This window comes from Amycolatopsis sp. ATCC 39116, from assembly GCF_000231075.2.
GTDB classification, from domain to species: Bacteria; Actinomycetota; Actinomycetes; order Mycobacteriales; family Pseudonocardiaceae; genus Amycolatopsis_E; species Amycolatopsis_E tucumanensis.
Genome location: NZ_AFWY03000016.1, coordinates 1 through 113,182, shown reverse-complemented (window position 1 = coordinate 113,182; position 113,182 = coordinate 1). Strand labels below are relative to the sequence as shown.

General features: G+C 72.7%; 102 protein-coding genes (1 of these 102 cut by a window edge). 60 read left to right on the top strand and 42 right to left on the bottom strand.

Annotation, left to right across the window (positions count from 1 at the left end; all coding sequences use genetic code 11):
- Positions 1-557: the 5' portion of a TetR/AcrR family transcriptional regulator gene (locus AMY39116_RS0318955; RefSeq protein ID WP_020419214.1), read on the bottom strand. The gene continues 31 nt to the left of window position 1, outside the view; the window shows 557 of its 588 coding nt (coding positions 1-557); the start codon lies at positions 555-557; its stop codon lies off the left edge, out of view.
- A 125-nt stretch (positions 558-682) separates the two neighbouring features.
- Between AMY39116_RS0318955 and AMY39116_RS0318950 the strand changes: the two genes are divergently transcribed.
- The 3 genes from AMY39116_RS0318950 to AMY39116_RS0318940 are packed head-to-tail and all read left to right on the top strand — an operon-like array spanning position 683 to position 3,775.
- Positions 683-1,975 (top strand): NAD(P)/FAD-dependent oxidoreductase, encoded by a 1,293-nt coding sequence (locus AMY39116_RS0318950; RefSeq protein ID WP_020419213.1) that lies wholly within the window; start codon positions 683-685, stop codon positions 1,973-1,975.
- A gap of 27 nt (positions 1,976-2,002) precedes the next feature.
- Complete coding sequence (locus tag AMY39116_RS0318945) at positions 2,003-2,308, top strand: hypothetical protein (protein WP_020419212.1); 306 nt, start codon at positions 2,003-2,005, stop codon at positions 2,306-2,308.
- A gap of 24 nt (positions 2,309-2,332) precedes the next feature.
- A complete protein-coding gene (locus AMY39116_RS0318940) occupies positions 2,333-3,775 on the top strand; it encodes an APC family permease (protein WP_020419211.1) in 1,443 nt (480 codons plus the stop codon).
- On the opposite strand, the gene AMY39116_RS0318935 is transcribed toward AMY39116_RS0318940, so the two are convergent.
- From AMY39116_RS0318935 to AMY39116_RS0318920, 4 genes are all read right to left on the bottom strand, one after another.
- Complete coding sequence (locus AMY39116_RS0318935; RefSeq protein WP_020419210.1) at positions 3,680-4,699, bottom strand: 3-hydroxyacyl-CoA dehydrogenase NAD-binding domain-containing protein; 1,020 nt, start codon at positions 4,697-4,699, stop codon at positions 3,680-3,682. The two genes, AMY39116_RS0318940 and AMY39116_RS0318935, sit on opposite strands and share 96 nt — an antisense overlap.
- Positions 4,696-5,784: an NAD/NADP-dependent octopine/nopaline dehydrogenase family protein gene (locus AMY39116_RS0318930; protein ID WP_020419209.1), complete on the bottom strand. Its 1,089-nt coding sequence runs from the start codon at positions 5,782-5,784 to the stop codon at positions 4,696-4,698. Before AMY39116_RS0318930 ends, AMY39116_RS0318935 begins: the two co-directional genes overlap by 4 nt.
- Positions 5,785-7,164 carry an MFS transporter gene (locus AMY39116_RS0318925; protein ID WP_020419208.1) on the bottom strand — a complete coding sequence of 460 codons (1,380 nt, stop codon included), beginning with the start codon at positions 7,162-7,164 and terminating at the stop codon, positions 5,785-5,787. It abuts the gene before it with no gap.
- A 99-nt stretch (positions 7,165-7,263) separates the two neighbouring features.
- Positions 7,264-7,851 carry a TetR/AcrR family transcriptional regulator gene (locus AMY39116_RS0318920; RefSeq protein WP_020419207.1) on the bottom strand — a complete coding sequence of 196 codons (588 nt, stop codon included), beginning with the start codon at positions 7,849-7,851 and terminating at the stop codon, positions 7,264-7,266.
- Between the two features lie 20 nt (positions 7,852-7,871).
- Between AMY39116_RS0318920 and AMY39116_RS0318915 the strand changes: the two genes are divergently transcribed.
- From AMY39116_RS0318915 to AMY39116_RS0318905, 3 genes are read left to right on the top strand one after another with little or no spacing between them, the layout of a single operon-like run.
- Positions 7,872-9,809: a primary-amine oxidase gene (locus AMY39116_RS0318915; protein ID WP_255346854.1), complete on the top strand. Its 1,938-nt coding sequence runs from the start codon at positions 7,872-7,874 to the stop codon at positions 9,807-9,809.
- A 14-nt stretch (positions 9,810-9,823) separates the two neighbouring features.
- Entirely contained in the window at positions 9,824-11,407 is a 1,584-nt protein-coding gene (locus AMY39116_RS0318910) for an amidohydrolase (protein ID WP_020419205.1), read from the top strand.
- A 9-nt stretch (positions 11,408-11,416) separates the two neighbouring features.
- A complete protein-coding gene (locus AMY39116_RS0318905; RefSeq protein ID WP_020419204.1) occupies positions 11,417-12,082 on the top strand; it encodes a DNA alkylation repair protein in 666 nt (221 codons plus the stop codon).
- 179 nt (positions 12,083-12,261) lie between these two features.
- On the opposite strand, the gene AMY39116_RS0318900 is transcribed toward AMY39116_RS0318905, so the two are convergent.
- Together AMY39116_RS0318900 and AMY39116_RS0318895 are read right to left on the bottom strand one after the other, a co-directional pair.
- Positions 12,262-12,696: an ATP-binding protein gene (locus tag AMY39116_RS0318900; protein WP_020419203.1), complete on the bottom strand. Its 435-nt coding sequence runs from the start codon at positions 12,694-12,696 to the stop codon at positions 12,262-12,264.
- A gap of 72 nt (positions 12,697-12,768) precedes the next feature.
- Positions 12,769-13,128 carry an STAS domain-containing protein gene (locus tag AMY39116_RS0318895; protein ID WP_020419202.1) on the bottom strand — a complete coding sequence of 120 codons (360 nt, stop codon included), beginning with the start codon at positions 13,126-13,128 and terminating at the stop codon, positions 12,769-12,771.
- 143 nt (positions 13,129-13,271) lie between these two features.
- Here AMY39116_RS0318895 and AMY39116_RS0318890 point away from each other — a divergent pair, with 143 nt between their 5' ends.
- The 9 genes from AMY39116_RS0318890 (at position 13,272) to AMY39116_RS0318850 (ending at position 22,517) form a co-directional block, all read left to right on the top strand.
- Positions 13,272-14,768: an aldehyde dehydrogenase gene (locus tag AMY39116_RS0318890; RefSeq protein WP_039791628.1), complete on the top strand. Its 1,497-nt coding sequence runs from the start codon at positions 13,272-13,274 to the stop codon at positions 14,766-14,768.
- On the top strand, positions 14,765-16,024 hold the full coding sequence (locus AMY39116_RS0318885; protein WP_020419200.1) for an MFS transporter: 1,260 nt from the start codon (positions 14,765-14,767) through the stop codon (positions 16,022-16,024). The genes AMY39116_RS0318890 and AMY39116_RS0318885 overlap by 4 nt, the downstream gene beginning before the upstream one ends.
- Entirely contained in the window at positions 16,003-16,644 is a 642-nt protein-coding gene (locus AMY39116_RS0318880; protein WP_020419199.1) for a VOC family protein, read from the top strand. The genes AMY39116_RS0318885 and AMY39116_RS0318880 overlap by 22 nt, the downstream gene beginning before the upstream one ends.
- Positions 16,645-16,662: 18 nt before the next feature.
- The gene (locus AMY39116_RS0318875) at positions 16,663-17,622 is read left to right on the top strand and encodes a LysR family transcriptional regulator (protein ID WP_020419198.1); all 960 of its coding nucleotides are present in this window, start codon (positions 16,663-16,665) and stop codon (positions 17,620-17,622) included.
- Between the two features lie 97 nt (positions 17,623-17,719).
- A complete protein-coding gene (locus tag AMY39116_RS0318870; protein WP_039791627.1) occupies positions 17,720-18,745 on the top strand; it encodes an amidohydrolase family protein in 1,026 nt (341 codons plus the stop codon).
- A gap of 34 nt (positions 18,746-18,779) precedes the next feature.
- Positions 18,780-20,075 carry an MFS transporter gene (locus tag AMY39116_RS0318865; protein WP_020419196.1) on the top strand — a complete coding sequence of 432 codons (1,296 nt, stop codon included), beginning with the start codon at positions 18,780-18,782 and terminating at the stop codon, positions 20,073-20,075.
- Between the two features lie 12 nt (positions 20,076-20,087).
- Positions 20,088-20,861, top strand: coding sequence for a cyclase family protein (locus tag AMY39116_RS0318860; protein ID WP_020419195.1), 774 nt, complete (start codon positions 20,088-20,090; stop codon positions 20,859-20,861).
- Between the two features lie 13 nt (positions 20,862-20,874).
- Complete coding sequence (locus AMY39116_RS0318855) at positions 20,875-21,705, top strand: 3-keto-5-aminohexanoate cleavage protein (RefSeq protein WP_020419194.1); 831 nt, start codon at positions 20,875-20,877, stop codon at positions 21,703-21,705.
- 20 nt (positions 21,706-21,725) lie between these two features.
- On the top strand, positions 21,726-22,517 hold the full coding sequence (locus AMY39116_RS0318850) for an IclR family transcriptional regulator (RefSeq protein ID WP_027936048.1): 792 nt from the start codon (positions 21,726-21,728) through the stop codon (positions 22,515-22,517).
- A 4-nt stretch (positions 22,518-22,521) separates the two neighbouring features.
- Here the strand turns inward: AMY39116_RS0318850 and AMY39116_RS0318845 are convergent, their stop codons facing one another.
- The 3 genes from AMY39116_RS0318845 to AMY39116_RS0318835 are packed head-to-tail and all read right to left on the bottom strand — an operon-like array spanning position 22,522 to position 25,920.
- The gene (locus tag AMY39116_RS0318845; RefSeq protein WP_020419192.1) at positions 22,522-23,346 is read right to left on the bottom strand and encodes a fumarylacetoacetate hydrolase family protein; all 825 of its coding nucleotides are present in this window, start codon (positions 23,344-23,346) and stop codon (positions 22,522-22,524) included.
- A gap of 7 nt (positions 23,347-23,353) precedes the next feature.
- Complete coding sequence (locus AMY39116_RS0318840) at positions 23,354-24,283, bottom strand: VOC family protein (RefSeq protein ID WP_027936047.1); 930 nt, start codon at positions 24,281-24,283, stop codon at positions 23,354-23,356.
- Between the two features lie 29 nt (positions 24,284-24,312).
- Positions 24,313-25,920, bottom strand: coding sequence for a bifunctional 3-(3-hydroxy-phenyl)propionate/3-hydroxycinnamic acid hydroxylase (locus AMY39116_RS0318835; protein ID WP_020419190.1), 1,608 nt, complete (start codon positions 25,918-25,920; stop codon positions 24,313-24,315).
- 134 nt (positions 25,921-26,054) lie between these two features.
- Between AMY39116_RS0318835 and AMY39116_RS0318830 the strand changes: the two genes are divergently transcribed.
- Both AMY39116_RS0318830 and AMY39116_RS0318825 read left to right on the top strand, forming a co-directional pair.
- Positions 26,055-26,945, top strand: a complete 891-nt coding sequence (locus AMY39116_RS0318830) for an alpha/beta hydrolase (protein WP_020419189.1) — start codon at positions 26,055-26,057, stop codon at positions 26,943-26,945.
- Between the two features lie 14 nt (positions 26,946-26,959).
- Positions 26,960-28,426: an NAD(P)/FAD-dependent oxidoreductase gene (locus AMY39116_RS0318825; RefSeq protein WP_039791626.1), complete on the top strand. Its 1,467-nt coding sequence runs from the start codon at positions 26,960-26,962 to the stop codon at positions 28,424-28,426.
- Positions 28,427-28,479: 53 nt separating this feature from the next.
- Here AMY39116_RS0318825 and AMY39116_RS0318820 read toward each other — a convergent pair whose 3' ends face one another.
- Together AMY39116_RS0318820 and AMY39116_RS0318815 are read right to left on the bottom strand one after the other, a co-directional pair.
- Positions 28,480-29,925 carry an aldehyde dehydrogenase family protein gene (locus tag AMY39116_RS0318820; RefSeq protein WP_020419187.1) on the bottom strand — a complete coding sequence of 482 codons (1,446 nt, stop codon included), beginning with the start codon at positions 29,923-29,925 and terminating at the stop codon, positions 28,480-28,482.
- Positions 29,926-29,928: 3 nt separating this feature from the next.
- Positions 29,929-31,053, bottom strand: coding sequence for an NAD(P)-dependent alcohol dehydrogenase (locus AMY39116_RS0318815; RefSeq protein ID WP_027936046.1), 1,125 nt, complete (start codon positions 31,051-31,053; stop codon positions 29,929-29,931).
- Between the two features lie 138 nt (positions 31,054-31,191).
- Between AMY39116_RS0318815 and AMY39116_RS0318810 the strand changes: the two genes are divergently transcribed.
- Genes AMY39116_RS0318810 through AMY39116_RS0318800 form a run of 3 tightly spaced genes read left to right on the top strand, consistent with a single transcriptional unit; the run spans position 31,192 to position 34,107 of the window.
- The gene (locus tag AMY39116_RS0318810) at positions 31,192-32,139 is read left to right on the top strand and encodes an amidohydrolase family protein (RefSeq protein ID WP_020419185.1); all 948 of its coding nucleotides are present in this window, start codon (positions 31,192-31,194) and stop codon (positions 32,137-32,139) included.
- A 37-nt stretch (positions 32,140-32,176) separates the two neighbouring features.
- Positions 32,177-33,505, top strand: coding sequence for an aromatic acid/H+ symport family MFS transporter (locus tag AMY39116_RS43190; protein ID WP_020419184.1), 1,329 nt, complete (start codon positions 32,177-32,179; stop codon positions 33,503-33,505).
- Complete coding sequence (locus tag AMY39116_RS0318800; RefSeq protein WP_020419183.1) at positions 33,502-34,107, top strand: hypothetical protein; 606 nt, start codon at positions 33,502-33,504, stop codon at positions 34,105-34,107. Before AMY39116_RS43190 ends, AMY39116_RS0318800 begins: the two co-directional genes overlap by 4 nt.
- Before the next feature lie 33 nt (positions 34,108-34,140).
- Here the strand turns inward: AMY39116_RS0318800 and AMY39116_RS0318795 are convergent, their stop codons facing one another.
- Positions 34,141-35,049 carry a LysR family transcriptional regulator gene (locus AMY39116_RS0318795; RefSeq protein ID WP_020419182.1) on the bottom strand — a complete coding sequence of 303 codons (909 nt, stop codon included), beginning with the start codon at positions 35,047-35,049 and terminating at the stop codon, positions 34,141-34,143.
- Between the two features lie 172 nt (positions 35,050-35,221).
- On the opposite strand from AMY39116_RS0318795, the gene AMY39116_RS0318785 reads away from it, so the two are divergent.
- From AMY39116_RS0318785 to AMY39116_RS0318760, 5 genes are all read left to right on the top strand, one after another.
- On the top strand, positions 35,222-36,400 hold the full coding sequence (locus tag AMY39116_RS0318785) for an MFS transporter (protein ID WP_020419180.1): 1,179 nt from the start codon (positions 35,222-35,224) through the stop codon (positions 36,398-36,400).
- 469 nt (positions 36,401-36,869) lie between these two features.
- Positions 36,870-38,468: a DNA polymerase ligase N-terminal domain-containing protein gene (locus AMY39116_RS0318775; protein ID WP_020419178.1), complete on the top strand. Its 1,599-nt coding sequence runs from the start codon at positions 36,870-36,872 to the stop codon at positions 38,466-38,468.
- A 37-nt stretch (positions 38,469-38,505) separates the two neighbouring features.
- Entirely contained in the window at positions 38,506-39,186 is a 681-nt protein-coding gene (locus AMY39116_RS0318770; protein ID WP_020419177.1) for a DUF1345 domain-containing protein, read from the top strand.
- Between the two features lie 52 nt (positions 39,187-39,238).
- Entirely contained in the window at positions 39,239-39,574 is a 336-nt protein-coding gene (locus AMY39116_RS0318765) for an L-rhamnose mutarotase (protein WP_020419176.1), read from the top strand.
- Between the two features lie 5 nt (positions 39,575-39,579).
- On the top strand, positions 39,580-40,257 hold the full coding sequence (locus AMY39116_RS0318760) for a FadR/GntR family transcriptional regulator (RefSeq protein WP_020419175.1): 678 nt from the start codon (positions 39,580-39,582) through the stop codon (positions 40,255-40,257).
- 15 nt (positions 40,258-40,272) lie between these two features.
- Here AMY39116_RS0318760 and AMY39116_RS0318755 read toward each other — a convergent pair whose 3' ends face one another.
- Positions 40,273-40,620: a hypothetical protein gene (locus AMY39116_RS0318755; RefSeq protein WP_157358603.1), complete on the bottom strand. Its 348-nt coding sequence runs from the start codon at positions 40,618-40,620 to the stop codon at positions 40,273-40,275.
- 59 nt (positions 40,621-40,679) lie between these two features.
- Here AMY39116_RS0318755 and AMY39116_RS0318750 point away from each other — a divergent pair, with 59 nt between their 5' ends.
- Positions 40,680-40,979 (top strand): hypothetical protein, encoded by a 300-nt coding sequence (locus AMY39116_RS0318750; RefSeq protein WP_020419173.1) that lies wholly within the window; start codon positions 40,680-40,682, stop codon positions 40,977-40,979.
- 350 nt (positions 40,980-41,329) lie between these two features.
- On the opposite strand, the gene AMY39116_RS0318740 is transcribed toward AMY39116_RS0318750, so the two are convergent.
- The 3 genes from AMY39116_RS0318740 to AMY39116_RS0318730 all read right to left on the bottom strand — a co-directional run bounded on the left by AMY39116_RS0318740 (position 41,330) and on the right by AMY39116_RS0318730 (position 43,382).
- Positions 41,330-41,704, bottom strand: a complete 375-nt coding sequence (locus AMY39116_RS0318740; protein ID WP_020419171.1) for a hypothetical protein — start codon at positions 41,702-41,704, stop codon at positions 41,330-41,332.
- Between the two features lie 86 nt (positions 41,705-41,790).
- Positions 41,791-42,525 carry an SDR family NAD(P)-dependent oxidoreductase gene (locus AMY39116_RS0318735; RefSeq protein ID WP_020419170.1) on the bottom strand — a complete coding sequence of 245 codons (735 nt, stop codon included), beginning with the start codon at positions 42,523-42,525 and terminating at the stop codon, positions 41,791-41,793.
- Positions 42,525-43,382, bottom strand: coding sequence for a fumarylacetoacetate hydrolase family protein (locus AMY39116_RS0318730; protein WP_020419169.1), 858 nt, complete (start codon positions 43,380-43,382; stop codon positions 42,525-42,527). The genes AMY39116_RS0318735 and AMY39116_RS0318730 overlap by 1 nt, the downstream gene beginning before the upstream one ends.
- A gap of 149 nt (positions 43,383-43,531) precedes the next feature.
- On the opposite strand from AMY39116_RS0318730, the gene AMY39116_RS0318725 reads away from it, so the two are divergent.
- The 7 genes from AMY39116_RS0318725 (at position 43,532) to AMY39116_RS0318695 (ending at position 51,767) form a co-directional block, all read left to right on the top strand.
- Positions 43,532-44,809: an L-fuconate dehydratase gene (locus AMY39116_RS0318725; RefSeq protein WP_020419168.1), complete on the top strand. Its 1,278-nt coding sequence runs from the start codon at positions 43,532-43,534 to the stop codon at positions 44,807-44,809.
- The gene (locus AMY39116_RS0318720) at positions 44,802-45,749 is read left to right on the top strand and encodes an aldo/keto reductase (RefSeq protein WP_020419167.1); all 948 of its coding nucleotides are present in this window, start codon (positions 44,802-44,804) and stop codon (positions 45,747-45,749) included. The genes AMY39116_RS0318725 and AMY39116_RS0318720 overlap by 8 nt, the downstream gene beginning before the upstream one ends.
- A complete protein-coding gene (locus AMY39116_RS0318715) occupies positions 45,746-46,594 on the top strand; it encodes an amidohydrolase (RefSeq protein WP_020419166.1) in 849 nt (282 codons plus the stop codon). The genes AMY39116_RS0318720 and AMY39116_RS0318715 overlap by 4 nt, the downstream gene beginning before the upstream one ends.
- Positions 46,591-48,168 carry a sugar ABC transporter ATP-binding protein gene (locus AMY39116_RS0318710; protein ID WP_020419165.1) on the top strand — a complete coding sequence of 526 codons (1,578 nt, stop codon included), beginning with the start codon at positions 46,591-46,593 and terminating at the stop codon, positions 48,166-48,168. The genes AMY39116_RS0318715 and AMY39116_RS0318710 overlap by 4 nt, the downstream gene beginning before the upstream one ends.
- Positions 48,165-49,160, top strand: coding sequence for an ABC transporter permease (locus AMY39116_RS0318705; RefSeq protein ID WP_020419164.1), 996 nt, complete (start codon positions 48,165-48,167; stop codon positions 49,158-49,160). Before AMY39116_RS0318710 ends, AMY39116_RS0318705 begins: the two co-directional genes overlap by 4 nt.
- A 19-nt stretch (positions 49,161-49,179) precedes the next feature.
- Positions 49,180-50,145, top strand: a complete 966-nt coding sequence (locus AMY39116_RS0318700) for an ABC transporter substrate-binding protein (protein WP_020419163.1) — start codon at positions 49,180-49,182, stop codon at positions 50,143-50,145.
- Positions 50,146-50,378: 233 nt separating this feature from the next.
- Complete coding sequence (locus AMY39116_RS0318695) at positions 50,379-51,767, top strand: NAD(P)/FAD-dependent oxidoreductase (protein WP_020419162.1); 1,389 nt, start codon at positions 50,379-50,381, stop codon at positions 51,765-51,767.
- On the opposite strand, the gene AMY39116_RS43185 is transcribed toward AMY39116_RS0318695, so the two are convergent.
- The 4 genes from AMY39116_RS43185 to AMY39116_RS0318675 form a co-directional block, all read right to left on the bottom strand.
- Complete coding sequence (locus tag AMY39116_RS43185) at positions 51,682-52,683, bottom strand: nitronate monooxygenase family protein (RefSeq protein ID WP_020419161.1); 1,002 nt, start codon at positions 52,681-52,683, stop codon at positions 51,682-51,684. The genes AMY39116_RS0318695 and AMY39116_RS43185 overlap by 86 nt on opposite strands.
- Positions 52,684-52,738: 55 nt before the next feature.
- Entirely contained in the window at positions 52,739-54,232 is a 1,494-nt protein-coding gene (locus tag AMY39116_RS0318685; RefSeq protein WP_020419160.1) for an HD domain-containing phosphohydrolase, read from the bottom strand.
- A 171-nt stretch (positions 54,233-54,403) separates the two neighbouring features.
- Positions 54,404-56,680 carry a catalase/peroxidase HPI gene (gene katG / locus AMY39116_RS0318680; protein ID WP_020419159.1) on the bottom strand — a complete coding sequence of 759 codons (2,277 nt, stop codon included), beginning with the start codon at positions 56,678-56,680 and terminating at the stop codon, positions 54,404-54,406.
- Positions 56,681-57,136, bottom strand: a complete 456-nt coding sequence (locus AMY39116_RS0318675; protein WP_020419158.1) for a Fur family transcriptional regulator — start codon at positions 57,134-57,136, stop codon at positions 56,681-56,683.
- Between the two features lie 113 nt (positions 57,137-57,249).
- Here AMY39116_RS0318675 and AMY39116_RS0318670 point away from each other — a divergent pair, with 113 nt between their 5' ends.
- Positions 57,250-58,635, top strand: a complete 1,386-nt coding sequence (locus tag AMY39116_RS0318670) for a hypothetical protein (RefSeq protein WP_020419157.1) — start codon at positions 57,250-57,252, stop codon at positions 58,633-58,635.
- Here AMY39116_RS0318670 and AMY39116_RS0318665 read toward each other — a convergent pair.
- Genes AMY39116_RS0318665 through rho form a run of 3 tightly spaced genes read right to left on the bottom strand, consistent with a single transcriptional unit; the run spans position 58,623 to position 61,399 of the window.
- Positions 58,623-59,435 carry a class I SAM-dependent methyltransferase gene (locus AMY39116_RS0318665; RefSeq protein WP_020419156.1) on the bottom strand — a complete coding sequence of 271 codons (813 nt, stop codon included), beginning with the start codon at positions 59,433-59,435 and terminating at the stop codon, positions 58,623-58,625. The two genes, AMY39116_RS0318670 and AMY39116_RS0318665, sit on opposite strands and share 13 nt — an antisense overlap.
- Positions 59,436-59,453: 18 nt before the next feature.
- The gene (locus AMY39116_RS0318660) at positions 59,454-60,296 is read right to left on the bottom strand and encodes a GNAT family N-acetyltransferase (RefSeq protein ID WP_020419155.1); all 843 of its coding nucleotides are present in this window, start codon (positions 60,294-60,296) and stop codon (positions 59,454-59,456) included.
- Between the two features lie 53 nt (positions 60,297-60,349).
- Positions 60,350-61,399 carry a transcription termination factor Rho gene (rho, locus tag AMY39116_RS0318655; protein ID WP_020419154.1) on the bottom strand — a complete coding sequence of 350 codons (1,050 nt, stop codon included), beginning with the start codon at positions 61,397-61,399 and terminating at the stop codon, positions 60,350-60,352.
- Between the two features lie 256 nt (positions 61,400-61,655).
- Here rho and AMY39116_RS0318650 point away from each other — a divergent pair, with 256 nt between their 5' ends.
- From AMY39116_RS0318650 to AMY39116_RS0318640, 3 genes are read left to right on the top strand one after another with little or no spacing between them, the layout of a single operon-like run.
- Positions 61,656-62,696 carry an amidohydrolase family protein gene (locus tag AMY39116_RS0318650; RefSeq protein ID WP_235716169.1) on the top strand — a complete coding sequence of 347 codons (1,041 nt, stop codon included), beginning with the start codon at positions 61,656-61,658 and terminating at the stop codon, positions 62,694-62,696.
- Positions 62,693-63,607 carry an amidohydrolase family protein gene (locus AMY39116_RS0318645; protein WP_020419152.1) on the top strand — a complete coding sequence of 305 codons (915 nt, stop codon included), beginning with the start codon at positions 62,693-62,695 and terminating at the stop codon, positions 63,605-63,607. The genes AMY39116_RS0318650 and AMY39116_RS0318645 overlap by 4 nt, the downstream gene beginning before the upstream one ends.
- Before the next feature lie 29 nt (positions 63,608-63,636).
- Positions 63,637-64,989 carry an MFS transporter gene (locus AMY39116_RS0318640; RefSeq protein WP_020419151.1) on the top strand — a complete coding sequence of 451 codons (1,353 nt, stop codon included), beginning with the start codon at positions 63,637-63,639 and terminating at the stop codon, positions 64,987-64,989.
- Between the two features lie 411 nt (positions 64,990-65,400).
- Here the strand turns inward: AMY39116_RS0318640 and AMY39116_RS0318635 are convergent, their stop codons facing one another.
- Genes AMY39116_RS0318635 through AMY39116_RS0318625 form a run of 3 tightly spaced genes read right to left on the bottom strand, consistent with a single transcriptional unit; the run spans position 65,401 to position 68,127 of the window.
- A complete protein-coding gene (locus AMY39116_RS0318635; RefSeq protein WP_157358602.1) occupies positions 65,401-65,931 on the bottom strand; it encodes a hypothetical protein in 531 nt (176 codons plus the stop codon).
- Between the two features lie 6 nt (positions 65,932-65,937).
- Positions 65,938-66,924, bottom strand: a complete 987-nt coding sequence (locus AMY39116_RS0318630; RefSeq protein ID WP_020419150.1) for a crotonase/enoyl-CoA hydratase family protein — start codon at positions 66,922-66,924, stop codon at positions 65,938-65,940.
- 15 nt (positions 66,925-66,939) lie between these two features.
- Positions 66,940-68,127, bottom strand: a complete 1,188-nt coding sequence (locus tag AMY39116_RS0318625) for a CdaR family transcriptional regulator (protein ID WP_020419149.1) — start codon at positions 68,125-68,127, stop codon at positions 66,940-66,942.
- Positions 68,128-68,293: 166 nt separating this feature from the next.
- Here AMY39116_RS0318625 and AMY39116_RS0318620 point away from each other — a divergent pair, with 166 nt between their 5' ends.
- The 6 genes from AMY39116_RS0318620 (at position 68,294) to AMY39116_RS0318595 (ending at position 75,907) form a co-directional block, all read left to right on the top strand.
- Positions 68,294-69,193, top strand: a complete 900-nt coding sequence (locus AMY39116_RS0318620; protein ID WP_020419148.1) for a hypothetical protein — start codon at positions 68,294-68,296, stop codon at positions 69,191-69,193.
- Positions 69,193-70,974, top strand: a complete 1,782-nt coding sequence (locus AMY39116_RS0318615) for a GMC family oxidoreductase N-terminal domain-containing protein (protein WP_020419147.1) — start codon at positions 69,193-69,195, stop codon at positions 70,972-70,974. The genes AMY39116_RS0318620 and AMY39116_RS0318615 overlap by 1 nt, the downstream gene beginning before the upstream one ends.
- A gap of 294 nt (positions 70,975-71,268) precedes the next feature.
- Positions 71,269-72,834, top strand: a complete 1,566-nt coding sequence (locus AMY39116_RS0318610; RefSeq protein WP_020419146.1) for an MFS transporter — start codon at positions 71,269-71,271, stop codon at positions 72,832-72,834.
- A 45-nt stretch (positions 72,835-72,879) separates the two neighbouring features.
- Positions 72,880-74,385 carry an amino acid permease gene (locus tag AMY39116_RS0318605; protein WP_020419145.1) on the top strand — a complete coding sequence of 502 codons (1,506 nt, stop codon included), beginning with the start codon at positions 72,880-72,882 and terminating at the stop codon, positions 74,383-74,385.
- Between the two features lie 2 nt (positions 74,386-74,387).
- Positions 74,388-75,149, top strand: coding sequence for an NAD(P)-binding domain-containing protein (locus AMY39116_RS0318600; RefSeq protein WP_039791624.1), 762 nt, complete (start codon positions 74,388-74,390; stop codon positions 75,147-75,149).
- 71 nt (positions 75,150-75,220) lie between these two features.
- Positions 75,221-75,907: a haloacid dehalogenase type II gene (locus tag AMY39116_RS0318595; protein WP_020419143.1), complete on the top strand. Its 687-nt coding sequence runs from the start codon at positions 75,221-75,223 to the stop codon at positions 75,905-75,907.
- On the opposite strand, the gene AMY39116_RS0318590 is transcribed toward AMY39116_RS0318595, so the two are convergent.
- From AMY39116_RS0318590 to AMY39116_RS47980, 3 genes are read right to left on the bottom strand one after another with little or no spacing between them, the layout of a single operon-like run.
- Positions 75,888-76,376, bottom strand: coding sequence for an iron chaperone (locus AMY39116_RS0318590; protein ID WP_051123556.1), 489 nt, complete (start codon positions 76,374-76,376; stop codon positions 75,888-75,890). The genes AMY39116_RS0318595 and AMY39116_RS0318590 overlap by 20 nt on opposite strands.
- Positions 76,376-77,002, bottom strand: a complete 627-nt coding sequence (locus AMY39116_RS0318585; RefSeq protein ID WP_020419141.1) for a glyoxalase — start codon at positions 77,000-77,002, stop codon at positions 76,376-76,378. Before AMY39116_RS0318585 ends, AMY39116_RS0318590 begins: the two co-directional genes overlap by 1 nt.
- A 54-nt stretch (positions 77,003-77,056) precedes the next feature.
- Positions 77,057-79,789, bottom strand: coding sequence for a LuxR family transcriptional regulator (locus AMY39116_RS47980; RefSeq protein WP_020419140.1), 2,733 nt, complete (start codon positions 79,787-79,789; stop codon positions 77,057-77,059).
- A gap of 137 nt (positions 79,790-79,926) precedes the next feature.
- Between AMY39116_RS47980 and AMY39116_RS0318575 the strand changes: the two genes are divergently transcribed.
- From AMY39116_RS0318575 to AMY39116_RS45535, 3 genes are all read left to right on the top strand, one after another.
- The gene (locus tag AMY39116_RS0318575; RefSeq protein ID WP_020419139.1) at positions 79,927-80,907 is read left to right on the top strand and encodes an alpha/beta hydrolase; all 981 of its coding nucleotides are present in this window, start codon (positions 79,927-79,929) and stop codon (positions 80,905-80,907) included.
- A 228-nt stretch (positions 80,908-81,135) separates the two neighbouring features.
- Positions 81,136-82,104 (top strand): alpha/beta hydrolase, encoded by a 969-nt coding sequence (locus AMY39116_RS0318570; protein WP_020419138.1) that lies wholly within the window; start codon positions 81,136-81,138, stop codon positions 82,102-82,104.
- A 23-nt stretch (positions 82,105-82,127) separates the two neighbouring features.
- Entirely contained in the window at positions 82,128-82,838 is a 711-nt protein-coding gene (locus AMY39116_RS45535; protein ID WP_084506115.1) for an alpha/beta fold hydrolase, read from the top strand.
- Here the strand turns inward: AMY39116_RS45535 and lnt are convergent.
- On the bottom strand, positions 82,727-84,295 hold the full coding sequence (gene lnt / locus AMY39116_RS0318560) for an apolipoprotein N-acyltransferase (protein ID WP_020419136.1): 1,569 nt from the start codon (positions 84,293-84,295) through the stop codon (positions 82,727-82,729). The genes AMY39116_RS45535 and lnt overlap by 112 nt on opposite strands.
- 172 nt (positions 84,296-84,467) lie before the next feature.
- Complete coding sequence (locus AMY39116_RS0318555; RefSeq protein ID WP_235716168.1) at positions 84,468-85,196, bottom strand: hypothetical protein; 729 nt, start codon at positions 85,194-85,196, stop codon at positions 84,468-84,470.
- Positions 85,197-85,288: 92 nt separating this feature from the next.
- On the opposite strand from AMY39116_RS0318555, the gene AMY39116_RS0318550 reads away from it, so the two are divergent.
- The 3 genes from AMY39116_RS0318550 to AMY39116_RS0318540 are packed head-to-tail and all read left to right on the top strand — an operon-like array spanning position 85,289 to position 87,125.
- Entirely contained in the window at positions 85,289-85,576 is a 288-nt protein-coding gene (locus AMY39116_RS0318550; protein ID WP_020419134.1) for a hypothetical protein, read from the top strand.
- Positions 85,577-85,602: 26 nt separating this feature from the next.
- Positions 85,603-85,998: an MmcQ/YjbR family DNA-binding protein gene (locus AMY39116_RS0318545; RefSeq protein WP_020419133.1), complete on the top strand. Its 396-nt coding sequence runs from the start codon at positions 85,603-85,605 to the stop codon at positions 85,996-85,998.
- A 41-nt stretch (positions 85,999-86,039) separates the two neighbouring features.
- Positions 86,040-87,125 (top strand): IS630 family transposase, encoded by a 1,086-nt coding sequence (locus AMY39116_RS0318540; RefSeq protein WP_027936040.1) that lies wholly within the window; start codon positions 86,040-86,042, stop codon positions 87,123-87,125.
- Positions 87,126-87,486: 361 nt separating this feature from the next.
- Here the strand turns inward: AMY39116_RS0318540 and AMY39116_RS0318535 are convergent, their stop codons facing one another.
- The gene (locus tag AMY39116_RS0318535) at positions 87,487-87,948 is read right to left on the bottom strand and encodes a MarR family winged helix-turn-helix transcriptional regulator (protein WP_017982288.1); all 462 of its coding nucleotides are present in this window, start codon (positions 87,946-87,948) and stop codon (positions 87,487-87,489) included.
- 136 nt (positions 87,949-88,084) lie between these two features.
- On the opposite strand from AMY39116_RS0318535, the gene AMY39116_RS0318530 reads away from it, so the two are divergent.
- Positions 88,085-89,266, top strand: coding sequence for an MFS transporter (locus AMY39116_RS0318530; protein ID WP_020419131.1), 1,182 nt, complete (start codon positions 88,085-88,087; stop codon positions 89,264-89,266).
- Between the two features lie 23 nt (positions 89,267-89,289).
- Positions 89,290-90,123, top strand: a complete 834-nt coding sequence (locus AMY39116_RS0318525; protein ID WP_020419130.1) for an aldo/keto reductase — start codon at positions 89,290-89,292, stop codon at positions 90,121-90,123.
- Positions 90,124-90,151: 28 nt separating this feature from the next.
- Here the strand turns inward: AMY39116_RS0318525 and AMY39116_RS0318520 are convergent, their stop codons facing one another.
- Both AMY39116_RS0318520 and AMY39116_RS0318510 read right to left on the bottom strand, forming a co-directional pair.
- Positions 90,152-90,799, bottom strand: coding sequence for a response regulator transcription factor (locus tag AMY39116_RS0318520; protein ID WP_020419129.1), 648 nt, complete (start codon positions 90,797-90,799; stop codon positions 90,152-90,154).
- A gap of 203 nt (positions 90,800-91,002) precedes the next feature.
- Positions 91,003-92,556: an acyl--CoA ligase family protein gene (locus tag AMY39116_RS0318510; RefSeq protein ID WP_020419127.1), complete on the bottom strand. Its 1,554-nt coding sequence runs from the start codon at positions 92,554-92,556 to the stop codon at positions 91,003-91,005.
- Positions 92,557-92,621: 65 nt separating this feature from the next.
- Between AMY39116_RS0318510 and AMY39116_RS43175 the strand changes: the two genes are divergently transcribed.
- From AMY39116_RS43175 to AMY39116_RS0318490, 4 genes are read left to right on the top strand one after another with little or no spacing between them, the layout of a single operon-like run.
- Positions 92,622-93,146, top strand: a complete 525-nt coding sequence (locus AMY39116_RS43175) for a 2'-5' RNA ligase family protein (RefSeq protein ID WP_020419126.1) — start codon at positions 92,622-92,624, stop codon at positions 93,144-93,146.
- A gap of 55 nt (positions 93,147-93,201) precedes the next feature.
- Positions 93,202-93,762, top strand: a complete 561-nt coding sequence (locus tag AMY39116_RS0318500; protein ID WP_020419125.1) for an NADPH-dependent FMN reductase — start codon at positions 93,202-93,204, stop codon at positions 93,760-93,762.
- 17 nt (positions 93,763-93,779) lie between these two features.
- The gene (locus AMY39116_RS0318495; RefSeq protein WP_020419124.1) at positions 93,780-94,757 is read left to right on the top strand and encodes a daunorubicin resistance protein DrrA family ABC transporter ATP-binding protein; all 978 of its coding nucleotides are present in this window, start codon (positions 93,780-93,782) and stop codon (positions 94,755-94,757) included.
- Entirely contained in the window at positions 94,754-95,599 is an 846-nt protein-coding gene (locus tag AMY39116_RS0318490; RefSeq protein ID WP_020419123.1) for an ABC transporter permease, read from the top strand. Before AMY39116_RS0318495 ends, AMY39116_RS0318490 begins: the two co-directional genes overlap by 4 nt.
- Before the next feature lie 93 nt (positions 95,600-95,692).
- Here AMY39116_RS0318490 and AMY39116_RS0318485 read toward each other — a convergent pair whose 3' ends face one another.
- Positions 95,693-98,836 carry an AAA family ATPase gene (locus AMY39116_RS0318485; RefSeq protein ID WP_020419122.1) on the bottom strand — a complete coding sequence of 1,048 codons (3,144 nt, stop codon included), beginning with the start codon at positions 98,834-98,836 and terminating at the stop codon, positions 95,693-95,695.
- Positions 98,837-98,892: 56 nt separating this feature from the next.
- Positions 98,893-99,825, bottom strand: coding sequence for a helix-turn-helix domain-containing protein (locus tag AMY39116_RS0318480; protein WP_020419121.1), 933 nt, complete (start codon positions 99,823-99,825; stop codon positions 98,893-98,895).
- A gap of 207 nt (positions 99,826-100,032) precedes the next feature.
- Between AMY39116_RS0318480 and AMY39116_RS47555 the strand changes: the two genes are divergently transcribed.
- Together AMY39116_RS47555 and AMY39116_RS0318460 are read left to right on the top strand one after the other, a co-directional pair.
- Positions 100,033-100,443 (top strand): zinc-binding dehydrogenase, encoded by a 411-nt coding sequence (locus AMY39116_RS47555; protein WP_063710170.1) that lies wholly within the window; start codon positions 100,033-100,035, stop codon positions 100,441-100,443.
- A 419-nt stretch (positions 100,444-100,862) separates the two neighbouring features.
- Positions 100,863-103,646 (top strand): hypothetical protein, encoded by a 2,784-nt coding sequence (locus tag AMY39116_RS0318460; protein ID WP_020419117.1) that lies wholly within the window; start codon positions 100,863-100,865, stop codon positions 103,644-103,646.
- Between the two features lie 244 nt (positions 103,647-103,890).
- On the opposite strand, the gene AMY39116_RS0318455 is transcribed toward AMY39116_RS0318460, so the two are convergent.
- From AMY39116_RS0318455 to AMY39116_RS0318435, 5 genes are all read right to left on the bottom strand, one after another.
- The gene (locus AMY39116_RS0318455; RefSeq protein ID WP_026153109.1) at positions 103,891-104,199 is read right to left on the bottom strand and encodes a hypothetical protein; all 309 of its coding nucleotides are present in this window, start codon (positions 104,197-104,199) and stop codon (positions 103,891-103,893) included.
- A 603-nt stretch (positions 104,200-104,802) separates the two neighbouring features.
- On the bottom strand, positions 104,803-105,108 hold the full coding sequence (locus AMY39116_RS0318450; protein ID WP_020419116.1) for a hypothetical protein: 306 nt from the start codon (positions 105,106-105,108) through the stop codon (positions 104,803-104,805).
- Between the two features lie 338 nt (positions 105,109-105,446).
- Positions 105,447-106,067: an acetoacetate decarboxylase family protein gene (locus AMY39116_RS0318445; RefSeq protein ID WP_020419115.1), complete on the bottom strand. Its 621-nt coding sequence runs from the start codon at positions 106,065-106,067 to the stop codon at positions 105,447-105,449.
- 507 nt (positions 106,068-106,574) lie between these two features.
- Positions 106,575-108,269 carry an FAD-dependent oxidoreductase gene (locus AMY39116_RS0318440; protein WP_020419114.1) on the bottom strand — a complete coding sequence of 565 codons (1,695 nt, stop codon included), beginning with the start codon at positions 108,267-108,269 and terminating at the stop codon, positions 106,575-106,577.
- On the bottom strand, positions 108,266-109,753 hold the full coding sequence (locus AMY39116_RS0318435; protein WP_020419113.1) for an NAD(P)/FAD-dependent oxidoreductase: 1,488 nt from the start codon (positions 109,751-109,753) through the stop codon (positions 108,266-108,268). The genes AMY39116_RS0318440 and AMY39116_RS0318435 overlap by 4 nt, the downstream gene beginning before the upstream one ends.
- Before the next feature lie 140 nt (positions 109,754-109,893).
- Here AMY39116_RS0318435 and AMY39116_RS0318430 point away from each other — a divergent pair, with 140 nt between their 5' ends.
- The 3 genes from AMY39116_RS0318430 to AMY39116_RS0318420 all read left to right on the top strand — a co-directional run bounded on the left by AMY39116_RS0318430 (position 109,894) and on the right by AMY39116_RS0318420 (position 113,007).
- A complete protein-coding gene (locus tag AMY39116_RS0318430; RefSeq protein WP_020419112.1) occupies positions 109,894-110,934 on the top strand; it encodes an AraC family transcriptional regulator in 1,041 nt (346 codons plus the stop codon).
- Between the two features lie 97 nt (positions 110,935-111,031).
- Entirely contained in the window at positions 111,032-111,850 is an 819-nt protein-coding gene (locus tag AMY39116_RS0318425; RefSeq protein ID WP_020419111.1) for an alpha/beta fold hydrolase, read from the top strand.
- Positions 111,851-111,873: 23 nt separating this feature from the next.
- A complete protein-coding gene (locus tag AMY39116_RS0318420) occupies positions 111,874-113,007 on the top strand; it encodes a DUF1015 family protein (protein WP_020419110.1) in 1,134 nt (377 codons plus the stop codon).
- The last annotated feature ends 175 nt before the right edge of the window (positions 113,008-113,182 follow it).

The following is a 113,182-nucleotide window of genomic DNA, read 5'->3' as shown; positions in this document are numbered from 1 at the left end:
TGGCGCAGGGTGTCGAGGACCCGTTCGGTCGGCAGCTCGTCGACCCCGCAGATCTGCTGGAAGACCAGGCCGTCCATGGCCGCGAACACCAGCGCGGCCAGGCCCTCGTCGTCCAGCCCGGCGGCGGCGAGCTCGGCGCGGATCGCCGCGCGGTAGCCGTCGTAGAGCTCGCGGACCTGCGGGGCGAGCTCGGGGCGGCGCCGCGACTCCAGCGTCAGCTCGTACTGGAACGCCTGGGTCTCGGGCTGCTCGGCGACGAACTCGGCGAGGCCGTCGCCGAGCAGGTCCAGCCTGCCCGAGCCCGGCTCGGGGGTCACCGACGGCACGCTGCTGTCCAGGGACCGCCGCAGGGCCTGGGCGGTCAGCTCGTCGATGCTGCCGAAGTAGTGGGTGACCAGCCCGTGGTTGACGCCGGCCTCCTTCGCGACCGAGCGGTAGGTGAGCTGCCGGAGCCCCTGGCGCGCCACGACCCGCACCGCCGCCTCCAGCAGGGCCTCCCGGCCCGTGCCGTGCGGCCGCGCCCGCCCGCGGGACGCGCCCGCCGTCTCGTTCGTCACCGTCGGAATGGTACCGGCCGCCAAATTATCCACTTGACTAATTTAGCGGACCGAGTCACAGTTGGGCACACCCCGGACGCCCGCCACCGGCGGCGTCGACCTCTCCTTCCGCAAGGGATTCCCTCATGCCTGAACGCGCCGATGTCGTCGTGGTCGGAGCCGGGTTCGCGGGCCTGACGGCCGCCCGCGAACTCACCCACCGCGGCACCACGGTCACCGTCCTGGAAGCCCGCGACCGCATCGGCGGCCGCACCTGGACCGCCGAGCGGCTGGGCCGCCCGCTCGAACTCGGCGGCACCTGGGTGCACTGGACCCAGCCCCACGTGTGGGCCGAGATCTCCCGCTACCAGCTGGAACTGACCCGCAGCCCGGTCCCCGCCCGCGCCTACTGGCACGTCGGCGGGCAGGCCCACGAAGGCAGCGCGGACGAGCTGTTCGCGCGGTTCGACCCGGGGATGCAGGCGTTCCTCGCCGACAGCCGCGAGTGGTTCGAGTGGCCGTGGGAACCGTTCCGGCGCCCCGATCCGGACGTCCTGCACGCGCTAGACCGGCAGTCCGTCACCGACCGGATCGACGCGCTCGGCCTGCCGCCCGCCGACCGGGAACTCCTGGCGGGCATGTGGGCGCTGAACTTCAACAGCCCGCCCGAGGACGGCGCGCTCACCCAGGCGCTGCGGTGGTGCGCGGCGGCCTCGGGCAGCTGGCCGCTGATGTTCGAGACGTGCGCGACGGTCAAGTTCACGCACGGCACCAAGGCACTCGCCGACGCGATCGCCGCCGACACCGACGCCGACATCCGCCTCGGCACGGTCGTCACGAAGATCCGCCGCACGAGCACCGGCGTCGCCGTGGAAACCGCGTCGGGCAAGACCTTCGAAGCCGGCGACGTCGTGGTGACCCTGCCGCAGAACGTCCTCCCCTCGATCGAGTTCGAGCCCGGGCTGCCCGCGGTGCTGCGGGACGCGGCCCGCGCCGGGCAGGCGTCGAAGGGGATGAAGACGTGGATCCGCGTCCGCGGCGAGGTCGAACCGTTCGTCGTGTTCGCGGGCCCGGACTCGCCGCTCACGTTCGGCCAGACCGAGTACACCGTGGACGGCGACACCCTGCTGGTCGCGTTCGGTCCCCGCGCGTCCGCGCTGCGGCCGGACGACACCGAAGCGGTCGCCAAGGCCCTGGCGCTGTGGCGGCCGGACCTGGAGGTCGTCGCCGCCGACGGGCACGACTGGGTCGCCGACGAGTTCGCAGGCGAAACCTGGCCGATGCTCGCCCCCGGCCAGCTCCGCGCGCTCGAAGAGTTCCGCAAGCCGCAGGACCGCCTGCACTTCGCCGGCAGCGGCTACGCGACCGGATGGGCCGGGTTCGTCGACGGCGCCATCGAAACCGGTCTGACCGTCGCGCGGCGGCTGCTCACCCGCTGACACCGTCCACAACAGAGAGGAAACCCCGTGCCCTACTTCGTCGAGTTCGTCCACTACCGCACGGACCTGCCCGAGGACCGTCTCGTCGCGTTGCGCTCGGCCGCGATCCTGGCCGTGCGGGACGCCCATCCGGACCTGCTGTCCGTGCCCGCGCTGAGCCGCGGCGAGGACGGCTCCTGGACCGACGTGTGGATCTACCGGACCCAGGAGGCGGCCGAGAAGGCCAACGCCGGGGCCGGCGACATCCCCGAGTTCACCGCGTTCGCCGGCGCCCTCTCCGGCGTCGAGATCACCGCAGGCCACATGCCCGAGTCCGCCGTCTCCCCGCTCTGACCGGAAACCCACGGAAGGACAACGATGTCTCTCCCCACACCGGATCACGGGACCGCCCTGCGCCGGGGTTCGCTCGGCGTCGCGGCGATCGTCTTCTTCGTGCTGTCGGCGCAGTCGCCGCTCACCGGGATCGCGGGCGCGCTGCCGATCGCGATCACCCTCGGCAACGGCCCGGCCGCCCCGGCCACGTTCCTGCTCGTCGGGGTGGTGATGGCGTTGTTCGCCGTCGGCTACATCACGATGAGCAGGAACGTGACCGACGGCGGCGCGTTCTACACCTACATCGGCCGCGGCCTCGGCACGACGACCGGCACCGCGTCCGCCTTCGTCGCCCTGTTCGCCTACTGCACCGTCCAGGCCGCCATGTACGGCCTCTACGGCGTCACCGTGTCGGGCCTGCTCGCCGCCTACGCCGGGATCTCCGTGCCGTGGTGGGCGTGCGGCCTGGTGACCATGGTGCTCGTCATGGCGTGGGCCTGGCTGAACATCGAGATCGGCGCCCGCGCCCTGGCCTGCCTGGTCGGCCTGGAGATGGGCATCCTGCTGGTGTTCGCGGTGATCACGTTCGCCCGCGGCGGCGGGCCGCAGGGCCTGGACTTCGGCGCGACGTTCGGCCCGTCGGCGATCGCCTCCGGGGCGCCCGGGGTCGCGTTCACCTTCGCCGTCGCGTCGATGTTCGGGTTCGAGTCGACGGCCCTGTACGCGCCGGAGGCCCGCGACCCGCGCCGCACCATCCCCCGGGCGACCTATCTCGCGGTGGCGGTCGTGGCGGTGTTCTTCGCCTTCGTGGCCTGGATGGTGGTCAGCTTCTACGGCGCCGGGTCCGTTGTGGACGCCGCGGGCCAGGCGGTCGGGGCGGGCGAGGCGAGCGGGCTGGTCGCCGGCGCGATCCAGGCGACGCTGGGCGGCTGGGCGGCGCACGCGGTCGGGATCATCCTGGCCACGTCGTTGCTGGCCGGCGTCCTCGCGTTCCACAACGCCATCAACCGGTACCTGCACTCGCTGGCGGAGAACGCGGTCCTGCCGCGCCGCCTCGCCTGGACCAACCGGCACGGCTCGCCCTACCTCGCGGGCGTGGCCTCGACGGTGGTCGCGGCCGCGCTGGTGCTGCCGTTCGCGGCGCGGGGCATGGACCCGGTGCTGACGTTGTTCTCGTGGTTCGGCGGGGTGTCGGTCGTCGGGCTGCTGGTGCTGTACGTGCTGACCAGCGTGTCGGTGCTCGCCTGGTTCCGGCGCGACCGGCGCGGTGAGTCCACGTGGCACACGCGGTACTCACCGGCGCTGGCCGCGGTCCTGATCCTGGCGGGGATCGTGCTGCTGATCGTCAACTTCGGCACGCTCACCGGCGGTTCGGGCGCGACCGCCGCGGTGCTACTGGCGTCCGTCGCGGCCGTGTTCGTCCTCGGGCTGGTGGTCGCGGTCGTGCACCGGCGACGGGCCACCGCCGCTGTGGCTCTCGCGTCCTGACGGGGACCGGGCCGGCACCGGCGTGCCGGCCCGGAGCTCCGGTTCCCGCAGGCGGAACAGTTCGGCGAACTCCCGCATCCGCGCCGCGCGGTACGCCGGGACGCCGTCCGGGTCGAAGGTGTAGAAGCCGGTCCCGTCCCGCAGACCACGGCGGCCGGCGGCCATGTTCTCCTCGATGACGTCCGGGTGCCGGAACCGGTCGCCGAGCTGGGCGGCCAGGTAGCGGGAGGCGTAGTACAGGATGTCACCGCCGCCCCAGTCGATGAACTCCAGCGGCCCGAGCACCGAGAACCGGGGGCCGAGCCCGGCGCGCACGGCGAGGTCGATGTCGGCGGCGCTCGCCACGCCCTCCTCGACCATGCGGGCCGCCTCGTTCATCACCAGCGCCTGCAGCCGCGGCACGATGTAGCCTGCCGCGGGCCCGCACACCACCGGGATCTTGCCGAGGCGCTCCAGCAGGCCGGTCAGGCGGGACACCGCGGCCGGGTCGGTCTCGTCGCTGCGGCTGACCTCGACCAGCGGCATGACATCGGCGGGGTTGAGCCAGTGCGCGTTGACCGCCCGTTCCGGCCGCTCGACCAGTCCGGCGATCTCGGTGACCAGGAACGTCGACGTGGTCGAGGCGATCACCGCGTCCGCGGCGACCTCGCGGCAAACCCAGGCCAGCACGTCCCGCTTGATCTCCAGCACCTCCGGCACGGCCTCGAACACCACCGAGGCACCGGCCAGCGCGCCCGGCTCCCGCCCGCACACGGTCACTCCGGACCCGAGCCGGGCGCGAAGCCGGTCGGCGTATTCGCGCCGTTCTTCATCCGCGCGGTCCTTGACGTCGGCCAGCACAACGGGAAAACCGGCCGCGAGGCAGGTGAGCGCGATGCCCTCCCCCATGCGGCCGGCCCCGACGACGGCGATCTCGTCGCTCACGAGGTGAAACCCTCCCGCAGCAGCCGCGTCAGCTCCGGCCGGGAGAGTTCCGCCAGCCCGAGGCTTTCCAGCGTCCGGCCCTCCGCGTAGAGGTCCCGCCCGGTGACCGCCGAGGCGATGCTCAGCAGCCCGGCCGCGACCGGCGTCGGCACCCCGGCCCAGCGGCCCACCGACACCAGCAGCGACAGCCCCAGCCGCGTGTCCTCCAGCATGTAGCGGTGGGTCAGCAGGTCGATCTTCTCCCGCCAGTCGCCGGAGTCGGTGAGCTTCTCGTGCGCGGCCCGGCCGTACATCCACTCGTCGCCGTCGGTGGCGTAGTGGTCGGCCAGCGGGAAGTGCGGCGCGCCGTAGCCCAGCGCCTCCCGCAGCGCGATGCGCTCGCCGTCCAGCGCGTCGGTGACCCGCCGGATCGCGGGTTGCGTGCCCTCGTTGTGGATGTCCCACGCCTCGAAGTGCTCCAGCGGCCCGGCGTTCATCAGGATCAGCGGCGGGTGGATCACCGGCCCGGCGTTCATCAGAGCCCCGCTGAGGCCGTCCTCGCTCTCCTCGACGCTCGGATAGGCCGCGCGCAGCACGTCGAACGCCTTGGCCGCCAGCCGCGCCGGGAACACCCCGGTGGGCAGCCGGGTCGCATAACCACTGATCACCACCTCGGTGGCGCCGTGCCGCCGGGCCAGGTAGGGCAGCGTGCCGGTCTCGGCGAACGCGACGTCGGCCGGGTTGCCCGCCTCCGCCAGCGCCTTGCCGAACAGGACCGACCCGAGCGTGCCCGGCGGCAGGAACACCACCTGCCCGTCGGTGAGCAGCGGGGCGAGCCGGGCGGCCAGGTCGGCGTGCGTGGTCGAGGGCAGCGGGATGACGATCAGGGCGGCGTCACGCACCGCCTCGGCGAGGTCGGTGACCAGCTCGCCCACCCGCACCTGCCGGGTGCCGCGGTGGTCGCGGACGGTCATCGCGCCGGCCTCGCGGAGGGCCTGGTGCGCGGCGGCGTCGCGGCGCCACCACCGCACGTCGTGGCCGTTCTCGGTCAGTTCCGCGGCCGCGGCCCAGCACCCGTGGCCACCGCCCAGCACTGCGATCCTCATTCAGCTGACTCCTTCCGGTTGTGCGGCGGGTTCCCCGGCCGCGCGCTCCGCCGCGACGCTGCGCCGGAAGTGCCGGCACCCGCGCCACAGCAGCAGCACCGTGAGCACGGACGCGAGACCGTAGACAATGGACAGTGACGAGCCGACCATCTTCGGGTCGCCGAACACCCGGTCGGTGACCAGCGCGACGAGCGTGGTGCCCAGCGCGAGCCCGATGAGGTTCGAGATCAGCAGGAAGATCGCCGACACCTGGGCCCGCATCTGGTTGGGGCTGAGCACCTGCATGGCGGCCGTGGAGGCCGGCATCGGGAAGGAGGCGAAGAACATCGCGACGGCCAGCAGCGCCAGCGACAGCCACAGCTGGCCGACCTGCGTGAAGGCGACGACCGGGACGGTCATGCCCAGCGCGCCGATAACCCCGGCCCGCATGGCCGCGTCGGTGTGGCCGCGCCGCGCCAGCCGGTCGACCAGCCAGCCGCCGAAGAGCACGCCGCTGCCGTTGGCCACCAGCACCACCACGCCGAGCAGGTAGCCGGCCTCGGTGGAGGTCAGTGAAAACGCGCGGATGTAGAACGCCGGCGTCCAGGCCATCATCCCCAGCAGCACCAGCGCGTAGAGCGAGAACCCCAGGTAGTGCGCCGCGAACGTGCGGCGGTGCCGCCACAGGAACCCGATCACGTGGCGCAGCGCGACCTTCTGCACGCCGCCGTCGGCGTCGCGCCGGAGCCCGCGGCGGCGCGGGTCGCGCACGGTGAGGAACACCAGCAGCGCCAGGACGATCCCGGGCAGCCCGACGATCAGGAACGTCAGCTGCCACGCGCGCACCTCGCCGAGCAGCGGCAGCGTGACCGCGTCCACCGACTTCAGCAGGTTGATGACGTACCCGCCGATGATGAACGCGGCGGCACCGCCGATGAACGAACCGAGCGAGTAGATGCCGTAGGCGCGCCCGAGCTTGCTCTTCGGGAACATGTCGCTGAACATGGAATACGCGGCGGGCGACAACGCGGCCTCGCCGACGCCGACGCCGATCCGCGCGAGGAACAGGTGCACGAAGTTCTTCGCCAGCCCGGAGGCCGCGGTCGCCAGGCTCCAGAACGCGACCCCGATGGAGATGATCAGCGGGCGGGAGCGCTTGTCCGCCAGTATCGCGATGGGCAGGCCCATCACCGAGTAGAGCAGGGAGAACGCCAGCCCGTTGAGCAGGCTGAACTGCGTGTCGGTGAGGTGCAGGTCGCGCTTGATCGGCTCGATCATCAGCGACAGGATCTGCCGGTCGACGAACGAGAACACGTAGGCGAGCATGCAGATCGCCACCACGTACCACTGGTAACGATACGATTTCCGCGCTTCGGGCAACAGGTCTTCGTCCAGCGGCACGAACGCCTCCCGTGATTTCGCCAGCGTTGCTGGAAAACGCTAATCACGGGAGGATCCGGGCGACATTGGGTGTTTCCCGTCGCCCGCTGAAGGATTCCCCTACGCCAGCCCGTCCAGGAAGGCGTCGATCATCCGGCGCTGCAGCTCCGGCGTGGTCGTGCCCGGGGTGAGCAGCGCCAGTGCCTGCACCCCGTTGAGCATGGCGAGCAGCTGTTCGACCACGACCTCGTCCGGCACGGGCGTACGGACCTCACCGGCGGCGCGGGCGTCGCGGAGGAACCCGCCGATCCGCTCGCGCCAGGCGGTCATCGCGGCGTCGTAGACCGACTCCAGTTCGGCGTCGGCGAGCGCGCGCTGCCAGAACGGCAGCACGACGCGGGCCTCCTGGCGGGTGACGTCCTCGACCGGCATGACCTCGTGGCAGAACACGCGGAGCGCGGCCAGCCCGGTCGCGTCGCCGAGCCGGTCCCGCACGCGGGCGTCGGTGTTGTCGACCACGCGGGTGAACGCCGTGCGGATGACGGCGTTCTTGCCGGGGAAGTAGTGTTTGAGCGCGCCGTTGGCCATGCCCATCTCGTCGGCGATGGCCCGCATGGTGGCCGCGTCGATGCCGCGCTCGGCGATCACCCGCCACGCGGCGTTGGCGATCTCCGCGCGGCGCTGGGCGTGGTCGACCTGCTTCGGCATGCCTTCACGGTAACGGGCTCTTGCGTTCGCGGCGAAGATGCCTCACCCTTTCGTCTACACGTGGAGAAAAAAGGAGCCCGACGATGCCTCCGCACCCGCTCGACCCGTTGACGGCCGACGAGATCACCACCGCCCGCCGCGTCCTCGCCGACGCCGGCCTCCTCCCCGGCACCGCCCGGGTCGTCTACCTGGGCCTCGAAGAACCCGCCAGGGACACCGACCGCCCCGATCGCGTGGCGCGGATCCTCCTGCACGACGTCACCGGCGGTCAGGACGTGCTGGTGTCGCTCACCGCGGAGTCCGTCGTCGCGCGGCGCGCGCTCGACCCGGCCGTGGACGGGCAGCTGCCCGTGCTGGACGAGGAGTTCGCGCTGGTCGAGGAGGTGCTCGCGAAGGACGAGCGGTGGCTGGCGGCGCTGGCCGCCCGCGACCTGGACGTGGCGAAGGTGCGGGTCGCGCCGCTGTCGGCCGGGGTGTTCGACTACCCGGAAGAGACCGGGCGGCGCATCCTGCGCGGTCTGGCGTTCGTGCAGGAGCACCCGGCGGACCACGCGTGGGCGCACCCGGTCGACGGGCTCGTCGGGTTCGTCGACGTCCTGGCCAGGGAGGTCACCCGGGTGATCGACCTCGGCCCGGTGCCTATCCCGGCCGAACCGGGCAACTTCGACGACCCGGCCGTCACCGGTCCACTTCGGACCACCCAGAAGCCGCTGGAGATCACGCAACCGGACGGCCCCAGCTTCACCCTCGACGGGCACCTGCTGCGGTGGGAGAACTGGTCGCTGCGGATCGGGTTCGACGCCCGCGAAGGCCTTGTCCTGCACGAGATCTCGTTCCGCGACGGCGACCGGGACCGGCCGATCGTGCGCCGCGCCTCGATCTCCGAGATGGTCGTGCCCTACGCCGACCCCTCCCCCATCCGCTCGTGGCAGAACTACTTCGACACCGGCGAGTACCTCATCGGCCGCTACGCCAACGCGCTCGAACTCGGCTGCGACTGCCTCGGCGAGATCACCTACCTGGACGCGGTGATCGCCGACGAGTTCGGCCACCCCCGCGTCCTGCCCAACGCGATCTGCCTGCACGAGGAGGACTACGGGATCCTCTGGAAGCACACCGACCTCTGGGCGGGCTCGGCGGAGACCCGCCGCCAGCGCCGCATGGTCATCTCGTTCTTCACCACGATCGGCAACTACGACTACGGCTTCTACTGGTACCTCTACCTGGACGGCACCATCGAGTGCGAGGCCAAGGCCACCGGCGTCGTGTTCACCTCCGCCTACCCCGGCAAGGGCTACCCGTACGCCTCCGAACTCGCACCCGGTCTCGGCGCCCCGTACCACCAGCACCTGTTCAGCGCCCGGCTGGACATGGCCGTGGACGGGACCGCGAACCTGGTCGAAGAGGTCGACGTGGAGCGGGTGCCGATCGGGCCGGACAACCCGCGCGGCAACGCCTTCACGCTCCGCAAGACGCCGCTGCGGAAGGAATCCGAAGCGCAGCGGCTCGCCGACAACCGCCGCGGCCGGATCTGGCACATCACCAACCCGGAGTCCCGCAACCGGCTCGGCGATCCCGTCGCCTACGCGCTCGTCCCGGAGGGCAACCCGGAACTGCTCGCGGACGACGCGTCGTCCATCCACGCTCGCGCCACGTTCGCCACCAAGCACCTGTGGGTCACCCGTTATGACCCGGCGCAGCGCTACGCGGCCGGCGACTTCGTCAACCAACACCCCGGCGGTGCCGGGCTGCCCGCCTACGTGGCCGGTGACCGCGACCTCGACGGGCAGGACCTCGTCGTGTGGCACACCTTCGGCCTCACGCACTTCCCCCGCCCGGAGGACTGGCCGATCATGCCGGTCGACTACACCGGCTTCAAGCTCAAGCCGGTCGGGTTCTTCGACCGCAACCCCGCCCTCGACGTGCCGCGGGCCCGCGGATCACACTGCTGCGACTGAGTGGAGGAATTCCCGTGTCCGTTCAGATCCACCGCAACGCCCGCATCCGCACGCTCGACCCGGCGCGGCCGGAGGCCTCGGTCCTCGTCGTCACCGACGGGGTGATCACCGCGGCCGGCGGCGAGGACCTGCTGGCGGCTCACGACGGCGAGGTCGTCGACCACGGCGGCGCGTTCCTGATGCCCGCGCTCGCCGACGTCCACAACCACCACCTGACCGCGGGCCGGGCCGACCTGTTCGAGCTGCAGTTCGACGGCACCGAGGACCTGCCCGGCCTGCTGAGCGCCATCCGGAAGTGGTCGGCGGAGCTGCCGCCGGACGGGTGGGTGGTCGGCGGCGGATGGGGCAGCACGCTCATTCCCGAGTTGTCCACTTCGGACGCTCTGGCGGCGCTCGACGAGGCCTGCGGCGGACGGCCGGTGCTGCTGCGTGACGACAGCTGCCACAACCGCTGGGTGTCCTCCGCCGCACTGGAACGCGCGGGAATTTCGGCGGACAGCGGGCTGCTCATCGAGTCCGCCCTGATCCCCGTCGAGCGGGCGTACGCGGCGTCGGCACCGTCCGATGTGGAGCAGGACGCCCGGGCTTCGCTGCGGGGCATCGAGATCCTGCACTCGTTCGGGATCACCGCCTTCCAGGACGCCGCCGCGTCGCTGCCGATGCTGCGGGCGCTCAAGCACCTCGACGACACCGGGCGGCTGGACGCGTGGGTGGTGACGTCGTTGCAGGTCAACGACCAGATCTTCGGCACCCACCCGCTCGGGCAGGACCTCATCGACCTGCGGGAGGACTACCGCGGCGGCCACCACCGGCCGGACTTCGTCAAGATCTTCCTCGACGGGGTGCCGACGTCGAAGACCGCCGCGTTCCTGCGCCCGTACCTGCCCGACGACGTGCACGGCCCGTCCTGGCGCGGCGAGACCACCATGACCGCCGACGAGCTGACCGGCTGGCTGCTGCGGGTGGCGGCGCAGGGGATGTCGGCGAAGATCCACTGCACCGGGGACGCGTCGGTGCGGATGACGCTGGACGCCGTGGCCGCGGTGCGCGCCGCCGGGCACGAGGACGCGAAGTTTCACATCGCGCACGGCCAGTACGTCGCCGAGGAGGACGTGCCGCGCCTGGCCGAACTCGGGGTGACCGCCGACCTGTCGCCCGCGCTGTGGTTCCCCGGCGTCATTTTCGACGCGATCTGCGCGTGCGTGCCGCGGGAGCGGGCGGAGAAGCTGCACCCGAACCGGAACCTGGTCGACGCCGGGGTGCTGATCGCCGGCGGCTCGGACTGGCCCGTGGTGCCCTCGCCGAACCCGTGGCCGGGCATCCAGGGACTGGTGACGCGGGCCGACCCGACGGGCACGCATCCCGGCGAGCTGTGGCCGGAGCAGGCACTCACCCTCGAGGAGGCCCTGCACGCCTACACGCTGGGCGCGGCTCGGGCGATGGGCGTCGACGACGTCACCGGTTCGCTGGTGGCGGGCAAGTCGGCCGATTTCGTGGTGCTCGACCGCGATCCGTTCGCCGTGCCCGCCGACCAGCTGGCCGGCACGCGGGCCGAGGAGACGTGGTTCGCGGGCCGCCGGGTGTACCAGCGCCGGTAGGGTGGCGTGATGGTGGCGGAGGTGATGGCCGAGCTGGCCGCGCTGGAGGACCCGAAGGCGCGGGCGGTCAACGAGAAGCACGGTGACGACCACGGTGTGAACCTGGGCAAGCTGCGCGCGATCGCGAAGCGGCTGAAGACGCAGCACGACCTGGCGCGCGAGCTGTGGGCGACGGGCGACACGGCCGCGCGGCTGCTGGCGCTGCTGATCTGCCGCCCGAGGGCGTTCGAGCGCGCCGAGCTGGACGCGATGCTGCGCGAGGCGCGGGCGCCGAAGGTGCACGACTGGCTCGTGAACTACGTGGTGAAGAAGAGCCCGCACGCGGAGGACCTGCGGCTGTCCTGGCTCGCCGACGCGGACCCGGTGGTCGCGAGCGCCGGGTGGGCGCTGACGACGGACCGCGTGGCGAAGCGGCCCGGGGGGCTCGACCTGGGGAGGCTGCTGGAGGTCATCGAGGCGGAGATGAAGGACGCCCCGGACCGCCTCCAGTGGGCGATGAACCACTGCCTGGCGCAGATCGGGATCTCCCACGCGGAGCACCGGGACCGGGCGATCGGCATCGGGGAGCGGCTGGAGGTGCTCAAGGACTACCCCACGCCACCGAACTGCACATCCCCCTACGCACCGACGTGGATCACGGAGATCGTGCGACGGCAGGAGGCCAGCCCGGGGTGAGCTCGGGATGAGGCAGCGGCGCGGTTGCCTGGCCGAGCCGCCCGGACCGCCCCCACCGGAGCACCGGAACCACGCCCATCGGCATCGCCGAGCGCCTGGAAGTGCTCAAGGGGTGGATCACCGAAATGGTGCGACGGCAGTTGGCCAGCCCGGGGTGAGGCGGTTGGCCTGGCCCGGCGTCAGGGGCAGCGGCCCCACGGATAGCTCGTGCAGTCGATCGCCGCCCACACCGTCTTCCCACCGTCGCCGCGGCGCCGGCTGCCCCAATCCCCGGTCAGCTTGGCCACCATCGCCAGGCCCCGGCCACGCGGACTGGCCGGGTCCGGCCTGCGGAGTTCCGGTCGCCGCGGGGAGGGGTCGTCCACCTCGACGCGGATCCGGCACGGGTCGCGCTCCCGCCACAGCCGCAGCTGCCCGGCGCCGCCCGCGTGCTCGTGGGCGTTGGTGAGGATCTCGGTGGCGACCAGCTGAACAGCGACGAGGTGGTCCTCCCCGAGATCCGACAGCGCTCTGGCCGCCCACCGCCGCACCGCCACCAGCGGCGGCACCGTGCCCGGTTCGAGGTCCAACGTCAGCGGTTCCGAGATCTCCGACATCGGCTGCGTGGTCACCATCCCCAACTCCGTCCTGTCTGCTCAAGACGGTCGCCGACGACCACCCTGCTGGCCGGACGCCAAAACCGCAACTCAGGCGACGCCGGCCTCGGCGTGCGCGACGTCGGTGTAGACAGCGAGCGTGCCGGTCAGCCCGCTCAGCTCGAGAACCCGCCGGGAGATGCCGTCCGCCACGATCCGCAGCCGTGTGCCGCCGCGCAGGTGCGTCTCGACCAGGGCCCGGAGACCGCAGGCCGCCAGGAAACCGACCCCGGTCAGGTCCACCACCAGCACCCCGGGCGCCTCGCGCAGCGCCGTCGCCAGCGCGTCCTCGAGCACCGGCATCGCCTCGAGATCCACTTCGCCGTGCACCGACAGCACCAGCCCGCTGCCGGTGCGCCGCACCTGGACGCGGCACAGGGCCCGGGGCGGATGGTCGAAGCAGGTCGGCATGGTGCCGCCATCATCCACCCTCCCCGGACCGCCCGCACCCTCCGCACATAGAGTCTCTCGATTTCCGGCATAGCCAGAATTGGCTTCCTTGTGGATCGGGCCCGGCTCACGATGTGTCGCACGAAGCCAGATGGGAGCGTGACGTGACAACAACGAGCAGCCCAGGGGACGTGATCCGCACCCGGTGGTCCTCTTCGGAGGACGCCGACCGGTTCACCGTGGAGAACCCGGCCACCGGCGAACCGGTGGCGGTCGTGCAGGGCGCCGGGGTCAAGGAGACCGACCTCGCCGTCCAGGCGGCCTACGACGCGCACTTCGCGTGGAAGGCCCGCAGCCCGCGGGAACGCGGCCGCTGGCTGTGGAAGATCGCGCAGGCGGTGCGCGAGAACGCCGACGAGATCGCGGCGCTGGAAACCTCCGACAACGGCAAACCGCTGTCCCAGGCGCGCCAGTTCGACCTGGAGGCGGCCATCGCGATCTTCGAGCTGTTCGCGAGCCTGTGCGAGGCGATGCCGAACCAGGTCCGCGACGCGGGCAGCACGCTGGACATCACCACCCTCGAACCGTACGGGGTGGTCGCCGCGATCGTGCCGTTCAACTGGCCGCCCCTGCACGCGGCGGGCAAGCTGGCCCCCGCGCTCGCGGTCGGCAACGCGGTGGTGATCAAACCACCGGAGCAGGCGCCGCTGTCGGTGCTGCGCGTCGTGGAGATCGCCCAGTCGATCCTGCCCGACGACGTCGTCCACGTCGTGCCCGGCACCGGCCGCATCGGGGCCCGGCTGGCCGCGCACGAGCTCGTCGGCAAGATCTCGTTCACCGGCGCGCCGAGCACCGGGTCCGCGGTCATCAAGACCGCCGCGGACAACCTCACCCCGACACTGATGGAGCTCGGCGGCAAGAACCCCTTCATCGTCTTCGACGACGCCGACCTCGACAGCGCCCTGCCGTGGGCGATCGAAGGCGGGTTCTTCAACCAGGGCGAGGCGTGCACGGCCGCGTCGCGGGTCCTGGTCCAGGCCGGCGTCCACGACGAAGTGGCGCGCCGCTACGCCGAAGCCGTGCCGCGGCTGCGGGTCGGCGACGGCGCGGACCCCGGCACCCACGTCGGCCCGATGGTGACCGAGGCCCAGCGCCGCCGGGTCCTGGACTACATCGACGTCGGCATCGCCGAAGGCGCCACGGTCGCGGCCCAGGCGCCGCTGCCTGCCGACCCGCGGCTGGCCGGCGGCTTCTACGTCCCGCCGACCCTGTTCACCGGCGTCCGGCGGGACATGCGCATCGCCACCGAGGAGATCTTCGGCCCGGTCGTCACCCTGATCCCGTTCCAGGACGAGGCCGAGGCGGTCAGCATCGCCAACGGCACCGACTTCGGCCTGGTCGCCGGGGTGTTCACCCGCGACTCCGAGCGCGCCCTGCGGGTCAGCCGCGCCCTGCGCGCCGGGATGGTGTTCGTCAACAACTACAACCGCGCCTTCACCGGCACCCCGTTCGGCGGGGTCGGCGCGAGCGGCTACGGCCGCGAGCACGCGCTGGAAACCCTGCACGAGTTCGGCTACAGCAAGAGCATCCGGCTGCCCTCCGGCACCAGCGAGATCCCCCGCTGGGCGCCGTCGCTCGAAGTCACCGGGCGGAACGGGTGACGACGGCGGCCGCCGGCACGGCGGTCCCGCCCGAGGTCCGGCGCCGGGCGCTGCGCAAGGTCGCGTGGCGCCTGGTCCCGCTCGTCCTGCTGATGTACACGGCCGCGTTCCTGGACCGGGTCAACCTCGGCACCGCGGCCCTGACCATGAACGCCGACCTGGGGCTGTCCGCGGCCGCGTTCGGTTTCGCCACCGGCATCTTCTCCGCCGGCTACATCGCGCTGCAGATCCCGAGCAACCTGGCGCTGCAGCGGGTCGGCCCGCGCCGGTGGCTGGCGTTGCTGATGGTGTGCTGGGGCGCGGTCGCCACCTGCACCGGGTTCGTGCAGGGCGAGGGCTCGCTGATCACCCTGCGCGTGCTGCTCGGCGCCGCCGAGTCCGGGTTCCTGCCCGGCATGCTGCTCTACCTCACCTACTGGTTCGCCCCGGCCAGGCGCGGGCTGATCAGCGTGATCGCGAGCCTGCCGTTGTACGCGGTGATCGGCACGCCGCTGTCGGCGGTGATCCTGCAGGGCACCGACGGTCTGGGCGGGCTCGCCGGGTGGCGGTGGATGTTCATCCTGGAGGGCCTGCCGTCGGTGCTGATCGGGCTGCTCGTGCTGGTGTGGCTGACCGACCGGCCGGAGAAGGCGCGCTGGCTCACCCCGCAGGAGCGCGCGGCGGTGCTGGCCGAGGTGCCCCCGCCCGAGGGCGGCCGTCCGCGCATCCGGCTCGCCGACCTCACCGGGCGGCTGCGGGACGCGCGGCTGCTCACCTTCGCCTTCGCGACCGGGCTGCTGTGGGTCGGGTTCGCCGCGCTGACCGCGTTCCTGCCGCTGATCATCGCCGGTTTCGCCGAGTCCTACGACACCCGGCTGAGCCTCGTGCAGACCGGCCTGGTGACCGCGCTCGTCTACCTGCCCGCGATCGGCGTCGCGCTCTTCTGGGCGCGCCACTCCGACCGGCGCGCCGAACGGGTGTGGCACTCGGCGGCGGGCGCGCTGCTCGCCGCGCTCGGCGTGCTCGTCGCGATCAACGGCAACGGCCTGGTCGTCACCCTGATCGGCACCGTCCTGCTCACCGCGGGCATCTACGCCAGCCTGTCGCTGATGTGGCAGCTGCCCATCGGCCACCTCCGGCCCGGCCCGGCGGTGGCGGTGGGCAGCCTCCCGGCAGAGCCGCTCAGTGCCCTCGTACAGGTTGCGGGTACCAGGGAAACGTGGTCGGTGGCGAGAATCAGGCCCCCTTCACGCGGATGCGGCCGGCCAGGACGGTGAGCGCGGCGCACGGGCTGGGCCAGTACGAGGGCGGCTGGTTCCCCGGTCTGGGCATCGCCAACCGGATCGTCCCGCTCGGGCCGGACCAGTACATCGAGGTGGAAAGCGTCATCGACGCCTACTCGCCCGAGCACAACGCCTCCGACCGCTGGTTCTACGAGCAGATCCGCGGCGGCGACGTCTACCTCGGCTGGTGCCTGCGGGTGGACACCCGCGCCGAACTCGAAGCCGTCGCCGCGCGCCTGGGCACCGGCATCATCGAAACGGGCTTGCGGCAGCGGCCGGACGGCAGCCTCAGCGCGCCCGCCCGCACCCCGGACACCGTGTCGTGCTGGAGCCGCGGCCTGCCCAACGTCTTCCACCTCCCCGACCTGAGCGTCCATCCGGCCGCGCAGCCCTGCCCGTCCGCGGTGACGCCGCGGGGGATCTCGTGGATGGAGGTCGGCGGCACCCGGGAGGACATGGTCGCCTGGCTCGGGCCGGAGGCGGCCGGGCTGCCGCTGAGGTACAACGGCGACCGGCCGGGCCTCTACGCGGTCGCGGTGACCACGGCCGACGGGGAGATCGTCATCCGGCGCACGGCCGTCACCCAGCCGGAGCCCGCCGGGCGCGGGAGCTGAGCGACCTACGATTCCGGGGTGACCGCCGATCGCGCGAAGGGAACCGGGATGGAGCCTGCCGACCAGGGCGAGCTGCGGCTGTCCGGACTGGACCTGCCGCTGCTGCACGCGTTGCACGCCCTGCTCGCCGAGCGCAGCGTCACCGGCGCGGCGATCCGCCTCGGCCGCAGCCAGCCCACCCTGTCCAGCGCGCTCGCCCGGCTGCGCCGGCACTTCGGCGACGACCTGCTGACGCGGTCCGGCAACCACTACGTGCTCACCCGGTTCGCCGAGCAGCTGCGCCCGCTGACCGGGGTGGCCGTGGCCGCCGTCGAGCGCGTGTTCAGCGCCGAGGCCGAGTTCGACCCGGGCGAGACGAGCCGCGAGTTCACCATCGTGTCCTCCGACAACGGCATCAGCGTCGTCGGCGGGCTCCTGGTGGCGCGCGTCGCGCGGGAGGCGCCCGGCGCGCGCATCCGGTTCGTGCCGGTCACCCCGGAATCCATCAGCCGCAAGGACGAGTTCTACCGCACGGTCGACGGCGTGCTGATGCCGCACGGCTACCTCGACCTGCCCCGCAACATCGACCTCTACACCGACCGCTGGGTGTGCGTGGCGTCCGCGGCCAACACGCGGATCGGCGACCGGCTGACGATGGACCACCTGCGGGAGCTGCCCTGGGTGGCGACGTTCGGCGACCCGCTGGGCCGGGCGCCCGCCTGGCGGCAGATGGAGATGCTCGGCGTGGTACCCCGGGTGTGCGCCACTGCCGAGTCGTTCCTGGCGATGCCGCAGCTCGTCCGCGCGTGCGACGCGATCGCGCTGCTGCAGGAACGCGTCGCCGCGCTGGTCGCGGACGTGCCCGGACTGCGGATCCTGGAGTGCCCGTTCGACGCGATCCCGCTCGTCGAGGCGTTCTGGTGGCACCCGATCCACGACGACGATCCCGGCCACGCCTGGCTGCGGCGCTGCCTGACCGGACTGCGGCCGGACGCATAGAGTCCGTCCATAACCGGCATCGGAAGTATTGGCTTCCTTCGGAATGCCCGCGGCCGAAGAATCGGCAGGGTCCCCGCTCTTCCCTGGAGGCTCACCGATGAACAGCCGACCGCCCACTGTGGACGTGCACGCGCACGTCTGGCTGGACGACGTCGAGGCACTGGCCGCCGGACGGCCCGGCTACCGCGAGCACACCGAGCTGGAGCTGCGCCGCGCGGGCACCGCGTCCGCCGCGGTCAGCGCGGACCAGGCGGCGCGGCGGCGGCCCCGGCTCACCGACGTGGCCACCCGGCTGTCCCTGATGGACGAGTCCGGAGTGGACGTCCAGGTGGTGTCGGTGGTGCCGACGCAGTACCACGGCTGGGCCGACCGCGGCCTGGCCGCCGAGATCGCCGCGACCACCAACGCGGGGATCGCCGCGCACTGCGCACTGGCGCCGCACCGGCTGGCCGGCCTGGGGGTGGCGCCCCTGCGCCACCCCGGCCTCGCGGTCGCGGCGCTCGACGACGCCGTGCTCGGGCACGGGCTCAAGGGCGTGGAGATCTCCTCGCACGCCCCCGGCGTGGAGCTCTCCGACCGCGCGCTGGACCCGCTGTGGCAGCGGGCCGCCGAGCTGGACGCGGTGGTGTTCCTGCACCCCTGGGGGTGCACTTTGGACGAACGGCTGGACCGCTGGTACCTGTCCAACTCGGTGGGGCAGCCGGTCGAGCACGCGGTCGCGTTGTCGCACCTGGTGTTCGGCGGGGTGCTCGACCGGTTCCCTGGCCTGCGCCTGATCGCCGCGCACGGCGGCGGCTACCTGCCGCTGTGCCTGGGGCGGGCCGACCACGCCTGGCACCACCGCCCGGACGCGCGCGGGTGCGCCGAGCCGCCGAGTTCGTACCTGCCGCGGCTGTGGTTCGACTCGCTCGTCTACACGCCCGGCGCCCTGCGCGGCCTCGTCGCCGCCGCCGGCGCGGACCGGGTGCTGCTCGGCTCGGACTACCCGTTCGACATGGGGGTCGCCGACCCGGTCGCGCGGGTGCGCGCCGCCGGGCTCGACCCGGCCGCCACCGCCGCCGTCACCGGCGGCAACGCCCAGCGCCTCGGCCTCCTGCCCGCGGCGGTGGCCGCCCGCTCCTGACGTTCTCCCCCGCCTTCAACGAGGAAGGAATCCCATGACCACCACGTCCACCACCGGCAGGCCGGTGGCGCTGCGCCGCGCCGCGGTCGCCAGCACCGTCGGCAGCGCGGTCGAGTTCTACGAGTTCACCATCTACGGCTTCCTGGCGGTCGTGTTCGGGCCGCTGTTCTTCCCCTCCGGCGACGCCGCGGCCTCGACGCTGTCCGCGCTCGCGGTGTTCGGCGGCGGTTACCTGGCGCGGCCGCTCGGCGGGATCCTGTTCGGCGCGCTGGGCGACCGGATCGGACGGCGGTCGGTGCTGATGGCCACCATCTTCCTGATGGGCGGCGCGTCCACGCTGATCGGCGTGCTGCCCACCTACGCGCAGGCCGGGCTGGTGGCTCCGCTGGCTCTGCTGGTGCTGCGGCTGGTGCAGGGCCTGTCCGCGGGCGGCGAGTTCACCGGGGCTCAGACCTACATCGTGGAAATGGCGCCGCCGCGGCGGCGCGGCGCGCTGGGGTCCCTGCCCGCGCTCGGGATCGGCCTCGGGTTCGGCGTCGCCTCGCTCGTCGTCGCGCTGCTGAGCACGGTGCTGACCGCGGAGCAGCTGAGCGACTGGGGCTGGCGGTTGCCGTTCCTGCTGTGCCTGCCGCTGACGATCGTGTGCCTGTTCCTGCGCCTGCGGCTGGAGGATTCGCCGCAGTTCACCGAGATCGTGGCGAAGGCGGAGCGGACCCGGACCCCGGTGCGGGACGTGCTGCGCGGGCACCTGCCCGACGTGCTGCGGGTCGGGGCGCTCACCGTCGCGACCCTCGGCCCGGGTTTTCTCGCCAAGCTGTACCTGGGCATCCACCTGGTGCAGGTCAAGGACTTCCGGCCGGCCACCGTCTACGGCCTGCTCGGCGTGGTGCTGCTGGCGACGGCGGCGCTGTTCCCGGTGATGGGGCAGGTCAGCGACCGGCGCGGGCGCCGGCCGATCGCGCGTGCCGGGTTCGCCGCGTTCGCCGTGCTGTCGCTGCCGCTGTTCCTCGTCGTCGACGGGACCTCCAGCCTGGCGGTGATCCTGCCGGTGGTGCTGGTGTTCGCCGCGATCGAACCGTTCGTCTCCGCCGCCGTCTACACGACCTTCGCCGAGCTGTTCCCCGCCCGGACCCGTTACACCGGCACGTCGATCGGCTTCAACCTCGGCACCATCGTGGCCGCCGGGCTCGGCCCGTTCCTCTGCGGGCAACTGGTCGCGTGGACCGGCTGGGGCGCGGCACCGGGGCTGTGGGGCACCGCGTGCGCCCTGCTCGGCCTGCTCGTGATCGCCATGACGAGGGAGACCGGCCGGGCCGGTCTGGCCCGCTGAGAAAGGACTTCCATGACCAGGATCGTCGACCTGTCGGTGCCGCTGCGGGCGGGCATCGCCTCCGACCCGCCGGGCCTGCTGCCCGAGATCGACTACTACTCCCACGCCGAGACCGCGCAGGAGGTGGTCTCGTACTTCCCCGGGGCCACGGTGGACGACCTGCCCGACGGTGAAGGCTGGGCCATCGAGCGCCTGCGCGTCACCACGCACAACGGCACGCACCTGGACGCGCCCTACCACTTCGCGTCCACTATGGACGGTGGCGCGCGGGCCGTCACGATCGACGAGGTGCCGCTGGAGTGGTGCCTGCAGCCCGCGGTGAAGCTGGACTTCCGGCACCTGCCCGACGGGTACGTGGCGACCGCCGCCGACGTCGAGGCCGAGCTGGCGCGGATCGGTCACGACCTGCGGCCGCTGGAGATCGTGGTGGTCAACACGGCGGCCGGAGCCCGGTACGGGCAGGACGACTACGTCTCCGCCGGGTGCGGCATGGGCCGGGAGGCGACGCTGTACCTGCTGGAGCGCGGCGTGCGGCTCACCGGGACCGACGCGTGGAGCTGGGACGCGCCGTTCGTCCACACCGCACAGCGCTACGCGCGCGAGCGGGACCCGTCGGTGATCTGGGAGGGCCACCGCGCGGGCCGCGACATCGGCTACTGCCACCTGGAGAAGCTGCACGGCCTGGAGGACCTGCCCGCCGACGGGTTCTCCATCGCCTGCTTCCCGGTCAAGATCCACGCCGCGTCCGCGGGATGGACGCGCGCCGTGGCGATTTTCGACGAGTGAAGGAGAACTGTTCGTGAGCGTCGTGATCACGGTCGCGCCGACCGGCCCGATCGCCACCAAGTCCGACAACCCGCACCTGCCCACGCAGCCGGAGGAGATCGCCGACGCCGTGGCCGCGGCCTACTCGGCCGGGGCGTCGGTCGCGCACATCCACCTGCGCGACGCCGACGGACGGCCGACGGCCGACCCGGACACCGCGCGCCGCACGATGGACCTCATCGCGCAGCGGTGCCCGATCCTGGTCCAGCTCTCCACCGGGGTGGGGCTGACGGTGCCGTTCGAAGAGCGCGCCGCGCTGGTCGAGCTGCGGCCCCGGATGGCGACGTTGAACCCGTGCAGCATGAGTTTCGGGGCGGGCGAGTTCCGCAACCCGCCGGACGCGGTGCGGCGGCTCGCGGCCCGGATGCGGGAGCTGGGCGTGAAACCGGAACTGGAGGTCTACGACACCGGCCACCTGGACGCCTGCCTGCGGCTGCGGGACGAGGGCCTGCTCGACGACGAGCCGATGCAGTTCTCCCTGGTGCTGGGCGTCGCCGGGGGGATGGCCGCCACCCCGGAGAACCTGCTGACGATGGTGCGGCGCCTGCCCGAGGGCGCGGTCTGGCAGGTGATCGCGATCGGCCGGGCGAACCTGCGGCTGACCGCGATGGGGCTCGCCCTGGGCGGCAACGCGCGCGCCGGCCTGGAGGACACGCTGTATCTGCGCAAGGGCGAACTCAGCCCGGGGAACCTGCCGCTGGTGGAGCGCACGGCCCGGCTCGCGCGGGAGCTCGACCTGAGCGTGGCCGGCGTCGAGGAGACCGCGCGGCTGCTCGGCCTCCACCCGGAGCCCGCGAAGACCTGAAACGCGGTATGGTCGTCCGCATGTCAGGACAACCGCGTACCGGGTCGTACCGGGAGCGCAACTCCACGGCCGACCGCGCCCTCGACATCCTGATGATGTTCACCGACGAGGAGCGGGTGCTCTCCGGCGCCGCCGTCGCCGCCCGCCTGGAGGTCGCCCGCTCCACCGCCTACCGCTACCTGCAGAGCCTGGTGGCCAGCCGGTTCCTGGAGGAGGCTCCGGGCGGCGGCTTCCGGCTGGGCCTGCGCGTGCTGGAACTCGGCCGCATCGCGCGCCGTTCCTACGGGCTGTCCGAGGCGGCCGCGCCGGTGATGGCCAAGCTGAGCGAAGCGGTGCGGGAAACGGTGTTGCTGACCCGTCGCGTCGGCGAGCTGGTCGTGTGCGTCGACCGCGAGGAACCACCCGCGCACCACGTCCGCCTGTCCTACGAACGCGGCAGCACCCTCCCGCTCAACGCCGGCGCGTCCGCCCTCGTGCTGCTGGCGTGGAGCGATCCGGACGAGGCCCGCGCGGTGCTGAAGTCGGCGCCCCTGCAGCGGTTCACCCCGGCGACGCTGACCGACGTCGACGCCGTGATGCGGCGCCTGGCGGAGATCCGGGAGCAGGGCTTCTCCGTCACCCGCGGCGAACTCGACCCCGACGTGCTCGGCATCGCCGCGCCGATCCGGGACGACGAGGACCGGGTGGTCGCCGCGATCAGCGTCGCGGCCCTGGCGTCGCGGGTGCCGAAGAAGCGCGAGGCGCCGATCGTGGAGCAGGTGCGGTCGGCGGCCGCCGAGATCGGCGGCCGCCTCGCCCTGATGAACGGCTGACCGGTCAGCCCTCGGCGCGCACCCGGTTGACGAGCGTGCCGATCCCCTCGACCGACACCGTGATCTCGTCGCCGTCGCGCAGGAACACCTGCGGATCGCGGCGGAAACCCACGCCGCCCGGGGTGCCGGTCAGGATGACGTCCCCGGGGAGCAACGTGGTGAACTCCGAGATCGCCGCGATCAGCGTGGGGATGCCGAAGATCAGCCGGGAGGTGTCCGAACTCTGCAGTTCGCGCCCGCCCAGCACGGTGGTCACGCGGGCGGCCGTGAGGTCCGCCTCGGCCGGGGTGACCAGGTACGGCCCGAGCGGCGTGGAGCGGTCCCACGCCTTGCCCGGCAGCCACTGGTGCGTCTTGTACTGGTAGTCGCGCATGGTGACGTCGTTGGCCACGCAGTAGCCGAGCACGTGGTCCACGGCCTTCTCCGGCGGGATCCGCCGGCCCGCCTTCCCGATGACGACCGCCAGCTCGGCTTCGTAGTCGACCTGGGCCGACTCCGGCGGCAGCACGATGTCGTCGTACGGGCCGATCAGGCTGGAGGCGAACTTGGTGAACAGCACCGGATAGGTGGGCAGGTCGCGCCCGGTTTCGCCGACGTGCGCGTGGTAGTTGAGGCCGACGCACACGATCTTGTCCGGGTTCGGCACCGGCGGGCACACCCGCGCCGCGGCCACCGGGACGGCCTCGGCGGGCCGTTCGCGGGCCGCCGACAGCACGTCGGACGGGGTGTCCCGGCCCAGCTCCGGCAGCCCGTCGAGCGGGATCAGCCGGTCCCCCTCGACCCGGCCGACTCGCCGGGCGCCGCCGAATTCGTAGGTCGCGTACGGCATGGCCGCCTCACTGCCCTTCCGAGGTGGTGCGCCAGTTCGCGAGCTGACCGCCCCACAGGTTCACGCTGCGCGGCACCGGATCCCACCGGCGCGGCACGTAGGTGACGCGGTCGTCGTGGAACTTCTCCATCTCCGCGGACAGCTCCACGTGGTTGCCCGCCGGATCGTCGAAGAACACGAACAGGTTGTTGCCCGGCCCGTGCCGCCCGGGACCCCACACCACGTCCACGCCCTCGTCGGTCAGCCGGTCGCACCAGGCCTTGAAGTCCGCCCACTCGGCGAGGTCGTAGGAGTAGTGGTCGAGCTGTCCCGGCCGGCCGCCGGCGACGACGGCGAGGGTGTGGTGGTCGCGGTCGCTGCGCAGCCACGCGAACCGGCCGTCGGCGAGCTGGTCGGAGATGCGGAACCCGGCGATCCCCACGTAGAACTCGGTCATCGCGGCGACGTCGCGCGTGGACAGGGTGACGTGCTGGTACTTGACCGGGCGGCGGCCGGTGTCGGCGGCGTGCTCACCGCCGCGGCGCACCGGGCCGTGGAAGTGGACCGTGTTGCCGTCCGGGTCGGTGCAGACCAGGCCCGGCTCACCGGTGACCGCTTCGGTCAGGTACGCCTCGTCCAGCGTGCTGACGTGGTGACCGGCCGCGGTGAGCCGTTTCTCCAGTCCCGCCAGGCCGTCCGGGTCGCGGACCTCGAAGGCGATGTGGTCCAGGCCCGCTTCGCCGGGCAGGAGGTCGAGCACGTGGTGGCCGCTCCCCCATCCCAGGCGCCGGCCGCCGCCGGGCAAGTCGTCGTGCGGCACCAGGCCGAGGACCCGGCCGTAGAAGTCGGTGGTGGACGCCACGTCGGGGACGCGCAGGCCCAGGTGGGACACCGCGGTCCGGCGCAGGCTGCCCGCGGCGCCGGGCTCGGCGAGAATCACGCGTTCGGTTGTGGGCACGGGTTTCTTCCTCTCTCCACTGTGGATGGTCAGGCGACCGGTTCGGGAACGGGGCGGCGCGCCAGGCGCAGCGGGCCGGCCAGCGCGGGCGGCTCGGCGGGCCGCCAGGCGGCGGCGACGAACCGGTCCGGCCGCAGCAGGACGACCCGGCCCCGGTAGCCGGCGAGCTCGGCGTCCAGCCCGCCGTCGACGTCGACGAGGACGCGGTGCCCCCGGGTGGACGGCATCCGGTCGTCCACCGCCACTTCCGCGACGGCCGGCGCGAGCGGGCCGGCGAGCGCCGCCGCCTCCCCCGGATCGACCCCGACCCCGAGCAGGGCCCACCCGGTGCCGAGAACCTCGTCGAGCAACCGGATGCGGTGTGCGGCGGTGTCGAACACCCGCGGCTGGCCGATCATCCGCCCGGCGAGCCCGGGTTCCCCCGCCAGCAGGCCTTCGGTGTAGACGTGCGGCGGGCGGTACCGCATGTGCTCGAAGTACGCGCGGCCGTGCTCGGTGCGCATCGCGGCGCCGATGAGCCGGTCCCGCTGCCGGGCGAGCCGGGGACTGGTCGTCATCACCACCCGGCCCAAGCGGGCCGAGAGTCGGACCGTCGCCTCGACGTGCGGGCGCCGCTCGGTCTCGTAGGTGTCCAATGCGGACTCGCCGAGCCGCCCGGCGAGCACGTCGGCGATCTTCCAGGCCAGGTTCGCCGCGTCCCGCACGCCGGAGTTGAGCCCCTGCCCGGCGAAGGGCGGCATCATGTGCGCGGCGTCGCCGAGCAGGAAGACGGCGCCGTCGCGCCACCGGTCGGCGACCACGGCGTTGAACCGGTAGTTCACTGCCCGCTCGACCTGGCCGGGCGTGATGTCGCGGTAGGGGGCCAGCAGGCGGCGCACCAGCGCGAAGTCCGGCCGCTGTCCCGGGCTGCCTTCGCCCGGGTGCAGCAGGAACTCGTAGCGGCACCGGCCGTCCCGCCCTGGCACGATCACGTGCGGGCGGGCCGGATCGCCGTGGTGCATCCCGTACCGCTGGTCGTGGTGGTCGCCGAGCACGTCGGCCACCAGCCACACCTCGTCGTGGCTGCGCCCGGTCATGCCGATCCCCAGCAGCTCGCGGACGGTGGAGCGGCCCCCGTCGCAGCCCAGCACGTACCGGGCCCGGACCAGCGACGTCGTGCCGTCGTCCTGCCGGCACCGGAGTCCGGTCCGGCCGTCGGGGCACCCGGCGAGGCCGGTGACCGTCGTGCTCATCCGGACTTCGGCGCCCGGGGCTTCGACGAGGTGTCCGTGCAGCTCGCGTTCCAGGTCGGGCTGGGCGAAGGGGTTCTTGAACGGGTACCCGTGCCGGAACGGCCACGGGCTGCCCGCGTGGAAGACGGGACGGCCGGTCGCGTCGTAGTACCTGGTCCCGGTGCCGGGCACGATGATGCGCAGCAGACGGCCGGCGAGCCCGGCCGACTGGTACACGCGCAGCGCCTCGTCGTCGATGCTGATCGCCTTCGGCTCGTCGCTGGTGCGCGGTTCGCGCTCCAGGACGACCACGTGGACGCCGCGGGCGGCCAGCAGCGCCGCCGCGGTCATGCCCACCGGCCCGGCCCCGACGACCGCCACCTCGCAGTCGGTCTCCGCGGCGGGCGGCGGTTGCTGTGTCTGCACGAAGTCTCCTCCCTTCCCCAGGTGGTGCTCGTTCACGCTAAGCCACCGGTGTCCTGGATACAAGAACTTGTGTTGCGCTTTTCAGGACAGTACCGTTCGGCGGGACAGCGCCGGAGAAGACAAGGAGCTCCCCTGTGAGTTCGGAACAGCTCGAGCAACTGAAGAAGAACCTCCGTGAAGGCCCGCTCGACATCGGCGGACCGGTCGCCGAGACCCGGCGGATGTTCGAGGCGATCCACGCCGATCTCCCGGTCCCCGACGACGTGCGGCTGTCCGAGACCAGGCTCGGCGCGGTGCCCGCCCTCGCCGCCGAGCCGGCCGGGGCGGCCCGCGACGCCGCGATCCTCTACCTGCACGGTGGCGCCTACGTCGTGGGCAGCTCGCGCAGCGCACGCGCGGTGGTCGCGGCGCTGGCCGCGCAGGCGGGCTGCCGGGCCGTGGCCGCGGATTACCGCCTCGCCCCGGAACATCCGTTCCCGGCGGCCGTCGGCGACGCGCTCGCGGCTTACCGCGCCCTGCTGGACCAGGGGATCGACCCGGGCCGCCTCGCGCTGGCCGGCGACTCCGCCGGCGGCGGGCTGGCGATCGCGACGCTGGTCGCCGCACGCGACGAGGGACTGCCGTTGCCCGCCGCGGCCGCGGTCTTCTCCCCCTGGGCCGACCTGACCCTGTCGGCCGGCTCGCTGATCAGCAAGGCCGACGCCGACCCGGCCCTCACGGCGCGGTCGCTGAGCACCCGCGCCGCGGACTACCTCGGCGGGCAGGACCCGCGCACGCCGCTGGCCAGCCCGGTGTTCGCCGACCTGACCGGCCTCCCGCCCCTGCTGATCCAGGCCGGCACGGCGGAGATCCTGCTGGACGACGCGGTCGGCCTGGCCGCCGCGGCGGCGCGCGCCGACGTGGACGTGGACCTGCAGATCCGGGCGGAGATGCCGCACGTGTGGCAGACCTTCGCCGCGTTCCTCGACGAAGGCAGGCAGGCGCTGACCGCGGCGGCGGCCTTCCTCGTGTCCCGTTTCGACTGACAGGCGGTGTGCTGATGACCGACTACGACGTGGTGGTGATGGGGGCGGGCGTGGCCGGGCTGGGGCTCGGCGCCCGGCTCAAGGCCCGCGGGCAGCACGACTTCCTCGTGCTAGAGCGGGCCGCGGAGGTGGGCGGCACGTGGCGCGACAACACCTACCCCGGGTGCGCGTGCGACGTGCCGTCGCACCTGTACTGGTACTCCTTCGACGAGGAGCCGCCGGACTGGAGCCGGATCTACCCGAGCCAGGGCGAGGTGTTCGCGCGGCTGCGGGAGTTCGCCGAACGCACCGGCGTCCTCGGGCACGTCCGGCTGAACACGCGGGTCGTCGCGGCGGACTGGGACGAGGCGGACCTGCACTGGCGGGTGACGACCGCGGACGGCGGCACGATCACCGCGCGCGTGTTCGTCTCCGCCTGCGGGCAGCTGGCGGAACCCAGCTACCGCGGCATCGCCGGGCGCGAGCGGTTCACCGGCGTTTCCTTCCACTCCGCTCGCTGGCGCCACGACGTCGACCTGACCGGCAAGCGAGTCGCCTGCGTCGGCAGCGGCGCCAGCGCCGCGCAGCTGATCCCCGAGATCGCCGCGGTCGCGGCGAAACTGACCGTGTTCCAGCGCTCGGCGCCCTACGTGCTGCCCCGCGAGGACCGCCCGTACACCGAGGCGGAGCTGCGGGCGTTCCGGGAGGACCCGGAGGCGCTGGCCAAGAGCCGCGCCGAACAGTACGCCGAACGGGAGCGGCAGTTCTGGGCGCTGGAGCCGGGGTCGGACGTGGCGCGCGAGACCGTGCGGATCGCGCGCGAGCACCTGGAGGCGCAGGTCGCCGATCCGGTGCTGCGCGAGAAGCTGTGGCCCGGCTACGCGTTCGGCTGCAAGCGCCCCGTCATCAGCGACGAGTACCTGCCCGCGTTCACCCGGCCCAACGTGGACCTCGTGACCGCGGGGGTCGCCGGGGTGGAGCCGGACGGCGTGCGGGACGCCACCGGCGCCCTGCACCCGGTGGACGTGATCGTGTACTCGACCGGGTTCGAGTCGCTGAAGTTCCTCAACGGGCTGCGCGTCACCGGCCGCGGCGGGACGGACCTGCACGAGCAGGCGTGGCGCGAGTCGCCGCAGGCCTACCTCGGGATGGCGGTGCCCGGCTTCCCGAACTTCTTCATCCTCTACGGGCCGAACACCAACCTCAACCACAACTCGATCATCGCCATGCTGGAGGCGCAGTACGACTACCTGCTGCAGGCCTTCGCGCGGCTCGGCCCGGACGCCCCGGCCCTGGACGTGCGCCCGGAGGTGGTGGCGGCCTACAACGACCGGCTGCAGCAGGACCTCGCCCGCAGCGCGTTCGCCACCGGGTGCTCGAGCTGGTACGTCGGCGAAGGCGGGCGGGTGGTGACCAACTGGTGGGGCACGGTCGACGCGTACAAGGCCCGCACGGCGCGGTTCGACCCGGCCGAGTACCGCACGGTCGGTTCCCCGGCCTGACCGGGCGAACACGCGGAAGGAGCCGCCCAGGCACGCCTGGGCGGCTCCTTCCGTCATGCCTGGTGCCGGTAGAACGTCCGCTGCTCGGTGAACGTGCGCACCGACTCCAGACCGCCGAGCCGGCCGAACCCGGACGCGCCGAGCCCGCCGAAGGGCACGTGCGGCTCGTCCCCGACCGACGGACCGTTGAGGTGCACCGCGCCGGTGCGCAACCGCCCGGCCAGGCGCTCCGCCGCTGCTGCGTCCGCCGTGATCACGCTGGCGATGAGGCCGTACTCGGAGGAGTTCGCGAGCGCGACCGCCTCCTCGTCGCCGGCCACCGGATGCACCGACACCACCGGGGAGAACGCCTCCTCGGTCCACAGGCGACAGTCCGGGCCCACGCCGGTGAGCACGGTCGGGCGGGCGAGACCGCCGTCGAGGTCGGGGCCGCCCGACCGGACGCGCGCACCCTTGCCGACCGCGTCGGCGACCAGCGCGCGGAACCGCTCCGCGGCCCGCCCGTCGATCAGCGGCCCCAGATCGGTGCGCTCGTCGCGGGGATCCCCGGTCACCAGGGCTTCGGCCGCCGCGGACAGGCGCGCCACCAGTTCTCCGGCGCGGTCGGCGTGCACGATGATGCGGTCGGTGCACATGCACACCTGCCCGCTGTTGGCGAACGACGCGGTGACCAGCGCCGGGGTCCACGCTTCCAGGTCCGCGTCGGCGCGCACGATGGTGGCGTTCTTGCCGCCCAGCTCCAGCACCGACGGAGTCAGGGCACGGCCGGCCAGTTCCGCGATCGACCGGCCCACCGGCGTGGAGCCGATGAACACCACCCGCCGCACGTCCGGATGCGCGATCATCGCGGCCGTCACCTCCGGCCCGGCAGCGGCGTCGGTCGTGACGACGCCGACCACGCCCGCGGGCAGGCCGGCCTCGTGCAGCGCGCCGGCCAGCAGGTGGCCCGCGGCGATCGGCGCGTGCTCGCTGGGCCGCACCACCACCGCGTTGCCCACGGCGAGGGCGATGGCGATCGAGCGGGCGCAGAGGATCACCGGCGCGTTCCACGGCACCAGGGCGAGCACAACCCCGGCCGGCTCGCGCCGCGAGAACGTGACGGTCCCCGGGTCGTGGGAGGGCAGGATCTCCCCCGTGGCGACGGTGACCACGCCCGCCGCCTCCCGCAGGGTCGCCGCCGCCTCCCGCACGTTCATGTCGGCCCACCCGCGGACCGCGCCCGTCTCCAGGGCCAGCGTGTGCCGGTGGGCGTCCAGGTCGCGTTCGAGGATGTCCGCGGCCGTCAGCAGGACGCGCCGACGTTCGCCGACGCCGGTCGCGGCCCAGGCCCGCTGCGCTGCCGCGGCGGCTGTGACGGCGGCTTCCGCGTCGCGCGCGGTCGCCGCGGCGACGGTCGCCACCGGTTCGCCCGTCACGGGCGAGATGTCGGGAAAGGTGCCACCGGCGGCCGGGTGGTGCTCTCCGCCGTACCAGAGCGGGGTGAGGGTGTCAGTGCGCACGGGTCACGCTCCGAAGACCAGGACGGGCTTGATCGTTTCGCCCGACGCGGCATCCCGCGCGGCGGTCTCGATGTCGGCGAACGGGTAGCGCCGGATCAGCCGGTCCAGCGGGAACCGGCCCGCCCGGTGCAGGGCGATCAGGTGCGGCACGAACGACTCGGGCTCGCTGTCGCCGAGGGTCACCCCGACGATCCGCCGTCCGGGCAGCAGGGCGTTGACGTCGAAGGCGGCGGTGGACCCGGCGTGCGGGGCGCCGATCACCGCGCAGGTGCCGCGCACCGCGAGCGCTCCGATCAGCCCTTCCAGAACGGCGACGTTGCCGGTGGTCTCGATCGCGAGGTCCACCCCGGCGCCGCCGGTGCGGTCGAGCAGGTCCTGCCTAAGGTCCTGCCCGGTCGCGTGAACGGTCTCGGTCGCGCCGAGCGAACGAGCCAGGTCCAGCCGGGACGGCACCCGGTCGACGACGATGATCCGCTCCGCCGCCGTGGACGCGGCGGCCATGACGGCGGCGAGCCCGACCGCGCCGGCGCCTGCCACGACGAGCGAGGCGCCCGGCCGCGGCCGCAGCACGTTGAGCACCGCGCCCGCGCCGGTCTGGAAACCGCAGCCCAGCGGCGCCAGCGTGATCAGCTCGTCGTCGGAGGTGTCCGGAGGTAGCGGGATCACACTGCGTTCGTCGGCGATCGCCATCTCCGCGAAGGACGACTGCCCGAAGAAGTGCGCGTGCAGCGGCCGGCCGGCGGCGTCCCGGACGGTGGGCGAGCCGTCGGCGCGCGCCCCGCCCAGCAGGTTGGCCGTCAGGTGCTGCGCGCAGTACGCGGGGTGGCCGGACCGGCACGCGGCGCACCGGCCGCACGAGGTGAAGGTGAGCAGCACCCGCTCCCCCGGGCGCACCCGGGTGACGTGGCCGCCGGTCGCGACGACCTCGCCCGCGCCCTCGTGCCCGAGGATGCCGGGCAGCGGGAACGGGATGACGCCGGAGCGGACGCTGAGATCGGTGTGGCACATCCCGGCTGCCCGCATCCGTACGAGGACTTCGCCGGGTCGCAGGTGGTCCAGGTGGACGGTGGTGAGCCGGAACGGACTGTCCGGACCGGACACCACCGCGGCCGAGGTCACTACGGGCATCGTCGCCCCTCCAGAGTAGCTGAGTCCTGATTATCAGGTCTTGTATCCTGTGATACGAGACTATACTGTGGCGAGCACGGTCGATGTCCAGCCGCGCACCCGGTTCCCCGGTCCGCGCACTGACCCGGAAGGGCGGAAATGACCTCATCACTCGTCGACGTGCACTCCCACTTCGTCACCGGCGACTACATCGCGGCGGCCCGGCAGGCGGGGCACGACGTTCCCGACGGCATGCCCGGGTGGCCGTCCTGGTCGGCGGAGGAGCACCTGCGGCTGATGGACGACGCCGGGATCGGCCAGGCACTGCTGTCGATCTCCTCCCCCGGTGTCCACTTCGGAGACGACGACATCGCCAGGGACGTGGCCCGGCACGTCAATGACTTCGGCATCGCGGTGGCCGCGGCGCACCCCGGCCGCTTCGGCCTGTTCGCGTCCCTGCCGCTGCCCGATGTGGACGGCGCGATCGCCGAGATCCGCCGGGTCCGCGCCGAAAGCGGGGTCGCCGGGTTCTCGGTGATGTCCAACGCGCACGGCGTGTACCTGGGCGACCCGCGGTACGCGCCGCTGTGGGCCGAACTCGACCGGCACGAGGCCGTGTTGTTCGTGCACCCGACGAAACCGCTCAACGCCGACGCGGTCGCGCTGGGACGGCCGCTGCCGATGATCGAGTTCCCGTTCGACACGGCCCGCACCGTCGTCGACCTGATCTTCGCCGGCGTCCTGCTCCGCCACCCGCGCATCCGGTTCGTGTTCACGCACAGCGGCGGTGTCCTGCCGCTGCTGATGGACCGGGTGGAACTGTTCCGCGGCAGGGCGCTCGGCATCGGCGACGGCGATCCCGCGGAGAGCGCCCGCATCCAGCTCGGCAAGCTGTGGTTCGACTGCGCCGGCACCCCCATGCCGACCGCGCTGTCCACACTCGCCTCCGTCGTGGGCACCGACCGGTTGCTCTTCGGCACCGACTACTGCTTCACCCGGCCCGCCCAGGTGCTGGCCGGGATCGGCGAGATCGAAAAGGCGGGCGCCTGCCCGGCCGGTGGCAGCTGGCTCGATCTGTTCCGCCGCAACACCAAGGCCCTGCGCTAGCCGGCCCCGACCTGTTCGCTTGCACAAGGAGGTCCAAGTGAGCACCACGCCCACCACCGTCGGCCACGGCGCGGCCAGGGTCACCGTGACCCGGACGTCGCCCGCGATCATGCTGCTGTGCGGCGCGGCCCTGATCTTCGAGGGCTACGACATCTACGTCTTCGGCGTCGCCGTGCCCTCGCTGCTCCAGCACCCCGGGTGGACGCTGAGCCCGGGCTACGCCGGGGTGATCGGCTCGGCGGCCGTGTTCGGCATGCTGCTCGGCGCGCTCGTCGCCGGCATGTTCACCGACATCATCGGCCGCCGCCGCATCTACCTGGCCACCGTCACCGTCTTCTCGCTCGGCATGCTGCTGTGCGCCGTGGCGCCCACCCCCGAAGTGCTGCTCGTCGGCAGGCTCATCGTGGGCATCGGCGGCGGCGGGTTCATGCCCACGGCACTGTCCATGGTCGTCGAGTTCTCGCCGGAGGGCAGGCGCAACCTCAACGTCTCCCTCGCCCTCGTCGGAGTGGGGCTCGGCGGCATCCTCTCGGCGTTGCTGGGCATCTGGCTGGTGCCGGCCTGGGGCTACCGGGCGCTGTTCTGGATCGGGGTGCTGCCCCTGCTGATCCTGCTGCCGTTCGCGCTGCGCAGGCTGCCCGAGTCCGTGTCGTTCCTGGTCTCGAAAGGACGGATCGCGGCCGCGCGCGAGCAGATCCACCGGTTCCGGCTGCCGCTGGAGCTCACCGAGATCCCGGGCGCGCAACCGGTCAGGGGGCGGGAGCGCCCGTTCGCCGCGGCCGGGTCGCTGTTCGGGCGACGGCACCTGCGCGCCACCGTGGTCTTCTGGATCGGCACGGCACTGTGCCTGCTGCTGATGTTCGGCACCAACACGTGGCTGCCCTCGCTGATGACGAAGTCCGGGTACGGCATCAGCTCCGCGCTGTCGTTCCTGGTGTTCCTCAACCTCGGCGCGGTCCTCGGTTCGCTCGCCGGCGCGGCCGTCGCCGACCGGGTCGGCCCCAAGTACGTGGTGATCGCCGGTTTCTGCTCCGCGGCGCTGGCGCTGGCCGCGCTGTCCCAGCAGCCCGCGCCCGCCCTGGTGTACCTGCTGGTGGTCTTCGTCGGCGCGGGCGGGGCGGGCACGCAGAACCTGCTCAACTCCTACATGGCCACCTACTACCCGCCGTCCAACCGCGGCAGCGGGCTCGGGCTGGCGCTGGCGTTCGGCCGCATCGGCGGGGTCGTGGGCCCGATCTACGGCGGCCTCATCGTCGCCTCCGGCGCAGGCACCGCCACCGGGTTCCTGGCCTTCGCGCTCGCCCCCGTGGTGGCCGCGCTGGTGCTGACCTTCGGGCCCCGCGTCCCCGGGCGGGCCGCGTCGTGACCGCGGTGCTCACCGGCCACGAGCACCAGCTCGTGCACCAGATGGACGCCGTCGACGAACTCCTGGCCCGGACCGCCGACCCCCACCACCGGCGCATCCTGCTGAACTTCCGGCAGCACGTCCTGCTCGAAGTGGCCGGGCGCCACCACGAGTTCCTGACACCGGCGATGATGGCCGCCGATCCGGTCTACCGGCTGAGCGAAGGCCGGGCCGGCATCGTGCTCAGCGGGCTGGAGGAGATCGGGCGGTTCTACGACGAGGTGCGGCGGGCGGAAGCACTGGTGCTGTGGACGACCTGGCTCCGGCCCGCCGTCGCCGACTGGGGTTTCGCCGCCGAGGCCTGGTTCCACCGCCAGCTGCCCGGTCGCTTCCTCGCCCGCACCGGCGCCGACGTGGACGATCCGGCGGCGACCTACCTGGTCAGCTGCCGCGCGGCCTTCATCTGGCCGTACGACGAGCAGGGCAGGCTCGAAGGCGAGCACGTGTACGAGGATCCGGGCAGCGTCACGACGCGGAAGCTGACGCCCGCGGAGGTGATCACCCCGGGACGGGCGGCCGAGCTGCTCGCCCCCGTGATCGCCGCCCACCCCGGTCCGGGCTGAGCCAGCCGCTCACCGGGCTGACGCCCGCCCCGCTCACCGGGTGAGCAGGGCGGGCGTCAGGCGCTCCAGCTCCGCCAGTGCCGCGGCCACCGCGGCGTCGCCGCGCGCGCCCGGCCGGGTGACCGTCAGGATCTTGCGCCGCGGCTCCTCCGTGCACGTCAGCCGGACCACCGGGGCGGTCTCGGGGACCCGGGCCAGCCTCGGCACCAGCGCCACCCCGAGCCCGTGCGCCACCAGCGCGATCGTCGCCTCCCAGTTGACCGCGTCGTGGGCGACCGGCGGGGTGAAACCGGCCGCGCCGCAGGCGGACAGGACGTGGGTGCGGCACGTGCACGGCGCGCCGGGCACGATCCACGGCTCGTCCGCGGCCTCGGCGAGCTCCACCCGTTCCCGGGCCGCGAGCCGGTGGCCGGCCGGGACCAGCAGGTCGAACGGGTCGTCCAGCAGGGGACGCTGGTCGAACCGGGCCCGGTCGCGGGGCGGCTCGTCCGGTTTGGCCTCGACCACCGCCAGGTCCGCGTCGCCGTCGAACAGCAGGTCGAAGCAGTCTCCGGCCTCGGCCTCGCGGATCCGCGGGGTCAGCCGCGGGTGACGGGCGGCGAGCGCGGCGGCGGCCGGGGCGAGCAGCGCGCTCACCGCGCCCGGGAACCCGGCCAGCCGCAGCAGCCCGGCGGGCTGGTCGTCGTCGGCGCGCAGGTCCCGCTCGGCCACCTCCCAGCGCGCCTGGATCTCGTCCGCGTGCGCCAGGAGCCGTTGCGCCGCCGGTGTCAGCCGCACGCGGCGGCCGTGGGGTTCGAGCAGCGTCACCCCGAGCTCCCGCCCCAGCTGGCGGATCTGTTGCGACGCGGCCGACGGGGTGAAGTGCAGGGCCTCCGCCGCCGCCCGCACCGTGCCGTAGTGGTCCACCGCGCGGAGCACGTGGAGCCGCCGCAAGTCGATCATGTAGCTGATTCTTCACGGTCATGTCCGGAAACACAACCTGGACCTACCCGGTCCGGCGACGCACGCTGGAACCAGGAGGTGCCCGCATGATCACCGTGTGGTTGTCGTTGTTCGCCGAAACCGTGGTGGCGACCGGAATCGCCGCCGCGCTCGTCCGCTGGTCCGCCCGCCGGTGAGGGCGATCTGGCTGGTGGTCGGCCTGGTGCTGCTGACCCTCAACCTGCGCGCGGCCATCACCGGCGTCCCGCCGGTGCTCGGCGAGCTGCGGGAGGAGTTCGGCCTCACCGGCGTCGAGGTCAGCGTGCTCACCACCCTGCCGGAGCTGTGCGTGGGCCTGTTCTCCGCGCTCGCGCCCGCGCTGGCCCGCCGGATCGGCACCGAGGCGGCGATCACCGCGGCGCTCGTGGTGCTCACGGCCGGGCTCCTGCTGCGCGCGATCCCCGGCCGGGCGGCGTTGTTCGCCGGGACCGTGCTGGCCGGAGCCGGTGTCGCGACCGGCAACGTGCTGGTGCCCGCGGTCGTCAGGCACGCCTTCCCCGGCCGCGCGGGCACGTTCACCGGCCTGGCGATGATGCTGATGTCGGTCAGCGGCGCCGCCGCCGCGGGCCTGGCGGTACCGCTGGAGCAGGCGGGCGGCTGGCGGCTCGCGCTCGTCGCGTGGGCGGTCCCGGCGCTCGTCGCGGCACTCGCGTGGGGCCCGCTCACCCGCCGTCGCGCCGCCGAACCCGTTCAGCAGGCCGCGGGTTCGCTGCTGCGCGAGCCGCTGGCCTGGTCGGTGATGGTGTTCATGGGCATGGCGTCGCTGATGTTCTACACGCTGACGTCGTGGCTGCCGCAGATCATGCGCGAGCAGGGGTTCCCGGCCACCACGGCGGGCACGATGAACTCGGTCATCATCGTCATCGGGATCCCACTCGGGTTCGCCGTGCCGGTCCTCGCCGCCCGGATGCGGGACCAGCGGCCGCTCGTCGTCGCGGTGGCCGCGCTGATGGTCCTCGGCCTGGGCGGCCTGCTGGTGGCGCCCGGGGCGGGCTGGCTGTGGACCGTGGTGTTCGGCGTCGCCACCGGCAGCGCCTTCCCGCTCGCCCTCACGCTGCTCAACCTGCGGTCCCCCACGGCGGAGATCACCGCGCGGGTGTCCGGCATGGCGCAGTCCGGTGGTTACCTCCTCGCCTCCACCGGCCCGCTGACGTTCGGCCTGCTGCACACCACGACCGGCGGCTGGCACGCCTCGATCTGGCTGCTGCTCCTGCTGGTCGTGCCCGAGCTGGTGTGCGGGCTCGCCGCCGCGCGACCCGGCCTGCTGCGCCCGCCGGAGCCGGTGGTCACCTCCGCCGCGCCGCTGCCCTGATCACGGAGCGGATCCTCCCGGTGGCGCGGCCGTGGCCGCGGCGCGACGGCCGCGAGTTCGCCCACCACGCGGGGACAGCCGGCGATGTTCAGAGGCCGCCCGCACACGGGAGGTCGGCATGGGATGGACGCGGCCCGTTCCACGCCCGTGCCGACGTCGAACCGGAGGTCGTGGTGCCGCCCCTTGTCAGCAACGGCGGCCGCACGATGGCGACCGTGCGGAGCTTCGTGGCGGGCAAGCTGCGCCGCGAACAGGCCGCAGGAACGGTGCCCCTGAGGCCGAGGTGGAGCTCGTCGCGGAACGCATGGTGCGGATCTCCGCGTCGGTCCTGGTCACCCCGAGCCTGCTCGTCGACCTGGACGACGAGGGAGCAGCTGCGGGACATCGCGCGCCGCTTCCTGGTGCCGATGCTCGCCCTGATCGCGGAGCCCGGAGCATGGGCGCGCCCCGGCCTGGGTACTCACCTGACGTGAGCCCTGCCCGACGGAAGACCGACCGGCTCGCCTCGTACCGGGCCAAGCGGGACTTCTCGGTCACCGGGGAGCCTGCCGGGGCCGCGGCGGGTGGCGCGTCCGGGCGGCGGTTCGTCGTGCAGCGGCACCGCGCCCGGCGGCTCCACTACGACTTCCGCCTGGAGGTCGACGGCGTGCTCGCGAGCTGGGCGGTGCCGAAGGGGCCGACCCTGGACCCCGGGGTGCGTCAGCTCGCCGTGCACGTCGAGGACCACCCGCTCGAATACGCCGACTTCGAGGGCGTCATCCCGAAGGGCCAGTACGGCGGCGGCGACGTCATCGTGTGGGACCGGGGCACCTGGGAGCCCGCCGACGGCGCCGACCCGGCCCGGGCGATCGACGACGGCGAGCTGCACTTCGACCTGCGTGGCGAGAAGCTCGCCGGCCGGTTCGCCCTGGTCCGCACGGAACGCCGGGGCAAGGAGCAGTGGCTGCTGATCCACAAGCACGACGACGACGCCCGGCCGGGCTGGGATCCCGAGGAGCTGCCCCGGTCGGTCAAGTCCGGCCGCACCAACGACGAGGTCGCCGCCGCGCCGGAGGCGATGTGGCGCAGCGGCGTGCCCGCCGCCGAGGCCGAGGTGCCGCTGGCTCCACAGTGGACTCCCCCGTCGGACGAGGAGCTCGCCGCGCTGGACGAGATGGGCAAGTCGGGCACCTGGACGATCGCGGGGCGCCGCCTCAAGCTCACCAACCTGGACAAGGTGCTGTTCCCCGGCGCGGGCGGCGAACCGCCGGTGACCAAACGGGACCTCATCCGCTACAGCGCTCGGATCGCCCCGTTCATGCTGCCTTACCTCGCCGGCCGTCCGGTGAACGCGCACCGCTACCCCGACGGCGTGGACCGGCCCGGCTTCTGGCACAAGGAGGTGCCGAGCCACGCCCCGGAGTGGCTCAACCGCTGGCACAACACCGAAGCCGACCCCGGCGAGACCCAGTGCTACGCGGTGCTGGACAGCGTGCCCGCCCTGGTGTGGATGGCCAACTTCGGCGGCGTCGAGCTGCACCCGTGGACCTCGCGGCTGCCCGACGTGCACCAGCCCACCTGGGCGCTGATCGACATCGACCCGGGCACCACCACCGGCTTCGACGACATCGTCGAACTCGCCCGCCTCTACCGCACCGCGCTGGACCACCTGGACCTGCGCGGCATGCCCAAGGTCACCGGGCAGCGCGGCATCCAGATCTGGGTGCCGGTCGCCCCCGGCTACACCTTCACCGACACCCGCAACTGGGTCGAGACGCTGTCCCGGGTCGTCGGCCGCGTGCTGCCGGACCTGGTCAGCTGGCGGTGGTACAAGAACGAGCGCGGCGGTCTCGCCCGCCTCGACTACACCCAGAACGCGATCAACAAGACCCTGGTCGCCCCGTTCAGCCCGCGCCCGGCGCCCGGCGCGCCGGTCTCGGTCCCCATCACCTGGGACGAGCTCGACGACCCCGGCCTGCGCCCGGACCGCTGGACCGTCCGCACCGTCCTCGACCGCGTCGCCGAGGCGGGCGACCCGCTCGCGCCGCTGATCGGCCTGCCGCAGCAGCTGCCCGAACTGGAGAGCTGAACCGGAACCACCGCGACCGGTGGGGGATGATCCGCGCATGAGCTCGCACGACAGCGGTGAACTGCCGGCGTGGCGGCGCGCCACCGCGGGGGCGCACCGGTGGCCTGCCGCGGTCACGATCGGCGCGGTGATCGGCGTCCAGGTGCTCCTGCCCGACCGCCTGGTGATCCAGCCGGACTGGCTGCTGCCCGGGTTGTCGGCGCTGCTGTTGCTGACACTGGTGGCGCTCGGCCCCGGCCGCGCGGCCGGGGACCACCGGCACGCGCGCAAGGTGGCGTTGTCCCTGCTGCTGGTGGTGAGCGCGGGCAACGCCGGCTCGGCGGTGCTGCTGGTCGGCCACATCCTCGACGGCTCGATCGGCGACCAGGCGGGCCCGCTGCTCGCCGCCGGGGCGGGCGTGTACCTCACCAACGTCGTGGTCTTCTCGCTGTGGTACTGGGAGTTCGACCGCGGCGGCCCGGCCGCGCGGGCGGCAGGCACCCAGGAGTACCCGGACCTGCTGTTCCCGCAGATGACCAGCCCCGGGCTCGCGCCGCGCGACTGGGAACCGGCCTATGTGGACTACCTGTACCTGGCCTTCACCAACGCGACCGCGTTCAGCCCCACCGACGTGCTGCCGCTGAGGCCGTGGGCGAAGCTCACCATGCTGGCCCAGTCGGTGGTGTCCCTCGTGCTGGTGGTGCTGGTCGTCGCGCGCGCCGTGAACATCCTCCACTGATCCGCGAAAGATCCGATGTATCCTGCCTCTACGTCGTGGACAAGGAGCGGGTATGCCGGAGATCGCGCTGCACACGGAGCTGAAGCCGGGCTCGGAGCTGGACTACGAGGCCGTGCACCGGTCCATCCCCTCCGATGTGGCGGCCGCGCTGGTCGGCAGCGGCGTCCGGAACTGGCGGATCTGGCGCGACGGCACGCACCTGTTCCACCTCGTCGAGGTCGAGGACTACCGGCGGATGCGGCACGCGCTGCGCGACCACCCGGCGAACGTCCGCTGGCAGGAGACCGTCGGGCCGCTGCACGCCACGCCGGACGACTACTCCGGCGCCGACGACGGGCTGCCGCTCGTGTGGAGCCTCGCCGGGCAGCTGGCCGGGAAGGACCGCTGAGCGGCATGTCCGTCACCGACGACGCCATCGAGGCGATCAAGCAGATGATCGTGGACGGCGAGCTGCGCCCCGGCGACCGCCTGCCCAGGGAGGCCGACCTCGCCGACCGGCTCGGCCTGTCGCGCAACTCCCTGCGCGAGGCGGTGCGCGCGCTGTCGCTGATCCACGTGCTGGACGTGCGCCGCGGCGACGGGACGTACGTGACGAGCCTGGAGCCGTCGCTGCTGATGGACGCGATGGGGTTCGTGGTGGACTTCCACCGCGACGACACCGTGCTGCAGTTCCTGGAGGCGCGCCGCGTCATCGAGCCCGCCGTGACCGAGATGGCGGCGCGGCACATGCCCGACTCCGACCTCGAGGACCTCGCGAAGCTGCTCGACTCGCTCGGCGACCGGCCCACGGTGGACCAGCTGGTGGAGAACGACCTGGAGTTCCACCGCCGCATCGCCGGTGGCTGCGGGAATTCCGTGCTGGCCTCGCTGCTGGAAAGCCTGTCCGGGCGCACGCAGCGGGCGCGGACGTGGCGGGGCATCACGCAGGAGGGCGTGGCGGAGCGGACGCTCGCCGAGCACCGCGCCATCCTGCACGCGCTGGCCGCCCGGCAGCCCGACGTGGCCCGCGCCGCCGCGACGGTCCACATCGCCGGCGTGGAGCAGTGGCTGCGCCAGACCCTGGTCGAGTAGCGGCCGGGGACCAGCTCAGGCGATCCCCGGCGCGGGTCCCGTCCAGGACGGGGCGTGCAGGTCGGCATCGGCGATGACGAACTTCGCGTTCATCTCCCTGATCAGGCTGTCGACCTCGTCCACCGTCCGGTGCATCAGCGCGTCGGCTTTCTGCAGGAAGCTGTAGAGGGTGCCGTAGAACCCGCCGCCGTCCAGGTTTTCCGTGCCGTTGGCCTGGAGCACCTCGATCATCTTGTCGGTGATCGTGAACGGGGCCATCGGGCCGGCGGTCGCGAGGTCGACGATCCCCCGGTAGGTCTTCCACCCGGTCGACAGGCCCGGGCTCACCTCGCCCTGCGCGTCGAACTTCTCGAGCTGCTCCACGCACGCGCCCATCAGGCTGTTCAGGTTGAACCGCGCCGTGGACGATCGCGCCGAACCGGGTGAGCGACTCGGCCAGCACGGTGAGCGCGGAGGCGCGGAAGTGGTCGTACCACTCGTTGATCGTCGAGCACCGCGCCTGCGCCTCGTGCGGCACCGAGCCCGGCGGCCCGCTCCAGTGCGCGGCCCACCACCCGTTGCCCACCTGCAGGGTTTCCAAGCGGCCGTACTCGGACAGCGATCGGCCGGACGCCCGGGTGTTCTCCAGCGCGCTGCCCGCCCGCTCGATCCAGCCGCCGTCCTGCAGCGCGAGCGCGGCGGGGTCGCGGCCGGCGTTGCCCTTCACCTTGCCGACGTCCTGACCGCTGAGGATCTCCGCGTGGCTGAAGAACTCCTCCACGCTGAGGTCCCGGCTGCCATCGCCGTGCGCCGAACCCTGCATGATCGGGTAGAGGGTGACCCCGGGGGCGACGCGGTAGTTGAACGAGGGCCCCAGGTTGTTGTCCGTCGAGCGCAGTTCCGTCGACTGCTCCAGCAGGTCCTCGGTGTGCGCCCACACCGGCCCCCAGGGCGGCCCCTGCGGGTCGACCACGCTCAGCGCCTTCAGCATGCCGTGCAAGGCCGGGGCGTAACCGTCGCGGAACACCGGGTCGAGATCGGCGACCGGACCACCGGCGTCCTCGGAGTACCACCGCTGCGCCATGTCGTCCCCCTACTCCGGATTCAGCGCCTTGGCTATCGAGCTCAGCGATTGGACGTTCTGCGCCTCGACTCCTTCGTAGGCGTCCGCGGAGGCGAGCATCCGCTCACGCAGCCCGTCGAGGAACGCGATGAAATCGCCTTCCTCGTTGACGAACTCCGTCACCTTCGCGGCGAATTCGCGGGCGAACCGCAGCAGCCCCTCCTGGAACTGCCCGGTCTTGCCCCACCCGCCTTGCAGGACACCCTGCTCCGCCTCGATCGCGACGTCGCGCAGCAGGGCATGACCGTCCCGCAGGTAATCGACCACCCCGCCACCGGCGCCCTCGCCGCCGAGCACGCTCGTGGCGTACCTGCGCAGCTCCGGCGCGTCCACAACCAGGTCCACGGAACTCCCCTCCCCCAGCGGAATCCGGACAAGGGGAGACTAGCGCCGACCGAGGGGCCTTGTACGCCGTTTCCGGGAAAAGCCGGTCAACGCGGCCGCAGCCGCAGGTCCTGCATCCCGCCGTCCACGGCCATGCCCACCCCGGCCGTGGACGTCGCCAGCGGGCTCGCCAGGTAGACCACCGCGTGCGCGACCTCCGCCGGGGACACGAGCCGCCCGTGGGGTTGCCTCGCCTCCAGCGCCGCGCGCTCCGCCTCGGGGTCCGCCGCCCGCTCCAGCAGCCGCCCGATCCACGGCGTGTCGGCCGTGCCCGGGTGCACGCAGTTGACCCGGATCCCCTCCCGCAGGTGGTCGGCGGCCATCGCCCGCGTCAACGCCGCCACCGCGCCCTTCGACGCGCTGTACAACGCCCGCTGCGGCAGCCCGGCCGTCGCCGCGATCGAGCCGACGTTCACGATCGCCGCGGCGCGGGACCGGCGCAGGTGCGGCAGCGCCGCCCGGCTCACCCGCACCATCCCGAGCAGGTTCACGTCCAGCACCCGCAGCCACTCGGCGTCGTCGTTGTCGGCGACCGTGCCCTGCGCCCCGATGCCCGCGTTGTTCACCACGATGTCCAGCCCGCCGAACCGGTCCACCACCGCGGAAATCCCCTGCCGCACCGACTCGTCGTCACTCACGTCGACCCGCACGCCGTCTTCGACCTCGGTCAGGTCCAGCGCCGCCACCCGCGCGCCGCGCTCCCGCAGCGCCGCCACGATCGCCGCGCCGATCCCCGACGCCCCGCCGGTGACGGCAGCGACGAGCCCGTCGAACTCGCCCATCACGCCGCCTCCGCCGCGACGAACTCCTGCCGCTGCCTGCCCAGTCCCTCGATCTCCAGCTCCACCACGTCACCCGGCCGCAGGTACGGGTACTTCCCCGACAGCGCGACGCCCTGCGGCGTGCCGGTCATGATCACGTCACCCGGTTCCAGCGCCAGGTACCGGCTCAGGTGCCACACCAGGTGCTCCACCCCGAAGATCATGTCCGCGGTCGTGGAGTCCTGGCGCGGCTCGCCGTTGACCCAGCTGCGCAACCGCAGCCCGGTGTGGTCCACTTCGTCCGGCGTCACCAGCCACGGCCCGAGCGGGTTGAACCCGGGCGCGCACTTGCCCTTGCTCCACTGCCCGCCGGAATCGACGAGCTGGTACTGCCGCTCGGAGACGTCGTTGCCGAGCACGAAACCGGCGACGTGCGCAAGGCTCTGCGACGGCGAGTCGAGGTACAGCGCCCGCTTGCCGATCACGACGCCGAGCTCGACCTCCCAGTCGGTGCGCTCGCTGCCGGGCGGGATCGTCACCGGGTCGTGCGGCCCGGCGAGCGTGTTCGGCGTCTTGAGGAACATGATCGGCACGTCCGGCGGCGCCGAGCCCGACTCGGCGGCGTGCTCGGCGTAGTTCATCCCGATGCAGATGATCGCGCCGGGCCGCGTGATCGGCGCGCCCACCCGCAGGGCGTCCGCGTCCGGCAGTTCCGGCAGCTCGCCGGCCTCCACCGCGGCCCGGACCGCCGCGATCCCGCCCCCGGCGAGGAACGCGCCGTCGATGTCGGCCGTCAGCCCGGTCAGGTCGTAGGTCGTGCCGCCGGCGACGACGGCGGGTCGTTCCTGGCCGGCGGGACCGAGGCGGACGAGGTGCACGGTTCACTTCCTCACGGTATTGGTCGGGTCTCTTCATCGAGCTCGCCAAGATCCTAGGCCACCCTTCCCGCCACGCGCGAGCCTTGACGGCGCAGACATCGGATCTCTATCGTCGGCGTCGTCACCGAGGCGTACAAGGGAGTGGGTCCGTGGCACGCATCGTCGCCCTGCACACGCACGACGTCCGGTTCCCGACGTCGCAGACGCTCGACGGTTCCGACGCGATGAACCCGGACCCCGACTACTCGGCCGCCTACCTGCGGCTGGTCACCGACGCCGGCGACGGGTTGGAGGGCCACGGTTTCGTCTTCACGATCGGCCGCGGCAACGACGTCCAGGTAGCCGCGCTGCGCGCGCTGGAGGGCCACCTCCTCGGCCGCGACGTGGAAACCACGCTCGCGGACCTGGGCGGGTTGTGGCGGGAACTGGTCCACGATTCGCAGCTGCGCTGGCTCGGCCCCGAGAAGGGGATCATGCACATGGCCATCGGCGCGGCCGTCAACGCGCTGTGGGACCTGCGTGCCAAACGGGAGGGCAAACCGTTGTGGCAGCTGCTGTCCTCGCTCACCCCGGAGGAGATCGTCGACCTCGTCGACTTCCGGTACCTGACCGACGCGCTGACCCGCGACGAGGCGCTGGAGATCCTCCGCTCGGCCCAGCCCGGCCGCGCCGAGCGGGAAGCGCGGCTGCTCAGCGAGGGCTACCCCGCCTACACCACCACCCCCGGCTGGCTCGGCTATGACGACGACAAGCTCGCCCGCCTGTGCCGGGAAGCGGTGGACGACGGCTTCCGCCAGATCAAGCTCAAGGTGGGCGCCGACCTCGACGAGGACCTGCGCCGCCTGCGGATCGCGCGCGAGGTGTGCGGCCCGGACGTGCGGATCGCGGTGGACGCCAACCAGCGCTGGGACGTCGGCGACGCGATCGCCTGGATCGAGCGGCTGCGCCCGTTCGACCTCGCCTGGATCGAGGAGCCCACCAGCCCGGACGACATCCTCGGCCACGCCGCCATCGCCGAGGCGGTCGCGCCGATCCCGGTCGCCACCGGCGAGCACGGCGCCAACCGGGTGCTGTTCAAACAACTGCTGCAGGCCAAGGCGCTGTCGGTGCTGCAGCTCGACGCCACCCGCGTGGCCGGGGTCAACGAGAACATCGCGATCCTGTTGCTGGCCGCCAAGTTCGGCGTCCGGGTCTGCCCGCACGCGGGCGGGGTCGGCCTGTGCGAGGCGGTGCAGCACCTGGCGATGTTCGACTTCGTCGCGGTGTCCAGCACCACCGAGGACCGGATGATCGAGTTCGTCGACCACCTGCACGAGCACTTCGTCACCCCGGTCGACGTCCACAGTGGACGCTACTTCGCGCCGAAGGCCCCGGGCGCGGGCACCGAGATGCACGCGGCATCTCTGCAGGAGTACGCCCATGGCTGAGGTTCCGGGCCCGTTCGCGCTCGGCGCCGCGAACCTGGGCAACCTGTACGCGCCGATGAGCGACGAGCAGGCGCACGCGGTGCTGGAAGCCGCGTGGGGCAGCGGGATCCGGCACTTCGACACCGCCCCGCACTACGGCCTCGGCCTGTCCGAACACCGGCTGGGCGCCTTCCTCGCCGGCAAGCCGCGCGCGGAGTTCGTGGTGTCCACCAAGGCCGGCCGGCTCCTGGTGCCCGATCCGGGCGGCGCGAACCGCCTCGACGAGGCGAACCACTTCGCCGTGCCCGCCGGCCACCGCCGGGTGTGGGACTTCTCCGCCGACGGGGTGCGGCGCAGCCTCGACGACTCGCTGACCCGCCTCGGACTGGACTCCGTCGACATCCTCTACCTGCACGACCCGGAGGAGCACGACCTCGGACCGGCGCTGGCGTCCGGCCTGCCCGCCCTCGCCGCCCTGCGCGACGAGGGCGTCGTCCAGGCGATCGGCGTCGGCTCGAAATCGGTGGCCGCGCTCGCCGCGGCCGCCCGCACCGGAGTCGTCGACCTGCTGATGGTCGCCGGCCGGTTCACGTTGCTCGACCAGTCCGCGCTGGACGACGTGCTGCCCGAGTGCCACGCCCGGTCGATCGGCGTCGCGGTCGCGAGCGTGTTCAACTCGGGCCTGCTCGCCACGCCCGAGCCGTCGGGCCGCTACGAGTACGCCACCGCTCCCCCGGACGTTGTCGACACCGCACGGGAAATCGCCGGGATCTGCGCCGAGTTCGGCGTCGACCTGCCCACCGCCGCGCTGCACTTCCCGCTGCGGGACCCGGCGGTGCGCGCGGTGGTCGCCGGCGCGGCCACCCCGGACGAGGTCCGGCAGAACGCCGCGCGGCTGACGGCCGCCGTGCCCGCCGACCTGTGGACCACCCTGCGGGACAAGGGGCTGATCCGGACATGACCGAGCACGTCGTGGACACCCACCTGCACCTGTGGGACCTCACGGTCAGCGACTACGCGTGGCTGCCGCCCGGCAGCCCGCTGCACCGGACCTTCACCGCCGGACAGGCGCGGCGGGAACTGGACGCCGCCGGGATCGCCACCGCAGTCCTGGTGCAGGCCGAGGACTCCGAGGCCGACACCGAGTTCATGCTCGCCAAGGCCGGCCAACACGACTGGATCGCCGGCGTGGTGGGCTGGGTCCGCCTCGACGACCCGGACACCGCCCGCCGTCAGCTCGACCGCCGGCAGCGGCACCCGGCGTTCCGCGGCGTGCGGCACCTGGTGCACGACGACCCGCGCGCGGACTTCCTCGACCAGCCGGCGGTGCGCCGCTCGCTGGCCCTTCTCGCCGAACGCGGCCTGCCCTTCGACGTCCCCGACGCCTGGCCGCGGCACCTCCGCCAGGTCGCGGACCTCGCGGCCGCCCTGCCGGAGCTGACGATCGTGGTCGACCACCTCGGCAAGCCGCCCGCCGACCCCGCCGGATTCCGCGACTGGCTGGCGACGCTGCGAACGGTGGCCGCGCACCCGAACACGGTCGCGAAGATCTCCGGGCTGCAGCGGCCCGGCGAGCCGCTGAGCGTGCAGTCCGCGCGGCCCGCGGTGGAGGCGGCGGTCGAGCTGTTCGGCCCGGACCGGCTGATGTACGGCGGGGACTGGCCGATGACCGTCCCGCACGGCGGGTACGGCCGGGCGTGGGAGGTCCTGTCGGCGCTGATCGGCGAACTGCCCGCGCCCGACCGGGCGCGGGTGCTGTCGGGGACCGCGAGCGCGGTCTACGGGGTGCCGGAGCGGGTGCGATGAGCGAGGTCGCGACGATGACGGAACCACTGCTCGAAGTCGAAGGCGTGGACAAGAGCTTCCCCGGCGTGCGCGCGCTGCACGACATGCGGCTGGAGCTGCGCTCCGGCGAGGTGCTCGCGCTGGTCGGGGAGAACGGCGCGGGCAAGTCCACGCTGATGAAGCTGCTGTCCGGCATCCACACCGCCGACGCGGGCCGGTTCCGGCTGGGCGGCGAGCCCTACCAGCCCTCGGGCCCGCGGCACGCGCTGGAGCTGGGCATCAGCATCATCCACCAGGAGTTCAACCTGGTGCCGCACCTGACGGTCGCGCAGAACATCTTCATCGGCCGGGAGCCGCGCCGCGGGCGGCTGCTGCTCGACGAGCGCAAGCTCAACGCGGACGCCGCCGAGCTGCTCGACCGGCTGCACCTGCGCCTGGACCCGCGGGCCGTGGTGGGCGAGCTGACCGTGGCCAACCAGCAGATGGTGGAGATCGCCAAGGCGCTGTCCTACGACCCGCGTGTGCTGATCATGGACGAGCCGACCGCCGCGTTGAACGACGCCGAGGTCGCGACCCTGCACGAGCTGATCCGCCGGTTCGTGCGGCCGGGCACCGGCGTCATCTACATCTCCCACCGCATGGAGGAGATCAAGCGCATCGCCGACCGGGTCACCGTGATCCGCGACGGCGAGTACATCGACACGCTCGACATGGCCACCGCCGCCACGCCGGACATCATCGCGCTGATGGTGGGCCGGGCCATCGACACCGAAGCCCGTCCCGAGGGCGTGCGCGCGGACCGCGAGGTGGTGCTGCGGGTCGACGGCCTGCGCACCCGGGACCTGCTCAAGGACGTGTCGTTCGACCTGCGGCAGGGCGAGATCCTCGGCTTCGCCGGGCTGATGGGCGCCGGCCGCACCGAGGTCGCGCGGGCGCTGGTCGGCGCGGACAAGACCGAGGCGGGCACGGTGACCCTGCACGGCAAGCCGGTCCGCATCGGCAACCCGGCCGACGCCGCGAAGCTCGGCATCGGCTACCTGTCGGAGGACCGCAAGCGGTTCGGCCTGCTGCTCGACCAGGACGTCAAGGCCAACATCGCGTTGTCGGCGCTGCGGGACCAGTTCACCAGGGCCGGGTTCGTGCGTGACGGCGCGCTGCGCGCGACCGCCGGCCGCTACATCGGCGCGCTGCGCATCAAGACCCCGTCGCTCGACCAGACCACGAAGAACCTCTCCGGCGGCAACCAGCAGAAGGTCGTCATCGCCAAGTGGCTGGCCAAGAACTGCGACGTGCTCATCTTCGACGAGCCGACGCGCGGCATCGACGTCGGCGCGAAGGAGGAGATCTATCAGTTGCTGCGGGAACTCACCGGGCAGGGCAAGTCGATCATCATGATCTCCTCGGAGCTCCCGGAGATCCTGCGCATGTCCCACCGCGTCGTGGTGATGAGCGAGGGCCGCGTGACCCGCGTGCTCGACGCCGCCGAGGCGACCCAGGAGAACATCATGCACTACGCCACCCTGCGGCCGGACGAAAACCCGGCCGACGCCGCCGAGCTCGGTCTCGCCCCCGAAGAGAAGGCAGGTCGGTCATGACCACGGTGAAGGCTCCGGTGACGGAGCGGCAGCGGGCCGGCGGAGTCACCGGCGCGATCAGGAGCAGGCTGCAGCAGCTGCTGGCGTTCGCCAGCCTCATCGTGATCTACGCGTTCTTCTCGATCGTCAGCCCGTTCTTCTTCTCCTACGGCAACTTCATCGCGATCCTGTTCTCCACGGTGGTGATCGGGACGCTCGCGATCGGCACCACGTTCGTCATCATCACCGGCGGCATCGACCTGTCCATCGGCACCGGCATGGCGTTGTGCGCGGTGATGTCCGGCGTGTTCATCGTGAACTCGGGGCTGCCGCTGGGGATCGGCGTGCCGCTGGCGATCCTGTTCGGCGGGCTGATGGGGCTGGTCAACGGGATCAACGTGGCGCTGCTGAAGATCCCGCCGTTCATCGCGACGCTGGCGATGATGCTGGTCGCCGAGGGGCTGGCGCTGGTGCTGTCCAACAGCACGCCGATCTACTTCAGCGACTCGCCCGGCTACATCGAGATCTCGGCCGGGAACCTGATCCCGAACGTGCCGAACGCGGTGCTGATCCTCGCCGCGATCGCGATCATCGCCGGGGTGCTGCTGACCAAGACGGTGCTCGGCCGCTACACCTACTCGATCGGCAGCAACCAGGAAGCGACCGCGCTGTCCGGCATCGACGTCCGCAAGTGGAAGGTCGGGATCTACGCGTTCGCCGGGCTGTTCACCGGCCTGGCCGGGGTGATGATCTCCGCCCGGCTCGGGTCGGCGCAGCCGGCGACCGGCATGGGCTACGAGCTCCAGGCCATCGCCGCCGTGGTGATCGGCGGGACGTCGCTGTCCGGCGGCAAGGGGTCGATCATCGGCACCCTGATCGGCGCGCTGATCATCTCGGTGCTCAACAACGGGCTGCAGATCATGTCGATCCCGCAGGAGTGGCAGAACGTCATCCTCGGCTGCGTGATCCTGGTGGCCGTCTACACCGACCGGATCCGGAAACGGGAAGCCTGAGAGAACAAAGGAGTTCTTGATGAGGACGCAGAAGATCGTCGCGGCGGTCGCCGGCGCGGTGCTGGCGCTGACGATGACCGCGTGCGGCCAGGGCGGCGGCACCGCGGGCGGCGGGAACGGGCCGCTCATCGCCATCGTGTCGAAGGGCTTCCAGCACCAGTTCTGGCAGGCCGTGAAGAAGGGCGCGGAGGACGAGGCCGCCGCGAAGGGCGCGCGCACGACGTTCGTCGGCCCGGCCACCGAGAAGGACGTCGAGCAGCAGGTCAACATGCTCACCAACGAGCTGGCCAAGTCGCCGCAGGCGCTCGGGTTCGCGGCGCTGGACTCCCGCGCCGCCGCTCCCCTGCTGCAGCAGGCGAAGGCGCAGAACGTCCCGGTGGTGGCGTTCGACTCCGGTGTGGACAGTGACATCCCGGTCACGACGGTGGCCACGGACAACAAGGCCGCGGCGGCGGAGGCGGCCAAGCACCTGGCCGAGCAGATCGGCGGGCAGGGCAAGGTCGCGCTCGTGGTGCACGACCAGACCAGCCTGTCCGGCAAGGACCGGCGGGACGGGTTCCTGGACTGGATGGCGAAGAACGCGCCGGGCATCACGGTGCTCGCGCCCCAGTACGGCGGCGGCGACCAGCTGGAGTCGGCCAACATCACCAAGTCGATCATCGCGGCCAACCCGGACCTGAAGGGGATCTACGCCTCCAACGAGGGCTCGGCGATCGGCGTGATCAAGGGTGTGCAGGAGAGCGGGCGGCAGGGCCTGACGATCGTCGGGTTCGACTCCGGGAAGGCCCAGATCGACGCGATCAACAGCGGCCTGATGGCGGGCGCCGTGACGCAGGACCCGGTGGACATGGGCAGGCAGCTGGTGGACGCCTCGCTGAAGGCCATCAACGGCGAGCAGCTGCCGAAGCGGATCGACACGGCGTACTACTGGTACGACAAGAGCAACATCAACGACCCCAAGATCCAGGCGGCGCTGTACCAGTGACCGCGGGCGAGGGCCGTGGACGGTGACGACGGGGCCGTCCACGGCCCTCGCCGTGTGTGCTCCCCAGGTCTCGCCCGCACCGCGTGGACAACAAACCCGCGAGTTCGGCGAGTCCGGTGTGGACGACGGTCACCGCGGAGTCTCCACACTTTCCCCACCTCTCCTCCATGCATCGCCCCGGCGGTCCGGTCACGCTGGCCGGAGGAAACGGGCGACCACGGAGGCGCGGGACGATGACGACGCAGGAGCGGACGCACGCGGTGGTGCTGGGCGCGGGGATGGGCGGGCTGCTCGCGGCCCGCGTGCTCGCCGGGTTCTACGACCGGGTGACGGTGGTCGAGCGGGACCACCTCGGCGAGACGGTGGCGCACCGGCGCGGCATCCCGCAGGGCCGGCACGTCCACGCGCTGCTGCCGCGGGGCGGGGAGATCGTGGAGGAGTTGTTCCCCGGATTGCTCGGCGAGCTCGTCGCCGACGGCGGCACGGTGCTGACCGACTACTCGCGGTTGCACTTCTCCCCCGGCGGGCACCGGCTGTCGCCGGAGATGGAGCTGCCGCCGATGCACCAGCCGAGCAGGCCGTTCCTCGAGACCCACGTGCGCAACCGGCTCCGGCGACTGTCCACTGTTGACCTTCGCGACGGCTGCGACGTGACCGGCCTGACCGCCACCGCGGCCGGTGACCGCGTCACCGGTGTGCGCCTCCAGGGGCGGGCGCCGGGCAGCGCCGAGGAGGTTCTGAGCGCGGACCTGGTGGTCGACGCGCTCGGCCGCGGCGCGCGCACGCCGGCCTGGCTGGCCGAGCTCGGCTACCGGCGGCCGGCCGAGGTCGAAGTCCCGGTGCAGCTGCGGTACACCAGCCGCCTGGTGCGGCTGCGGCCCGGTGCGGTCCCGGAGACGCTGGTCGTCGTCGGCGCCACCCCGGAGCGGCCCAACGGCATGGCGCTGTTCGCCTACGAGGACGACACCTGGTTGTTCACCGTCGCCGGTTACGCCGGTGACCACCCGTCACCCCGGTACGACGCCATGGTCGACTTCGCCGCCCAGTGCGCGCCCCCGCACCTGATCGAGGCGCTGCGGACGGCCGAGCCGCTGTCCGACGTGGCCACCTTCGCCTTCCCGGCGAGCCGCTGGCGCCGCTACGACAAGCTTCGCCGCTTCCCGGACGGCCTGCTCGTGTTCGGCGACGCGATCTGCAGCTTCAACCCGATCTACGGGCAGGGCATGTCCGTCGCCGCGCTGGAGGCGCTGGCGCTGCGGGACTGCCTGCGCCAGGGCGATCGGCACCTGGCCCGGCGGTTCTTCCGCGCCGCGGCGAAACCGATCGGCGTGGCGTGGAAGCTGTCGGTGGGCAGCGACCTGGCGCTGCCGCAGATCGAGGCGCCGCGACCGCTGCCCGTGCGGCTGGTCAACCGGTACGTGGCGAAGGTGCTCACCGCCGCCGAAGAGGATCCGGTGGTGGCGGCGCAGTTCATGCGGGTGAGCGCGTTCCTGGACCCGCCGTCCGCCCTGATGCGGCCGTCGATCCTGGCACGCGTCACCGGGACGGGACGGGCGCTCCCGCGGCCGGCCGCGGTGCCCGGTCCCGCCCCAGCGCGGACAGGATCGTTTCAGCCTCGCTGACGACGTCACGCACGACCTGTGCCGCGGGACGGACATCCCCGATCAGGCCGACGGACTGCCCCGCGAACGGCAGGTACTCGTGGCCCCGCCCGGTCAGGACGGCCGCGACCACCTCGCGGCCGATCTCGCCGATCCGTTCGGGGAGCTCGTCCCGCCGGTCCGCCCACTCGCGCAGGAACGGGGTGCGCAGCAGGCGCCCCTGCGCGGGGTGGCGCGGCCGGTTGTACGGCGGCAGCAGCACGTCGAGCAGGTCCTCGTGCACCGCGTCGCGGGAACCGGCCTCGACGAGCAGCTGCTTCCACTCGGGACTGATCGCCATCTCGGTGGTGGCGAGGAACCGGGTGCCCATCGCCACACCCTGCGCGCCGAGCGCGAGCGCCGCGGCCAGGCCGCGGCCGTCGGCGATCCCGCCCGCGGCCACCACGGGCACCGCCCCCGCGACGTCCACCACCTGCGGGACCAGCGCCAGTGTTCCGATGAAGCCGCTGTGCCCGCCCGCCTCGGTGCCCTGGGCGATCAGCACGTCGGCGCCGCGGTCGAGGGCCTGGCGCGCCTGGTCGACGTCCATCACCTGCTGCACCCAGGCGCAACCGGCGTCGTGCGCCCGCTTCACGAGGTCGCCGGGGTCGCCCAGGTGGAAGGAGATCACCGACGGGCGCGCCCGCAGGCTCGCGGCGAACACCTCCTCGTCGAAGGGCCGGGTGGTGTGGTTGATGGCGAAGGGCCGCGCGGTGCGTTCCCGCAGCCGGCGCCACTGCTCGCGCAGGTCGGGCAGTGGCCGGATCGCCGTGCCCAGGCTGCCCAGCCCGCCGGCCTCGCACACGGCGGCCGCGAGGCCGACCGAGTCGAACGGGCCGAACGGGGCGCTGATGATCGGAACCTCGATGCCGAGCAGATCGCAGAGTGTGGTTCGCATGGGGGAAGTCTGCGGCGGGCGGGCCGGTCCTCGCCTCGGGCGATCGCCCCATCTTTCACCCGGTCTCGCCGAGGAGGCCGTGGTGCACGGCGTAGAGGGCCGCTCCGGCGCGGCTGGACACCCCGATCTTCGCGTAGCTGTTCTCCAGGTGACGGCCCACCGTCTTGACCGAAATGCACAACGCCTGGGCGACCTGCGGCTTGGACAGTCCACGGCAGGCCAGCCGCAGCACGTCCACCTCCCGGTCGGTGAGGCCGCCGGGCCAGCGGGACGGCAGCCGCACCGAGGTCTGCCCGGCCGCCGCCGTCACCGCGGCCGCCGCCCGCGGATCGAGCCGGCCGTCGGCGACCTCGGCAGCCAGCTCCCGCGCCGCCTCCGCCGGGGTTCGCGCCCGCCGGTGCGGCCGCTGCTGGAGCATCGCCTGGTAGCAGTCCGCGGCGGCCAGGACCCGCTCGGCCATGCCGAGCGCGGAACCGGGACTGCCGCGGTGGTAGCCACCGCCGTCGAGCCGCTCGTGGTGGGCCCCGGCCAGGCGGGCCAGCGGGCGCAGCAACGCGGTGCGCTCCAGGATGCGTTCGGTGAGGTAGGGGTGCAGGCGGACGCGTTCCCACTCGTCGGCCGACAGCGGCCGGGACTGGTCCCAGACGACGTTGCTGATGCCGGTGCGGCCGAGATCGTGCAGCAGCCCCGCGCGCCGTAGCCGGACCGCGCACTCGTCGCCGAGTCCCGCGTCGCGGGCGGCGGCTTCGGCCAGCCGCGCCACCTGCCGGGAGTGCCCGAGCGCGTAGGGGATCTTCAGGTCGGCGAAGTCGGCGGCCACCGCCAGCAGGGTGTCCAGCCGGTCGCCTCCGATGTGGACCGGAGCCGGTTCGGCCGCCAGGACCTCCTCCCACGGGGGCACGGCGGTCCCGGCCAGCATCGGCTCACCGCCGCCGAGGATCGCGTCGACCACGGCCGGGTCGTAGGCGCGGCCGCGACGGTGACGCAGCACCTCGGCTGTCGCCGCGTACCCGGCCCGCCGGTGCCACAGCTCCGCGTCCCGGGCGACGACGGCGACGCGGACCGGCAGCGGCACCGCCTCCGCGGCCAGCCCGGCCGGGTTGCCCCTGCCGTCCCACCGCTCGAACCCGTGCCGCAGGGCGGTGAGCACCCCGGCGCCGAGCCCCAGCCGTCCGGCCAGCAACTCGGCGGCCTCGCAGTGCGTCGCCATCACCACGGCCTTGGCCGCGTTCCCGCCCGGCAGCGCGACGGCGGCGGCCTCCTCGGCCGGTTCCCCCATCACGGCCGGGCCCACCGCCGCGGCGATGCCGATCTCGTCGCCGGCCAGCGCCGCCACCTCGAACGCGTCCGCGGTGCAGCCGATGTACCGCAGCAGCGACACGTAGTAGACATCGGACAGTTCGGCGCCGCCGACGCCGAGCGCGCGGGCGAGCCGCATCGCGAGCAGGCAGGTGCGGGCGGCGTGCCCGGCGGGCTGCCCGAGCCCGAGGTCCGTGGCGATCGACAACGCCGCCAGGACCTCCGCGAGCCGGATCCGCCCGTCCGTCACTCCCCCAGCTTGACGCGCCGGGGCGCCGGTCCGCTACTTCTGCGCTTGAGGTGACGACGGGCCGGCCGTCGGGGGGCGACCTCGCCCAGCCCGGTCCGGCGAACCTCGGCACAACGGGACGAGCCCGGCCGATCCGGAGGATCAGCCGGGCTCGCCGCTGCGGAGACCGGATCAGGCCAGGTCGAACCGGTCCAGTTCCATGACCTTCGTCCAGGCCGCGACGAAGTCGTTGACGAACTTCTCGCGCGCGTCGTCGCTGGCGTAGACCTCCGAGAGGGCCCGCAGCTGCGAGTTGGAGCCGAAGATCAGGTCGACCGGGGTGGCCGTCCACTTCAGCTCGTCGGTCGCCACGTCGCGGATCTCGTAGACGTTCTCCTCCGACTCCGACGCCTTCCACCGGGTGCCCGGCGCGAGCAGGTTGGTGAAGAAGTCGTTGGTGAGCACGCCCGGCCGGTCGGTGAGCACGCCGTGCTTGGCGCCGCCGTAGTTGGCGCCCAGCGAGCGCAGGCCGCCGACCAGGACTGTCATCTCCGGCGCGGTCAGGTCCAGGATGTAGGCGCGGTCGACCAGCAGGACCTCCGGCTGGAGCTTCTCCCCGGCCCGCAGGTAGTTGCGGAACCCGTCGGCGCGCGGCTCCAGCACCTTGAACGACTCGACGTCGGTCTGCTCCTGGCTGGCGTCGGTGCGGCCCGGGTGGAACGGCACGGTCACCTCGACGCCCGCGTCACGCGCGGCCTTCTCGACGGCGGCCGAGCCGGCCAGCACGATCAGGTCGGCCAGCGAGATCTTCGCGCCGCCCGCCTCGTTGAACTCGCGCTGGATGGCCTCGAGCTTCTCCAGCACCGGCGCGAGCTGCTCGGGCTGGTTGACCTCCCAGTTGCGCTGCGGCTCGAGCCGGATGCGGGCGCCGTTCGCGCCACCGCGCTTGTCGGTGGAGCGGAAGCTCGCCGCCGACGCCCACGCGGTGGTGACCAGCTGCTGGGTGGTCAGGCCGGACTCCAGGACCTTCGCCTTCAGCGCGGCGATGTCGGACTCGCCCACGAGCTCGTGGTCGACGGCGGGCACCGGGTCCTGCCACAGCTGCGGCTCGGCGACCCACGGGCCGAGGTAGCGGCTGATCGGGCCCATGTCGCGGTGCAGCAGCTTGTACCAGGCCTTGGCGAACGCCAGCGCGAACTCGTCCGGGTTCTCCAGGAACCGGCGCGAGATCTTGCCGTAGACCGGGTCGAACCGCAGCGCCAGGTCCGTGGTCAGCATGGTCGGCTTGTACTTCTTGTTCGGGTAGTAGGGGTCCGGGATGATCTCCGGAGCGTCCTTCGCCACGTACTGCTTGGCGCCGCCGGGGCTCGTGGTGAGCTCCCACTCGTAGCCGAACAGGATCTCGAAGAAGCGGTTGCTCCACTGGGTCGGCTTGTCGGTCCACGTCACCTCGAGACCACTGGTGATCGTGTCCGGGCCCTTGCCGCTGCCGTGGGTGCTCAGCCAGCCGAGGCCCTGCGCCTCCAGCGGGGCGGCCTCCGGCTCCGGGCCGACGTGGTCGTCGGCGATACCGGCGCCGTGGGTCTTGCCGAAGGTGTGGCCACCGGCGATGAGGGCGACGGTCTCCTCGTCGTTCATCGCCATGCGGCCGAAGGTCTCGCGGATGAAGTGCGCCGCCGCCATGTAGTCGGCACTGCCGCGCGGGCCCTCCGGGTTGACGTAGATGAGGCCCATCTCGGTGGCGCCGAGCTCGGGCACCATCTCCGAGTCGGTGACGTAGCGCTCGTCGCCCAGCCAGTCGTCCTCGGGGCCCCAGTAGACCTCCTCGGTCTCCCAGACGTCCTCGCGGCCGAAGCCGAAGCCGAAGGTCTTGAAGCCCATCGACTCCAGCGCCACGTTGCCCGCGAGCACGAGCAGGTCGGCCCAGGAGATCTTCTGGCCGTACTTCTGCTTGACCGGCCACAGCAGGCGGCGCGCCTTGTCCAGGTTGGCGTTGTCCGGCCAGCTGTTCAGCGGGGCGAAGCGCTGCGCGCCGTCACCGGCGCCGCCGCGGCCGTCGTGGATGCGGTAGGTGCCCGCGGAGTGCCAGCTCATGCGGATCATCAGGCCGCCGTAGTGGCCGAAGTCGGCGGGCCACCAGTCCTGCGAGGTGGTGAGCACCTCCTCGATGTCGCGCTTGAGGGCGTCGACGTCGAGCTTGGCGAACTCCTTGGCGTAGTTGAAGTCCTTGCCCAGCGGGTTGCTCTTGGAGTCGTGGGCGTGCAGCACCGACAGGTCGAGCTGGTTGGGCCACCAGTCGCGGTTGGTCCGCGGACGCCCGCTCGACTTCGGGGTCGGCGAGTCGATGGCCGGGTTCTCGCTCTCGCTGCCGTGCGAGGTCACCGAGTCGTGCGCGACCGGGCACCCGGCCGCCGCCTTCTTGTCCACCCCCTGCGCGCTCGAGGGGGTGTTGTCCTGGGTGTCGCTCATCTACTTGCCTTCCGAGCTGGCGGTTTCGTTGGGAACTGCGGCGGCCGAGCAGTCGGGGCACACGCCCCAAAAGACGACCTCCGCCTGGTCGATCACGAAGCCGTGGTCGTCCGAGGCGGTGAGACAGGGGGCGTGGCCGACGGTGCAGTCGACGTCGGCGATCGCACCGCAGGAGCGGCAGACGACGTGGTGGTGGTTGTCGCCCACCCGGGACTCGTAGCGGGCGTTCGCGCCGGCCGGCTGGATGCGCCGGATCAGGCCGGCGTCGGTGAGTGCGCGCAGGACGTCGTAGACGGCCTGGTGCGAGACGGTCGGGAGGTCGGCGCGCACCAGCTCGATCACCTTCTCGGTGTCGACGTGCGGGTGGTCGCGCAGCGCGGACAGCACCGCCAGGCGGGGCCGGGTCACACGCAACGAGACAGCCCGCAGCTGCGCCTCGAAGTCCTCCGACGTCACGCGGCAGACCCTAGAGCACTTGTCTGGAACAAATCAAGTTAGGGTCCACCTTCGTGCGGGAGGGGGTCGGCCGGTGTCCGGTTCGCGCGGATCGGGCCGTGGTTCGATGGACCATGCCCACAGTCCCGACGGACGACCAGGGTGAGGAACCACTGGTTCCCGTCTACCCGTACAACGAGCCGGGTGCGGACATCCAGCTCTACGCCGGTCCCTTGGTCGAAGCAGATGATCAGCAGTGGCGCGGCCGTATCCTGCTGACGTGCGGATCCCGCCTCGCCGTCGTCTGGCGACTCGACGAGATCCCCTCCGACCGCTGGGCATGGAACGCGCTGAGGGAAACCGACGTCCACCTGCAAATCCGGCAAGGGCCTGACCGTCACGAAGTGGCCGGGTTACGGCGAACCCTGACCGAGGGAACGTTGCACGCCCAGTCCATCGGCAGTGACGAGACGGCCCTGCGCCGGGTGCTCTACCACTGGATGAACCTCCTACCGGTCCACAGCCCGGGTTTGCTGCGGCGACGCGGCCGTGATGGCAGATCGACATGGACCGGCCGATCGCGTCTCGAACTGGGTCCGTGGCAGCTCACCCTCGACAGGCGAAGCGACCACCCGAGGATTTGGGAAACGCTGGCTAGCGAGCACAACTTCGCGATGACCCACGTCATGCAGGTCAGCAGGGCCGACGGTGCCGACTTCACCGTTGAAGAACTGGAACCCTTGCAGCTCGCTCTGCACTTCGGGATGTCCTTCGCCTTCGGGCGCTGGGTGGCGCCCGCCGCTCCGGTCGGATTCGACTCCGCCGGGGCGATGGTTTGGCGGCACTGGGCCAGCGTCTTCTGCGAGCCCGGGCGCGACGGCGGCCTGGCGTGGCTGCACTACCCCGACAGCCACGACCTCGGCGATTTTCTGTCCCGCACCTACGATGCGTTCGCCGATCCCGATCGCAGTCACACCCTCAAACTGCTGTTGTCGATGGCCGTCGAGGTCAATCGTGCGGGCCGGGTCGAACAACGCACGATGACCGCGTTCTCCGCTCTCGAATTGCTGACCTGGGTCGTCCTCAAACTCACCGGCGGAATGAGCAAAAACCAGTACGGCGCCCTCCGCGCGCACGGGCGCATCCGCACGATGCTCGAGGCGGCGTCAATTGACACGCGTATCGACGAGCGGCGCCAACCCGCCATTGCCGCCTTCGCCAGAGCGGAGAGAAGAACGGGCGCGCCACTGGACGGGCCGAGCGCGATCAGCACCATCCGCAACAGGCTCGTTCACCCGAACGCGCCTCAGGACGAGGTGTACCACCTCGACGGTCTCGTCCGGGACACCTGGCTGCTCACCCGGCACTACCTCAACCTCCTCATCCTGCACTGGCTCGGTTACACCGGCTCCTACCAGGCTGTCCTCGGCCCCGGCGGATGGGCGGGCGACGGGCAGCCGGTGCCCTGGGCGCCGCCACCGGCAGCGCCCGCCGAAGCGGCATCCGCTCAAAAGCGGTAACGCAGCAGCCTGCCCATCTCGCGGAAGAGGCGGATCCGTTCGAGGACGGCGAGCTGCGCCCGCACCGTCAGGGAAGCCCGGTCCCGCATCGGCGCGGCCATTTCCGGCGCGTAGAGCACCTGCGCCAGCTCCAAGCCCGTCGCCTCCAGCTCTCGTGGGTCGGCGATTCCCCAGCGCAGCCGGGCGCCCGACCGCCGCACCACGGGGTTCAGCTTCTGCAGCCGGATGCCGAGCGGGCTGAACGCGTCGAAGATCGCCTCGCCCGTGGGCAGGTGGTTCACGATCGCCCGGAACATGGCCCTGCCCTCGTCCGGGTCGAGGTACATCGTCAGCCCCTCCGCGACGATCGCCGCGGGGCGGTCCGCCGGCACCTCCGCCAGCCAGCGCGTGTCGGTGACCGACGAGCCGATCGTCCGGTACCCCGGCCGGCCGCCCGGGTACACCTGCTCGCGCAGCGCGATCACGTCCGGGTAGTCGATGTCGAACCACGCCACTTCCGGGCCCGGGTCCAGCCGGAACACCCGGCTGTCCATGCCCGCGCCCAGGTGCAGCACGGTCGCGCGCGGGTGCGAGCGCAGGAAGTCGCGCAGCAGGTCGTCGAACACCTTCGCCCGGGCGGCCACGGACAGGGCGAGGTTCCGGTTCATCCCGAACTTGCCGAAGTCGTAGTCGATGCGCTCCAGCGCCTCCGCCGCGGCGGTGTCGCCGAGCAGCGGGTTCGCCGAGCGCGCGTCGAGGGCCCGCCCGTAGAGGGTGGCCAGGTTGGTGGACTGCTCTTCGGTGAACCGCACCCCGGGCATCGCTCTCCTTCAGACACTTCACAAGTTTGTGAAGATTGTACCCAGCACCGCGCGGGTGTACAGCAGCTCGAACCCCTGCCGCTGGGCGTTGTGCTGCGACCGGGACGCCGGCTGAGTGGTCACGACGGCGAGGTCGCAGCCCGCCCCGGCCGCGTCGGCGAGCCGGGCGGACAACAGCGCGGTCTGCACGCCCCGCCGCCGGTAGCCGGGCCGGGTCGCGGCCCCGGTGAACTGGGCCAGGCCGTCCACCACGCACATGCTGGCGACACCGGCGACGACCCCGTCGCACAGCGCCACGTACCGACGCACGTTCCCCTCGGACAGGTCGCGCATCGCCCGCGTGAGGACCTCGCGCGGAAACTGGTGGTCCGACGGCGGATCCTGGTCGTCCGGGTGGCCGAAGCCGGCCGCCGCGACATCGAGCCAGGCGGCGAAGTCGTCGTCGCCGCTCGGCCGGATCTCCACACCCTCCGGCAGGACCCGGTCCGCGGCGCCGCGGAGGTCGCGGCCCAGCACGTTCTCGAAGGACTCCAGCCGGTACCCGCGTGCGGTGAGCGCCGCCCCGATCCCGGGATCGACGAGGTGCGCGAGCTCGACCTGCACCGGGCTCCCCACCGCGGCGAAGGCCTTTTCGACGCCCGCCAGGGTCTCCGCGTCCGGCACGCCGCCGAACCCGAGGCCGGCGACCTTGTTCAACGGCGACCCGGCCTCGGCGAAGGTCGCCACTCCCCCGGCGACGGACAGCACGAACGCGGCCGAACCGGGCCGCTTCCGCGCTTTCTCGGTGGCTTCGGCCATCCGCCGCGCTTCGGCGCGTTCGATGCGCTCGGCCAGCGGGAAATCACAGAACAGTGCGCTCACGGCCGGGAGCGTAGCGGGCGGGCCCGCCGGAGTTCCTCCCATTTCCGGCGCGCTCAGGCCGCCGCGGGCGCGCGCAGGGTCGCCGACACCCGCGCGACGAACTCCGCGTTCGACCGCGTCGTGCGGAGCTGCTCCAGGAACTGTTCGGTGGCGCGCCGCGGATCCTGGCCGGCCAGCGCGCGCCGGACCTCCGTCATCACCGTCAGTTCCGCGGGCGACAGCAGGAGCTCGTCGCGACGGGTGCCGGACGCGAACAGGTCGATCGCCGGGTACACGCGGTGGTCGGCGAGGGCGCGGTCGAGCCGGAGCTCGGCGTTGCCGGTGCTCTTGAGTTCTTCGAAGAACACCGTGTCCGCAAGGGAACCGGTGCCGACCAGCGCCGTGGCGATGATCGTGAGCGAGCCGCCGTCCTCGACGTTGCGGGCGGCGCCGAGGATCTTCTTCATCGGGTTCAGCGCGCCCGCGTCGACACCGCCGGACAGGATGCGCCCAGAGGCCCGTCCGGCCAGGTTGTACGCCCGGCCGAGGCGGGTCAGCGAGTCGAGCAGCAGCACGACGTCGCGCCCGGTCTCCACCAGGCGTTTCGCGCGTTCCAGAGCCAGTTCGGCGACGGCGGTGTGCTCGGCCGGCGCGCGGTCGAAGGTGGACGCGATCACCTCGCCGCGCACGGAGCGGCTGATGTCCGTGACCTCCTCCGGCCGCTCGTCGGCCAGCAGCACCATCAGGTGCACGTCCGGGTGGTTGGTGGCGACGGCGTGCGCGATCGCTTGCAGGACAGAGGTTTTCCCGGTGCGCGGCGGCGCGACGACGAGCGCGCGCTGTCCCTTGCCGATCGGCGCGGCTAGGTCGAGCACGCGGGTGGTGAGCTGGTGGCGGCCGGTTTCCAGCACCAGCCGCTCGTCCGGGTGGACCGGGGTGAGCCGGTCGAACTCCGGACGCCGGACGCCGGGATCGGCGCCGTTGACCGAAATCAGTTCCTGGCCCTCCAGCAGGATCTCGTCACCGCGCCGGAGGCCGTGCGCGCGAACGAGTCCGAAGGGGACAGTGGTGCCGCCGAGGGTGGCGGTCTTGCCGTGGATGTCGAGAATGCCATGACTGGGCATGGTGGTGCTCCAAAAGGGAAGACGACGCGGACAGCGCCGAAAACGGGACGACCCGGACTCGCGGTTCGCCGGGAGAGGGGGTCGCAGAGAGAGGAAGGACGATCCCGCGGGCGGCTGGGCCGGCATCCGGGAGATCAAGCGCACTGTAGCCCAGGCTCGGCTCACTCCGCAAGAGACAAGCCCGTCGCACCAATTTTGACGAAGAGATTGTGAACAATTTCGTCGACGGTTAGGGTACTGGGCAGCGAACGACGACGTGCGAGGAACGACCTTGATCATCGACTGCCACGGCCACTACACGACCGCCCCGCCCGCCCTCGCGGCATGGCGCGACCAGCAGATCGCCGCGCTGAACGGCTCCGGCCCCGCGCCGGCCCGCACCGGCCTGCGGATCAGCGACGACGAGCTGCGGGAGACGATCGAGCCCAACCAGCTGCGGCTGATGGACGAGCGCGGCATCGACGTCACGATCTTCTCCCCGCGCGCGTCGTTCATGGCCCACCACATCGGCGGGTTCGAGACCTCCGCCGAGTGGGCCGCGATCTGCAACGAGCTGTGCTACCGCGTCAGCACCCTCTACCCGGAGCGGTTCGTGCCGGCCGCGATGCTCCCCCAGTCCCCGGGCGTCGACCCGGCGACCTGCATCCCGGAGCTCACCCGCTGCGTCGAGGAGTACGGCGCCGTCGCGCTGAACCTCAACCCCGACCCGAGCGGCGGCCACTGGACCGCCCCGCCGCTGACCGACCGCTCCTGGTACCCGGTCTACGAGAAGATGGCCGAGTACGACATCCCGGCCATGGTGCACGTGAGCACGAGCGTGAACCCCGCCTTCCACACCACCGGCGCGCACTACCTCAACGCCGACACCACCGCGTTCATGCAGCTCGTGCAGGGCGACCTGTTCCGCGACTTCCCGGACCTGCGGCTGATCATCCCGCACGGCGGCGGCGCGGTGCCCTACCACTGGGGCCGGTTCCGCGGCCTGGCGATGGCGCTGGGCAAGCCGGAGCTGGAGGAGCACGTGCTGAACAACGTCTTCTTCGACACCTGCGTCTACCACCAGCCGGGGTCGGACCTGCTCTTCGAGGTCGTCCCGGCCCGCAACATCCTGTTCGCCTCGGAGATGATCGGCGCGGTGCGCAGCGTCGACCCGCGCACCGGCCACCACTTCGACGACACCCGACGCTACGCCGAAGCCGCGAACCTGTCCGAAGAGGACTGGGCGGCGATCCGGGAGCACAACGCCCGCCGGGTCTACCCCCGGCTGGACGCGCTGCTGAAGGGCCAGGGCCGGTGACCGCGCCGAAGACCCCGGGCTGGCTCGACTGGCACGCCGACCCGTCCACCCCGCGCTTCCGGCTGCCGCCGGGCACCGTGGACGCGCACTGCCACGTGTTCGGCCCGCAGGCGGAGTTCCCGTTCGCGCCGGAGCGCAAGTACACGCCCTGCGACGCGAGCAAGGAGCAGCTGTTCGCGCTGCGCGACCACCTCGGCGTCAGCCGCAACGTCATCGTGCAGGCCACCTGCCACGGCGCGGACAACTCCGCGATGGTCGACGCCGTGCGTGCCTCGGGCGGGCGGGCGCGCGGGGTCGCGACCGTCCGGCCGGAGGTCAGTGAGGCCGAGCTGCGCGAACTGGACGCGGCGGGCGTGCGGGGCGTGCGGTTCAACTTCGTGCGACGGCTCGTGGACGCCGCGCCGCACGAGGCGCTGAGCACGATCGCCAGGAAGATCGCGCCGCTGGGCTGGCACGTGGTGCTCTACTTCGAGGCCGCCGACCTGCCCGAGCTGGCGGACTTCTTCGGGTCGCTGCCCGCGCCGCTCGTGGTCGACCACATGGGACGGCCCGACGTGCGGAAACCCGTGGACGGCCCGGAGTTCGGCCGGTTCCTGCGGTTCATCGAGCGCAACGACGTGTGGGTGAAGGTGAGCTGTCCGGAGCGCCTGAGCGTGTCCGGTCCCCCGGCGCTGCACGGCGAACGGCACGCCTACGCCGACGTGGTGCCCTTCGCCCGCCGCGTGGTGACCGAGTTCGAGGACCGCGTGCTGTGGGGCACGGACTGGCCGCACCCCAACCTCACCGATCACATGCCCGACGACGGCCTGCTCGTCGACTACGTCCCGCGGATCGCCGAAACTCCCGCGCTGCAACGGAAACTGCTCGTCGACAACCCGATGCGCCTGTACTGGCCCGGCGAAACCGCCTGAGCCTCCCCCTTCCCCCGGAAAGGCATGCAATGCAGCACGCCAACGCGCTGAACCGGTTGAACCGGCTGCCGATCGGCCGGTTCCACAAGATGACCCTGTTCGCGGTCGCGTTCGCCTACTTCTTCGAGTTCGCCGACATCAACAGCTTCGCGACCACCGCGCCCAAGCTGATCAAGCTGTGGGGCGTGACCGTCGACCAGGTCGCGTACGTGACCTCGCTGTCGTTCGTGGGCATGTTCTTCGGGTCGATCGTGGCGAGCACGATCGCCGACCGGTGGGGCCGCAAGAACGCGCTGCTGCTGACCACCGTGTGGTTCGGCGTGTTCTCGTTCGCGGCCGTGTTCTCCTGGGACATCGTGTCGCTGGGCGTGTTCCGCGTCCTGACCTCGGCGGGGCTGTCGGCGATGACGGTCGTCGCGGTCATCTACGTCAACGAGCTGTACCCCGCGGCGAACCGCGGCAAGTACCAGGCCTACGCGATCGTGATCGGCATCTGCGGCACGCCGGTGACCAACCTGATCGCGAGCGCCGTGGTGCCGATCAACGACTGGTCCTGGCGGCTGGTGTACCTGTGGGGCGCGCTCGGGGTGCTGCTGGTGCTGTTCACGCGGCACCTCAAGGAATCGCCGCGCTGGTACGAAAGCCGCGGCGACCACGCGAAGGCCGACGCGGTGCTGCGGGAGATCGAGGCGCAGGTCGCCGCGGAGAAGGGCCCGCTGCCGGAGCCGGCGCCGCCGGTCGAGGAGGCCCCGGTGGCCAAGGCGCCGCTGCGGTTGCTGCTGCGCAAGAAGTACCTGATGCCGACGCTGCTGCTGACCGTCCTGTGGGTGACCCAGACGATCGGGTTCTTCGGGTATTCGAGCTGGGCGCCGACGCTGCTGGCCAAGGAGGGCTTCAGCGTCGAGAAGTCGGTGTTCTACGTGGCGCTCACGACGGTCGGCGCGCCGCTCGGGTCGTACCTGGCCGCCCTGGTCACCGACCGGTTCGAGCGCAAGTGGTGCCTGGTGGTGTTCGGCACGGTCATCGCGCTGTGCGGGCTGTGCTACGGGCTGACGTTCAACCCGCTGCTGATCGTCGTGTTCGGGTTCCTGGTGAACCTGTTCGAGCGCGGCTACACCGCACTCGGGTACGCGTACTCGCCGGAGCTGTTCGACACCCGCGGCCGCTCCCTGGGCACGGGCGTGTCGTACGGCCTGGGACGGCTGTCGAACGCGGCGGGGCCGCTGATCGTGTCGTCGCTGTACAACGGCAGCGGGTACCAGGCGGTGTTCCTGTTCATCGCGGGGACGTGGATGGTGGGCGCGGTCGTGCTGGCGATCTTCGGGCCGCGCACCCGGCCGGCGAAGACCAAGTCGCGAAAGGCGGAGTCGGCCGAGGTCTGACCGGCGACGGTCAGCCGGTTGCGGCTCGCCCGCACCCACGAGCGCGACTTCCACTCACCCATGTCTCAGGCCGGCACCCACCGAACACCGCATCAGCGTGGCGGCGAAACCCCTTCCGTTCGCGTTGCTCGGTGTGGTCGCCGTCCTCATCGGACTGACCGACCACCCGCCACACGGGACGGACGTGCTGTACGCCGCGTTCGGGGCCGCTCTCGCGGTGGGCTTGGTGGTGGTCCTCGTGGTGCGGTGGGGACGGGCCGTGCGCACGCTCCGGCTGCTCGCCGATCCGCGAACCGCTTATCAGGGAGATCGAGCGCGCTGCCACTCCACGTCACCTCGGCCGCCCCGGGGAAGGTCCTGGCCGGACTTCCCGGTGGTGACGAGTTCGCCCGCGCGACCCTCACCCTGTGCTCATTGCCCCGGTCCTCGCTGAAGCGGCGTCTGCGCCTGCGCACGGTCGCGTTCGCGGCCGTCGCCGCCGCGGGGGTTGCGCTCGAAGGCGCCGCGGCCGTCCTGATCGGCGGGGCCCTGCCGTGGGTGCTGCCGGTGCCGGTCCTGCTCGCCGTCGCGGCCACCGCGCTCTGGCGGGCCCGCGTCGCGCACGTGGTGCGGCTGCTCGCGGCCGGGCCGTGGACCTCGATCACCGCCGCGACGATGGCCACCGAGGTCGACGGCGGGCCGGTGTCCGGGTGGGTGGTGTTCCCGGGCGGGCTGCGCGGCCGCTTCCACATCGAGCACTGCCCGCCGGACGTCGCGGCCGAACTCCTGCGGCGGCGGCGGTTGTGGGTCGCGGGCGAGCCGCGTCCGGGCGACGTCGCGGTGGGCCTCCCGGAGGGCGACACCGTCGCCGTCGCCTGGCTCGCCGTGAAAGACCGGCGCGCAACCCAGCCCGATCACCGGCGCTCCGGACCCCCGCACCCGGCCCGCGGCGACGGCACGCAACGCCGATCACCCCCGCTTCTGATCTCCGAACGGCTCGTCCCGCTCCCGCACCGCCGCGCGGAAACCCTCCGTCCGCGCCCGCTCCTGGAAGGCGTAACCCTCCCGGGTGTGCCGGGAGATCCCATCGAACACGGTGCTGATCATCGCCGAGTTGTGGATGCCCTGGGTGGTCAGCGCGCTGTTCAACGCCAGCTTCACCATCATCAGCTGGTTCACCGGCAGCAGCGCGATCCTGGCCACCAGCGCCTCGGTCACCTCGTCCAGCCGGTCCGCCGGCGCGGACTCCACGGCCAGCCCCCACTCGGCGGCCTGCCGCCCGGTGATCAGGTCGCCGGTGAAGAGCAGCCGCTTCGCGCGCTGGTCGCCGAGCCGGTGGGCCCACAGGCCGGTCGCGGGCACGCCCCACACGCGGGTGGGCGGGTAGCCGATCCGTGTGTCGTCGGCGGTCACGATCAGGTCGCAGTGCAGCGCGATGTCCGTGCCGCCCGCCACGCAGAACCCGTGCAGCTTCGCCACCGTCGGCTTGTTCGCGTGCAGCAGGCTGGCGTAGCCGCGGTTGAACCGGCTCATCAGCGCGTAGTCGGCCATCGGGTCCCACTGCCGGGACGGGTCGTGGTTGCGTGCCTGCGCCGCCGCGTCCAGCACGGTCCCGGCGCGGTCCTGGCCTTCCGGCGCCGCACCCTGCTCGGCGAAGATCGACAGGTCGTAGCCGCCGCAGAAACCCTTGCCCCGCCCGGAAACCAGGATCACGTGCACGCGCGGGTCGAGGTCGGCGCGTTCCACCGCGGCGGCCAGTTCGAACGGGGTGTCGGCGGTGATCGCGTTGCCCCGCTCCGGCCGGTCGAACGTGATCCGGGCGATCCGCCCGGTCACCTCGTAGGTCAGGGTCCGGTAGTCCCCGGCGTGCTGCCCGGGCTCGCCGAACAGCGGGTCCGGCCCCTCGGTCCACCCGTCCCGCCACGCCGCGGGACGCGAGCCTGCGTCATCGGTCATCACCCGACCGTAGCGTCAGCCGCGCACCGGCAGCAGCCGCACGACCTGCAGCGCCGTCGCCAGTTCGGCGACCGCCTTCGGATCGCCCAGCCCGCGGCCGGTCAGCTCCTCGACCCGCCGCAACCGGTAGCGCACGGTGTTGGCGTGGCAGTAGAGCCGCTTGCCCGCCTCCGCGGCGGACCCGGCGCAGGCGAACCACGCGTCGAGGGTGTCGACCAGCACCTTCCGGTCGGCGGGCGGCAGGTCCAGCAGCGGGCCGAACACCGTGCTCGCGACCCGCTCGGCCTCCCCGGGCGCGGCGGCGATCAGCACGGCCACCGGCGCGTCGTCCCAGGGCGCGACGTCGGCCCGCCCGGGCGGCAGGGTGCCCAGCGCCAGCCGCGCGAGCCGCAGCGCCCGCGGGGTTTCCCGCAGGTGCGGGTAGGCGGGGCTGAGCCCGATCCGCGCGGTGGCCCGGCCGCGCAGCAGGTCCGGCAGCCGCTCCCCCAGCGAGGGGTAAGGCAGCGCCAGCACGCCGATGTGCTCTTCGGGCGAGAGCCGCCACGCCGAACGGATCCCGCCCGCCCGCAGCCGCGGCTCGATGCCGACCAGAGAGCGTTTTCCCAGCTCCGGGTTCTCGGCGGCCACGACCACGAAGCAGCCCTCGACCGGCAGTCCCAGCGTCTGCGCGGCCTCCCACAGGGTGTCCTGGCTGCCGAGCACACCGGTGAACAGCGCCTCCACCAGCATGGACCGCTCGTGCTCGCGTTCCAGCATGATCTGCGACGCGGTGTCCCGGTAGGCGTCGGCCATCGCGTCGGTGTAGGTCCCGACCAGCCGCCACACCGTCGCCGCGAAGTCGACCAGAACCCGGTCGTCCACGTCGGACGCCCGCGCCTTGGCCACCAGCGCGTCCCACAGGTGCGCGAACCCGACGCGGTAGGCCCGCACCACCTCCGGCAACGGGGCACCCTGCTGGGCGCGCTCGCGTCCGGTGGCCCACGGCGCGGACAGGTCGGGCGCGTGCTCGCTGACGAACTGCCGCAGGATCAGCTCGGCGTTGTCCCGCACCGACTGCCGCAGCGACCCGGCGGGCACCGGATCCCCGGCCTGGTAGAGCACGACCTCGCGGCGGATGCGTTCGGAAACCGCGTCGGCGAGGTCGTCGAGCTCGCCGAGCAGCGCGGTGACCAGGGCGTCGATGCCCGAGTTGTCCGTTGGCACCCCGGCAGCTTAAATGCGCCGGCTTTGTCCCCCGGCACAAAACCCCGCGGTGGCGAGTTGTCGCCGGGGACATGGGCTGCGGTGAACGGTTCACCGAGGATTGCGCCATCCGGCGCAATCCCGGCACCGCCGCCGGACACGCGCCGCCCACCACAGGAGAACATCGATGCCACACGCTGACAACGACGTCGGCCGCCGGGCCTTCCTGGCCAGGATCGGGGTGCTGGGCGCCGCGGTCGCCGCCGGGAGCCTGCTCCCCGGGACGGCCACGGCCGCACCGCGACCGGTCCGCGCCGCGGGCCTGACCGACGTGGTCGCCGCCCTCCGCCCGGTGCTCGCCGAACTCGCGCGCGACACCCTCAACGGCCTGGTCGTGATGACCTGCCCCGGCCCGGACGCCTACTCCCGCGCCCAGGGCACGCCACGCACCGAACCGGGCGCGCTGGAGGCCAGGGCCACCGACTTCCTGATCAAGGCCCTCGACGAGTACGTGCCGTTCCCGGACCAGCTCGCCACGCCGCTCACCCAGAGCCTCGCCACCGGGCTGTCCGGCACACCACTGCCGTCCACGCTGCTGGACCTGCCGCTCACCAGCGTGCGGACCCTGGACGCGGCCCTGCGCACGCTGCTGGAGAACGACGACACCCTGCCGCTGTCCACGGTGATCGCGATGCTGCTCAACCTGGTCGCCACCGAGGTGAACCCGCTCGCGCTCGGCGGCGCGTTCCTCTCCCCGTTCGCGCGGCTGTCCTACGCCGACAAGTGCCGCGTCTTCGAACAGCTCGAAGGCCCGCACGCCGGCCTCGTCGCGCTGCTGGACGCGAACCTGCCCGAGCCGCTCCGCGCCTCGGTGTCCGGGGTCCTGCGGTTCGTGGCCGGCGCGGTGCTGGAGTTCGCCGCCTACGGCAGCAGCTGCGAGTGGGCGGTGTTCGACCGGGCCACGAAGACGATCAGCGCCCGCCCGGTCGGCTGGCAGCTGTCCGGCTACCAGCCGCACGGCGTGGTGCACGGCTGGGACGACTTCCTCGGGTACTACCAGGGCCGCACGAAGGTGGAGAACGTCTGATGCGTGACGTCATCGTCATCGGCGCCGGAGCGGGCGGCTCGGTGGTCGCCAAGGAACTGGCCGGCCGCGGCCTGGACGTGCTCGTCCTCGAAGCGGGCGGGTACGCCGACCCGGAGACCGACTGGACCCACTACGAGAACGACGCGAACAACCCGCTCACCGGCTTCATGCGGTTCGGGCCGGCGGACCGCACCCGGCCGGCGTGGTTCCGCGAGACCCCGCAGAACTCGCTGCTGTGGCAGCTGGCCGGGGTCGGCGGCACCACGCAGCACTACTTCGGCAACTCGCCGCGCGCCTACCCCGGCGTGTTCGCCGGGTACGACGGGAGCGACGCGGCCGCCTACGACACCGCGCACCTGTTCCCGTTCACCTACGCCGACCTGGTGCCCTACTACGAATGGGTCGAGGCCACCCTGCCGGTGCACACCGCGGCGATGGGCACCAAGGAGTCGGTGTTCTTCCGCGGCTGCGAGAAGCTCGGCATGGCGCTGCAGACCACGAAGACCACGACCGGCGACTCCTACCGGCCGCAGGAGAACGCGATCCTGCCGCCCGGCGGCACCGCGGGCCGGTTCAGCGGGCACGACGACCCGCGCGTGCAGTGGCCGCTGGCCACCGGCTGCACCTTCTGCGGCTACTGCTTCCAGGGCTGCAAGCACCCGGCGGGCGCGCCGCGCACCATGGCGGCCAAGCGGAGCGCGGACAACTCCTACATACCGATGGCGCTGACCGCCGACGCGTGGTCGCCGCACGGCAAGCCGGTCTCGCTGGTCACCGACGCGTTCGTCACGCGCATCCGGTCCGAGCGGCGCGGCGGCGAGACGGTCGCGACCGGCGTGTCGTGGCGCTCGGTCACCACGGGCGAGGAGCACACCGAGGACGCCCGGGTGGTGGTGCTGTCCGCTGGCTGCACCGAGAACCCGCGGCTGTGGTTCAACAGCGGGCTGCCCAACCCCAACGACTGGGTCGGCCGCGGCTACACCGACCACTACTTCGACTGGGTGATCGGCCTGTTCGACGACTACACCGGGTCGACCAAGGGCGCGGCGTCGGCGGCGCGGGCGGACTTCCCCGGCCGCGGCGGCATCATGAACGTCGGGCTGCCGCCGGCGATCCAGCAGTTCGCGCTCACCTTCTCCGACAGCGGGATCCGCGGGCAGTACGGCAACGGGCGCGGTTTCACCGGCCCGTGGGACGGCCCCACCGGGCGGCTGATGGGCGAGGAGCTCAAGGAGGTGCTGACCCACGGCGCGGACCGGTTGTTCAACATCCTGGTGATGACCGACGACGACGTCGAGCCGCACAACCGGGCGACGTTGTCGGCGCTGCCCGCGGACGAGCACGGGCCGGTGGCGAAGGTCGAGGTGCGGCAGCGGGCGCGCTCGGCGCGCACGGTGGCGAACCGGGAGTTCCTGGCGCGCAAGGCGGTCGAGGTGGTCCGCGCGGCCGGGGCGCGGAAGGTGTTCCGGATCGACTGGCCGCCGCTGATCCTGCACGTCCACTCGTCGATGCGGATGGGACTGTCCGAACGCGACTCGGTGCTGGACGACGCGGCCGAGGCCCGCTGGGTGCGGCGCCTGTTCGTCGCCGACAACTCCGCGCTGGCCAACGCGCTGGGCGGCCCCAACCCGACGCTGACCAGCCAGGCCGTGGCAACCCGCACGGCGGAGCAGATCGTGCGGCGCTACTTCGGCGGCGACGGCTGGGTGCGCACGGAGTCGCCCGTGGTGTCCACGGACGCCCGCGTCACCCGGCGATTCGCGCAGGTGGCCGCGGCCTGAGCGCGGCGGCCGCCGGGGAGCAGGGGCCCCGGCGGCCGCCCACACCCGGCACCGCCCCACGCGCGGGATCCGGAGGACCCGGCACCGGGCGCCGCGACCCGCAGCCCGGGCCGCCCCGCCGGACGCACCACCCGCGACACCACAGCACCCGCACCACCGGCAGCCCACCACCCCACCGCCACCCGACCGGGCGACACAACACCAAACCCCGACCCCGCCGCCCGCCGCATGTCGAGAACCCGGCGGCCGCTCCGACCTGTCCGTGGAAACCACCGCGGACCGGAAGGACCTGGCATGACCCACGCGATCCCGGCGAGGGCCGGGCGGCGGGAGTGGCTCGCGCTCGCCGTGCTCGCCCTGCCCACCCTGCTCGTCTCCATCGACGTCTACGTCCTGCTGCTCGCCCTGCCGCACCTGGCCGCCGACCTCGGCGCGAGCAGCGTCGAGCAGCTGTGGATCACCGACGTCTACGGCTTCCTCATGGCCGGGTTCCTCATCACGATGGGCACGCTCGGCGACCGGATCGGCCGCCGGAAGCTGCTGCTCATCGGCGCGGCCGCGTTCGGGGCCGCCTCGGTCGCCGCCGCCTTCGCGTCCACCCCCTTGGTGCTGATCGCGGCGCGCGCGGTCCTCGGGGTGGCCGGGGCTGCCCTCGCGCCGTCCACGATGTCGCTGATCCGCACCCTCTTCCGCGACCCGCGGCAGATGGGGCTGGCGATCGGGCTGTGGGGCCTGTGCTTCTCGGCCGGGGCGGTGATCGGCCCGGTGGCGGGCGGCGCCCTGCTCACGCACTTCTGGTGGGGCTCGGTGTTCCTGCTCGGCGTGCCCGCGATGGCGCTGCTGCTCGTCGCGGGCCCGGTCCTGCTGCCCGAGTACCGCGACCCGGACGCCGGAAAGCCGGACCTGGTCAGTGTCGCGTTGTCGCTGGCCGCGGTGATCCCGGCGATCCACGGGCTCAAGGAACTGGCGCAGGACGGCTGGCGGCCGCTGCCGCTGGCGAGCCTGGCCGCCGGAATCTGCTTCGCCGTCCTGTTCGCCCGCAGGCAGCGCCGCCTGGAAAACCCGCTGCTGGACCTGCGGCTGTTCGCGAACCGGTCGTTCAGCACGGCGCTGGGCGCGATGATGTCCGGCACGCTGCTGATCGGCGCGCTGATGCTGTTCATCACCCAGGACCTGCAACTGGTCGAAGGACTCTCCCCGCTCGGCGCGGCGCTGTGGATGATGCCCGCGATCGCCGCCAACACCGTGTCGTTCGTCGTGTCGCCGGTCCTCGCCCGCCGGTTCCGGCCCGCGTACCTGATCAGCGGCGGGCTCGTGATCTCGGTGTGCGGGCTGGTCGTGCTCACCCGGACCGGCGCCGCGTCCGGGCCGGGCGCCGTGGCGACCGGGTTCGCGCTGATCTTCCTCGGCTCCGGCCCGCTGGTCACCCTCAGCACCGGCCTGATCATGGGCTCCGCGCCCGCCGAGAAGGCCGGCTCCGCCGCCGCCCTCAACGAGACCAGCGGCCAGTTCGGGTTCGCGTTCGGGCTCGCCGCGCTCGGCAGCATCGGCGCCGCGGTCTACACCAGCCGCTTCACCCCGCCGGAGGCCGTCCCCGCCGGGGCCGCCGACGCCGCGCGGGAAAGCCTCGCCGACGCGGTCACCGCCGCCCGCGACCTGCCCCCGGACCTGGCCGCGGCGCTGCTCGCCCCGGCGCGCGAGGCGTTCACCGGCGGGCTGCACCTGGTCGCCGCGATCAGCGCCGCCGCGCTCGCCGTGGTGGCCGCGCTGATCGTCCGCCTGCTGCGCCACGTTCCGCCGACCGGCGCAGCGGAGTCCGTTGTGGACACCCGGACGGACCTTGACGCTCCGCGCGGGTGAGCACTACCGTTTCCGCACCCGTCAACTGAACACCGAGGTGAGCCCGTGGACTCCGACAGCACCCGGCTGCACCAGCTCGGCTACGCCCAGGAACTCAGGCGGACGATGTCGGGGTTCTCCAACTTCGCCGTGTCCTTCACCATCATCTCGATCCTGTCCGGCTGCCTCACGCTCTACGGGTTCGGCCTGGACACCGGCGGGCCGGCCGCGATGATCTGGGGCTGGCCGCTGGTCGGGGTGTTCGTGGTGCTCGTCGGCCTCGGCATGGCGGAGGTGTGCTCCAGCTACCCCACCGCGGGCGGGCTCTACTACTGGGCGGCGAAGCTCGCGCCGCGGCGCTCGGCCGCGGCCTGGTCGTGGTTCACCGGGTGGTTCAACCTCATCGGCCAGGTCGCGGTGACCGCCGGCATCGACTTCGGCGCCGCGTTGTTCCTCAACGCGTTCCTGGACCTGCAGTTCGGGTTCGCCGCGACGCCGGGGCACACGATCCTGCTGCTGGCGATCATCCTGGCGGTGCACGGGCTGCTGAACACCTTCGGCGTGCGGCTGGTGGCCGTGCTGAACAACGTCAGCGTGTGGTGGCACCTGGCCGGCGTCCTGGTGATCGTCGGGGTGCTGGTGTTCGTGCCCGAGAAGCACCAGTCCGCGTCGTTCGTGTTCGGCCACTTCGTGAACAACACCGGCTGGGGTTTCGCGCCGTACGTGTTCGCGCTCGGGCTGCTGGTCGCGCAGTACACGCTCACCGGCTACGACGCCTCGGCGCACATGACGGAGGAGACGAAGAACGCGGCGACGGCCGGACCGCGCGGGATCGTCAACTCGATCCTGGTGTCGCTCGTCGCGGGCTGGATCCTGTTGCTGGGCCTCACGTTCGCGATCCAGGACTACGACGGCGCGGTCAACTCGCCGACCGGGGTGCCGCCCGCGCAGATCTTCCTCGACGCCGCGGGCGCGACCACCGGCAAGTTCCTGCTGCTGATCGCGATCGGCGCTCAGCTGTTCTGCGGGATGGCGTCGGTGACGGCCAACTCGCGGATGATCTACGCGTTCGCCCGGGACGGCGCGATCCCGGGTTCGGGGGTGTGGCACCGCATCAACAAGCGCACCCGCACCCCGACGAACTCGGTGTGGCTGGCCGCGGCCGGCGCGCTGGTCCTCGCGCTGCCCTACCTGTGGAGCGCCACCGCCTACGCCGCGGTGACCTCGATCGCCACCGTCGGGCTGTACGTCGCCTACGTCATCCCGGTGTTCCTGCGGGTGCGCAAGGGCGCGGAGTTCGAGCGCGGACCGTGGCACCTGGGGCGGTGGGGCCGCCCGGTCGGCGTCGTCGCGACCGCGTGGGTCGCGGTCATCTTCGTGTTGTTCATGCTGCCGCAGGCGTACCCGGTCACGGTCGGCACGTTCAACTACACGCCGATCGCGTTCCTCGTCGTGCTCGGCGGCGCGGCGGTGTGGTGGTTCGCCTCGGCGCGCAAGTGGTTCACCGGCCCGAAGGTGCAGGGCACGCCCGCCGAACTGGCGGCCGTCGAAGAGGATCTGCGGGCGGTGTGACGATGCGATACGGGTTCGTGGGCGCGGGCGAGATCACCGCCGCGATCGTGGAGGGCCTGAGCACGGGCGACGATCCGCCGGAGGTGTTCCTGTCACCGCGCGGGCGCGCCGTGTCGGCCGCGCTCGCTGAGCGGTTCCCGAACGTGCGGGTGTGCGCGAGCAACCAGGAGGTGCTGGACCACGCGCCGGTGGTGGTGCTCGGGGTGCCCGCCCCGGTCGCCCGGGAAGTGCTGGTGGAGCTGGCGTTCCGGCCGGAGCACGTGCTGGTCAGCGCGACGTCCGGGGTGCCGGTGGAGCGGCTGCGCGCGTGGTCGGCGCCGGCCGGCGAGGTGGTCCGGTCCATTCCGCTCCCCCAGGCCACGCGGCGCCGCAGCCTGACCGTGGTGTACCCGGAGAACGCGGCGGCGCGCGAGCTGTTCACGCGCGTGGGCAGTGTGCTGGTGCCCGGCGACGAGGCGGCGCTGGAGACGTTCCTCGGCGCGACCGCGACGTTCGCCGCGCACCTGGACTACCTGGCGACCGTCGTGGACTGGATGGCGGAGCAGGGCGTCGACCACGACGCGGCGAACGCCTTCGTGACGCACGTCTTCGGCGAGCTGGGCCGTTCGCTGCTGGAACGGCCGGACTCCCTGACCGTGATGGCCGGCAGGCACACCACGCCGGGCGGCCTGAACGAGCAGTTCCGCGACGACCTGCGCGGCGACGGCCTGCCGGACGCGGTGCGGCGCGCGCTCGACCGGATCCTCGCCCGCGTGCGGAAGTGACCGCCGGTTTTGACCGGTGCGCCCGGCGCGGGCAAGATCGTCACCAGGCCGAGTGGTGACGAGGGGGAAGCGTGTCCGGCATCCACGACATCGAGGTGGTCGTCTTCGACGTGCTCGGCACGCTGGTCGACGAACCGTCCGGCCTCCGCGCGGCGATCCGCGAGGCGGTACCGGCGGCCGGGGACGAACTCCTCGCCGTGTGGCAGGAGCACATCGAGACCGAGCAGGCACGCATCGGGCGGGGTGAACGCGCCTACGCCGGCTCCGAGGTCCTCGACGCCGAGGCCGCACAGCTGGTGGCCGGCCGCGCGGGGATCACCGATCCGGCGGTGATCGCCCGGCTGGCCACTGCCGGACAGCGGCACCCCGCGTGGCCCGACTCCGTCGCCGGTCTCGACCAGCTGTCCCGGCGCTTCCCCGTGCTCGCCCTGTCCAACGCCGGCCACGCCGCGCTGCTGCGGCTCGACGCGCACGCCGGGTTGCGCTGGCACCAGGCCCTGTCCAGTGCCGACGTGCGGGTGCACAAGCCGGCGCCGGCGATCTACCGGCACGCCATCGACGTCGCCGGTTGCGCGCCGGACCGGGTCCTCATGGTCGCCGCCCACGCCTGGGACCTGCGCGGCGCCCAGGCGGTGGGCATGCGGACCGCCTACGTGCACCGCCCGGTCGGCGACCCGCCCGCGGAGTCCGACTCGTTCGACCTGCGGGTGGACGGGCTGGACGGCCTGGTGACCGCGCTCAGCAGGCCGCCTGCTTGACCAGCAGCGCGATCCGCTCCCCGACCTCGGGGGACGCCTCGGTCAGGGCGAAGTAGGTCGGCCACATCGCACCGTCGTCGAGAGCCGCTTCGTCGCTGAAGCCGAGCGTGGCGTAGCGGGACTTGAACTTGCTCGCGCTCTGGAAGAAGCACACGACCTTGCCGTCCCGGGCGTAGGCGGGCATGCCGTACCACAGCTTCGGCGCCAGGTGCGGGGCGCTGGCCGCCACGACCGAGTGCAGGAGTTCGGCCAGCACCCGGTCGGACTCGGGCATCCCGGCGATCTTCGCCAGCACGTCGCGCTCGGCCTCCGCCGCCTTGTCCGCGGCGGACTTGCGGCGAGCCTCCTTCTTCACCTCCTGGACGTGCTCCTTCATCGCGGCGCGCTCTTCGGCGGTGAAGCCCTGGTACGTGCTCAAGGTGGTCTCTCCTCTGGTTCGCAGGTGTGCGGGTGGTTCGTGCAGGCACATCAGGACAGCGCCGCGGACGTGGTGGCTTCCCAGGCGAACCCGTCCGGGTCGGTGAACGAGCCGCCGTCACCGCCGATCGCGATGCGGTGCGCGCCGCTGCCCTCCGGGGGCACCCCGGCGTCCTTGGCCAGCGCGCGGCGGCGGTACAGGCCCAGCTTGATCGGGCCCTCCCCGGCGGCGAACTCGACGTACATGCGGGCGAAGCTCTTGGCGACGGTGAAGCCGTGGCCGGTGTAGAACTTGCGGCTCGCGGCCACGTCGGACGCGCCCAGCAGCAGCACGATGTTCTGCACCTCGCGGGACGGCGGGCGGGTGTCCTTCTTCGCCGGGGTGGCGACCTTCCAGATCGTGCCGTCCGGTGCCTGGACGACGCCGCCGCAACCCCACATGTTCTTGGCGACCGGCTTGAGCACGGTGGCGCCGGCGTCCACTGCGGACTGGAACAGCAGCTCGACGTCGGCGGGCTGGGACACGATGAGCGAGAGGGTGAAGCCGCGGAAGCCGGTGGTCTGCTCCTGGGCCGCCCGCAGGCGGAGCCGGGAGCCGAGCCCGAAGGCGGCGGTGTAGAAGCGCTCGGCGGCCGCGATGTCGGCCACTTCCAGGGTGATGGTGTTGATCGAGGTCATGTCAGGAACGTTATTCGCGGCGCCCTGACCTGCGCTTCTTGATTCCTGACCGGTTCACGGCGGGTCGCCGACGACCTCCCGCAACTGGTGCCGCCCGCTCACGCCGAGCTTCGGGTAGGCGTTGTGCAGGTGCGAGCCCACGGTGCGCGGTGACAGGAACAGCTGCTCGGCGATCTCGCGGTTGCGCAGGCCACGCGCCGCCAGCAGCACCACCTCACGCTGCTGCGCCGTCAGCCCGGCCAGCGGGTCGGCGCCCGGAGCCGGGGCCGCGCCGCCGCCACTGGCGCGCAGTTCCAGGCGGGCGCGGTCGGCCAGGCCGGCGGCGCCCAGCTGGGCGAACGTGTCGTGCGCGGCGGACAGCAGGCCCCGCGCGTCGAGCGGGCGGCGCTGCCGGCGCAGCCACTGCGCGTAGTGCAGGCGCGCCCGGGCCCGCTCCAGCGGCCACTGCTCCCCCGCCGGGTCCACGATGGCCAGCCGGTAGGACCGTTCGATGCCGGCCTGCGCGGCGGTGTCGTCGAGTTCGGCGACGAGCGCGGCGGCGTGATGCAGCTGCAGCCGCATCCGCGTGGTGGGCTGTTCCGGTTGCGTGGCGCGGACGGCGTCCAGCACCGCGGCCGCCTCACCGAGGTCCGCACGGGCGGCTCGGGCGGCGGCGGCGAAGTCCACAACGGACCGTGGGGACAGGAAGTAGTGCAGGGGCGTGCCGTCCACCCCGTAGAGCGCGCGCAGGTGCCGGTAGGCGGTTTCGTGGTCGCCCGCCGCCGCGGCCGCCAGGCCCGCCGCCCGCAGCAAGCGGACGTGGGTGGCGCGGTTCTCGTCGAGGTCCACCGCGGACCACGCCTCCGGGCCGACGGCGGCCGTCTCGCCGCGTAGCGCCGCCAGCTCGCCCCGCAGCGCGGCGACGTCGGCGCCCAGGTAGCGGAAGCGGTGCACCACGGCGAGTTCGGCCGCCTCGTCGAGCAGCCGCGTGGCGTCGGCCCACCGGCCGGTGTCGATCATCGCCGAGGCCAGCGCCGGGATGCACATGACGACCATGCCGAGCGCGCCGTGGGCCCGGGCCCGCCGGAACGCCTCGATCGCCAGGTCCGGCTCGTCGGCGAACCACGCGGTGGAGCACAGGCACAGCAGGCGGGCCACGTCGGCGGGGCCGTCAACGCGCCGGTTCACCGCGGATCCGGTGTCCCGCACCAGCCGCACCGCGTGCGCGTCCGGATCCGCCTGGGCCAGCACGTTTTCCAGCATCGCGGGCCGCACCGGCGCCGGGACCAGGCCCGCGGGATCGCCGGGGTCGTCCTGGTCGAGCCGCGCGACCAGCGTCTCCAACGGCGCGCGGTGCCCGGGCAGGCCGGACTGGATGCGGACCGCGGCGAGCACGCCGGTCAGCGCGAGCGCGGTGCTGCCGTCACGGGGGCGGTGGTCCTCCAGCGACCGCCGCAGCAGCTCGAACGCCTCCCGCTGGTGCCCGGACAGCGACAGGCCGTGCCCCGCTCCGGCGGCGGCCACGCCCAGCACGTCGGGGTCGGTGGTGAGCCGGGTGACCTGCGCGTAGAGGTCCCGGATCCACGCCGGGTCGCCGAACTCGTCGGCGGCGGTGATGGCGCGGGCGTAGCGCCGCGCCCGCTTCCCCGGATCGGGAGTGCATTCGGCGGCGCGCTCCAGTGCGCGGGCCGTGGCGTAGAGGCCGCCGCGCAGCTGCGCCAGCGCCGCGGTTTCCTCCAAAGCGGCGGCGACGGACTCGTCCGGGGCGACCGCCGCCTCGGCGAGGTGCCAGGCCCGGCGGGCCGGGTCGGCCTCCAGCGCCGTGGCGAGGTCCCGGTGCGCCCGGGACCGCATCTCGGCGGACGCCCCGTCGTAGGCGGCGGCGCGCACCAGCGGATGCCGGAACACGACGCGGCCGCGGCCGACGGTGATCAGCCCGTCCCGTTCGGCGGGCGCCCAGCCGGAGAGGTCGTCGCCCGCGCCCGCGGCGGCCATCGTCGTGGCGAGGTCCTCGTGCTCGGCCGCGGCGGCGTAGACGAGCAGGCGGCGGGTCCCGGCGGGCAGGGCGCTCAGCCGGTCGGCGAACATCTCCTGCAGGCGCGTGCCCCGCGGCAGGTCCCGGCCGTCGGCGACCGCGCGGGCCAGCTCGACCAGCGCGAGCGGGTTGCCGGCCGCCCGCTGGAGCACGTCGATCCGGGCGCGGCCGGACGGGGCGCCCGGCAGGCTGTCCAGCAGGCGGGCCGCGGCGGACTCGGTCAGCGGGCCGAGCGTGAGCACGGGCACCTTCGCGTCGACGCGCGCGGGCGGCACGGCGGCGCGGGCGGCCAGCAGCACCGCCATCCGCTCGGTGGTCAGCCGCCGCAGCACGAAGGTCAGCACGTCGCAGCTGTCGCGGTCGGCCAGCTGCACGTCGTCCACGGTGACCAGCACCGGCCCGCGGCCGGCCACCTCCCCGAGGAGGGCGAGCACCCCCAGCCGCAGCGCGGTCGGGTCGGGTGCGGACTCGGCGATCCCGCACGCGGCGGCGACCGCCTCCGCGAGAAGTTGCGGGAGCGCGGCGAGTTCGGGCAGGAGGGGGCGAAGCAGTTGGTGCAGTACGGCGAAGGACAGCTCGGCTTCGGCCGGGCAGCCCTGCGCAGCGAGGACCGTGTAGCCGTCGACGGTGGCGCGCGCGGTCGCCAGTGTGAGCAGGCTCGTCTTGCCCGCGCCGGCGTCGCCGAGCAGCAGCAGGCTGCGTGGCCCGGTCCGGGCCGCGGCGACGGCGGCGGTGACCGCCTGGACTTCCTCGTCCCGCCCGATGAGGTCCATGGGTGTGCTCCCGGGTGGTCAGAGGCGATGGCCCGGTCAGTCTCGCCGATGGGATCGGGCGAAGGGAACCGAACGTGACGTTGTCGATGGCCGCCGCGGCGATCACGCTTGTAGGATCCCGGTCAGAGGTGAGGCCGATGGGATCGCAGCAGCCGGGCGCGGAGCCGCCCGAGCCCCCGCCGGTGCTCGATCCGGCGGTGGAACGCCTGGTCCGCGCCTCGGCGGGCCCGCCGCACCTCCAGGAGCTGGGCCCCGAGGACGGCCGGACCGCCCTGCTGGAATCCCAGGGCTACGCGATCGAGGACGAGCAGGTGCCCGCCCGGTTCGCGGTGGCGCCGGTCGGTCCGTCCGGTTTGGTCGGTTTCTACGACGTCCGCCCGGCCGGTCCCGCCACCGCGCGGCCCGCGGTGCTGTACGTCCACGGTGGACGGTTCATGGTGGGCGACGCCCGCACGCACTCCCGGCTGGTGCGCGATCTCGCCCTGGCCTCCGGTGCGGCGTTCCTGGTGCCGGAGTACACCCGCACCCCGGAGGCGCGGTACCCGGTCGCGGTCGAGGAGTGCTACGCGCTGCTCACCTGGGCCGTCGAGCACGCCGCCGACCTCGGCCTTGACCCGACGCGCATCGCCGTGGCCGGTGACTGCGCCGGCGCCACGATCGCGACCGCGCTGACGATGATGGCCAAGCGGCGTGGCGGTCCCCGGCTGCGCGCGCAGCTGCTCTACTACCCGCTCACCGACGCGCGGTGCGACACGCCGTCGCACCGCCGCTTCGCCGAGGGGTATCTGCTGACCAGCCGGCAGGCGCGGTGGTGCTGGGAGCAGTACGCCGAGCGGTCGGCCGACCTGGCCGAGCCAATGGCGGTCCCGATGCGCGCGTCGCTGGCGGACCTGGCCGGGCTGCCGCCCGCGCTGCTCGTCTCCGCGGAGGCGGACGTGGTGCGCGACGAGGGCGAACGCTACGCCGAGCGGCTGCGGGAAGCCGGAGTGCGCGTCACCGCGACGCGTTATCCGGGCACCACCCACGACTTCGCGTCGCTGCGCCCGCTGGAGTCGATCCCGGCCACCCGCGCCGCGGTGGCGCAAGGCGGGGAGTTCCTGCGCGGCGAGCTGGTTTAGCTGTTGTGGCTCGGATCCGCCCACGCCCAGCCCCGGACCTCCAACACCCACCGCCCGGCAGCCGTGCCCGCAAGGGGCCAGCACCACAACACTGAACGCGCACACTCCGCCCTCGCGGGCTACCCACCCATCACCCGCGTCAAGCGACGCGCTCCGGCCGACTGGTCTCGCGCACTTGCGTCGATCGACCGATGCGCGGCGGCGGGCGCGCGTGACACTGTCGGCCGCATGACGGAGAACCCGACCAGCAGACCGGTCCTCGAGCCCGCCGCGCAGGAGTTCGTCGAGGCCACCAGCAAGCCGCCGTTCCTCTACCAGCTCGGCCCGGCCGAGGGCCGCAAGACCGTGGACGCGGTGCAGGCCGGCGAGGGCGTGGCCCGCCCCGATGCCGACATCACCGACCTCACCGTGCCCGGCGGCCCGTCCGGCGAGGTGCAGGTGCGCATCGTCAAGCCCGCCGGGGCCACCGGGACCCTGCCGGTGATCCTCTACACGCACGGCGCCGGCTGGGTGTTCGGCAACGCCCACACCCACGACCGCCTGATCCGCGAGCTGGCCGTCCGCGCGAACGCCGCGGTGGTGTTCACCGAGTACAGCCGGTCCCCCGAGGCGCGCTACCCGATCGCGATCGAGGAGATCTACGCGGCGCTGCAGTGGGTCGCGGCCTCCGGCGCGGAGCAGGGCCTGGACCCCGCGCGCATCGCCGTCGCGGGCGACTCCGTGGGCGGCAACATGTCCGCGGCGATCACGCTGATGGCCAAGCAGCGGCGCGGTCCGGCGCTGGCCGCGCAGGTCCTGTTCTACCCGGTCACCGACGCCTCGTTCGACACGCCGTCCTACCACCGGTTCGCCGAGGGCTACTTCCTCGCGCGCGAGGGCATGTTCTGGTTCTGGGACCAGTACACCACCGACCCGGCGCAGCGCGCCGAGATCACCGCCTCGCCGCTGCGCGCGACCCTGGACGACCTGGCCGGGCTCCCGCCCGCGCTGGTGATCGTCGCCGAGGCCGACGTGCTCCGCGACGAAGGCGAGGCGTATGCGAACAAGCTGCGCGCCGCCGGGGTTCCGGTGACCGCCGTCCGGTACCAGGGCATCATCCACGACTTCGTCATGCTCGACGCCCTGCGCGACACCAACGCCGCCCGCGCCGCGACCCGGCAGGCCGGCGACTTCCTGCGCGACGCGCTGCACCCGTGACCGCGAGAACCCAAGGAGATCCCATGACCACGCCCACCGTCGTCCTCGTCCACGGCGCCTTCGCCGACGGCTCCAGCTTCGCCCGGGTCGTGCCCGAGCTGCTCGCCGCCGGCCTCGACGTGCGCGTCCCGGCCGTGCCGAACCGCAGCCTGTCCGGCGACGCCGCCTACATCGCCTCGGTGGTCCGGGCCATCGACGGGCCGGTCGTGCTCGTCGGCCACTCCTACGGCGGCGCGGTGATCACCGTAGCCGGGGTCGAGGAGAACGTCCGGGCGCTGGTGTACCTGGCCGGGTACGCGCTGGAGGAGGGCGAAAGCCTCGGCGAGCTGCAGGGCCGGTTCCCCGACTCGCCGCTGGCGTCCGCGCTGGTGCAGACCCCGTACCCGGTCGAGGGCTCGGACGAGCCGGGCATCGACGTGTCGGTGGACGTGGCGAAGTTCCCGTCGATCTTCGCCGCCGACGTCGACGAGGACCTCGCCCGCGTGCTGGCCGTGTCGCAGCGCCCGCTGGCCGCGGCCGCGTTCGGCGAACCCGCGTCCGCGGCGGCGTGGCGGACCAAGCCGTCCTGGGGTGTGGTGTCCACTTCGGACACGACGATCAACCCGGAGGTGGAGCGGTTCGGCTACCAGCGGGCCGGCATGACGACCGTCGAGATCGACTCCTCGCACCTGGTGATGCTGTCGCACCCGGCCGAGGTCGCCGACGTCATCCGCAAGGCGGCCGCCGCCGTGTAGTGAGCGCCGCCCGCGCGGATCAGCAGCGCGCGGGCGGCTGCCGCGGCGGTGATGCCGAACGCCGCGGCCGGAACCCAGTCGCCCCACCGGACGTACGGGGTGGCGCCTTGGTACAGCGGCACGTCCACGACGAAGACGCCGCGCTCGTCCGGCGGCATCCAGGCCAGCCGCCTGCCCTCGGCGTCGAACGCGGCTGACGTGCCGTTCAGTTCGACCAGGACCGCGGACCGTCCGGACTCGACGGCGCGGACCGCTTCGGCGCTCGCCTGCTGCGGCTGCGCCCAGGTGCCGTGGAACGACGTGAGCGAGCCCTGCACGATCGTCACGTCGGCGCCCAGGCGGACGAGCTCGCGGCGCAGGTCGGGGAACATCGACTCGTAGGAGATCAGCGGGCCCGCCCCGGCCTCGCCGATGCGCAGGATCGCCGGCGCGCCGCCCGGGGCGCGGTCCTCCTCGGCGATGCCGGTGCCGCGCAGCACGCCGCCGAGCAGGGGGCGCAGCGGCACGTACTCGCCGAAGGGGACCAGGCGGCGTTTCTCGTACGTGCCGGCCAGGCCGTCCGGACCGTACTGCTGGGTGGTCTTGCGGATGCGCCCGTCGGCGGCGCGGGCGTCGACGTTGACCAGCACGTCACTGCCGGCCGCGGCGGCCGCCGCGCGCAGCCGGGCGACCGCGCCGGGGCGCGTGGCCGGGTCGAAGGGGGTGCTGCTCTGGCCCCAGACGACGACGTCCTGCCCCGTGGCGCGGCGGGTCAGCTCCAGGTGCGCGGTGAACCGTTCCTCCGCGCCGTCCACCGGACCGGGCTGCACACCCGCGACGCGGAGGCTGCCGGTGGGCACGGGATCGGGCCGCAGCAGCCCGTAGCCGAGGACCAGCGCGAAAATGCCGAGGGCCAGGCCTGCCCCGAACGTCCGCGCGGGACCCGGGAGCACCGCGACGGCGAGCCCGACGTTGACGGCGACGATGACGAAGCCGAGCAACCAGACGCCGCCGAGCGAGGCGAGCGCGAGGAGCGGCCGCGCCGGCCACTGGGTGAGCCCGAGCAGTCCCCACGCGCCGCCCAGGTGTTCCCAGGAGCGAACCGCCTCGACCGCGACCCACACCGACGGCAGGACGACGGCGGCGAGCGCGGCGCGGCCCGCGGTCGGTTCGCGCAGCAGCCGGTGCGCCACGACGCCGAACGGAACCCACAGCAGGCCGCCGACGAGCCCGAGCACCGGGGCGAGCAGCCCCACGTGCGGTAGCACCCAGTGGAAGAAGGCGAGGAAGAACCCGGCCCCGGCGAGGAAGCCGCGCCAGACCGCCTCGCGGACCGACCCCGCCCTGGCGAGCAGCACGAGCAGCGGAACGAGCCCGGCCCACGCGAGCCACCACAGGGCCGGCGCGGGAAAAGCGAGTACCAGCAGGCAGCCGCTCGCCACCGCGAGCCCGCGCACGAGCCAGCGGCGCACCCACATGGGAGCACGCTAGCTCGCGCCGGCCGGTGGAGCTGGAAGAATTCCGAAGGGGTTCCGGCACTGGCGCGCCGCCGCGCGACAGGGGTTTGACAGCGCGACGCCCGGTGCTGGTTCACGGGACCGCCGTCCCCGCCTGCGGTAGCAGGACGCGGTCAGGCAGCGGCCACCGCACTCAGCCCAGTACCCGCTCGGCCAGGCCCCGCACCACGACGCGCATCGGGTCGGTGAGCCTGCGGAACAACCGCGAAACCAGGTCAGTGTGCTCGTCGTCGAGGGCGATGTACTGGGTCTCCGCCCGCACGCCGAACGCCAGCACCGCCGCGGGCTCGGCCATGGCGCGCGCGGCCACGATCAGGAAGTCGTAGGCGGTCGCGTCGTCGGCCTCGCCGGCGGACTCGGCGTTCGTCACCGACTGCGCCCAGTAGTAGAGCGCGTCCGCGGCCCGGCCGCGCCGCAGCATCGCCGTCCCGGCGAGGTCCAGCACGCCGTACTTGCGGGGGCAGCTGCGCAGCCCCTCCTCGATCACCTCGAGTTCCCGGTCCGTGCCCAGGTAGGCCCGCACCAGCCAGCCGTACACGGTGTCCAGGCCGGCGTAACGCTCGTCGGCGGACAACTCGCCGGCCAGCCGGTCCATCTCCGCCGCCGAGCGCACCGCCACGATCCGGCGCAGCGTCGCGTCGTCGAGCATGCGGGGCTCGTCGTGTTCCGGGAACGCCGGGGTCAGGCAGACCGCGGCGTACTCCGGGCTGTCCGGGTCGAGGTCCTGGCGCCGCCACGCCTCCAACGGCCATCGTGGCACCCCGGCCGTCGAAACGGGCCGCGGCTGCGCGGCGCGGTTGCGCTTGAACCTGCCGAACACGCTGACCTCCCGGTGTGGAAATCCCGTCCCATCCTCGCGCATCGCGAAGCTCCGCGGCCAGGATTCCGGCGGATGGCGTGCTTCACCGGGCGCAGCGTGGGTACCCGGTTCCGTCAACCCGGAAGGAGGACCCGATGTCGACGAGCGAGACCGGGCAGGTCACGGGCACCCAGGACAAGGACTACAACATCATCTGGTTCGTCGAGGCCTGCCTCAGCAACGCGCTGCGCCTGGAGCAGTACATCGCCGACGCCGAGCGGGACGGCGACAGCGAACTGGCCGAGTTCTTCCGCCGCGCGCAGGGTGAGAGCCGCAAGGGGGCCGAGCAGGGGAAGGCCCTGCTGCGGCAGCGCCTCACCGACGGGGGCACGTCGTCGGTCGACGAGACCGGACTCGGGCCGACCGACGAGGCGGTCGGCTGACCGCCCGGCGCGCACGCGTCCAGGACGTGCACGACCTGGCCATGGCGATGCCGCACGTCCAGCGCGTCGAAGGCACCCGGGGCAGGCCCGTCTACCAGGTCGGCGGGCGGTCGTTCGTGTTCTTCCGCAACCCGCGCCCGGACGCGGCCGACCCGGTGACGGGCGAGCGCTACCCGGACGTGATCGTGTTCTGGGTCGGCTCCGAGGCCGACAAGGAAGCCCTCGTCGCCGACGAGCGCTCGCCGTTCTTCACGACGCCCCACTTCCGCGGGCACCCGTCGGTGCTGCTGCGGGAGGCGCATGTCGGCCGGCTGGACTACGACGAGCTGGCCGAGATCGTCCAGGACGCTTGGCTGGCCCGCGCGTCGCCGCGCCGGGCCAGAACCTGGCTCGCGGCGCACGGGCTGTCCACTTCGGACTAGTGTCCTGAGTCGTTAATTCGGTGCCAGGCTAGGTTGTGGTGATGCCGAGTCCGAAGCTGGTGCCACTGACTCTGTCCGACGACGAACGTCGAACGTTGGAGGGGTGGATCCGGCGCAGGACGACCGCGCAGGCGCTGGCGTTGCGGGCCCGGATCGTGCTGGCCTGCGCCGAGGGCGGATCGAACACCGAAGTGGCCAGGCGATTGAGCCTGGACCGTCACACGGTGACCAAATGGCGGGCGCGGTTTGTCGCCGACCGGCTGGACGGCCTGAGCGACGAACCGCGCCCGGGCCGACCACGCACGATCTCCGATGAGCAGGTCGAGCAGGTCGTCGTGACCACCCTGGAAACCAAGCCGGCGAACGCGACGCACTGGTCGACCCGGTCGCTGGCGGCGCAGACCGGGATGACACAGTCGGCGGTCTCACGGATCTGGCGGGCGTTCGGCCTCAAACCGCACCAGGTGGACACGTTCAAGATCAGCAAGGATCCGTTGTTCGTGGACAAGGTCCGCGACGTGGTCGGGCTGTATCTGGATCCGCCCGCGAAGGCGGTGGTGCTGTGCGTTGACGAGAAGTCCCAGATTCAGGCACTGGACCGCTCGGCCCCGGTGTTGCCGATGCTGCCCGGCGTGCCCGAACGGCAAAGTTTCGACTACGTCCGCCACGGAACCACCAGCCTCTTCGCCGCCCTCGAGGTGGCCACCGGGCAGGTCATCAGCGCGGTCAAACGCCGGCATCGACACCAGGAATTCCTCGGGTTCCTGCGCACCATCGACAAAAATGTGCCCGCCGAGCTGGACGTGCACGTCGTGCTGGACAACCTGGCCACCCACAAAACACCGGCGGTGAAAACCTGGCTGCTCAAGCACCCGCGGTTCCACCTGCACTTCACCCCGACCGGCTCTAGCTGGCTCAACCTCGTCGAACGATTCTTCGCCGAGATCACCGTCAAACTGCTCCGCCGCGGCGTCCACCGCTCAGTCACCGCCCTCGAACGCGACATCCGCGGCTGGATCCAGCAATGGAACACCAACCCCAGGCCCTACGTCTGGACCCGCACCGCCGACCAGATCCTCGACTCCCTCGCCGCCTACTGCCGACGAATTAACGACTCAGGACACTAGCCCGCGAGCGTCACACATCGAAGCGGCGGTCTGCCCTTCCGGGCCACCGGGGATCACCGCCGCGAGCCGGGCGGGATCAGCGCCCAGCGGCCGCTGCCAACTCCAGCGCCTGGTGCCACCTCCGGCAGCTCCTCCACCACCTCCACCACCGCGCACGGAGCAGCCGCGGCCGAACCGCGGCGGCGGTTCCCCGAAGGCGGGCGCGATCAGCGCCGAACCACCGGCGGGGCGCTCCAGCGCCTGCAGCGCCGCCAACTCGGGGAGCTCCTTCGCCCAGCCAGCACCGGCGGCGGCCAGCAACTCCAGCGCCCGGCGCCAACTCCGGCAGGCCCCAGCCGCCGCCAGCGCTCCGTCAGCGCCGTCAGCGCCCAGCCGCCGCAGGCAACTCCAGCGCCTGCAGCGCCGCCACGAGCGGCGCCAGCTCCGGCAGCTCCTCGGCCGCCGCGAGCGCCTCCGTCAGCGCCCGGTCGTGCGTGGGCCGCGCGGCGTCCAGCAGCTCCCGGCCCGCGGCGGTCACCTCGGTGTAGATCCCGCGCCGGTCGGTCGGGCACAGGTAGCGCTGCAGCAGCCCCCGGTCCTCCAGCCTGCTGACCAGCCGCGTCGTCGCGGACTGGCTCAGCACGACGGCACTGGAGAGCTGGTTCATGCGCAGGTGGAAGCCGTCCTGGCGGGACAGCACCTCCAGCACCGTGTACTCGCTCACGGACAGCTCGTGGTCGCGTTGCAGCGCGCGCTCCAGCCGGTCCTCGATCCGGGCGTGCAGCGCCGCCAGGGTCCGCCAGCCGTGTGCGCGGGCTTCGACCGCGTCGTCGGGCAGTGACACGCTTCACCTCTTCCTCGCAGGCCCCCAGTCTACTTGCCTGCTAGTCTAGCCGTCGTTGGCAATAACCGGCGCGTGCAACTATTGCGAAAGCGGGTAGTTGCCCACGCTGATCCCCCAAGCTCTCACGAGGAACCACATGCCTGTCGCCCTCATCGCGCTGGCCATCGCCGCCTTCGGCATCGGCACCACGGAGTTCGTGATCATGGGCCTGCTGCCCGAGGTCGCCACCGACCTCGGCGTCTCGGTGCCCACGGCCGGACTCCTGATCTCCGGTTACGCCCTGGGCGTCGTGGTCGGCGCGCCCCTGCTCACCGCGCTCGGCTCGAAGGTGCCGCGCAAGACGGTCCTCACCGGCCTGATGGTGTTGTTCATCGCGGGCAACGTCGTCTCCGCGATCGCGCCCGGATACGGTCTGCTCATGACCGGCCGCGTGGTCGCCGCCCTCTCGCACGGCGCGTTCTTCGGCGTCGGCTCGGTCGTCGCCGCCTCGCTCGTGCCGAAGTCCCGCCAGGCGAGCGCCATCGCGATCATGTTCACCGGCCTGACCGTCGCCAACGTGCTCGGCGTGCCCGGCGGCACCGCGCTGGGCCAGCAGCTCGGCTGGCGCTCCACGTTCTGGGCGGTAGCCGGCCTCGGCGTGATCGCCCTGCTGGGCGTCGTCGCGCTCGTCCCCCGCCAGCCCGTCACCGAGGGCCAGAGCCTGCGCAGCGAGCTGGCCGTGTTCCGCCGGCCGCAGGTGTGGCTCGCGCTGGCCATGACCGCGCTCGGCTTCGGCGGGGTGTTCGCCTCCTTCACCTACATCGCCCCGATGATGACCGGCGTCGCCGGCTTCTCCCCCGGCGCGGTGACCTGGCTCCTCGTGTTGTTTGGCGGGGGCCTGGTGGTGGGCAACCTGCTCGGAGGCAAGGCCGCCGACCGCGCGCTGATGCCGAGCCTGTACGTCATCCTGGCCGCGCTGGCCGTGGTGCTCGTCGCGTTCGTCTTCACCGCGCACGCGCAGCTGCCCGCCGCGGTCACGATCGCGTTGTTCGGCGCCGCCGGGTTCGCGACCGTGCCGCCGCTGCAGGCACGCGTCATGGCCAAGGCCGGGGACGCGCCGGCACTGGCGTCGGCCGCGAACATCGCGGCCTTCAACCTCGGCAACGCGGGCGGCGCCTGGCTGGGCGGGCTCGCGATCAGCCACGGCCTCGGCTACACCGCTCCGAACTGGATCGGCGCGGTGCTGGCCGCCGCCGGGCTCGGCGTCGCGCTGGTCTCCGGCGCGCTCGACCGGCGCCCGGCCGCCCGGACGCAGCCGGAGATCCCGGCCGTCCACTGATGAACGACAGCGAAAGGAAAGACATGACCGCCATTCCCACGGTCGAACTGAACAACGGCGTCCACATGCCGCAGGTGGGCTACGGGGTCTTCCAGGTCCCCGCGGACGAGACCACCCAGGCGGTCACCGCGGCCCTGGAGGCCGGATACCGCAGCATCGACACCGCGACCGCGTACGCCAACGAGGCCGCGGTCGGCAAAGCGCTGGCCCAGTCCGGCATCGCCCGCGAGGAGCTGTTCGTCACCACCAAGCTGTGGAACTCCGACCATGGCTACGACGAGACGCTGCGCGCGTTCGACAAGAGCATGGCCGACCTGGGCCTGGAGTACCTGGACCTGTACCTGATCCACTGGCCGGTCCCGGAGGCCGACCGCTACGCCGACACCTGGCGCGCGTTCGAAACGCTCTACTCCGACAGCCGCATCCGCGCGATCGGCGTGTCCAACTTCCAGCCGCACCACCTGGACCGGCTGGCGCAGGAGAGCCAGATCGTGCCCGCGGTCAACCAGATCGAGCTGCACCCCTACCTGCAGCAGGCCGAGCTCCGGGAGTACCACGCCCAGCACGGCATCGTCACCGAGGCGTGGAGCCCGCTGGCCAAGGGCGGCGAGCTGCTCGGCGAGCAGGCGATCACCGCGCTCGCGGACAAGCACGGCCGCACCCCGGCGCAGATCGTGCTGCGCTGGCACCTGCAGCTGGGCAACGTCGTGATCCCGAAGTCGGTCACGCCGTCCCGGATCAAGGAGAACCTCGACGTGTTCGGCTTCGAACTCGACGAGAACGACCTCGCCGAGCTGGCGAAGCTGGAGAAGGGCCTGCGCACCGGGCCCGACCCGGACACCTTCAACGTCCGCTGACGCCGGAACACCCGCGGCCGGGCCGCCGCTACCGGCGGCCCGGCCGGTCCCGGCGCAGGCTCGTGGCCAGCACGGCCGCCTGGGTGCGGCGCTGCATCCCGAGCTTGTGCAGCAGCCGCGACACGTAGTTCTTCACCGTCTTCTCGGCCAGGAACATGCGTTCGGCGATCTCGCGGTTGGTCAGTCCCTCGCCGATCAGGTCGAGCAGTTTGCGTTCCTGCTCCGACAGCCGCGCCACGGCGCCGGACGGCGCGGCCTCGTCCCGGATGCGGGACATCAGCGCCGAAGCGGCCCGGTTGTCCAGCAACGACTTCCCGGCCCCGACCTGCCGCACCGCCGACACCAGTTCCATGCCCCGCACGTCCTTCACGACGTATCCGCCGGCGCCGGCCAGTATCGCGTCGAGCATCGCCTGCTCGTCGGTGTAGGACGTGAGGATCAGGCAGTGCAGCTCCGGCATCCGGGACCGCAGCTCCCGGCACAGTTCGATGCCGCTGCCGTCGGGCAGCCGCAGGTCCAGCACCGCCACGTCCGGCCGCGCCGCCGGGATCCGCGCCAGCGCCTCGCCCATCGTCGAGGCCTCGCCCACCACGGTCAGCTCCGGGTCGGCGTCCACCAGGTCCGCGACTCCGCGCCGCACCACCTCGTGGTCGTCGACCAGGAAGACCGTGATCATCCCCTCACCTCATCGGTAGCGACGGCGGTCCCGCAGCGGATCGGTCTCGAGCATGACGGCCTCGAACTTCTGCAGGCTCACCGTGAAGACCAGGATGACGATCGGTACGAGCAACATCAACCACAACATTCGCGCCCACCCCTGCTCAGCGTTCGTTGCTCACCGGCTACCCCGCCGGGTGGACCGCTAACCCGTGTCGTTACTCATCGGATACGCGACGCGTGGCCGGCCCACGCCTGGTCACGCAGCACGTATTTCTGGATCTTGCCGGTGGAGGTCTTGGGCAGCGGGCCGAACACCACCCGCCTGGGTGCCTTGAACCGCGCGATCCTCCCCCGGACGAACTCGACGATCTCCTCGGCGGTCGCCGACGCCCCCTCCTGCAGGGTCACGAAGGCCGCGGGCACCTCGCCCCAGTGGTCGTCCGGCACCGCGATCACGGCGACCTCCAGCACCGCCGGGTGGTCGGCGATCACCTGCTCCACCTCGACACTGGCGATGTTCTCGCCGCCGGAGATGATCACGTCCTTGCTGCGGTCGCGCAGCTCGACGTAGCCGTCGGGGTGCATCACGCCGAGGTCGCCGGTGCGGAACCAGCCGTCCGGCGCGGCCTGCGCGGTGGCGTCGGGATCCCGGTAGTAGCCCAGCATGACGTTGTTGCCGCGCACCGCGATCTCGCCGGTGGTCACGCCGTCGGCGGGCACGTCCGACCCGTCCCCGGTGACGACCCGGGCTCGGCAGGACACCAGGTTTCCCACGCCCTGCCGCGCCTTGAGCCGGGCCTGCGCGGCGGTGTCCAGCGTGTTCCACTCCGGACGCCAGTCGCAGATCATGATCGGGCCGAACGTTTCGGTGAGCCCGTACAGGTGCGTGACGTCGAAGCCCAGTTCCCCCATGCGGCGCAGGATCGCCGGGCTCGGCGGGGCGCCCCCGGTGGCGACGCGAACCGGGTGCGCGACCGGCGCGGCCTCCGGGGCGTAGGCGAGCATCGACAGCACGGTCGGGGCGCCGTTGAGGTGCGTGACGCCCTCGTCGCGGATCAGCCGCCACACCAGGGCCGGCTCGACCTTCGGCAGGCAGACGTGCGTCGCCGCGGCCGCGGTCACCGCCCACGGGAAGCACCAGCCGTTGCAGTGGAACATCGGCAGCGTCCACAGGTGCACCGACGACGGCGAAAGCCCGGTGTGCCCGACCATCGCCAGCGCCTGCAGGTACGCCCCGCGGTGGTGGTACATCACGCCTTTCGGGCGACCGGTCGTGCCCGAGGTGTAGTTGATCGACAGCAGGCCGCGCTCGTCGCGCGGCGCCTCGGCCCGCGGTGTCGCGCCGGCGAGCAGCCCCTCGTACTCCTCCCCCGCGCGGATCACCTCGACCGGCCTGCCCAGCCTGTCCACCACCTCGGCGACGAGCTCGTCGAACACCGGGTCGTGCACCAGCACCGCGGCCTCGCAGTGGTCCAGGATCCAGGCGATCTCGCCGGCGGACAGGCGCGTGTTGACCGCGACCAGCGGCACCCCGGCCCACGGCACCCCGAAGTTGGCTTCCAGCAGCACGTGCGTGTTCGGCGCGAGCACGGCGACCGGCCGCTTCCGCGCGAGCGGCGCGAGCGCCCCGGCCAGCCGGCGGCAGCGGTCGGCGAACTCGGCGTAGGTGAACCGCCGCTCCCCGTCGACCACCCCGACCCGGTCACCGTGGGCCGCCTCCGCCCGGTCCAGGAAGGACACCGGCGACAGCGGCTCGAAGGACAGCTCCGTCACGTGGTCGAGCGTAACGCTCGCGAGATCGTTTCCGCTGCGGTCGAAATCCGCGGTAGAACCGGTCCATGACCGAGCGCGGACGCAGCGTGCTGGCGATCCCGGTGCCGGCCGCCGACCCGCTGCTGGCACGTGCGGCCGAACTGTCGCCGGCCGCCCGCCGGGGCCTGCCCGCGCACATCTCGCTGCTGTACCCGTTCCGGCCGGCCGCCGACCTGGACGAGGCCACCGTCACGGCGCTGGCCGAACTGCTCGAACGGCAACCCGCGATGGAGGTCCGCTTCGAACGCTGCCACCACCACGACGGGTTCGTGTACCTGCGGCCCGAGCCGCTCCAGCCGCTGACCGGGCTGATCGCGACCCTGCGGCGGCGGTGGTCCGCGGTCCTCCCCCAGGGCAGCCGGTCCGGCGACGACGTCGGCGCGCACCTGACCGTCGCGATGGGCGCGAGCCCCCGGGAGGCCGCCGCGCTGATGCGGTCGGTCGAGGCCGCGCTGCCGCTGGCGGCCCGGCTCACCGAGACGTGGCTCGCCGTCTTCGACGGCGTCTGGCAGCCGCGAGACCGGTTCCGGTTCCCGGGCCCCGCCCGCTAGACCGGATCTAGCGGCCGATCTAGCGCCTACCGGTCGAGAACGGGAGGAGGCCGCCATGGAGGACGTCCTGAGGGTCCTGGTCCTGATCGGGAGCACCCGGGAGGGCCGGGCCGGTCAGCAGGTCGGGCAGTGGTTCGCCCGCACCGCGGGCGAACGCGACGACCTCGACGTGTCCGTGGTGGACCTGGCGGAGTTCGACTTCCCGGCCCGCTACCCGGCCCGCGCCACCCCGGCGATGACGGCCTTCACCTCCCGGATCGACCGCGCGGACGCGTTCGTCGTCGTCACCCCGGAGTACAACCGCAGCTTCCCGGCCTCCCTGAAGCAGGCGATCGACTTCGCCTACGACGAGTGGCAGGCCAAACCGGTGGCGTTCGTGTCCTACGGGTGCAGCTGCGCCGGGCTGTACGCGGTCGAGCAGCTGCGTGTGGTGTTCACCGAGCTGCACACCGTGACGCTGCGCAACACCGTGAGCTTCAACCTCTTCGACATGGGGCCCGACGGCGGCCCGCGGGACGAGGCAGTCCGCCACGCGGCCGGCCCGATGCTCGACCAGCTCGTCTGGTGGGGCACCGCGCTGCGCGCCGCCCGCCGGGCCCGCCCCTACGTGGCGTGAACAAGGAAGGAAGGACCATGAGCGACCTGGCGATCGAAACGTCCGGGCTGGTCAAGGTGTTCGGCAAGACCCGCGCCGTGGACGGCGTGGATCTGGCCGTGCCCGCCGGCACCGTGTACGGCGTGCTCGGACCGAACGGCGCGGGCAAGACCACCGCGGTGCGGGTGCTGGCCACCCTGCTCCGGCCCGACGGCGGGCAGGCCAGGGTGTTCGGCCACGACGTGCTGCGGGAACCGGACGCGGTGCGGCAGCGGGTGAGCCTCACCGGCCAGTACGCCTCGATCGACGAGGACCTGACCGGCATCGAGAACCTCGTGTTGCTGGGCCGCCTGCTGGGGCACCGCAAACCGGCCGCGCGGCGCCGCGCCGACCAGCTGCTGGAGGCGTTCGGGCTGACCGACGCCGGCGGCAGGCAGGTGAAGAACTACTCCGGCGGCATGCGGCGGCGCATCGACATCGCGGCGAGCATCCTGCGCACCCCGGACGTGCTGTTCCTGGACGAGCCGACCACCGGACTGGACCCGCGCAGCCGCAACCAGGTGTGGGACATCGTGCGGATCATCGTCGCCCAGGGCACCACGGTCCTGCTCACCACCCAGTACCTCGACGAGGCCGACCACCTCGCCGACCGGATCGCGGTCATCGACCACGGCAAGGTGATCGCCGAGGGCACCCCCGGCGAGCTGAAGGCCTCGGTCGGCGCCGGCTCGATCCACGTCCGCCTGCGTGACGGCGCCCAGCGCGCCGAGGCCCAGCGGGTGATGGCCCGAGCGCTCGGGTCCACTGTGGAGCTCGGCGGCGACCCGGTGTCGCTGACCGCGCGCATCGGCGGCGGCGAGTCCGACCTGGGCGCGGCCGAGCACGCCGCCCGCGCGCTGGCCGAACTGACGCAGGCCGGCATCACCGTCGACGACTTCGCCCTCGGCCAGCCCAGCCTCGACGAGGTGTTCCTGGCCCTGACCGACCACCCCGCGGAAGAGGAGGCAGCGGCATGACCGCGACCACGACCGACACGACCCCGGCCTACACCCCGGCGGCCGAAAGCCTGCACGCCGTGCTCGACGCCGGCGAGCAGCCGCAACGGCCCAGCGCGCTGTCGGCGTCGCTGACGTTCGGCTGGCGGGCCATGCTGAAGATCAAGCACGTGCCCGAGCAGCTGTTCGACGTCACCGCGTTCCCGATCATGATGACGCTGATGTTCACCTACCTGTTCGGCGGCGCGCTGGCCGGGTCGACCACGCAGTACCTGCAGTTCCTGCTGCCCGGGATCCTGGTGATGAGCGTCGTGATGATCACGATGTACACCGGGCTGGGCGTGAACATCGACATCGAGAAGGGCGTGTTCGACCGGTTCCGCACCCTGCCGATCTGGCGGCCTGCCGCGCTGGTGGGCGCGCTGCTGGGCGACGTGTTCCGCTACAGCACGGCCTCGGCGGTCATCCTCAGCGTCGGGCTGATCCTCGGCTTCCGGCCGGCGGGCGGCGTCGGCGGCGTGCTCGCCGGCATCGGGCTGCTGCTGGTGTTCTCGTTCGCGTTCTCCTGGATCTGGACCATGTTCGGGCTGCTGTTGCGCACCGAGAAGTCGGTGATGAGCGTCAGCATGATGGTGCTGTTCCCGCTGACGTTCCTGTCCAGCGTGTTCGTCGACCCGGCCACGATGCCCGGCTGGCTGCAGGCGTTCGTGAACGTCAACCCGGTGACGATCCTGTCCGACGCGGTGCGCAGCCTGATGATGGGCGCCCCGGACGGCAGCGACGTCATGTGGACGTTCATCGCCAGCGGAGCGCTGCTCGCGGTGTTCGGCACGCTGACGATGCGGCTCTACAACCGCAAGTGACACGGAACTGTCGCCCCGCCGGCCTGCGTGGCGGTGCGGGTAGCGGAGCGAGTTGCGGGCGTGGTTCGGACGGCTCCGCCGCCCGAAACCCACCTAAAGCCGCCAGGTGATGCCGGGTTCGCCCCGGTCGTAGCGGCAGCTCGCGCCGGTCGAGACGGTCGCCCGCAGGTGCTCGGCGAGCTGGGGGTGGCGACCGTCCAGCCGGCGCAGGGTGTCGCGGATCCGGGCGGTCACGGTCTTGCGGGCGCGCTCGGCCTCGTCCCCGAGACGCCGGGTGCGCCCGCCGAGACCGGCGGCGGCACGCAGTTCCTCCAGCAGGGCCGCCCGCTCGCTGTCGAGCCGGGCGGCCATGTCGTCGTCGCCGCGGGCGGCCGCCGCGTCGATCTCGTCGTCCAGCGCGGCGAGACGGCGCCGGTAGGCCGCCTTCGCCGTGTCGTCGAGGACCTCGTCCCCGCCGAGGCGCCGGGCGGCCACCACCACCTCGCCGCCCGCCGGGTCCAGCAGCCGCACCGCGGGCACGTCGGTGCCCGGGTGGCTGAGCAGGAAGTGCAGATCCCGCAGGCCTTTCGCGTCCGGCAGGTGCACCGTGCGCCCGGCCAGCGCGAGCGTCCACGTCGTGCCGGTGAACCGGAACTCCCCGGTGGCGGCCGGCTCGTGGCCCCGGGCGCGCAGGCGCCGCACGCGTTCCGGCACGTGCCGCAGGCCCAGCTCGGCCGCCTCGGCGGCGATCACGTCCAGCAGCTCGGCGGCTTCGCGCTCGTCGCCCGGCGCGGCCCGGTCCAGCAGCGCGGTGGCCCGCGCCAGCCGGGCTTCCACCACCCACGGCCGGGCCCACATCGACTCGGCCGACCGCTCGGCCGCGCGGTACCGCTCCAGCGCCTCGTCCCAGCGCCGCCCCGCCGCCGCCAGCTTCCCCAGCCAGAGGGTGACCGGGCCGCTGATCTCGAACCCGAACACCGACACCAGCCACTGCCCGTCGTAAGGCAGCAGCGCTTCCCTGGCCCGCTCGGCCAGCCGCTCGTCACCGGCGGCCGCCGCGGTCTGCGCCTGCAACCGCAGGAACATCGGCAGGTACGACCGCGGGAACGGATCCCGCTCCCCCAGCCCGGCCAGGTACTCGGCCGCCGCGGCCGCGTCGCCGCGCTGCGCCGCGGTGGTGGCCTCCAGCAGTCCCGGGTAGGGGTAGTCGCCGGGACCGAGGCCGGCGTGGAACTCGGCGAGCTCGTCGAACCGGCCCTGCTGCAGCAGCAGCGACCACCGGTGGTGGCGCAGCATCGGCAGGAAGTGGGTGTGGTGCACCTGTTCCGGCGTCGACAGGACATCGTCGAACAGGGCCTCCGCGTCGGCGAAGCGGCCCTGGAACCCGGCCAGGATGCTCTGGTCGATCTGCGCGCCGAACTGCATCCGGCGGGAATCGCCCTGCTCGGCGAGCGCCACGAACGCCCGCATCTGGTCGAAGTACCGCGGATCGCCCAGCTCCAGCAGCGCGACCCAGCGCAGCGAGGTGGCGTACTGCTCGGTCTCGGTGTCCCCGCTGCGGTGCGCGACCTCCGCCAGCTCCGCCATCAGCGCTTCGCGCTCGACCGCCGTGCCCAGCCCCCAGATCGAGTCGTGCAGCGTGGACAGGCTGAAGCCGAGCGCCTCGTCGTCGCCGTCCTCGCGGGCGAGCCTGCCCAGCTGGACGATCACCTCCCTGGCCCGGTCCTCCAGCGGGCGCTCCGCCTCGCCCGGCCCGATCAGCGCGCGGTGCGCCTCGGCGATCAGCCCGGCCTTCAGGTCGGCGCGCTCCGCGTCGTCGCCCCAGCGGTAGGCGGTCAGCGCCACGCGGGCCAGCAGCTCCGCGTCGCCCAGCGCGCGGGCCTGGGCGCTCGCCTCCTCGAACACCGCCCAGCCCTCGGCGGGCTCGTCGAAGTGGTGCAGCTCGCCGCCCAGTTCGAGCAGGACGAGCACGCGCCGCCGCGGCTCGTCGGTGATCTCGGCGGCGCGGCGGAAGTGCCCGATGGCTTCCTCGAACGCCATTCGGCCGGAGGCGGCCCGCGCGGCGGCGACGAGCAGGTCCACCGCCCGTGACGGCGGCACCAGCGGGCCGCCGAGGTAGGCGTGCCGCGCGGCTTCGGCGGGCAGGATCCGGTCCGCGAGCGCGGGGTTGCCCTCCAGCGCGGTGACCACCGCGGCGTGGCGTTCACGCGCCTCGTCCTCGCCGAGCGAGTCGTAGAGCGTTTCACGCACCAGGTCGTGGGCGAAGGCGAACCGGCCGCCGCCGCGCACGGTGACCAGCCGCGCGGCCACGGCCTGGTCGAGCAGCCGGTCGGCGGGCGCGGCGGGGATCGCGGCGACCGCGGCGAGCACCTGGCGGTGGAACTGCTGCCCGAGCACCGCGGCGGTGGTCAGCAGCCCGACGACCGGTTCCGGCAGCAGCGACAGGCGGCGGCGCACCGCGTCCCGCACCCCGGGCGCGATCGCGGTGACCGATCCGCCGCTGTGCCACAGGCGCGCGGCCTGCTCGACGAAGAACGGGTTGCCGCCGGTGCGCCGGTGCACCTCGGCCACGACGTCCTGGCCCGGGGTCTCGCCGACGGTGCGGGCGATGAGCCGGCCGACCTCGTCGGGTTCCAGGCCGGTGAGCGTGATCGTGCGGGCCTTGGCGACCAGGGAGGACAGCATCGGCCGCAGCGGGTGCTCGGCGACCTCGACCTCCGCGTCGCGGTAGGTGCCGATCAGCAGCAGCCGCTCGAACCAGGTGTGCCCGGCGGCGAACTCGAGCAGCTTGAGGGAGGCGGTGTCGGCCCAGTGCAGGTCGTCCAGCGCGACCACCACCGGACGGCTGTGCGAGGCGGTGACCAGTGCGCTGGTGACGGCGTCGTAGAGGCGGAACCCGTCCGGCGTCTCCCGCGGGTCCGCCTCGCCCAGCAGCACCGCCAGCCCGCCCCCGGCGTCCCGTTCCACGGCGGCCCACTCGTCGGCGGTCGCGGCGCGCCGCAGCCCGCGCAGGACCTGCACCCACGGCCAGTAGCCGGGCGCGCTGCCGGAGTCCCAGCACGCGCCGCCGAGGACGAGCGCCCCCAGCCGGCGCGCCTCGTCCGCAGCGCCGGTGACCAGGGTGGTCTTGCCGATCCCGGGCTCCCCGGTGACCAGCACGAGCCCGCCGTGGCTGTCCACCGCCCGCCCGATCTCGGCGCGCAGCAGGCCGGCCGGGTGGTCACGGCCGATCAGGGCGGGTTCGAGGTGGGTGTCCATCACCCCTGACGCTAGCGCGCCGATGTCCGGATTGTCCGCCGGTTAACAGTTCCCGGTCACCGTGTGTCCGCGCGGTAGCGGCGCGGCGTGGTGCCGACGACGGCGGCGAAGGCCGCGATGAAGCTGCTGGGGTTCGACCAGCCGCAGGCGTGGGCGACGTGCGTGGTGTCGTGGCCCTCGGCCAGCAGGACGAGCGCGTGGTGGACGCGCACCTGGGTCCGCCACTGGTAGAAGCTCATGCCGAGCTCGCGGCGGAAGAGCCGGCTGAGGGTGCGGGCACTGGCCCCGGTCCGCCGTCCCAGCCCGGCCAGCGGGGTGTTGTCCGCGGGCTGCTCGTACAGGATCCGCGCGACCGCCCGCAGCCGGTCGTCGCGGGGTTCCGGGAGTTGCAGCGGCTGCTCGCCGGCTTCGCGGAGTTCGTCGACGAGCACCCGGCGGAGCCGCGCGTTCGCGGCGCGGTCCCGGTCGCGGGGACCGGTCAGCGCGAGCAGGACCTCCCTGGCGAGGGCGGAGGCCAGGAACACGGCCGGCCGGGCGGGCGCCAGCTGGGCCGGCGACGGCGGCAGGAAGACGATCCGCATGTCGGTGTGCCCGTGCGCGCGGTGGTGGTGCGGGCAGCCCGCCGGAATCCACGCGACGCGGTTGGCGGGGACGATCGACGTGCCGCCCTCGGTGTGCACGGAGAGAACGCCTTGGGCCGCGTAAACCAGGTGCCCTCGCGTGTGGGAGTGGTCGGCGCTCGTCCCGCCCGCCACCTCCGGCGCCCGCGACAGTGGGTCGCATGAGGACGCCCGCACGATTTCGCCCATCACCGAAACGACGATGCTGCCCTCCGCCAGCCGTGGGTCGGTCGACGGCGCCAGCTCGCCCACGCACTCGATTCCCAGCACCCGCGGGAACACCACGGAGGGGGAGTGGCCCTGGCGGGTCCGCAGGTCCGACCGGTTCAGCCCGGCGCCCCGCAACCGCACGAGGCTGATGCCGGTCACGACGAGCCTGCCGTGGGAGGCGCTCGCCGCGCTGCCGGAGACGTACCTGACGGCGCAGGGCGCGCGGACGCGCTGGGGGTGGCGCGCGGTGAGCGGTTGCTGATCCGCGGCGGGACCTCGTCGGTGGGGATGGCGGCGGCGTCGATCGCGGCCGCACTCGGGGCCGAGACCGCCGCCACGACCCGGCGGCGGCACTAGGCGGCGGCGCTGGTCGCCGACCACGTCTTCGTCGACGACGGCGGGCCGCTCACGATCGAGGCGTGGCCGGAGGGCCCTGATCACGTCCTCGACCTGGTCGGCACGAGCTCGGCGCTGGATTCGCTGCGGCTGGTCCGCCGCGGCGGAACGGTGTGCGTGGCGGGCTCGCTCAGCGGCTGGCTGATCCCGGCGTTCGAGCCGATCGCGATGATCCCCACCGGCACCAGGCTGACCGCTTTCCACAGCGACACCGTGCGCGGCGCGGCGGGCGCGGCCGTGCTGCAGCGGGTCGTCGACCAGGTCGAGGCCGGGGTCCTCCACCCGCACGTCGACCGGCTCTTCAGCCTCGACGACGTCGCCGAAGCGCACCGCTACCTGGAGGACGACCAGGCGACCGGGAAGGTGGTCCTCGTGCCCTGACCGGCCGCGGATCTCCCCCGGGGCGGCGCCGATAGCCTCACCGCATGAACCGGGGACTGCTCCGAGTGGCGGGAGATCCCGGACCTGACCGGTCCGAGCGCCACCGTTCCGGGTTCGTCGCTGTCCGCCATCGGCTTGTGGTGCTCGGCCTCTGCGGATCCTCGTGCGCCGTCTGTCCGCGGCGAGTCCGAAGGTCGCCGTGCTCAGGACGCACGCCTCGTGTTGACCGGGCACGGCGACGAATTCGGAGTCCACCTTCGACGTGAACTCCCGTCGGTGCCCGACGAGTCCGGCCGGGGGCTGGCCGAACCGGCGCACGCATAACGGTTACGGGCTGTTCATCCGGCCCCGCCTTTACACCGGGAGCCACCGCCACCACACTCCACGCAGTACTGTGCGGATCCGCTGGGGAGGCGAGGATGCGCTGGCGTGAGCTGCTGCCCAGGGCGGGCGAGGTCCCGGGGCGGGGCAGGGCGGCCTCGACCGCCGTCGCCGCTCTCCTGTTCGCCGCGCTCGGCACCGGGTTGTACCTGGCTTTCGCCGAGGACACCGGGATCGTCGGGCGTCAGCTCGGCGGGCGTGGCCAGCCGCTGCCGTTCCCGCCAGGCGCCGCGGCCACCCTGTGGTGGGACTTCGCGCTGATCGCCGGCTACGGGCTCGCCGTGCTGCTGGGCACCAGCGCCGCGCTGTGGGTCTGCCGGCCGGGCACCGCGATGTACGAGGTCGCCCGCTTCGGCCGCATCGCCGGGCTGGTCGCGGTCGTCTCGGACGTCCTGGAGAACGTGTTCCTGCTGGTCGCCACCCGCGATCCGGCCCCCGTCCCGCTCGAACTGGCCAGTGCGGCCGCGGTCACCAAGTTCGCCGGGCTGCTCCCGGCGCTCCTGCTCGCGCTCCACGGCATCGTGCTCACCCTGCTCCGCTCGGCGCGGCCGGTGAAGCACGACCCGCCCGACGGCGTCTGCTCCGCCGCGCTCAAACCAGAGGACCCCGACGGCGCCTGCGACGAAGGCGAAACCACGGCAGCCACACGGTGGCGCAACGGGTACCGCCTGCCCCCGGGCGAACCGACCGGCGGCACCGGGTTCGCGTTGTCCGGCGGCGGGATCCGCTCGGCCAGCGTCGCGCTCGGCGCGCTCCAGCCGCTGCGCCAACGGCTCCTCGGCGCCCAGTACCTGGTGTCCGTCTCCGGCGGCGGCTACACCGCGGGCGCGCTGGTGCAGGCCCTCACCACGGCGACCGATCCGAAGGAGCCGCCCCGCGGCCGTCCGGTCGCGACACCGGAAACCGCGTTCGGCCCCGGCAGCGTCGAGGAAGACCACGTCCGGCGTCACGTCAGCTACCTCGCAGGCACGCGGGTCGAGCTGCTCACCGCCCTCGGTGTGATCGCCCGCGGCCTGGTGCTGTCGCTGTTCCTGGTGTTCGCCCCCGCGGTCGTGCTCGGCGTGGCCGCCGGCTGGCTGTACCAGCAGGTCCCGCTCACCGTGTTCCCCGGCGACGGCGGTTACCCCGCGCCCCGGCTGGGCGCGCTGCTGTCACTGGGCCTGACGCTGGTGTTCGCCGCCGCGGTCTCCCTGGTGGCCCGCTGGCTCCCGCCGGCGAAGCCGCTGCTGCGCCAGATCGCCCGGCGCCTGTCCACCAGGCTCGCGCTGCTCGCCGGCCTGATCGCGCTGCTCACGCTCGGCCTGCCCGCCATCGCCTGGCTGGCCGACCGGCTGCTCACCCTGACCCCGCCCTCGATCACGCTCGGCAGCCCGTTCGTCGCGCTGCTGCTGACCTACGTGTCCGCACTGGCGACGATGGGCTGGCGCAACCGCAAGGTCGTCACCAAGGCGCGCGACTCGCTCGACGCGCTCACCGCTGCGCTGCCGACCAGCCTCACCCAGCGCCTCCTGGTGATCATCACGACCACGGTCCTCGCCCTGGCCTGGCTGCTACTGTTCGCCTCGGTGATCACGCCGCTGGGCGAGCCGGACCTGCTGTGGGCCGCGCTCGGTCTGGTGGTCGTGCTGATCGTCGTCGGCGGGCTGATCGACGAGACCTCGCTCAGCCTGCACCCCTTCTACCGGGAACGGCTGGCGTGCACGTTCGCCGTGCGCCGGGTCCGCCGTGACGACGGGCAGGTCGTCGCCGCGCCCTACCCGAGCACCGAGCGCAGCTCGCTCGCGACCTACGGGCACGCCGAGAACTTCCCGCGCGTCGTGTTCGCGGCGGCGGCGAACCTCACCGGCGAAGGCCGCACCTCCCCCGGGCTCGGCGCCGTCTCCTTCACGATGAACAGCCGCTGGGTCGGCGGCCCGGACGTCGGCTGGATCGAGACCGCGCGGCTGCAGGAGTCGGTGCCGGGCCGATTCCGTCGGGACCTGACCGTCCAGGGCGCGGTCGCGATCAGCGGGGCGGCGTTCGCGTCGTCGATGGGCCGCGCCTCGCGCTGGTACCAGATCCTGCTCGCCCTGTCCGGGGCCCGGCTGGGCACGTGGCTGCCCAACCCGGACGTGCTGCTGCGCTGCCCGCCGCGCACCGACCGCGCCGCCTGGGCCTACCCCGCGCTGCCGCACGCACGACGACTGCCCTACCTGCTGCGCGAAGTGCTCGGCATCCACTCGCACGCCGACCGGCTGCTGCACGTCACCGACGGCGGGCACTACGACAACCTCGGCCTGGTCGAGCTGTTCCGCCGCCGCTGCACGACGATCTACTGCATCGACGCGGGCGCGGACGCGCCGCCGACAGCGGGCGGGCTGGCCTCGGCGCTCGCGCTGGCCGCGCAGGAGCTGGGCGTGCGGGTCACGCTGGACGACCCGTGGCGGTCCGAACCCGGCGGCGGGGAGCCGCTCTCGCCGGAGCACCCGCTCAGCAACCTGAACAGCAGGCTGTCGGAGAGCCCGGTGATCACCGGGACGATCCACTACCCGCCGGAGAGCGGGCAGGCCGGGGTGGGACGGCTGATCGTGGCGAAGGCGCTGCTGTGGCGGGACCTGCCCTACGAGCTGCTGTCCTACGCCGCGCACCACCCTGAGTTCCCGCGGGACGGCACGAGCGACCAGTTCTTCGACGACGGCAAGTTCGGCGCCTACGCCGAGCTCGGCAGGCAGCTGGGCGAGTACGTGGTGGCCAGGGAACTGGCCGAAGCGGCCGGCCTGCCGGAGGTGACGGAGGGCACCAGCGCGCCCGACGGAGTCGCGCCACAACCGGCCGGAAGCTAAGATCGCGGACACGACGAAACACCCGCATTCGCGTCGAATACGGGTGCTCGTCGTTGTTCTACCCGAAGAACACCGGGTGCGGACGGGAATTAGTACCAGTAATTCCCGTCCGCACCCGTTTTTTCCGTGACCCGGCCGGCTCTCACCCAGAAAACCGTCCCGGGGATCCGGAGTGCAGTCAGACCGCACCGGGACTCTCGGCCGGATCAGGGTCGGTCGACCCAGGACCCCGTGGGGTCCGGTCTCAGTTGTCGGCCTCGGCGATGCAGGTGTCCGGGGCGGAGCCCGAGTCGGCCTCGGAGGCGCCGGTCAGGATCGGCACGGTCACGCCCACGCCGTTCAGGGCGTCGGCCACCTGGACGCCGAGCACGTTGACGTTGTTGTCGCAGACACCGACGTTGTTGTCGTTGAGAACGTCGTCGACGTTGATCAGACCCAGCTGACCGGTGTCGCCGCCGTCGTCCCATCCCCCGCCCTGCGTGGCGAAGGCCGGGGAACCGATCATCATGAAACCGGCCGCAGCAGCGGCAACAATTGCGGACTTCTTGAGCACCTTTTTATTCCCCATCAACTCGACTACAGTTCCGCCGCGACGAGACTTCCGTCGCGAGCACGGCAGACATTATCAGCAGGCAAGGTGCGCCGAAAGCAAATGCGCGGGCTTGTCGCCATCACCCGGACGAACGACGTTTCGCTACCCGTGAACCAGTCTTCCGCACGCCCATACGCGATGCGCTGCGATTATCCGCCCGTTTCGCTCACACTGGTTTTCACGCCGCGTGATCGACCGTGCAGCGCGCCGGTTGGACAGCGTCTAAACCCCTCGATCAGGTAGAAGCTCGACCACGCTGGGTGAGTAGACAAGATCGGGCAATTAGCCCGGCCGTGTGACTTACAGGCATGTAATTCGCCCCCGGCCTGCTCTCCCACGCGGCTCGGCAGCGCGCGGGGCACCGGATCGGCCGCGCGGACGCCGCTCCAGGACCCCCGTTCGCGCGCACGAAAAAACACCCGCATCCGAATCCGAATGCGGGTGTTCGCGTTTCCCACTAACCCGAAGAAAAGGCGCGGACGGGAATCAGTACCAGTGATTCCCGTCCGCACCCGTGCACAGCACCCCGGCCGGCGGAGCCGGTTCAGGGTCGTCGCGCAGACCTCAGTTGTCGGCCTCGGCGACGCAGGTGTCCGGCGCGTCGCCGGACTCGGCGTCCGAAGCGCCCGACAGGATCGGCACGGTCGCGCCGACACCCTCCAGCGCGTCCGCCACCTGGACACCCAGGACGTTGACGTTGTTGTCGCAGACACCGACGTTGTTGTCGTTCGCGACGTCGTCGACGTTGAGCAGGCCCAGCTGGCCGGTGTCGCCACCCTCGTCCCACGCGCCCTGCGTGGCGAAGGCCGGGGAACCGATCATCATCAAGCCGGCCGCGGCAGCGGCGACAATCGCAGACTTCTTCAGCACTCTCTCATCCGATCGCTCGGCTACAGTTCCGCCCGCTCCGGGTGACCCCGTCGCGAGCACGGCAGACGCTAGCAGCCGGTGATCCGGAAGTTCGGTGATCGCGAAAGCGGCCGTGGCTCACCCGGACGAACGACGTTTCAAACGCCGCCGGCGCCCGCTGGAACGGCCGCACCGGCATGCGCTGCGACAACGCGAGCACCGGTCTTCACGCTGGGTCATCGGGTCCGGCGCGATCCGATCGTGCCGCGATTAAACCCCCTGATCCGGTGGAGTAACGGATACCGCGCGTAGCCGGATTCGTCGCGCAGATTAGACCACGCGGGTGACTTACAAGCGTGTCATTCGGCGCGGCGGCCGCCGCCGAACCGCATCCGGAAGTCGCGGGCGACCAGGCTGAGCAGCGGCCGGCGCCCGGCCAGGAACGCCAGCGGGCCGCCGGCCCCGACCCGCCACACCGATCGGGCCACCCCGAGCCGGGCGGCCACCCGCACGCCGCTGCGCTTGGGGCCGCGCTGCAGGACCGAGAAGGCCAGCGGCAACCGCACCGGCAGCGCACGACGGCGCCGGAATTCCGCTCCTGCCAAGAGGTCCCCGTCCACGCGGGCCTCCGCGGCGAAGCCGGGTTCGTCGGTGAGGATGAAGTCCGCCAGCTCCTTCGGGATGTGCCACAGGGCGCGCCCGCCTGCCAGCGAGGCCGGGCTGTCGACCCAGATGTGCGGGATGGTCACGGCGATCCCGCCGCGGACCACGACGGTCACCATGAGCTCCCGGTAGGACAACACCCCGGGCGGCTGGTAGTCGACCCACGCGGCGAGCACGACCGCCCGCCCGGCCACCGTGAGCGGCCGCACGCCCGGCGGCAGTTCGGGCAGCTCCCCCACGGGCACGAACCAAGCGGAGACGTGCAGGTGGCCACGCAGGTGCCACGGCTCGGGCGGGTACTCGATCGGATCGGACATCAAGGCAACCTCAGCTCGAAGGGACAGGACAATCGCGGCGGGGCGGGCGATCTGTGGCGGTCAGGCCCGGAGGGCCGGGAGTCGGCGGGACAGTGGACAAGACCAGGCAGAAGCCCCGCCCGAAGCGGCTGGCGGCCGTGACCCCCAGTGGGCAATGCGTCCGCACCCGCGGCACGGCTGGCAAAGCCAGCCGACCCCGCCCGGAGTGGCGGGACGGCGGTGGCCTGCGCGGCTCCGCGGGCAAAACCGGATAACCCGCCCCCGCAGCGGCGGGCACCCGCGCCCGCAGCGCGGTGGCCATCGTCGCCTGGCTGCAGGCTGGACGACAGCAGCAGGCCAGACGCAGTCCCGCGGACAATGCCAGCCGACCCCGCCCGGAGCGACGGGACCGTGGCCCCCGCAGCACGGTGGACGCCACGAGGCAGCCCAGAACGCATCGGGGGCAAGCGTTCGGTGGTGGCGGCGGAATCGCCGCCACCGGCCCCACCACCAAACAACGCACCGGCCTCAGACCGGCGTGACCGGCAGCCGCAGCGCGCCAGGTGCGGCCTCGGGCACCACCGGGTTCTTCGGCGCCACCGGGGCCAGCCGGGCGTAGGGCGCGCCCAGTGGCGGCCGCTGGTCGGCCTCGCCCTTGTTCGGCCACAGCGCGAGCGCCCGTTCGGCCTGGGCGGTGATCGTCAGGGACGGGTTCACCCCCAGGTTCGCCGAAATCGCCGAGCCGTCCACGACGTGCAGGCCCGGATAGTTGTACAGCCGCTGGTAGGGATCGACCACGCCGGTCTCCGGGGAGTCGCCGATCGCGCAGCCGCCGATGAAGTGCCCGGTCAGCGGGATGTTCGCCATGTCGGTCCAGGCGCCCTGCGGCACGCCGTCGATCTTCTCCGCCACCCGCCGCGCGACCTCGTGGCCGTGCGGGATCCAGGTCGGGTTCGGCGCGCCGTCGCCCTGGCGCGTCGTCATCCGGCGGCCGAACAGCCCCCGCCGCGTGTAGGTGGTCACCGAGTTGTCCAGGCTCTGCATCACCAGCAACCCCACCATCTGCTCCGACCACTTCCGCGGGTTCTGGAGGCGCGGCAGCTCCCGCCAGTGCCGCGCCAGCTCCCGCAGGCCCAGCACCCACCGCCGGTGCCCGTCCTTGCCGTCCACCAGCACGGTGGCGAGCAGGCTCATCAGGTTGCTGCCCTTGCCGTACCGCACCGGCTCGACGTGCGTGACCTCGTCCGGGTGCATCGACGACGTGATCGCCACCCCGTCGGTGTAGTCGGCGTTCTTGTCCCGCGAGCGCACCGCCAGGATCGCCTCCGAGTTGGTGCGCGACAGGTACCCGAGCCGCTTCGAGATCTTCGGCAGCGAGCCGCGGTCACGCAGCCGGTGCAGCAGCCGCTGCGTGCCCAGCGCGGACGCGGCGAACACGACCTGTTCGCAGGTGAACGTCCGGCGGTGCCTGCGCGACCCGGTGCGGACGGTGGTCACCTCGTACCCGCCGAGGCGCGGCCGGACGTCCACCACCGTCCTCAGCGGGTGCACCACCGCGCCCGCCCGTTCGGCGAGGTGCAGGTAGTTCTTCACCAGCGTGTTCTTCGCGCCGTGGCGGCACCCGGTCATGCACGACCCGCAGTTCAGGCAGGTGCGGCGGGACGGGCCGGCGCCGCCGAAGAACGGGTCCGGCACCTCCTGGCCGGGCTTCTGGTCACCGGTCGCGAACAGCACCCCGACCGGCGTCGGCCGGAACGTGTGGGCGATGCCCATGTCCTCGGCCACCTCGCGCAGCACCCGGTCCGCCCGCGTGGTGCCCGGGTACGGGGTGACGCCCAGCATCCGCTTCGCCTGGTCGTAGTACGGGGCCAGCTCGTCGCGCCAGTCGGTGATGTGCGCCCACTGCCGGTCGGCGTAGAACCGGGCCGGCGGCTCGTACAGCGTGTTGGCGTAGACCAGTGACCCGCCGCCGACGCCGGTGCCGCTCAGGATGAAGGTGTCGCGCAGCAACGTCAGCCGCTGGATGCCGAAGCAGCCCAGCAGCGGCGCCCACAGGTACTTCCGCAGCCGCCACGAGGTCTTGGCGAACTCGTCGTCGGCGAACCGGCGGCCCGCCTCCAGCACCCCGACCCGGTAGCCCTTCTCCGTCAGGCGCAGCGCGCTCACGCTGCCGCCGAAACCCGAGCCGATCACCACGACGTCGTAGTCCAGCTCGCCGGTCATGCGCCGTCCCCTCCCGCCACGATCGCGCGGTAGTCGTTCAGATCCAGGGCCCGGGTCTTCAGCCGGTACTGCGTGACCGTGCCGGGCCAGTTGTTGACGATCCGGCCCGCCTCGTTGCGATACCAGCTGGAACAGCGGGTCCACACCGAGCGGCCGAGCTTGCGCTGCAGGACGGTGTCGAAGCGCGCGGCGACCTCGGGCTTGACGTCCAGCGCCACGCCCGGCCTGCTCGCCAGCGCGCGCACCGCCTGCACGATGTAGCGGGCCTGCGACTCGAGCATGTAGACGATCGAGTTGCCGCCCAGGTTCGTGTTGGGCCCGTAGACCAGGAACAGGTTCGGGAACCGCGGCACCGTGATGCCGAGGTAGGCCCACGCGCCGTCGCGCCAGGTGTCGGCCAGCTCCGCCCCGCCGCGGCCGCGCACGGTCATCGGGACCAGGAAGTCGGTGGCGCGGAACCCGGTGCCGTACACCAGCACGTCCGCCTCGTGCACCACGCCGTCGGCCGTGCGCACGCCCTCCGGCACGATCTCCACGATCTTCTCGGTCTCGACGGTGACGTTGGGCCGCGTCAGTGCCGGGTAGTAGTCGTTGGAGAACAGCGCCCGCTTGCACCCGGGCTCGTAGTCCGGGGTGAGCTTGGCGCGCAGCTCCGGGTCCGGCACCTGGCTGGTCAGGTGCCTGCTCGCCAGCCGTTCCAGGTAGCGGCGCACGAGCGGCAGGTCGACCAGCCCGAGCGAGAGGAACTCGCAGATCAGCCAGATCCGGAACCGCTCGATCTTCTGGGTGACCGGCAGGCGGCGGAACAACGCGCGGTGCCAGGGCCGGTAGGCGATGTCGTTCTTGGGCACGATCCACGGCGCCGACCGCTGGAACACGGTCACGTGGCCGGCGATCCGCTGGAGTTTCGGCACGAACTGGATCGCGCTGGCGCCGGTGCCGATCACCGCGACCCGCTTGCCCGTGAGGTCGGCGTCGTGGTCCCAGGCCGCGGAGTGGAAAGCCCGCCCGCGGAACGACTCCCGGCCCGGCAGGTCGGGCACCGCCGGGCGGGACAGCTGGCCCACGGCGGGCACCAGGACGTCGGCCTCGATGATCTCGCCGGCTTCGGTGCGGACCCGCCAGCGGCCGGTGGCCTCGTCGAACTCCGCCGCGGCGACGCCGGTGCCGAACCGGATCCGGTCGGTCACGCCGTACTCGCGGGCGACGTCTTCGAGGTAGGCCTTGATGTCGGCCTGCAGGGAGAACCGCATCGGCCAGTCCGGATTGGGCCGGTGGGAGAACGAGTACAGCGGCGACGGGATGTCGCACCCGGCGCCGGGGTAGGTGTTCTCCCGCCACACCCCGCCGATCTCGTCCGCTCTCTCCAGGATGGTGAAGTCGCGGAACCCGGCGCGGACCAGTTCGGTCGCGACGGCCAGGCCGCCGAACCCGGCGCCGATGATGACGACGGAGGGCGGTCGGTGGGCGGTGGTGCGGGCCATGCTGCTCCTCGGCGGTGAGTGGGGCTACTCCACAGTAAGTGCTGCGGGTCACTCCGCCACAGAGACCAGCGGCCAGGAAACCGAGATTTTCGGCCACCCCGGTCGCGAGCCGGTGACCGGCGGAATCCATACTTCCGGCCATGAGTCAGCAGCTGCCGGTCGCCGTCCGGGACTGGGACTTTCCCCGCGGCGTCGCGAGCGTCGCCCTCCTGGTGCGCTTCGGGTCCGAGCGCGGCGTGCCGCGGGACGCCCTGCTGCGCGGCACCGGGCTGCCCCCGTCGCGCTTGGAGGACCCGGCGGCGCAGGTCGACGCGCACCAGGAGCTGACCGTCGCGCGCAACCTCGTGCGGGAGCTGGGCGACCCGCCGGGCCTCGGCGTGGACGCCGGCGTCCGCTACCGGGTCACCACGTTCGGCGTGTTCGGGTTCGCCTGCATCAGCAGCCCGACGCTGCGCGACGCGATCACCTTCGCCCTGCGCTACCTCGACCTCAGCTTCATCTTCTGCCTGCCGGTGGTCGAGCTGGCCGCCGAGGAGCTGCGCTTCGAGCTGCGGGACGACGGGCTGCCGCACGACGTGCGCCGGTTCCTGCTGGAGCGCGACATCAGCGCGATCCACACGGTGATGCAGGACCTCCTGCCCGGCGGCCTGAACGTGCGGCGCCTGGAGTTCCGGTTCCCCCAGCCACCCGATCCGGTCCGGTACGAGGAGGTCTTCGGGTGCCGTCCGGCGTTCGGCGCGCCCGCCCACCACGTGGCGATCGACGCGGCCGCACTGGGGCAGCCGCTGCCGCAGGCCAGTGAGCACACGGTCGCGTTGTGCGAGGCGCAGTGCCGCGAGCTGGTCAGCCGCCGCCGTGCCCGCTCCGGCATCGCGCACCAGGTGCGGGACAAGCTGATCCGCGTCGGCGGCACGCTCGCGATGGAGGACGTGGCGCGGGAGCTGAACGTCAGCACCCGCACTCTGCGGCGGCGGCTGGAGGACGCCGGCACCAGTTTCCGCGGCCTGCTCGACGAAGTCCGGCAGGCCCTGGCCGAGGAGATGCTCGCGACCGGCGCGCTGTCGGTGGAGGATGTGGCGCTGCGGCTGGGATACGCGGAGGCGTCGAGTTTCATCTACGCGTTCCGCCGGTGGACCGGCACGACCCCGGCGCGGTACCTGCGGTCCGGGAGACGGGACTGACTTCGCGTCCCCTTTCGACGGTGGGATAAGGCTCCAGGTGTCAACCACGCGGATCCTGGGTAGATCAATGGTCTCTTCAGCTACGAGGAGGCCGCACATGTTGACGCTGCTCCAGCCCGCGCGCGAAGCGGGCGAAACGATCCGCACGGCCGCGCGCGAGCACCTGTTGCTGGCACTGCTGGACATCCCGCGACTGATGCGTCATCCGATCTGGCGGCCCGAGGACCCGGAGGAGGGCGCCGGGCTGGGTGTGCTGCTGGTGCCCGGTTTCGGGTTCGGCGACCGCAGCTTGACACTGGCGAGCGCGTGGCTGAGGGCACGTGGGTACCGGCCTACCGGGTCACGGATCGGTTTCAACGTCGGGTGCACCACCGAACTGGTCGACCGCATCGAGGCCCGGCTGGAGCAGCACGCCGAGGAGACCGGCGGCCGCGTGGTGATCATCGGGCAGAGCCGCGGCGGGTGGCTGGCGCGGCTGGCCGCGATCCGCCGGCCGGATCTGGTGCGCGGGCTGGTGATGCTCGGCAGCCCGGTGCTGGACCCGCTGGGCGCGCACCCGAAAGTGGTGCGGGTGGCCCGCGTCCTCGCCCGTCTGTCCACTTTGGGCATCCCGGGGCTGATGGATCTGGACTGCTTCACCGGGCCGTGCTACGACGAGAACATCAAGGCGCTGGCCGCGCCGCTGCCGCCGGAGGTGCCCGCGCTGGCGGTGTATTCGCGCGAGGACGCGATCGCGCCGTGGCAGCTGTGCCTGGACCCGTACGCCGAGTGCGTCGAGGTCCGCAGCACGCACACCGGCATGGGGCTGGACCCGGACTTCTACGCGGCCGCCGCGCCGCGCCTGGCCCGCTGGGCGCGGGACGAGGCCCGCGCGCAGGCCGGCGAGCCGACCGGGGAGCTGTCGCAGGCGAGCTGAGCCCGGTCCGGCAGGATCGGGGTATGGCGGAATGGGCGCGCGCGATCGGCACCGGCTGGGTGCCCGACGGTCCGGTGACCGGTCCGGACGTGGACGAGTTCGCCGACGCCGACGAGATCACCGCGGCGCTGGCCGCGGAGCCGGGGGATTCGCTGCTGGCGGTGCAGCACCCGCACCGGCGGCCGGGCGCGGCGTCGCTGCGGGAAGCGCTGCCCGCGGCGCGCGCGATGCTGGACCGCTTGCGGGAACGGGACTACCGGCGCGTGCGCGAGGTGGTGGCGCCGTACCGGATCGCCGGGCACGACGGGATCGCCGCGGGGGTGTTGTGCCTGGTCGACCCGTCCGCGGTCGGCGCGCGGATCCGGCACAGCGAAGAGGTCTACGCCGGTGTCGTCGCCGAACGCGCCGCGGCGCTGCGGGCCCTCGGCTGCGCGACGAGCGCCGCGATGCTGGTGCCGGTCACCGGCGACGAGCTCACGCCCGCCGTGCTGGCAGCGATGCACGGTGAGCCCGTGGTGGACCTGACCGACGGCGCGGGCCGCTCGCACCGGTTGTGGCTCACCGGCCCCGGGGACGAGCAGGACCGGTTGCTCGCCGCGGTGCGCTCCGCTCCCCTGCTGGTGGCCGACGGCAACCACCGCGTCGCCGCGGCGGCCGAGGCGGGCACGCCACTTCTGGCACTGGTGGCCGCGGGACCGGACCTGCGCATCGGCGCGATCCACCGCACGATCAGCGGCACCGGCCTCGGCGCACGCGAACTGGCCACCGCCTGGCGCGCCGCCGGGCTGACGGTGCGCGAGGTACCCGAAGTGTCCGAAGTGTCCGAAGTGTCCGGTGTCGAGCCCGGCACGGTGGCGGTTTCCGCCCGCGGCGGCGAGCTGGTGGTGGCGCTGCCCGGCGGTGGACCGGACCACGCTGTGGTGGAGAACCTGTTGCTGGACAGGGCACTCGGCCTCGACCCGGAAGGCCCGCACGTGCACGCGCTGCCCGAGGGGCATTCCCCCGGACCGGGGACGGACGCCGTGCTGCGCCTGACGCCCGTCCCGCTGTCCGAAGTGCTCGCCGCGCACGCGCAGGGCCGCCGCATGCCGCGCAAGAGCGCGTATTTCACCCCGAAGCCGCGCAGCGGGCTGCTGCTCGCCGCGCTCGAGGGGTGAGTCAGACCGGCACTGGCCCGTCCACCCGCAACCCTCCGCGCCGTGCACGCAGCGGCCACCGACAAACGTCGCCAGCACACCGATCTCGCCGATCCGCTCACCCGGCACCGCGCTCGGGTCGTCGCCGAGCAGCACCATGTCCGCACGCAGACCCGCGGCGAGCCGGCCGCTGCCC

What these genes read in the sequence shown, in the direction of transcription:
- AMY39116_RS0318435 (WP_020419113.1), bottom strand. Translation starts at nt 109,753, where the DNA reads ATGGCCCGCACCACCGCCCACCGACCGCCCTCCGTCGTCATCATCGGC.
- AMY39116_RS0318845 (WP_020419192.1), bottom strand. Translation starts at nt 23,346, where the DNA reads ATGCCGTACGCGACCTACGAATTCGGCGGCGCCCGGCGAGTCGGCCGG.
- AMY39116_RS0318495 (WP_020419124.1), top strand. Translation starts at nt 93,780, where the DNA reads ATGAGCGACCTGGCGATCGAAACGTCCGGGCTGGTCAAGGTGTTCGGC.
- AMY39116_RS0318500 (WP_020419125.1), top strand. Translation starts at nt 93,202, where the DNA reads ATGGAGGACGTCCTGAGGGTCCTGGTCCTGATCGGGAGCACCCGGGAG.
- AMY39116_RS45535 (WP_084506115.1), top strand. Translation starts at nt 82,128, where the DNA reads ATGACCACGCCCACCGTCGTCCTCGTCCACGGCGCCTTCGCCGACGGC.
- AMY39116_RS0318770 (WP_020419177.1), top strand. Translation starts at nt 38,506, where the DNA reads ATGAGCTCGCACGACAGCGGTGAACTGCCGGCGTGGCGGCGCGCCACC.
- AMY39116_RS0318525 (WP_020419130.1), top strand. Translation starts at nt 89,290, where the DNA reads ATGACCGCCATTCCCACGGTCGAACTGAACAACGGCGTCCACATGCCG.
- AMY39116_RS0318760 (WP_020419175.1), top strand. Translation starts at nt 39,580, where the DNA reads ATGTCCGTCACCGACGACGCCATCGAGGCGATCAAGCAGATGATCGTG.
- AMY39116_RS0318860 (WP_020419195.1), top strand. Translation starts at nt 20,088, where the DNA reads ATGACCAGGATCGTCGACCTGTCGGTGCCGCTGCGGGCGGGCATCGCC.
- AMY39116_RS0318490 (WP_020419123.1), top strand. Translation starts at nt 94,754, where the DNA reads ATGACCGCGACCACGACCGACACGACCCCGGCCTACACCCCGGCGGCC.
- AMY39116_RS0318765 (WP_020419176.1), top strand. Translation starts at nt 39,239, where the DNA reads ATGCCGGAGATCGCGCTGCACACGGAGCTGAAGCCGGGCTCGGAGCTG.
- AMY39116_RS0318550 (WP_020419134.1), top strand. Translation starts at nt 85,289, where the DNA reads ATGTCGACGAGCGAGACCGGGCAGGTCACGGGCACCCAGGACAAGGAC.
- AMY39116_RS0318950 (WP_020419213.1), top strand. Translation starts at nt 683, where the DNA reads ATGCCTGAACGCGCCGATGTCGTCGTGGTCGGAGCCGGGTTCGCGGGC.
- AMY39116_RS0318930 (WP_020419209.1), bottom strand. Translation starts at nt 5,784, where the DNA reads ATGAGGATCGCAGTGCTGGGCGGTGGCCACGGGTGCTGGGCCGCGGCC.
- AMY39116_RS0318530 (WP_020419131.1), top strand. Translation starts at nt 88,085, where the DNA reads ATGCCTGTCGCCCTCATCGCGCTGGCCATCGCCGCCTTCGGCATCGGC.
- AMY39116_RS0318460 (WP_020419117.1), top strand. Translation starts at nt 100,863, where the DNA reads ATGCGCTGGCGTGAGCTGCTGCCCAGGGCGGGCGAGGTCCCGGGGCGG.
- AMY39116_RS47980 (WP_020419140.1), bottom strand. Translation starts at nt 79,789, where the DNA reads ATGGACCTCATCGGGCGGGACGAGGAAGTCCAGGCGGTCACCGCCGCC.
- AMY39116_RS0318825 (WP_039791626.1), top strand. Translation starts at nt 26,960, where the DNA reads ATGACCGACTACGACGTGGTGGTGATGGGGGCGGGCGTGGCCGGGCTG.
- AMY39116_RS0318735 (WP_020419170.1), bottom strand. Translation starts at nt 42,525, where the DNA reads ATGGGCGAGTTCGACGGGCTCGTCGCTGCCGTCACCGGCGGGGCGTCG.
- AMY39116_RS0318720 (WP_020419167.1), top strand. Translation starts at nt 44,802, where the DNA reads ATGGCTGAGGTTCCGGGCCCGTTCGCGCTCGGCGCCGCGAACCTGGGC.
- AMY39116_RS0318440 (WP_020419114.1), bottom strand. Translation starts at nt 108,269, where the DNA reads ATGACCGGCGAGCTGGACTACGACGTCGTGGTGATCGGCTCGGGTTTC.
- AMY39116_RS43185 (WP_020419161.1), bottom strand. Translation starts at nt 52,683, where the DNA reads ATGCGAACCACACTCTGCGATCTGCTCGGCATCGAGGTTCCGATCATC.
- AMY39116_RS0318905 (WP_020419204.1), top strand. Translation starts at nt 11,417, where the DNA reads ATGGTGGCGGAGGTGATGGCCGAGCTGGCCGCGCTGGAGGACCCGAAG.
- AMY39116_RS0318700 (WP_020419163.1), top strand. Translation starts at nt 49,180, where the DNA reads ATGAGGACGCAGAAGATCGTCGCGGCGGTCGCCGGCGCGGTGCTGGCG.
- AMY39116_RS0318575 (WP_020419139.1), top strand. Translation starts at nt 79,927, where the DNA reads ATGGGATCGCAGCAGCCGGGCGCGGAGCCGCCCGAGCCCCCGCCGGTG.
- AMY39116_RS0318585 (WP_020419141.1), bottom strand. Translation starts at nt 77,002, where the DNA reads ATGACCTCGATCAACACCATCACCCTGGAAGTGGCCGACATCGCGGCC.
- AMY39116_RS0318615 (WP_020419147.1), top strand. Translation starts at nt 69,193, where the DNA reads ATGCGTGACGTCATCGTCATCGGCGCCGGAGCGGGCGGCTCGGTGGTC.
- AMY39116_RS0318610 (WP_020419146.1), top strand. Translation starts at nt 71,269, where the DNA reads ATGACCCACGCGATCCCGGCGAGGGCCGGGCGGCGGGAGTGGCTCGCG.
- AMY39116_RS0318715 (WP_020419166.1), top strand. Translation starts at nt 45,746, where the DNA reads ATGACCGAGCACGTCGTGGACACCCACCTGCACCTGTGGGACCTCACG.
- AMY39116_RS0318485 (WP_020419122.1), bottom strand. Translation starts at nt 98,836, where the DNA reads ATGGACACCCACCTCGAACCCGCCCTGATCGGCCGTGACCACCCGGCC.
- AMY39116_RS0318900 (WP_020419203.1), bottom strand. Translation starts at nt 12,696, where the DNA reads ATGGTGACCACGCAGCCGATGTCGGAGATCTCGGAACCGCTGACGTTG.
- AMY39116_RS0318445 (WP_020419115.1), bottom strand. Translation starts at nt 106,067, where the DNA reads ATGTCCGATCCGATCGAGTACCCGCCCGAGCCGTGGCACCTGCGTGGC.
- AMY39116_RS0318705 (WP_020419164.1), top strand. Translation starts at nt 48,165, where the DNA reads ATGACCACGGTGAAGGCTCCGGTGACGGAGCGGCAGCGGGCCGGCGGA.
- AMY39116_RS0318865 (WP_020419196.1), top strand. Translation starts at nt 18,780, where the DNA reads ATGACCACCACGTCCACCACCGGCAGGCCGGTGGCGCTGCGCCGCGCC.
- AMY39116_RS0318665 (WP_020419156.1), bottom strand. Translation starts at nt 59,435, where the DNA reads ATGCCCGGGGTGCGGTTCACCGAAGAGCAGTCCACCAACCTGGCCACC.
- AMY39116_RS0318540 (WP_027936040.1), top strand. Translation starts at nt 86,040, where the DNA reads ATGCCGAGTCCGAAGCTGGTGCCACTGACTCTGTCCGACGACGAACGT.
- AMY39116_RS0318600 (WP_039791624.1), top strand. Translation starts at nt 74,388, where the DNA reads ATGCGATACGGGTTCGTGGGCGCGGGCGAGATCACCGCCGCGATCGTG.
- AMY39116_RS0318430 (WP_020419112.1), top strand. Translation starts at nt 109,894, where the DNA reads ATGAGTCAGCAGCTGCCGGTCGCCGTCCGGGACTGGGACTTTCCCCGC.
- AMY39116_RS0318710 (WP_020419165.1), top strand. Translation starts at nt 46,591, where the DNA reads ATGAGCGAGGTCGCGACGATGACGGAACCACTGCTCGAAGTCGAAGGC.
- AMY39116_RS0318815 (WP_027936046.1), bottom strand. Translation starts at nt 31,053, where the DNA reads ATGCCCGTAGTGACCTCGGCCGCGGTGGTGTCCGGTCCGGACAGTCCG.
- AMY39116_RS0318880 (WP_020419199.1), top strand. Translation starts at nt 16,003, where the DNA reads ATGCGGCCGGCCAGGACGGTGAGCGCGGCGCACGGGCTGGGCCAGTAC.
- rho (WP_020419154.1), bottom strand. Translation starts at nt 61,399, where the DNA reads ATGCCCAGTCATGGCATTCTCGACATCCACGGCAAGACCGCCACCCTC.
- AMY39116_RS0318940 (WP_020419211.1), top strand. Translation starts at nt 2,333, where the DNA reads ATGTCTCTCCCCACACCGGATCACGGGACCGCCCTGCGCCGGGGTTCG.
- AMY39116_RS0318420 (WP_020419110.1), top strand. Translation starts at nt 111,874, where the DNA reads ATGGCGGAATGGGCGCGCGCGATCGGCACCGGCTGGGTGCCCGACGGT.
- AMY39116_RS43175 (WP_020419126.1), top strand. Translation starts at nt 92,622, where the DNA reads ATGACCGAGCGCGGACGCAGCGTGCTGGCGATCCCGGTGCCGGCCGCC.
- AMY39116_RS0318810 (WP_020419185.1), top strand. Translation starts at nt 31,192, where the DNA reads ATGACCTCATCACTCGTCGACGTGCACTCCCACTTCGTCACCGGCGAC.
- AMY39116_RS0318425 (WP_020419111.1), top strand. Translation starts at nt 111,032, where the DNA reads ATGTTGACGCTGCTCCAGCCCGCGCGCGAAGCGGGCGAAACGATCCGC.
- AMY39116_RS0318555 (WP_235716168.1), bottom strand. Translation starts at nt 85,196, where the DNA reads ATGCGCGAGGATGGGACGGGATTTCCACACCGGGAGGTCAGCGTGTTC.
- AMY39116_RS0318640 (WP_020419151.1), top strand. Translation starts at nt 63,637, where the DNA reads ATGCAGCACGCCAACGCGCTGAACCGGTTGAACCGGCTGCCGATCGGC.
- lnt (WP_020419136.1), bottom strand. Translation starts at nt 84,295, where the DNA reads ATGTGGGTGCGCCGCTGGCTCGTGCGCGGGCTCGCGGTGGCGAGCGGC.
- AMY39116_RS0318895 (WP_020419202.1), bottom strand. Translation starts at nt 13,128, where the DNA reads ATGCCGACCTGCTTCGACCATCCGCCCCGGGCCCTGTGCCGCGTCCAG.
- AMY39116_RS0318630 (WP_020419150.1), bottom strand. Translation starts at nt 66,924, where the DNA reads ATGACCGATGACGCAGGCTCGCGTCCCGCGGCGTGGCGGGACGGGTGG.
- AMY39116_RS0318670 (WP_020419157.1), top strand. Translation starts at nt 57,250, where the DNA reads ATGCCCACAGTCCCGACGGACGACCAGGGTGAGGAACCACTGGTTCCC.
- AMY39116_RS0318795 (WP_020419182.1), bottom strand. Translation starts at nt 35,049, where the DNA reads ATGATCGACTTGCGGCGGCTCCACGTGCTCCGCGCGGTGGACCACTAC.
- AMY39116_RS0318590 (WP_051123556.1), bottom strand. Translation starts at nt 76,376, where the DNA reads ATGTGCCTGCACGAACCACCCGCACACCTGCGAACCAGAGGAGAGACC.
- katG (WP_020419159.1), bottom strand. Translation starts at nt 56,680, where the DNA reads ATGAGCGACACCCAGGACAACACCCCCTCGAGCGCGCAGGGGGTGGAC.
- AMY39116_RS0318570 (WP_020419138.1), top strand. Translation starts at nt 81,136, where the DNA reads ATGACGGAGAACCCGACCAGCAGACCGGTCCTCGAGCCCGCCGCGCAG.
- AMY39116_RS0318920 (WP_020419207.1), bottom strand. Translation starts at nt 7,851, where the DNA reads ATGCCGAAGCAGGTCGACCACGCCCAGCGCCGCGCGGAGATCGCCAAC.
- AMY39116_RS0318520 (WP_020419129.1), bottom strand. Translation starts at nt 90,799, where the DNA reads ATGATCACGGTCTTCCTGGTCGACGACCACGAGGTGGTGCGGCGCGGA.
- AMY39116_RS0318870 (WP_039791627.1), top strand. Translation starts at nt 17,720, where the DNA reads ATGAACAGCCGACCGCCCACTGTGGACGTGCACGCGCACGTCTGGCTG.
- AMY39116_RS0318695 (WP_020419162.1), top strand. Translation starts at nt 50,379, where the DNA reads ATGACGACGCAGGAGCGGACGCACGCGGTGGTGCTGGGCGCGGGGATG.
- AMY39116_RS0318850 (WP_027936048.1), top strand. Translation starts at nt 21,726, where the DNA reads ATGTCAGGACAACCGCGTACCGGGTCGTACCGGGAGCGCAACTCCACG.
- AMY39116_RS0318620 (WP_020419148.1), top strand. Translation starts at nt 68,294, where the DNA reads ATGCCACACGCTGACAACGACGTCGGCCGCCGGGCCTTCCTGGCCAGG.